The following is a 108,164-nucleotide window of genomic DNA, read 5'->3' as shown; positions in this document are numbered from 1 at the left end:
GATCGCTTTCTTCGAGGCATCGACATGGGTGACCTCGGCGCCGGCACGGGCCGCCACCAACGAAGCAAGACCGGTATAGCCGAACAGGTTCAGCACCTTGACCGGCCGCTTCGCCGCCGCGATCAGCCCGGCCATGTGGTCCCAGTGGGAGGCCTGCTCGGGAAAGACGCCGACATGGCGAAACGAGGTGAAACGGCCGAGATAGTCGATGCCGTCATGTTTCATGGGCCAGGTCTCGCCGAGTGGCGTCTTGGGGAAACGCCAGCGGCCGATGCCTTCCTCATCGGTATCACCGGTGAAGATGGCGTCGGCGCGCTCCCAGTCTTTTGCCGACAAGGCCTTTTGCCATATCGCCTGGCCCTCGGGCCGCACGATGCGATAGGGGCCGTATTGTTCGAGTTTTTGGCCGGCGCCGCTGTCGAGCAGCGCATAATCGGCATTGGGAGCGACTTCCAGGATCACAGGAAGCTGCTCGCTGGGCAGGGCGCCTTCGCGGCGGGCCAGGACGCGGGGCACCGATTTCGGTTCGGAACGGTCGTCCACCTTCGCCTCATGCCGCTCGCGCGGTTGCGCGTCCGGTTTGGCAGGAACGTGGCCGGCACGCGGACGTGACACGTCCGCCGCACCCTTTGCGGATGGATGCGGACGGTTGTCGCGGCGTTTGTCGCGAAAAGACTTCAAGCGGGGGCAACTCCGAGCGGCGTGGCCGCTTTTGACATAGGGCAACCGGCTTCGCAACCAAGTCCGACATGCCGGCCTGTCCGGTTTATGTCGGCCGGCGATGGACCAATGTCAAAGAAACAGGCAAATCTGCCGGATGTCCCGCTCCGAACGCCTGTTCGACCTGATCCAGTCCTTGCGTCGGCACCGCCGGCCGGCGAGCGGGCAGGCGCTGGCCGATGAGCTCGGAATTTCGATCCGCACGCTCTACCGCGACATCGCGACGCTGCAGGGCCAGGGAGCGCCGATCGAGGGTGAGGCGGGGCTGGGCTATGTGCTCAAGCCTGGCTTCATGCTGCCGCCGCTGATGTTCAGCGACGAGGAGATCGAAGCCATCGTGCTCGGCTCGCGGTGGGTCGCCAAGCAGCCGGACCAACGTCTTTCGGCCGCCGCCATCAACGCGCTGGCCAAGATCGCCGCCGTGCTGCCCGACGATCTGCGCGAGGATCTCGACGCGAGCACGCTGCTGGTCGGCCCTCCCGCCGCGGCCATGGAGGGCATCGACCTTAGTCTGGTGCGGCAGGCCATCCGCAACGAGCGCAAGCTCGGCTTTCTATACCGCGACGCCGGCGGCGCCGCGTCCGAGCGTGTGGTCTGGCCGTTCGCGCTTGGCTTCTTCGACAAGGTGCGGGTGGTGGTGGCGTGGTGCGAGATGCGGCAGGATTTCCGGCATTTTCGCGCCGATCGCATCACCGAACTCCAAGCAACAGACACGCGCTATCCGCGTCGTCGCCAGGCGCTGCTCAAGGAATGGCGGGCGACGCTCGACAAGCCGCGTGGTTCGTGATGGCTGCTGCCATAATCTGACAGTAGCCTATCCTATGTTCGCCAAGTCGAAACACCGACCCTTGGAGAGCAGACATGACCGCCCCGAATTTCGTCATCCTCTATGTCGACCAGCCGCAGCAGAGCGGTGCCTTCTACAGTGCGCTGCTCGGCCGTGAGCCGGTCGAAAATTCGCCGACCTTCGTGCTGTTCGTTCTCGACAACGGCTTCAAGCTCGGCCTCTGGTCGCGCCATACGGTGGAGCCTGCCGCAGCCGCGGCAGGCGGCGGCGCCGAGCTCGTCTTTGCGCTGGATACGCCGGACGCGGTCGATGCCACCCATGCCGATTGGGCCGGACGCGGGCTGAAGATCCTGCAGACGCCGACCGACATGGATTTCGGCCGCACCTTCGTTGCGCTCGATCCCGACAATCATCGCCTGCGCGTCTACTGGCTGTCCGACGGGGAACAGGCCGATGGGGAACAGAAATGAGCGCGTACTGGATCGCGGTGGCCTCGGCCGAACATGTCCAGCGCGGCCGCGCAAGCGGCTTCATGCAGGTCAACCATGGCAAGGCAGCACCGCTGCGTCGCGTCAAACCCGGCGATGGCATCATCTATTATTCGCCGACGACCATTTTGAGCGAAAAAGATAGCCTGCAGGCCTTCACGGCGATCGGCACGGTGCGGGAAGGCGAACCCTATCAGGGTGATATGGGGGGCGGCTTCACGCCGTTTCGTCGCGATGTCGAGTGGGCGAAGGCCGAGGAAACGCCGATCAAGCCGCTGCTCGACAGGCTGCACTTCACGGCCGACAAGTCGAACTGGGGCTATCAGCTTCGCTTTGGCCTTTTCGAAATCGGGGATCACGATTTTCGCGTCATCGCCGAGGCGATGGGCGCCAAAATGGCTGTACCGGCAAACTAGGCCGTGAGCGCCTTGTAGACGGCAATGCCGGCGGCAAGATCCTCGAGCGCCGCGCCCACCGACTTGAACAGCGTGATCTCAGCGGCGCTCTCGCGGCCCTTCTTCTGGCCGCGAGCCAATTCGTGCAGATCGGCGACGATGGCTTCCGGCTTCAATACGCCGGAGGCCAGTGGCTGGACGATGTCGCCGGCCTCCTTGGTGGCGCCGGCGCGGGTGTCGACATAGACGCGGGCGAGCCTGATCGCGTCGTCATCGCTTTCGCGCATCGTCGGCGTAAAGCCACCGACCAGGTCGACATGGGTTCCCGGCCGCAACAATGCGCCCTTGATCAACGGCGTGGTCGTGATCGTCGCCGAGGAGACGATGTCGGCCTGCCCAAGCTCGGCATCGAGATCGCTTGCCGCGCTGGCAGCGAAGCCTTCGGCGCGCAGATCGGCCGCGACCTTCTCGGCATTGGCCGGGGTGCGGTTCCAGATGCGGATAGTCTTGATCGGCCGCACGGCTGAGTGCGCCTTGGCGAGGAAGGGCGACAGCGCGCCGGCGCCGACCACAAGCAGCCGCGAGGCATCGTCGCGGGCGAGATAGGAGGCCGCGAGCGCCGAAGCGCAGGCCGTGCGCCACTGTGTCAGCCGCTGGCCGTCGATCAAGGCTTCAGGCTCGCCGGTGGCGCCATTGAGCAGGAGATAGAGCCCCATCACCGCAGGCTTGCCGACGGCGTTGTTGTCGGGCGAGACGGTGACGATCTTGACGCCGATGTGACCACCGGCCGATGTGCCGGCCGCGTTGAGGTCGGTCCAGGCCGGCATCAAAAGCAGGGTGGAGGCCGCGCCATCTGGCCGCTCGATCGTATGATGATGCCTGACCGGCTGCACCGCACCGTCGCGGAACGCCGTGCGCAGCGTCTCGACCAGTCCGGGAAAGGTCAGCGCATGGTCGACCTCTGCGGCCGAAATGGTCAGCATGAAAAACTCCGTGGGGAAAAAACCGCCGACGGGCGGTTCAAGTGGTCGGCTTCGGCAATGCCGCCCCTTGGGCCGCCCCCTGGGCCGATCCCTGGGACGGGCCTTGCGGTGCCGCCGGCGCACGGCTGACCGCCTGGCGCAGGTTCTCGGCCTCGACGCCGCGTTGGCGCGCCAGCTTGCGGTAGCGGCCCTGCTTGACCCAGGTTGCCAGGCTGCCGACGATCATGCCGATGGCGAGAGCCAGGAACAGGAAGATGAACAGCGGCAAAGTCAGCGTCAGCTTAGGATTGCCGGGATTGAACGGGTCCAGCGTGAAGGCGACCAATTCGCGGTTGGCAACGGCGAGTGCGATCAGGATGATCGCCAACGGCACGAAGATCACGATGAGCATGAAGCGATTGAACATGATGTTTTCCGTCGGAAGCTGGCCTGTTCGAAAGGCCGTCTGGCGCTGACGCCGCGCCTACTTGCCGCCGTTCAGCCTTTCACGCAGTTCCTTGCCGGTCTTGAAGAACGGCACCCATTTCTCCTCGACCTCGACGGATTCGCCGGTGCGCGGATTGCGGCCGGTGCGGGCGGGGCGGTTTTTCACCGAAAAAGCGCCGAAGCCGCGCAGTTCGACCCGGTTGCCCTCCGCAAGAGCGTCGGTGATTTCATCGAAGATCGCGCCGACGATGTTTTCGACGTCGCGCAGGAAAAGATGCGGATTGCGCGTGGCAATAATCTGCACAAGTTCGGACTTGATCATGAGACGTGTCCCCGTGAAAGCAGTGCGGTCAAAATTATGAGGATGATTTTATTTGCTTTTTTCACTTGCCCCAAACGGCATCTCAAGGGTGCCAGACGGAAACGAGACCGTCAAGAAACAAGCGGTCGGCACCGAGTTCATGGATGACGTCGCCGCTATAGGCCGGCAGGCCGAGCGCACTGCCGATCATTTGCGACATCGCCTTGGAGAACAGGAAGCCGCCGCGCCGTTCGGTGTCCTTCCATTCGACGACCTTGAGTTTGGCATCGACGCCCTTGGTCGCCAGCCAGTCGACCGCTTCGGTCTCGCCGCCGACGGCGTCGATCAGTCCGTTGGCGACACCCTGGCGACCGGTGAAGATCGAGCCATCGGCAAGCGCCAGCGCTTGCTCACGGGTCATCTTGCGGCGCTCGGCAACGATGCCGACGAACCAGTCGTAACTGTCGAGGATGAGCTTGCGGACCATGGCGCGCTCGTCGTCATTGGTCGGCTTGAAGGGAGAGGGTGCGGCCTTCAGCGGCGAGGATTTCACTTCCTCCAGCTTGACGCCGAGCTTGTCCATCAGGCCGCTGACGTCGGGATACTGGATCAGCACGCCGATCGAGCCGACGATCGAGGTCTTGCGGGCAACGATATGATCGGCGGCACTGGCGATCATATAGCCAGCCGATGCGGCGAGCGTGCCGACTGCCGCCACCACCGGCTTCTCGGCGGCCAGCTTGCGCACCTCTTCATAAATCGATTCACCGCCGACCGTGGTGCCGCCTGGCGAATCGATCGACAGGATCACGCCTTTCACCTTCGACGACAGCCGAATGGTTTCAAGCCGCTCGATCAGTTCCTCGTCCTCGGTGATCGTGCCTTCGATCTTGACCTTGGCGATATGATCGACCGTCGAGCCGCCGAAATCGTCGCCATAGAACCAGGCTGAAAGCGCAATCACCCCAAGTGCAACGATGCCTATGGCGACGACGCGCCAGAATGTCAGCTTGCGCCGCAAGCGGCGGCGGTCGATCAGGTCGTCGGCTCTCAGTGCCATGGTCAGCCTTTCAGTCGGCGGGAGGAGACGCTTTTAGACCATGATCCTCGCATCTGGAAGCAATTCTCTTTCCCGGTAGTGTCTCAGTTTGAATTTGCGGAAACGCCTAATCCTTTGGCCGAGTTGTGCAAACGCCCTATATACCGGCAAAAGGCATAGGAGACGTCATGATCGCCAAACACACAACCGCCGACGATATGGCTCGAACTGTAGGCGTCGACCCGAACACATTTCGCCAAGCGTTGCGTAATGTGAAGCACCCTCGGAAACGCAACACTGATTGGGAAGTAAAAATTGGCTGCCCATCATATTCGGGAATGCGCACCGTTCTGGTTGGTCTCATACAGCGGAAGGCGGCCTGACGCCGACCCGATTTAAGGCTAGAAGCGCCCCGCTGACGTGATCGGCAACGTCGCATACACGATCGACCGGGCCGGCCAGGCGGGGCATCCGATGTCACGTATTTGTGCAATCGCCGAGGTCGGGCGGCGAGACCGACAGCTGATAAATTTTACGCCGTGTGTCTGTTTCTGCTATGGAGAACGTGCAGTTGTGCGGACCTCGTTTTCGTCTGTACAAGGGCGGCTGTCACATTTTTGCAGTTTTCGTGGGCTTGTGCTTGCTTGAAGGCGCCGGCGTCCCACCTATAGGCGGTGTTCCCGGGTGGGCAGGGGTTTAGAAGAAAGCAGTGAATGTTAGCGCGACCGATTGAACCGACCAACGCCGAGATGGAGTTGGTCCCCCAGGCGGACGGCCGGACGCGTGGCGACGCGTTCGACCGCGCGCAGCGTCATTCGCGCCGTGTCCGCGTTCTCAAGTTTGCCCTGCCGGTGGCTGCGGCACTGATCGCCGTCGCGTTCCCGGTCTATTCCTACCTCGCCGCACCTGTCTCCGTGAAGGTTCAGGCGGAAGGCACGGCCTTTTCCAATGGCAAGCTGGTGATGGCCAATCCCAAGCTCAACGGTTTCACCAAGCAGAAGCAGCCCTATTCGATGACGGCGTTGCGCGCTATCCAGGATGTCGGCACGCAAAGTATCATCGAACTGGAAGGCATCGACGCCAAAGTGCCGATCGCGCCCGACAATGTGGCGGCGATCAAGGCCTCGCACGGCACCTACGATCGCGACGGCAATACGATGAACCTGACCAGCGACGTGACGATCACCACAACCGACGGCATGCAGGCCAAGTTCAAATCGGTCTTCCTCGACATGGGCAAAGGCACTATGAAGACGGGAGATCCCGTCGATGTCAGCCGTGGCGGGTCGCGGATCACGTCGGATTCGATGTCGGTCCAGGACAATGGCAAGATTCTGGTTTTCGAGAACAAAGTGCGCGTCAACATCGATTCCGCCGCCTTGAAGACGGCAGAGGGAAACAGCGGAGAAACCAATGCTGCTCAGTAGTTCGACGCGGCTCGCGGCTGCAACTTCGGCGTTGCTGCTGCTCGGACTTGTGCCGTCATTGGCGCAGACCACCAGCCAATCAGGCCTCAAACTGTCCGGCGACAAGCCGATCCAGATCGAAAGCGACAAGCTGGAAGTCCGCCAGGCCGACAGTGTCGCCATCTTCACGGGCAATGTCAGCGTCGTCCAGGGGCCGACATTGATGAAGGCCGGCAAGATGATGGTTTATTACGTCAAGGATCCCAACGCCGGCGCCAAGGGCGCGGAAGCGGCTGGCGCGGCAGCGATGACCGGTTCGGCCAACATCGACCACCTGGAGATTTCCAACAAGGTGTACATCAAGTCGGATGCGCAGGTCGCGACCGGCGATCAAGGCAGCTTCGATATGAAGAGCCAGGTGCTGGTGCTTTCGGGTCAGAATGTGGTGCTCTCGCAAGGCGACAACGTCCTGGTGGGCTGCAAACTCACCGTGCAGATGAAAACCGGGCTGGCCCAGGTTGATCCATGCGCCGGGAAACGCGTCCAGATGTCGATCACGCCGCCACCGAAATCGGGAGCGACGAACCCCTGATGGTCAGCCTGTCGTCGCTGACGGCGCGTCTTCCGAGGCGGGCCGCCGGCAAGATTTCGGCACCGGCCACGGTGACCGTCGATGCGGGAAAGTTCAAGGGAACCCTGATCGCCAAGGGCCTGACCAAGAGCTACAAGGGCCGCAAGGTCGTCAGTGGCGTCACCATCGGCGTGCGCGCCGGCGAGGCCGTCGGGCTGCTCGGCCCCAACGGCGCCGGCAAGACGACCTGTTTCTACATGGTCACCGGCCTGGTGCCGGTGGATGAAGGCACGATCGAGATCGACGGCTTCGATGTCACGTCGATGCCAATGTACCGCCGCGCCCGCCTCGGTATCGGCTATCTGCCGCAGGAGGCCTCGATCTTTCGCGGCCTGAGCGTCGAGCAAAACATCCGCGCCGTGCTCGAAGTGGTCGAAAAGAGCCGCAAGGAACGCGAGCGCAATCTCGACGAGTTGCTCGAGGAATTTCACATCAGCCATCTGCGCAAGGCGCCATCCATGTCGCTCTCTGGTGGCGAGCGGCGGCGCCTGGAAATCGCGCGCGCGCTGGCGACGCGTCCGGCCTACATGCTGCTCGACGAGCCTTTTGCCGGCATCGATCCGATCGCCGTCGCCGACATCCAGCAATTGGTGCGCCACCTGACGGCACGCGGCATCGGCGTCCTCATCACCGATCACAATGTGCGCGAAACGCTTGGCCTGATCGACCGCGCCTACATCATCCATGCCGGCCAGGTTCTGACCCATGGAAGGGCCGACGAAGTGGTGGCAAACCCCGATGTGCGGCGGCTTTACCTCGGCGAAGGTTTCACGCTCTGAGCGGTTCGTCGTTTCACGGAAACGCCAAACCGCTCAGTCTTTTCGTCTTGACGCAATTCCGGACGGAAAACCGTCTTTCACTTTTCCTGGAATTGCTCTGAGCGTGAAATTTGTTTCCTGACACGATTTTTTGCGCTTCGCCCGGCTCTTTTCCCTCGGTTTTGCTCCGAGATAACGCTCCGGTAAGCGGGTTTTGCTAGCAATTGCCTTGACAAGCAAAAGCCGGGCCAGTTTCTATGGCCGGCTGCAAAATTCTTGTCCGGAAGTCCGGATGCGTAGACGAGGCGTTTGAAACCGAACCATGGCGTTGGCGGCCAAACTACAGCTACGACAATCGCAGTCGCTGGTGATGACGCCGCAGCTGATGCAGTCGATTCGGCTGCTGCAGTTCACCCATGTCGAGCTTGAGCATTTCATCGACGAGGAGATCGAGCGCAATCCGCTGCTGGAGCGCGCCGAACCGCAGGACGATGCCGCCAGCGACCAGATGCAGAAGATCGAGGCGGAGCCGCAAGCCACCACTGACGGCGACTGGTTCGAAAACGAGACGCAGTGGAGCGCGGAGGCGATCTCGGACAAACTCGACACGTCGCTGGAAAACCTGTTTCCCGACGATCCGGGTACCAGCGAGCGGCTCGGGCCCGACCTGACGGCGCAATGGAAATCGGCTTCCGGCAATGGCGCGAGTTCCTCATCCGAAGGTTTTGACGCCGGCGACATGGCGGCAGCGGCGATCACGCTGCGCGACCATGTCGGCGAGCAGGTCGCGCTTGCCTTCGCCGATCCGGCCGCGCGGCTGATCGCCGCCGACCTCGCCGACGGCCTCGACGAGGCCGGCTATTTGCGCGCCGACCTGGCCGAGATCGCCGCCCGTCTTGGCACGGACGTAGCCGCAGTGCGAAAGGTGCTGGCGGTGTGCCAGACCTTGGAGCCGGCCGGCTTGTTTGCCCGCGACCTTGCCGAATGCCTGTCGCTGCAGCTTGCCGTGCGCGACCGGCTCGATCCGGCGATGAAGGCGCTGATCGCCAATCTCGAACTCCTGGCACGGCGTGATTTCCATGCGCTGAAACGGATCTGCGGCGTCGACGAGGAGGATCTGCTCGACATGCTGGCCGAGATCCGGGCACTCGATCCCCGGCCGGGCATGGCGTTTTCATGGGGCGCCAGCGACGCGATCGTCGCCGATGTAGAGGTGCGTGCCGCCAATGACGGCAGCTGGACGGTCGAGCTCAATGCCGAAACGCTGCCGCGCGTGCTGGTCGACCATATCTATTTCGCCCAGGTCTCGCCGCAGACGAAGAACCAGGCGGAAAAGGATTTTCTTGCCGAATGCCTGCAGAACGCCAACTGGCTGACGCGCAGTCTCGACCAGCGGGCGAAGACCATCCTCAAAGTCGCCTCGGAAATCGTTCGCCAGCAGGATGCCTTCCTCGTCCATGGCGTGCGCCAGCTGAAGCCGCTCAACCTGCGCACGGTGGCCGATGCCATCGGCATGCACGAATCGACGGTCAGCCGGGTGACCGCGAACAAATACATGCTGACGCCGCGCGGTGTGTTCGAACTGCGTTACTTCTTCACCGCCTCGATCGCCGCGTCGGGCGGCGGCGATGCGCATTCCTCGGAAGCCGTGCGTGACCGCATCAAGCAATTGATCGATGAGGAAAAACCCGTCGACGTGCTTTCCGACGATGCGATTGTCGACATGTTGCGCGAGAGTGGCGTCGATATTGCCAGGCGTACGGTCGCCAAGTATCGGGAAGGCATGAATATTCCCTCCTCGGTGCAGCGTCGGCGCGAGAAACGGGCGATGGCCAGCGCCGGGCGCTGACGCGGTTCGATTTTCCACAGGCCGGCACTTCATTGACAAGCTGCGGTGAAGTGGCTAGAAGCCCGCCCGCATGAGAAGGGCTAGATGCCTGCATGCGGATGGTCCGTCACGACGTTGGCCTCGGGACGGTCAAAGGGCGGCCTGTGATCAACCGGAAAGTTCGGATTTAAAATCGGCGCGAGTGACGCCGCAAAGCTTGTGCGCACGGATCACGAGTATAAACTCGGGCCAGTTTGAAGCCTGAGCAAGGAAGGTCAGTTTTCAGATGAATCTGCGTATATCGGGAAAACACATGGATATCGGCGATGCGTTTCGGACACGCATCAACGATCGCGTCGGCGAAGCAATCGGTAAATATTTCGATCGCGGCTTTGCCGGACACGTCACGGTCATCAAATCGGGGTCGCGCTATTCGGCGGATTGCATGATCCGGCTGGATTCCGGCGCTTCGCTGCAGGCCACCGGCGATGCCCAGGATCCGACATTGGCCTTCGAGGCCGCGGCGGATCGTCTGGAAACCCGTTTGAGGCGCTACAAGCGCCGGCTGAAGTCGCACAATTCGGGCGCCGCCAATGGCGAACCGACCGACATTGCCTATACGGTGATGGCGCCGCTTGCCGATGACGACGAGGACATTCCGGAGAATTTCGCGCCGGCCATCGTCGCCGAATCAACCATGACGCTGAAGACCATGTCGGTGGCGTCGGCGGTCATCGAGCTCGACACCAAGGACAGCCCGGTCTTCGTCTTCCGCAACGCCGGAAACGACCATCTCAACATCGTCTATCGCCGGCCCGATGGAAACATCGGCTGGATCGACCCGTCCACGACCAAGGTCGCACAAGCGTGACGACAAGGGTCGCATGGTGACGACAAGGGTCGCACGGGCGTGACGACAAGGATCGCACGGGGATAAGGGCCGGCCGCACGAGGGGTGGGGACTGGTGACGGCAGGCGAACAAGGGATTTTCTAGCATGGATCTGAGCGATCTTATCAACGTTCCGGCGATACTGCCGGCGTTGAAGGCGAACTCCAAGAAGCAGCTGCTGCAACTGCTGTCCGAACGGGCAGCGGCGATTTCCGGCATTCCGGAGCGGGAGGTGTTCGACACCATCCTGCAGCGTGAGCGGCTGGGTTCGACCGGCGTCGGCAACGGCATCGCCATTCCGCATGGCAAGCTGGCCGGCGTGAAGCGCATCGCCGGGGTTTTCGCCCGGCTGGAGACACCCGTCGATTTCGAATCGCTGGACGATCAGCCGGTCGATCTGGTGTTTCTGCTACTGGCGCCGGAAGGGGCGGGCGCCGACCACCTCAAGGCACTGTCGCGCATCGCTCGGGTGCTGCGCGACACCGACACGGTGGCCAAGATCAGGGGTACGCGCGACGCCGCTGCGATCCATGCGCTGTTGTCGGACACCCAGGCCTCGCACGCGGCCTGAATTTTGAGAGTGATACCGCCACAAGGGTCGCCATGGGCGGCCCTTGCCGTTTCAGCAGGAAATTGCTGTCAGTGAATGGCGACGGTGGTCAGGTCGTTTTCCATGGCGCCGGCCAGAGCGCGGTCACGCGCGTCCGAAAGCAGGATCGGCTGGCCATTGGCGGCAAACAGCGCCCACAGTTCCATGCCGGGAGCGATTTCGCCGAGGTTCGGGAAACGGCCGAGCAATTCGTCGCTCGAAACCTTTCTGAGATAAGCGACCGAGCCCTCGCCGAGGTGGGCGAATTCGCCGCTTGTCATGGTGATATTTTCGTCAGTTCTGGTCATTTCAAAGCCTCCTTGGCGCGAGGACGCCGCTCAAGGCCATCCCGCATGAGAGCCATCGGTAAAGATCAGTCTTTCACCGATATGTTTATTTTCCGTACCAGCCGTTCGGACTCCGGCCGATCGAGGTCGATCGACAAAAGGCCGTTCTTCAACTCCGCCGCGATCACCCGCATGCCGTCGGCCAGCACGAAACAGCGCTGAAACTGGCGCGCGGCGATGCCGCGATGGAGAAATTCGCGCTCGGTGTCGTCGGTCTGACGGCCGCGCACGACCAGCTGGTTTTCCTCCGTGGTGACATCGAGATCGCTTTCGGCGAAACCGGCGACCGCCAATGTGATGCGCAACCTTTCGGTCTTGCCGTCGGCGCCGCTGAGGCGTTCGATATTGTAGGGAGGGTAGCTGTCACCGGACTTCGCCAGGCGTTCCAAGGTCTTTTCCATGGCGTCGAAACCAAGGAGAAGCGGGCTGGAAAAGGGCGTCATTCGGCTCATGTTACACTGTCCTCTCAAGAGCGACATAAAGTGGAAAAACCCAGATGGCATTTTTCCCGGTGGCCTTGATATGGTCCGCCCCGCGACCAAGTTCAAGCCGTCAAAAGACCCGCCCAAAAAGACCAGGTCGTGGACTCACAGGAATGATCGACATGGCGCTTGAAACGGCGAGCAGATGCAAGGAGAAGCGCGCAGGTCGGGATTGTCTTCCCCGGTCGAGCGGTTCGACATGGCAGCTCGCGGCCGCTTCGGCGTCATTTGGATGTTTCGATCGGATTCATTCAAGTCCATGGCCTCGCCAAACAAGGAATTGAAATGCCCCAATCACGCAAGATCATCATCGACACGGATCCCGGCCAGGATGATGCCGTCGCCATTTTGCTGGCGCTCGGCAGCTCCGAGCTGGAGATCGTCGGCATATCAGCGGTTGCCGGCAACGTGCCGCTGAAGCTTACCGAAAAGAACGCCCGCAAGATCTGCGAACTGGCTGGCCGCCCGGACATCAAGGTCTATGCCGGCGCCATCCGGCCCCTGATGCGCGAACTGGTCACCGCCGAGGAAGTGCATGGCAAGACCGGCCTCAACGGACCGCAATTGCCCGAACCGGCGATGAAGCTGCAGGACCAGTACGCGGTCGATTTCATCGTCGAGACCCTGATGGGGGAAGAGAGCGGCACAATCACGCTTTGCGCGCTCGGGCCGCTCACCAACATTGCGCTGGCGCTGATCCGCGAACCGCGCATTGCACCGCGCATCAAGGAAATCGTGCTGATGGGCGGCGGCTTCTTCGAAGGCGGCAATGTCACCCCGACCGCCGAATTCAACATCTATGTCGATCCGCAGGCCGCCGACGTCGTGTTCAAATCCGGCATCCCGATCGTGATGATGCCGCTTGATGTCACCCACAAGGCGCTGACCACCGCCAAGCGCACGCAAACCTTCCGCGCGCTCGGCACCAAGGTCGGCACCGCGACCGCAGAGATGCTGGAATTCTTCGAGCGCTTCGACGAGGAGAAATACGGCACTGATGGCGGGCCGCTGCATGACCCCTGCGTCATTGCCTATTTGTTGAAGCCTGACCTGTTCAAGGGCCGCAACTGCAACGTCAGCGTGGAAACCAGTTCGGAACTGACCATGGGAATGACCGTGATCGACTGGTGGGGCGTAACCAAACGGCCGAAGAACGCCATGGTGATGCGCGACATCGACCATGATGCGTTTTTCGCATTGCTGGTGGAGCGGTTGGGGCGGCTTTAGGACCGCCTCTTACCCCTCAAGCAATCGGTAGGTGTCGGTGCCGTTCTTGTGGTGCTGGCGCTCGAGAGGGAGCACCGAGCCCACGGGATGCGGTGTTCCCACATCATCGTCGATGAATATGAGCGCTTTGCTGTCATCGAGACGGACATCATATGTGTAATACAGGCCACGGCCGGCGGCGGCCTTCGGATTGATGGGCGCCCTGATATATTCGACCACCCCTGTCACCCGCTGAGTTGCAGTGACCGGATTGTTTTGCATTTGTACGGCATGAACGATCGGGGCCAATGCAAAAGCACAGAAGAAAGCGACGCCGACTGCGGTGCTGCCGTACTCTTCCTTAAGCAGAAGCAGGCGATTCTGAAGAGAAAACCGTGTTTGGCTCATGCATTATATTTGTTAGTGGCAAATACCGCATTCAATACACTGCCTTCAAAAATTTCAGTGGTCGCGCCTTGGGTTGGGGAGAACCATTGGCCGGTCGCCGCTCATTCTGGAAACCGGTAAAAGATCGTTCCATTGTCGCGCGTGACACGCTCTATGCTTGTACGCGCGTCGATCAGATGCGGGCGCTGGTCCTCGATGAGAACAGACGGACCGTTCTCGATAGAGACCAGATAGATGCGGACGTGGTCCCACTGGACACTTCTGACTATTGCGTCGACGGTGTCGACCGACCGGATCGGACTGGCGTCGTTGGCCCATTTGTGCGGATCGAGGGCGAACAGCACCGCAAACATAGCAATGACCAGGATCACGCCGGGCGCGTTCCTTTTCACATCCGCAAAAGTCCATGGCACCGGCATGAATCCCCAACCGCCAATTCATGTGGTGGACAGAAGGCCGACTTTCAATCGGCCTCCTCAGGAGATTGCTGTTAGCGTCCCGGCTCCCGACCGCCGCTACTTCGACCGCGAAAACGCCAGCCACAGGCCGCCGCCGACCATGAAGCTGCCGCTGATCCGCGACAAAAGCTTGATGCGGCTGGCCGACAGCAGGCGCCCGGCGCGGCCGGCGGCCAGCGCGTAGGTCGAATCCGACATGGCGGCGAAGATCATGGCGGTCAGGCCCATGACGGCGATCTGCAGCGAGTAGTTGCCTTGCGGCGATATGAACTGCGGAAAGAAGGCGCCGAAGAAAATCAGCGTCTTGGGATTGCTGAGCGCTACCAGCAGGCCCTGCAGGAAGAAGCCGCCGCGCGGTTTCCTGGCTGTTCCATCCGCGTTCAGCGTTCCCTTGGAGCGGAACATCTGCACGCCCATCCAGATAAGATACGCGGCGCCAATCAGCCGCACCCATTCGAACCAGTGGCCCATACCCGAAATCAGCGTGTTGAGGCCGATGCCGACGATGGCGATCATCACGGCAAGCCCGGCCTGTGTGCCGGCGACATTGGCGAGGCCGGCGCGGTAGCCATGGCGAATGCTGTTGGCGATGATCAGCGTGACGGTCGGACCGGGCACCAGGATGATGACGATGCAAGCCAGGACATAGGCGGCGTAGAGTTCCAGCGACATGATTTTTCCTCATGGATGCCGCCGAGGCGGCGCAGCTGAGGATAATCAATGCATGGCGGCGATAGCGTTGCAAGCCGGTGTGCGAAGCGTCGCGACACGCCGGTGCTCCCGGCTCAGGCGCCGGACTGCCAGGGCAGCGTCGCCTCATAGGCGGCCGCAGCCTTAAGCACGGCGAGGTCGCCGCGCGGCCGGCCGATCAGCTGCATGCCCATCGGCCGGCCCCTGTCGTCGAAGCCGACCGGCACGTTGACTGCCGGACAGCCGCCCAAGGTCGCCAAGGCGGAAACCTGCATCCAGCGGTGGTAGCTGTCCATCGCTCGTCCGGCGACCTCACGGGGCCAATGCGTGCCGATATCGAAGGGGAAGACCTGCGCGGTCGGCAGCGCAACGAGATCATAGCGGTCGAAGATAGACAGCAGCGCGCGATGCCAGGACGTGCGGATGACCGAAGCCGCGCGGATCTGCGGCGCCGTCAGCCGCATCGCATTCTCCACTTCCCAGATGGCTTCCGGCTTGAGCAGGTCGCGCTTTGCGGGATCGTCATAGTGGGTTTTGAGCGCACAGCCGCTGCTGGCCTGGCGCAGCGTCACGAAGGCCTGCCACAGCGCTTCGAAATCGAAATCCGGCAGCAGGGGTTCGTGAGGGAAGGCCGCATCCGCAAAGCGGCCAAGTGCCGCCTCGCACAGATCGAGGATGCCGGGTTCGACCGGCAGATGACCGCCGAGGTCACCGAGCCAGGCGATGCGGCCGCCAGCTGCTGCCATGCCTAGCCCTTCGAGGAACGAGCCCGGTTTCTCATAGGACAATGGTGCGTGCGGATGATAACCCGCCTGCACATCGAGCAGCAGCGCCATGTCGGCGACATTGCGGCCCATCGGCCCGTCGACGCCCATCTGCGCATGAAAGACTTCAAAATCCGGTCCGCCGGGGACAAGTCCTTGCGACGGACGGAAGCCAAAAACATTGTTCCAGGCGGCCGGATTGCGCAGCGAGCCGCCGAAATCGCTGCCATCGGCGACGGGCAGCATATCGAGCGCTAGGGCTACAGCCGCGCCGCCGCTTGAGCCGCCGGCGGTCAGGGCCGGATCGAAGGCGTTCAGCGTCGGCCCGAACACGTTGTTGTAGGTATTGGAGCCAAGCCCGAATTCGGGAACGTTGGTCTTGCCGATGATGATGGCACCGGCGTCGCGGATGCGCTCGACGAAGAAATCGTCTTCCTGCGGCACGAAATCGGCGAAGATCGGCGAGCCGAAAGAGGTTCGGAGGCCCGTGGTCGAGGCGAGATCCTTGATGGCGATCGGCAGGCCGAAGAGCGGACCGGCTTGGGCTCGCGCCGGGCTGGCGTCGGCCGCATCGGCTTCACGCAGGATGTCGCCGCGGTCGCGCAAGGAGACGATGGCGTTGACCAGCGGGTTGACCGCCTCGATGCGGTCGAGGAATGCCGTCACCACCTCGCGCACGGAAAGCTTCTTGTGCCGGATCGCGCCGGCGAGTTCGACAGCGGACAGGCGGCAGATGTCGCCGGCCGGCGGCACGGCATGTTTCGTTTGAGGGCGCAGCATCTCAGCGGGTTTCCTGCAAAGCCTGATCGACATCCTTGGCGAGCGGGATCGCCGGCTGGGCACCCGGCTTCAGGCAGGCCAGCGAGCCGGCCGCGCCGGCGCGCGCCAGCGCTTGTTCGAGCGTGAGGCCCGACGACAGGCCGGCGGCGAAATAGCCGCAGAACGTATCCCCGGCGCCGACCGTGTCGACAGGGGTGATCTTCCTTGCCGCAACGGTGAGGAAGTCGTTCGGCATCGCCGCCAGCACGCCGTCGCCGCCGAGCGTAACAACGATGGTGCGGCCGGTTTTGCCGGCAAAGTCGCGCATGCGTGCCGCCCTATCGCGGCCTTGCAGCGAAAGAGCCTCGCCATAAAGATCGAACTCGGTCTCGTTGGCGACGGCATAGTCGGCCTTGCCGAGAAAGGTCGCCGCTTCACCCTGGAAAGGAGCTGTGTTGAGCACGGTGATGGCGCCCGCCGCTCTTGCCTGGTCGAGCGCTGCATCGACGGTCGCCAGCGGGATCTCATTTTGCAGCAGCACGACATCGCCTTTTTTCAGGAAGGCCTTGGCGAGATCGCCGGGCAGCACGGACGCGTTGGCGCCGGGCACCACGGCGATGATGTTCTCGCCGTCATCGGCGACCATGATCAGTGCCGTGCCGGTCGAGGCGTGGGTCTCGGCAACGCCGGACAGGTCGACCTTGCCGTCGCGCAGCAGCGCCAGCGCTTCGGCGGCGAAGCTGTCCTTGCCGACGGCGCCGACCATGCGTACCGAGGCGCCGGCGCGCGCTGCGGCCAGCGCCTGGTTGGCGCCCTTGCCGCCGGGAGCGGTGGTGAAGGCCGAGCCGCCTACCGTCTCGCCGGGGCTCGGCAAGCGGTCGACATTGGCGATAAGGTCGAGGTTGATCGAGCCGATGACGATAATCAAGCAAGGCCTCCTGGCAGCGCAAATTCAAAGTGTCGGAGCGTTCTTTGTGCGTCCGGGCGAACGCAGGTCGTTCCAATCGCGCGGGAAGCTAACCTGTAAGGCCGCGGCTTGCCAGACCACGCGAATGGTCCAGCTCGATTTGAGGGTATCGTGACCTTATTCACAGCGCACGGTGACCGTGCCCTGATAGTTGCCGGCGGGAAAGATACCGCTCGACCTGGTGGCGGTGAGGTCGACCTGCATGGTGTGGGTGCCGTTGACGACCCGCTGCGGCACACTTCCGGTGTTGTCGGTGCCCGAGCCATCGAGGCGGAAGACCGAAGCGAAGGTCACGTTGGTGCCGCCGCCGCTCGGTGCGGATGAGAATGCGGCCGGCGCCGGCGCCGAAACGGAATAGCAGTCCAGCAAGTTGAGCAAGGAACACAGCAGCGAGCTTGCCACGATCGTGGCGCTCGCGCTCGATCCGCCTGCCTGCTTGGAGCCCAGTATGCCGATGGCCGGGTTTGCTGTCATCGTTCCCGATGCCCCGACCATGATGGTGCAGGTGCCGATGATCGCTGCCTGCACCGGAAGGCAGAAGCCGGCAAGTGCTGCCATTGCAAGCAGCGCGCGGTTATTTCTTCTTCTTTTTCTTGCCATCGCTATTTCCGGTCCTGATGCTCCAGCCTTCGTTGGCCCAGTCGGGTGACGCGGCCGCGGGAGCGATGGCGGCCACGCTGCCCGTCTGGCCGTCGGCGCCGAGACCCATCTTGAGGAGTTTCAGCTCCAGCTGCAGGCGCTCAACCTCAAGCTCATAGAGGCGGCTGCAATCGACGCGCTTCGGAGTGCGCCCGATCGGGATCACCACGCGGCCGTAAGTGGCGACGTCGTTGTCTGACTGGCTGTTGCCTCTGATGACGCCGAGATCGACATAGGCGCCGGAGCCAGAGACGGCGGAACGGCAAGTGGTGCCGTCCGCGGCACGGATCTCGTCCTGGCCCTGGGGCAAGGTGACGCCGGGCAGGTTGAAGCCGCTCTCGTTCTGATTGAGGTTGTAGACATCCTCGGCCAGAACCGGCGAGATACAAGCCGTCGCAGCCGCGAGCGCAAATGTCAGGATTTGCGGCGCCCAAAGAACTTTCCGCATATCTGTGCCCTTATCTGCGTCTGTTGGTTGGGAAAGGGGATGCTTTCGGTACAGATACGCACTTTACGCTCGGCGGCGCCGTCAAAGGGCACGACCACAAGGACAGGACGGGAAGCCTGGGAAGCCAGCTGGAAGACATTGGGAGAGATTTTGGCGTCTACCGGCTGAAAATCCTGATCGTAGACGTGGATTTCGACCCGGATCTTCCGGTCGTAGGGATTGGCGGGGAAAACGCGCACCGCGAAAACGTTGGTGAAGCTGTTGACCTCGCCACGCATCGGCGACATCGACTGCGCCTTGGCGGCAATGGGCGCCAATCCGACGGCCAGTGCCGTCGCCAGAATTCGAGCATGCTTCAAGGACCCCTCCTTCGCGACGGCGTCATTCGCAGCGCAGCGTTACCGTTGCCTGATAGTTGCCGGAGGCGAAGCGGTTGCTGCCGCCCTTGGTGCCGGCGAGGTGAACCGAGACGAGGTCGGCGCCCGGTGTACCGATGCTGGTTGCCGAGCCGGTCTCAACGATAGAATGCGCGCCCGCAGCGGAGTAGGTCGGTGTCCAGGTCGTCGCCGTGCCGTCCGCCGACGGCACCGTCGTGGTGGTGACCGGATCGACGCTGAGCGACACACCGCCGGTCGTCGTCAGCGTCACGGTTCCAGCAGAACCGCCGCTGTTGTGGGAACTCAGGGACTGGAGATCGGGACTGACCATCATCGTGCCATTGGTAGCAACGACAAGCGTGCAGGTCGGCGTGATCGTGCCATTGAAAATGACATTTTGCGTCGTGGCCAATGCGGTTTGGTCAAGACAGCCAACCAGCAGAACTGCGCCAAAGGCGGTGCGAAACAATGTCATCGAGACCTCCTATTAAGCCGGATCGCCCGAATTAATATGGGTCATCATCACTTTATCGTGGTTAAATTAGAGTTAACTAAAATAATAGCTGAAAATAACAAACACGATAACCAGAGGTTGCTCTCGGTTGCAAACAAGAAAAACGAAACAAGAATCCTGCTTATACTTAATAATTCCGATATCTATATATTCCTTCGGCAACAATTGGAAAATCGATGTTCACGACACCTGCCCGGCTTCCCAGCCCAGGATAGCGCGCTTGCGGGTCAGACCCCAGTGATAGCCGGTGAGATCGCCGGATTTGCCGATGGCGCGGTGGCAGGGAACCACGAAGGAGAGTGGGTTGGCGCCGTTGGCCGCACCGACGGCACGGCTGGCACTCGGCGCGCCGATGCTGGCGGCGATCGAGGAATAGGTACGGGCTTTGCCCATCGGGATCTTGAGCAGCGCCTCCCAGACCCGAACCTGGAAGTCGGTGCCGATCATGACGACATGCAGCGGCTGGTCGAGGCGCCACAGCGTCGGGTCGAAGATGCGCGCGGCATAGGGGCCCGTCGCCGTCATGTCCTCGACATAGATGGCGTTCGGCCAGCGGCTGGACATGTCGGCAAAGGCGGCACGTTCCTCGCCGGGGTCGCTGAAGGCGAGGCCGGCAAGCCCGCGGTCGGTCGCCATGATCAGGGCAGTGCCGAACGGCGAGGAATGGTAGCCGTAGCGGATGGTCAGCCCGGCGCCGCGCGTCTTGTAGTCGCCCGGCGACATCGCCTCATGGGTGACGAACAGGTCATGCAGCCGGCCCGGGCCGGACATGCCCAATTCGAACGAGGTTTCGAGCAGCGGCATGCCGGAATCGAGCAGCTTACGGGCATGGTCCAGTGTCACCGCCTGCAGGAAGGCCTTGGGTGACAGGCCGGCCCAGCGGGTGAAAAGTTTTTGCAGGCCGGTCGGCGTCTCGCCGACCTCCTCCGCCAGTTCTTCGAGGGAAGGCTGGTCACGGTAGTCGAGGCTGATCTTCTCGATGGCGCGGCGCACGATCTCGTAGTCGCTGCCCTCAGGCGTGATGTCCTTTTTGAGGATCGCTGTGTGTGTGCTCATGGAACTGTCTCCTTGAGCCGGAATATCGCCCCTTGGGGCGTCGACCGCCACCCGAAACTTGCCTTCTTGCGGCGCATACCTCGCCTTCTTGCGGCGCATACGCAGATAGACTCCGATTTCGAGCCTGGGAGCCGCTGATGGCTGACTAGCGCGCCCTGGCGGTCGCCAGCGCTCGCGAAAAGGCGGTGGCAAAACTCTCGCGCGAATCGGGGTCCAGGAACGATCCGATCGGCACGTTCTGGCCTTGCCCTTCAACCGTCATCCTGGTGATGCCGATCTCGGCGTGGCGGGCGACCGAAAACCGCGCCCAGAACGGATTGAAGCGATGCGCTTCCGATTTACCGGAAGGTGCGGTCTTGCGGATGTCGAGGCTGGTGCGCGAGACCGACACTTCCTCGCGGGCACGGGCGGCCCGATAGTTGACGCGAAAGGCGATGTAGACGGCGACCACGTCGAGGCCGAAGAAGCCAAACACCGGCCAGGCGCCGCGCGACAGGAAAAATGCCCCTGTCACCAGCCAGCCGAACAGCAGCGCGCCCATCAGGATGAAGAAGCCTGTCCGGCCCAGCGACCGGTGCGGGGTCAGTAGCGCCTGAAAGAATGGCTCGTCGGCCTGAAACGAGGCGTTTGTGTCGCTCATGAGGGGATATTATAGGAGGGAAATGGCGAGCCCCAAGTCCAAAGATTCTTCCATGTCCAAAAAAGAGCTGCTTGGTCGGCGCGATGGGTCGAACGTCAAGCCACGCCCGCGGCCGGTGCGGAGCTCGTCGCGCTACAGCCCGGCCGAAGTGCACGAGATCTTCCGGCGCTTTTCCGTCCAGCGGCCCGAGCCGAAGGGCGAGCTCGAACATGTCAACGCCTTCACGCTGCTGGTGGCGGTGGTGTTGTCGGCGCAAGCGACCGACGTCGGCGTCAACAAGGCGACGCGGGCACTGTTCAAAGTTGCCGATACGCCGCAGAAGATGCTGGCGCTGGGCGAAGCCAAGGTCGGCGAGTACATCCGCACCATCGGGCTCTGGCGCAACAAGGCCAAGAATGTGATTGCGCTGTCGCATGCGCTGATCCGCGACCATGGCGGCGAGGTGCCCGACGACCGCGATGAATTGGTCGAGCTGCCGGGCGTCGGGCGCAAGACCGCCAATGTCGTGCTCAACATGGCCTTCGGCCAGCACACGATGGCTGTCGACACGCATATTTTCCGCATCGGCAACCGGCTCGGGCTGGCGCCCGGCAAGACACCGGAACAGGTCGAGCAGGGGCTGTTGAAGATCATCCCGGACGAATATATGCGCCACGCGCATCACTGGCTGATCCTGCATGGCCGCTATGCCTGCAAGGCGCGCAAGCCTGATTGCCCGGCCTGCGTCATCGCCGACATCTGCAAGGCGCAGGAGAAGACGACCGACGTGCCGGCGCCGCTGGTCGAACTCGCACCGCTCGATCCGGTCGACGACGTTCAGGACCGAAGCGGAACGACGGCGTAATTCAACTCTCCTCCACAAACACCTCTTCGCGCTTTTTCTTGACCGCGGGCAGGAAGACGATGACGAGCACGGCGAGCGCGATGAGCAGCAGGCCGGCGCTGATTGGTCTCGTCACGAAGGTACTCGGGTCGCCGCGCGAGAGAATCATGGCGCGGCGCAGGTTTTCCTCGAGCAGCGGGCCGAGCACGAAGCCGAGCAGCAGCGGCGCCGGTTCGCAGCGCAGCTTGGTCAGGAGATAGCCGAGGAAGCCGAAGAAGGCGACGGCGTAGAGGTCGTAGACGTTGCTGTTGACGCTGTAGACGCCGATCGAGCAGAACGCCATGATGATCGGGAAGAGCACGTAATAGGGGATCGTCAGCAGCTTCACCCAAAGCCCGATCAGCGGCAGGTTCAGGACGATCAGCATCAGATTGCCGATCCACATCGAGGCGATAATGCCCCAAAACAGCGCCGGCTGTTCGGTCGCGACATTGGGACCGGGCACGATGCCCTGGATGATCATCGCGCCGATCATCAGCGCCATGACCGGGTTGGCCGGAATGCCGAGCGTCAGCATCGGGATGAAGGAGGTCTGCGCGCCGGCATTGTTGGCCGATTCCGGCCCGGCGACGCCTTCGATGGCGCCCTTGCCGAACTCCGCCGGGTTTTTCGATACGCGTTTTTCCACCGTGTAGGAGGCAAAGGCTGCCAGGATCGCACCGCCTCCTGGTAGGATGCCGAGCGCCGATCCGATGATCGTTCCGCGCACGATGGGTGCTGCCATGCGCCGAAAGTCCTCGCGGGTCGGCATAAGGCCGGTGACCTTTCGGATCATCACGGAGCGCTCGTTCTCGTTTTCCAGGTTGCGCAATATCTCGGCGACGCCGAAGACGCCGACTGCCACCGCAACGAAGTTCAGCCCGTCGGCATATTCGCGGATGCCGAGCGTGAAGCGCGGCGTGCCGGTATAGATGTCGGTGCCGACAATGCCGAGCAGCAGGCCGAGCACGACCATGGCCAGCGCCTTGACGATCGAGCCGTGGGCGAGCGCGACGGACGAGACCAGGCCGACGATCATCAGCGAAAAATACTCGGCTGCGCCGAATTTCAGCGCGATCGCCGTCAGCGGCGGAGCAAAGATGGCGACGAGGAAGGTCGACACCGTGCCGGCGAAGAACGAGCCTATGGCTGCGATCGCGAGTGCTGCCCCGGCGCGGCCGTTCCTGGCCATCTGGTAGCCGTCGATTGCGGTGACGGCCGACGAGGATTCGCCGGGCATGTTGATGAGAATAGCGGTAGTCGAGCCGCCATATTGCGCACCGTAATAGATGCCGGCGAGCATGATGAGGGAGGAAACCGGGTCGCCGATCTGGAAGGTGATCGGCAAAAGCATGGCTATGGTTGCGGTGGCGCCGATGCCGGGCAGGACGCCGATCAGCGTGCCGAGAAGGACGCCGATCAGGCAGAAACCAAGATTCGTCAGCGATGTGGCCGTCGAGAAACCGAGCGCGAGGTTGTCGAGGAGCTCCATGCTCATCGCCTCAGAATGCAAGCCATGGGGCCAGCCATGGGCCGAAGCGCCGGAACGGCAGCCCGAGCGCGTAGCTGAAGACGAGGAACGCAAACAGCGTCAGGCCGGCAGACAGCACGAGCGCGGTCAGCGGCTTCATGCGGCGGCTGGCAAACGACGCGATCAGCGCTGTGAGAAAGATCGACGGGATGAAGCCGAGACCGCGCACTGTCAGGCCGAAGAAGATCGGAGCAGGCAGGATGAACAGCATGCCGCGCCACGCAATGTGCCCGATCGCTTCGCTCTCGATGCGCACGGCCTGGACGAGGATGACGGCGCCAAGCAGGATCAGCACGATCGCCAGGACCAGGGGAAAATAGCCTGGTCCCATGCGGAAGGCGGTGCCGATTTCGAGGCCGAGCGACTGCAGCGCGAACCATGCGCCGGAACCGATGAACAGCGCGGCGCAGATGCCGTTGGCCCTGTCGATTGCGAAAGGTTTCATGATGGTCCTCCCACGGGCGCGCAGATGCCGAAGCGAAAACGGGGCGCTGGTAGCGCCCCGTTTATAACCTCAGTCGGCGTACTGGCCGGCGGCTTCGATGATAGGCTTCCAGCGCGCGATCTCGCTTTCCAGCTTGGCCTTCAGTGCGGCGGGCGTCGCGTCGGCCTCGGGCGACGGTTTGGTGCCGAGTTCGGCGAAGCGGGCCACGACGTTCTGCTCCTTCAGCGCGAGTTGAAGCGATTTCGACAGGCGTTCGGTGACCTCGGCCGGCGTGCCCTTGGGTGCGTAGATGCCATGCCAGATGCCGACCTGCACCTCGGGAAGGCCGCCTTCAATCGTCGTCGGGACGTCCTTCAGCACATCGAGGCGTTCCGGCGAGGTGACGGCATAGGCCTTGATCGTGCCGCCCTGGATCTGCTTGGTGGTGTTGGTCGTCTGGTCGCACATGATGTCGACCTGACCGCCGAGAAGATCGGTCATGGCCGGGCCGGTGCCCTTGTAGGGTACGGTGACCAGCGGCGTCTTGATGGCGCTCATGAACAGCATGCCGCACAGATGCGAGGCCGCACCGATGCCGGCATTGGCGACGGCAAGGCTGTCCTTGTTGGCCTTGGCATAGTCGACCAGCCCCTTCAGATCGGTCGGCTCGAGATCCTTGCGGCCGACGATGGTCATCGGCACCTCGGTGACGAGGCCGACATACTCGAAGGCATTCAGCGTGTCGTAGGCGAGCTTCCTGTACAGCGTCGCACTTGTCGCCATGCCGATGTGATGGAGGAGCAGCGTGTAGCCGTCCGGCTCGGCGTTGGCGACGCGGCCAGCACCCAGCGTGCCGCCGGCGCCGCCGACATTCTCGACGATGACCTGCTGGCCGAGATCCTTCGACATGGCTTCCGCGACAAGCCGCGTGACCGTGTCGGTCGGGCCGCCGGCCGCAAACGGCACCACAACGGTGATGGTGCGTTCAGGATAGGTCTGTGCGCCGGCAGTGAACGGATAAAGCGTGACGGCCGCAGCAGTAGCCAGAGCGGCGACAAAACTTCTCATCGTGATCTCCTCCCAACATATGAATCTTCAACCGCTGCGCGGGGTCCTCTCAACACCGCTGCGTATGAAGCAACAACTAGCGCAAACCAGCAGATTGCAAGCCGACTTAAATGGCAAACTGCTGATCCGCCTATTCTAGTAGCCGTAGCCTCGCGCCATCGCCGCGGCGAAGACCGGAATGAGCAGGAAGATGAAAGCCTCGGCGCGGATATAGGTCCTCACGGACGCAAGCTCGGTCGCCGGCACCAGGAACGAGGGATTGGCGCGCGCCTGCCTGTTCCAGGACATGAAGCGGACGGTCGGTATGATCGACAGCAGGCCGACCACGCCAAACGCCGCGATCTTGGCCCAGAACACCCAGTTGTAGACATAGAATTCCCAGCCCTTGAGGCCATAGAAGACGCGGCCGATACCGACGATGATGATCAGCGTGGCGATGATGCCGTAGTGGCGGTCGATGCCGGCGAGCCGCTTGAGCGTCGTGGCGGCCAGATCGCCGCGGATCAGGACGAACTCGGCGCCGATGATCCCCGCCAGCGAAAACACAAGCAGATGATGGAAGATCGCAAGCACAAGATCGGTGGTGTCCATGCTCTTTCCCTTGGGTTTGACGACGCCGGCCCGCGCCTGAAAAAAGGTCGCGCTGGCAGGTGTTGAATCAGCTTGTCGTGAAAATAACACCGTCGCAAAAAATTCCCATAGCGGCGCCTGGATGATGGACCGTGTTGCCCTGGCCCTTGCACCGCACCGGCGATTTGCTAAGCGCTGACGATTCGTGCGAGGCAGATCCGATGAACAATCCACCAGCGACCAGCGCTCCTGTCATCGAGACGAAGCGAACCATCCTGCGGGCACACCGGCTGGGCGATTTCGACGCCTATGCCGCGATGTGGACGGATCCCGTCGTCACCCGTTTCATCGGCGGCAGACCGCGCACGCGCGAAGAAAGCTGGATGCGCTTCCTGCGTCACGCCGGCCTGTGGTCGCTGCTCGGCTATGGCTTCTGGGCGATCGAGGAGAAGGCGACGGGCCGTTTCATCGGCGAGGCCGGGTTTCACGATCTGAAGCGCGATATGGAGCCGTCGATCGAAGGCATTCCCGAGGCCGGCTGGGCGCTGGTTCCGGCCGTGCACGGGGCGGGCTTCGCCACCGAGGTGGTCGGCCGCGTCCTGGCATGGGGCGAAGAAATGTTCGGGCGGGAGAAGACCGTCTGCATCATCGATCCGGAAAACGCCGCTTCGCTGAGGGTCGCGGCGAAGTGTGGTTACCGGGAGGTGGTGAAGACCACCTATCACGACGCTGCGACCATCCTGCTGGCGCGGTGACCTGAGCGGCGTTGGTTGACTGCTGCCGGCGCCCGCATGATGGCGCCTGTCGCCAGCAATGATGATGAGGCGGGCCGCGCCAAGAACCGCCGCGTGGTTCTGGTCAAATTGAACCGAGCGAGCGTTCCAGACCGGACGCATTCTACGACATAGCATCCGCCGCGAGGCTTGCCTGCTCGAGCATGGAGGCGTCCTCGCCGAAGGCGCGGGTGGCGCGGGCCGCCGCCTCGAGCAGCGGACGCTTCATGCGCTGGAGAAACGCCGCGTCGACGCGCGTGCTGGGTCCGGCCAGCGTCAAGGCGCCGAGCAGGACGCCCCCCGGCCCGAACACCGGCGCCGACACGCCCCCCGTCTCGGGGTCGCGGTCGCCGATGGCGAGACAGTTGCAGGTCTTGCGGATGGTCTCGTAAGGTTCGCCCGGCTGGCCGGAAAACGCCGCAAGCACGCGGCCGCCCGAGCCGACCAGCAAAGGCAACACGTCGCCTTCACGGATCGTGTAGCGGATCGGGTGCTTGGATTCGACGCGGTAGAGACAGGTGCGGACGTCGCCCGAGCGAACATAGAAGGCAACGCTCTCCCAGCTCCGCTCGGAGAGATCGCGCATGATCGGCAACAGGATATCGACCGCCACGACCGAACGCTGATAGAGCGCACCGAGCTGGAAGGTAGCAGGTCCGACGCGGTAGCGCCCATCGTCGAGGCGCTCGAGCAATCGTCCGCGCAAAAGGGAATTCGCAAGCCGCAGGATCGTGCTCTTGTAGAGGCCGGTGCGCGCCGCGATTTCGGCCAGGCTGAGCGACCGGTCGGCCGTGGTGAACGCGTCGAGGATGGCGATCGCCCGATCAAGCGCGGCAACACCTTCAGCCGACGCGCGCCGGATTTCCGCATCCGCCGATTTGCTTGGTGAGTCCATGGCGGTTCCAGTTCGTAGAAGCCGAGCGGAGCGACTGTGTCGCGCCACCAATCCGTTCTGTCCAGTAGAATATCGTTTCCGTTGACAGAACTCCGTAACATCTGCTTGAACTTGATGACGGGTCTGGATGCAGGCGCGTTTTGGCAGGCACCGGAGGAGGTGTCGTGATCTGGAGGAATCCCATGCTGAACAGACGCAGATTTTTGATGAACACCGCAGCCGCGGGCGCCGCCGGGCTGGTGGCGTCGCATCTCTCTCCAGCTTTCGCGGAAGGTGCACCCCAGATACAGCTCTTCGTGCCTGCGGCGCCTGGCGGCGGATGGGACCAGACGGCGCGCACGATGGATCAGGTGCTGCGCAGTGAAAAGCTCATCTCCGGTTCGCAGATCACCAATGTTGGCGGCGCCGGCGGTACGGTCGGGCTGCCGCAGTTCATCAGCCAGTGGAACGGTAAGGGCAATTCGCTGATGGTCGCCGGCATGGTCATGGTTGGCGCCATCATCGCCAACAAGGCTGCCAACAATCTGACGCAAGTCACGCCGATCGCTCGCCTTACCGGCGAGTTCGAGGCGCTGGTGGTGCCGGCGGAGTCGCCGTTCAAGACGGCCGCCGATTTCGTCGCCGCGCTCAAGGCCGATCCGACAAAGGTTCCTGTCGCTGGCGGCTCGGCCGGCGGTTCGGACCATATCCTGTTCGGGCTGATCGCCAAGACTGTTGGCGTGCCGGCGACAAACCTGTCCTACGTGCCGTTCGCCGGTGGCGGCGAGGCGTTGTCGGCACTGCTGGGCAATCAGGTCGCGGCCGGCATCTCCGGCTTTGGCGAGTTCTCCGAGCAGATCAAGGCGGGCGCGCTCAGGCTGCTCGCCATCTCGGCCGACAAGCGCCAGGACGGCATCGATGCACCGACGATGAGGGAAGCCGGCATCGATGTCGAACTGTTCAACTGGCGCGGTGTCTTCGCACCGCCCGGCGTTTCCGACGCAGACAAGGCGGCGATGATCACGCTGGTCGAAAGCATGGCCAAGAGCGATGCGTGGGCGACCGAGTGCAAGAACCGCAACTGGACGCCGATCCTGCTCACCGGCGACGACTATGCGAAATTCGTCACCGAGGATTCGGCCCGTATCGAGGCTATCCTGAAAGATCTCGGGCTCGCCTGATTTTCCCCTGAAGGGGCGGCGCACGCCGCCCCTTCTCGCATGCAATGTAGAGCCGGCATGAACTGCGGCGAGGACCGGTCGTATGGTCAGGCATCTTCGCCAACCATATTGGGCCAGCTATCCTGGGGAGGACAATCATGAGCACCAGCGACCAGCAGGTGGCGCCGTGGCGCCTTGCCATGCCGGAATTGTTGATCGGCGTCGGGCTGCTGGCCTGCGCCGGCGCCGTAGCCTGGCAGACGCTGGCGATCCCGGTGTCGCCGCTCTACTCCAAGGTTGGCCCTACCGTCTTTCCCTACCTCACTATGGTTGGTCTGGTGGTGCTTTCCCTGTTGCTCATTCTCGCGGCACTTCGCGGCGGCTGGCAGCCGGAGGAGGAAAAGGAAACGCCGACAGACTGGAAGGCGATGGGTTTCGTCGTCATCGGCCTGCTGGCCAATCTGCTGCTCATCCAGCCGCTCGGTTTCACGGTAGCATCCGTCCTCATGTTCGTTCTGGTCTGCTACGGCTTCGGCAGCAAGCGCACGCTGCGCGACGCAGTGCTCGGTCTGATCCTAGCGCTGGCGGCCTATTTCGGCTTCGCTAGGGCGCTCGGCGTCAACATCGGCGCCGGCTTCATCGAGAACCAGCTGAACACGGTCATCGACGCGTTCATCACCATGTTGAGGGGCTGACGCCATGGAAACGCTCGGACATCTCGCACATGGCTTCTCGGTCGCCTTCACCCCGGTCAATCTTCTGTGGTGCCTGCTCGGCACCACGCTCGGCACCGCCATCGGCGTGCTGCCCGGCCTCGGACCGGCGCTGACCATCGCCCTGCTGTTGCCGATCACCTATCAGGTAGCGCCGGAAGCATCCTTCATCCTGTTCGCAGGTATCTACTACGGCGCCATGTATGGCGGCTCGACGACGTCGATCCTGCTCAACACGCCCGGCGAAAGCGCTACCATCGTCACCGCGCTGGAAGGCAACAGGATGGCGCGGTCCGGCCGTGGCGGTGCAGCACTCGCCACCTCGGCGATCGGCTCCTTCGTCGCCGGCACCATCGGCACGATGGGCGTCGCCTTCCTGGCGCCGGTGGTTGTCAAATTCGCGCTGGCCTTCGGCCCGGCCGAATATTTCTCGCTGATGGTGCTCGCCTTCATAACCGTTTCTGCGGTGCTCGGCTCGTCTTCCGTGCGCGGCCTGACCAGCCTGTTCGCCGGCTTCGTCATCGGCATGATCGGCGTCGACCTGCAGACCGGCCAGCCGCGCTTCACCTTCGGCATGACCGAATTGCTCGACGGCGTCGATGTCATCATCGCCGCCGTCGGCCTGTTTGCCGTCGGCGAGACGCTCTATATGGCTTCGCGCCGTTATGCCGGCAAGGACGAGATCGTGCCGCTGAAGGGCTCGCTCTACATGACTGCGGCCGAGTGGGGACGTTCGTGGAAACCCTGGCTGCGCGGCGCTGCTATCGGCTTCCCGATCGGCGCCATGCCGGCCGGCGGTGCCGAAATCCCGACCTTCCTGTCCTATGCCATCGAGAAGAAGCTGTCGAAGCACAAGGAGGAGTTCGGCACGGTCGGCGCCATCGAAGGCGTCGCCGGCCCCGAGGCCGCCAACAATGCGTCCGCCGCCGGCGTGCTGGTGCCGATGCTGACGCTCGGCCTGCCGACCTCGGCGACGGCGGCGATCATGCTCTCGGCGTTCCAGAGCTACGGCATCAATCCCGGGCCGCTGCTTTTGACAACGCAGGGCGACCTCGTCTGGGGGTTGATCGCCAGCCTGTTCATCGCCAACGTCATCCTCGTCATCCTCAACTTGCCGCTGATCGGGCTGTGGGTGCGGCTGCTGAAAATCCCGGCACCGCAGCTCTATGCCGGCATCCTGGTGTTCGCCACGGTCGGCACCTATGGCATCTCGCAATCGCCCATCGACCTCGTCATACTCTATCTCCTGGGCGCCGCCGGCTTCCTGATGCGGCGTTTCGATTTCCCGACCGCGCCCGTCATCATCGGCATGATCCTGGGGCCGCTCGCCGAAACCCAGTTTCGCCGGGCGATGACCATCTCGAATGGTGACTGGTCGGTGTTCTACACCCACAAGCTGTCGCTGACGCTGCTGACGCTCGCCTTCATCGGCCTCGCCGGCCCGCATATCTGGGCCTTCATCGAGCACCGCCGGCGGCGCGGACCGGAGCATGTGCCCGGCGATGCCTGATCGATCCCTGATGCCATGACAGAACTGCTTTCCGGTATCCGCGTCCTCGACCTGACCAATGTCCTGGCCGGCCCCTATTGCGCCTATCAGCTGGCGCTGCTTGGTGCCGACGTGATCAAGGTCGAAGTGCCGCAAGGCGGTGACCTGGCGCGCCAGCTCGGCGGCTCGCCAAGGCTCAACAGCGCCGGCATGGGTGCCTCGTTCCTGGCGCAGAACGCCGGCAAACGATCGGTGGTGCTCGACCTCAAGAAGCAAGCCGATCGCGAGCGCTTCCTCGACCTGGTCGCCAGCGCCGATGCCTTGGTGGAGAATTTCCGCCCGGGCGTGATGGATCGGCTCGGCCTTGGCTACGAGGCGTTGAAGGCGGTCCGTCCCAGCCTCGTCTATTGCGCGATATCGGGTTTCGGCCAGACCGGACCGATGCGCGACAATCCCGCCTATGACCAGATCATCCAGGGCCTGTCGGGGATCATGAGCATCACCGGTACGCCGGAAACGGCGCCGCTGCGGGTCGGCTATCCCGTCGCCGACACGCTTGGCGGGCTAGTCGGGGCGTTTGCCATAGCCTCGGCGCTGGTGCGGCAGAAGACGAGCGGCGAGGGGGCTTTTCTCGACGTCTCGATGCTCGAATGCACGCTTTCCGCACTTGGTTGGCCGGTCTCCAACTATCTGACCGCCGATGTCGATCCCCAGCCAATGGGCAATGAGAATATGACCGCGGCACCCTCCGGCGCGTTTCGCACCGGGGATGGGCTGCTTAACATCGCCGCCAACAAGCAGGAGCAGTTCGTGACGCTGTGCCGGCTGATCGGCCGGCCGGAATTGGCCGGGGATGCCCGCTTTGCCGAGCGCGAGACGCGCAAGCGCAACCGTGCGGCGCTAAAAGTCGAGATCGAGGACGCCCTGGCGAGCGCCCCGGCGGCGGACTGGGAAGAGACGCTCAATCGTGCCGGCGTGCCCGCCGGCAGGGTGCTGACGATCCCGCAAGTGCTGGCCGAGCCGCAAGTGCTCGAACGCCAGGTGACCGCGAATTTCGATGATGTGGCTGGCATGGACAAGCCGCTGACCGTTCTGCGCGGCGGCTTCATGGTCGATGGCGCGGCACCCTTGCCGACGAAGCCGCCACCGGCGCTGGGTGAGCATATGGATGAGGTGTTCGCGGACCTGCCGCCGCGCGCCAAGACAAAGGGACGGGCATGAGTGGGCCGGAGAAGAAGACTGGCCGTGAGCGCGGCGAGGAATGGTGGCAGACCGATATCATCGAGATGCGGCCGGGTGTCATCCGGTTGCGCGGCTACGAGATACAGGATCTGATCGGCCGCGTCAGCTTCCCGGCGATGATCTGGCTGATGCTGCGTGGCGAACTGCCCAGCGAGGACCAGGCGGCGCTGCTCGGCATTGCCTTGGGTGCTGCCGTCGACCACGGGCCGCAGGCGCCATCGATCGCCATCGCGCGCATGGCGGCAACCTGCGGCGTCGGCATCAACAGCGCCATGGCCTCGGCCATCAACGTTCTCGGCGACGTGCATGGCGGCGCCGGCGAACAGGCGCTCTCCTTCTACGGTGACATTGCCGTGGCGATCGATGCCGGGATAACGCTGAATGAAGCGGTCTCGGCACGGCTCGACCGGTTCTTTGCCGAGGAGGAGGGCTATGTGCCAGGGCTCGGACACCGCTTCCATCCCGTCGATCCGCGTGCGCCGCGCCTGCTGGAACTGACCCGCGAATTTGCCGCGCGCGGTGTCGTCAATGGACGTTTCGCCGACATTGCCGAGGCGATCGAAGCGGAAGTCGCGTGGCGCAAGGGGAAAAAGATACCGCTCAACATCGATGGCGCCACCGCCGTCATCTATGGCGAACTTGGCTTCCCGCCGCCGCTGACGCGCGGGCTTTTCGTGCTGTCGCGCTCGGTCGGCATCCTGGCGCATGCCTGGGAGCAGTCGCAACAAGGCGAGCGCAACAAAGGTCCGCTGCCGCGCGAATGGTTGTGGGCCTATACCGGCACGCCGGTGCGGCCGTTTCCTGAAGGGGGCGACACGAACGAGTGAGGCCTGGTCTCAGGCTGTGTCAACCGGCACAGGCTGGGCAATCGTCAACGTGTTCACCAGCGTCGAGAGGTCGGGCTCATCGATGAGCAAAGCCGCATCAGCCGGCGGCAACCAGGCCCGCTGCCGACTTTGGGCTTCCTGCCAGTCGGCCAGTTCCTCGGTAACCTCAAGCAGATAGACGATGACGTCGACGCGGACAAAGCGGTTGGCCAGCCGCTTCCAGTAGGAATAGGTACCCGCCGGCTCGCTCAGCGTCTTGCCGAGCACGCCAGCTTCCTCTTGCGCCTCGATGGTAGCCGCCTTGCGTCCGCTCTTGCCTTTCATCGGCCAGCCCTTGGGGACGATGAAGCGCCTGGTGGTTCGTGACGTGACCAGCATCACCTCGATATCGCCGCGCGCGTTCAGCCGAAACGGAATAGCCGCCACCTGGCGGATCCGCTCGCCTTTCTTTGCCTTGCGCACGGCCTTTTTCTTGGTGGCTGCCATTTGTGAATCCAGTCGATGCAATGCCGCATAGCGCGACAAGGCATCGTTGCAAAACCAAAACTTCCGCGTGTGCCGAAAAAAGCACTCCGAATACATAAGTCGGCTAAATAAATGAAAAACGCCTAAATGTCAGCGGCAATTGCTCACGGCGGTGGTGCCGATTATCTGCGTCTGGCAGCCTGGCTTGAGCTGCTGCACGACCGGCGGCGGTTGCCGGACGATCTGGCGATCCTGGGCACGATACTGCTGCTGTTGCTGCTGATATTGCTGCCGCTGTACCCTGTTTTGCAGGATTTGCAGGTCGTTCTGGCGGATCAGCGCATTGTTGCCGGTGGCGGAATTGAGGGCTTGCGCGGAAGCGGGCAGGCAAGCGCCCACCAGCATTGCCGTGGCCAGCATTGCCGATGTGAAAATCGTTGATGGTCGAAGCGCCGACATCCGCTCATTCCCGCGCAAAAAACACTGTCCATTGATATAGGATGTTTGCGCGGCGATGCCATGGCCAGCATGTCGATCACAAGTGAAATCGGTTCTATCGACTGCTGAAGGCCGCTTCGCCGCGGCGGAGAATCTGCCTGGCAACCCCGCATTGCACTTGACGGAGGCGGTCGATTCGCCGCTCTATCGGGTCGGCGCCGGCCTTGAGCTGAATGGCGTCAATGGCGTCGGCATGTCCGTCAGGTATAATGGCGCCTTCGGCGAAACGGTTAAACAGAATGCGATCAGCGCGTCTCTCAAGGTCAGCTTCTAGCTGGCCCGAGGCGGAGCCGGGCGGGAGGGTCTTGATGAGGAAGTACGCGTATCTCATGGCGATGCTGGGCGTTGCCTGCGTCGTGGGTGTGCCTGCCGTGGCGGCGCAAACCAAGGGCGATAAGGTGGTCGCGGCGCCGCCCGCCGCCGATGCGCCGCAACTGCCTGGTGGCGCGTCGGCACTGTCCGAAACCCATGGCGACTGGACCGTCAATTGCCAGATATCAGGCACCACCAAGACCTGCAGCCTGTCACATCAGCAATTCAACAAGCAAAGCAACCAGCGCCTGCTGGCGATCGAGCTGTCGAGCAAGACCGGCGAGGATGCCACGGGCACGCTCGCGCTGCCGTTCGGCCTGGCTCTGGCCAAGGGCGTCAGCCTGACCATCGACGACCAGAAGCTGGACGGCAGCCTGGCATTCAACACTTGCCAGGTTGTCGGCTGTCTGGTGCCGGTGGCGTTCGATGCGACTGTCACGCCGCAGCTCAAATCAGGCACCACCCTGAAGATCGACGCCTTCGCCGCCGACACTGGACAAGCGGTAAGCTTTTCCATTCCGCTCAACGGCTTCGCCGGCGCGCTTGCCCGGACCGCGGAGCTTTTGACCAATTGATGTAGAGCCGCAGGACTTAAAGCGCGCCGTTTGAATGCCGTCTCGCGGCAGGGGCGGTGCGTTACCCAGCAGAACGCGGCGGCAGAACGTCTTTCCGTCGGCTCAAACGACGATCGTTTTAAGTCTTTCGGCGATCAGGGCGGCGAGCCGCGCCGCCACCTCGTCCTTGCTCATCTCGGGCCATTCCTCGACACCGGCCTTCGACACGATCCGCACCCGATTGCGATCACCGCCCATCACGCCGGAAGGACCGACGCCGCTGGTCTGCGACACGTCGTTGGCGACGATGAGATCGGCGCCCTTCTTTCTGAGTTTGGCCTCGGCGTTGCGCAGGAGATTCTGTGTCTCGGCGGCGAAGCCGATTACAAGGCCGGGTCGCTGCCTGTGATGGCCAATCCCGGCGAGGATGTCGGGATTCTCGACCATGCGCAGCACTGGCGGCCCTTCGCCCGCGACCTTCTTGATCTTCTCACCGGCCGAATTCTCCGAGCGCCAGTCAGCAACGGCGGCGACGAACACCGCCGCGTCGGCGGGCAGGAGCTGTTCCACCGCATCGCGCATCTCTTGCGCACGTTCGACATGGATGGTCTTCACCCCGGCGGGATCGGCGATGCCGACGGGGCCGGACACGAGACGCACATCGGCACCTAGCCTGGCAAGGGCTGCCGCAATGGCGTGGCCCTGCTTGCCGGACGAACGGTTGGCGATGTAGCGCACCGGGTCGATCGGCTCATGCGTCGGGCCGGAAGTGACGATGATCTTGCGCCCCGACAGCGGCTTGGGGCTGACATCGAACAGCGCCTCGATGGCGGCGACGATCTCCAGCGGCTCGGCCATGCGGCCTTCGCCCGCCTCATTGCTTTCGGCCATCTCGCCTTTGGCCGGACCGATAAAGGCGATGCCGTCCTTCTGTAGCGTCGTGCGGTTGCGGCGAGTGGCCGGATGCGCCCACATTCTGGGATTCATGGCCGGCGCCATCAACACCGGCTTATCCGTGGCGATGAGTACGGTGGAGGCGAGATCGTTGGCGTGGCCGTTGGCGAGCTTGGCCATCAGGTCGGCGGTGGCGGGCGCCACCACCAGCAGATCGGCCTCGCGCGACAGCCTGATATGGCCGACATCGTGCTCGTCATTACGGTCGAACAGTTCGGTGAAGACATGGTCGGCGGAGAGCGCGCCGACCGAAAGCGTGGTGACGAATTCCTGCGCGGCCGATGTCATGACCACCCGAACCGCGGCCCCGCGCTCGCGCAGCCGGCGGATCAGGTCGAGCGCCTTGTAGGCGGCGATGCCGCCGCCGATGATGAGCAGGATGCGCTTGCTGGAAAGCGAGCCGCGCGGCACGCTCTTGCCTGCCGGCGCGATGGCCGGCGGGGTCGCCGCCCCGTGCAGGCTGGTCAGTTCGCGTAGCGTTTTCTCGATCTGGTCAATGCGGCCCACCGGGCCGATCTGCCCGTCAACAGCGGCCCGGATCATCACCCGCGCCTGCTCTTCCATGGAGCGGTCGTTTTCCGCTGCCAATCGGCGCAGCAACTCCTTGACCTCATCGTCAAGGTTGCGGATCGTGATGCTGGCCATGTGATTGCACTCAGCTGTGATTGCCGACTGCAATGATAGCAATGCAATCGGATTGCTGCAAGTTGCGGACTCGGAGTCCGAAGCGGCTGGGTGCTAGATGATCTTCCAGGCGATATAGACCAGCGTCAGCGCGATCACCCATAGTGCCAGGCGGCCGGAGCGGCTGTAACGCGCCTCGGCCTTGCCGATGGCGCGCGCGGTGGTTTCGTCGAAGCGCAGGCCATGTTCGGCCATCAGGTCGATCTCGCGCGACAGCCGATCGGTACGCGCCGCGAGTTCGGGCACCTGGCGGGCCAGCGTCAGCAGCGCCCTGGCGCCATCGCGCGCATCGATCATCATGCCACGTGGGCCAAGGTTGCCGGCGATCCAGCCGCCGACCACGGGTTCGGCCGTCTTCCACATGTTGAAAGCCGGATCGAGCGTGCGCGCCACGCCCTCGACCACCACCATGGTCTTCTGCAGCAGGATCAACTCCGGCCGCGTCGCCATGTCGAACAGTTCGGTCACTTCGAACAGCAGCGTCAGAAGCTTGGCCATCGAAATGGTCTCGGCCGGCTGGCCGTGGATCGGCTCACCGATCGCCCGGATCGCCTGCGCGAAGGCCGCGACATTGTGCTGGCGCGGTACGTAGCCGGCTTCGAAATGCACTTCGGCAACGCGCAGGTAGTCACGCGTGATGAAGCCGTAGAGGATTTCGGCGAGGAAGCGGCGCTCCTTCTTGCCGAGCCTGCCGGCAATGCCGAGATCGACGGCGACGATGGTGCCGTTTGCTTCGACGAACAAATTGCCCGGATGCATGTCGGCATGGAAGAAGCCGTCGCGCAGCGTATGGCGCAGGAACGACTGAATGAGGTTGGCGGCGATCGCCTTCAGATCGTGGCCATCTGCCTCCAGGCCGGCAATGTCGTTCATCTTGACGCCGTCGACCCATTCCATGGTCAGCACGTCGCGGCCGGTGCGTTCCCAGTCGACGGACGGCACGCGAAAGCCGGGATCGTCCTTCGTGTTTTCGCCGAGTTCTGAAAGGGCGGCCGCCTCGAGGCGGAGATCCATCTCGATCTTGGTGGTCTGCGCCAGCGTCTCGGTGACCTCGACCGGCCGCAGCCGGCGTGACGACGGGATGTATTTCTCCTGCAGGCGGGCGGCGAGGAAATAGCTTTCGAGATCCTGGAAGAAGCGGCGCCGCACGCCGGGCCGGATCACCTTGACCGCCACCTTGGTGGCAACGCCGTCATGCATGGTGTCGGCGGCATGGACCTGGGCGATGGAAGCGGCTGCGACCGGATCGCCGAATTGCGCATAGAGATCGCCGACCTTGCGCCCGAGCGAAGCCTCGATAGCCGCGATGGCCTCGGCCTTCGGGAAGGTGTGCATCTTGTCCTGCAACATAGCGAGATCGAGCGCCATGTCGTTGCCGACGACGTCGGGCCGTGTCGCCAGGAACTGGCCGAGCTTAACATAGGACGGTCCGAGCCGGACCACCGCCTTGGCCAGCCGGTCGCTGCGCTCATAGGCAAGCGCGCGGCGGCGGGTGAACAGCCGCGCCAGCCGCCAGCCGAACTTCGGCAGGCCCGACAGTTCCTCGCCCGGCAAGGCGGCGACGACGCCCTCGCGGACCAGCACCCAGCCGGCCCTTACGAGCCGAAATCCTGCGCTGACCGTGCTCATGCCTGCGCCCGTCCTGCCGGCTCTTCGAACCGGCATAGCGCACGTCGAATGTGAGAAATGCGGTCCGGCCTCAAAGCTTCCAGCCCGAATGAAGCGCGGCAATACCGCCGGAATAATTGCGGAAGGAAACGCGATCGAAGCCGGCGTGGGAAATCATCGTCGCGAAATTCTGCTGGTTGGGAAACCTGGCGATCGATTCGACCAGATAGGAATAGGGCTCGCCGTCGCCGGTGACCATCTTGCCGATCTTCGGAATAGCATTGAACGACCAGGCTTCGTAGGCCTTGTCGAGCAGCGGCATCTCGACTTCGGAAAATTCCAGGCACAGGAAGCGCCCGCCCGGCTTTAGCACGCGAAACGCTTCTGCGAGTGCGACATCGATGCGCGGCACGTTGCGGATGCCGAAAGCGATGGTGTAGGCGTCGAATGTGGCATCGGCGAAGGGCAGTTCCTCGGCATTGGCCTCGACGAAATCGGTGTTGCCGGACAGGCCTTTCTTTTCGGCCCGGTCGCGGCCGACGGCCAGCATCGAGCCATTGATGTCGAGCACCGTGGCATGGGCATTGCCGTGGCTGGCATCGACGATGCGGAAGGCGATGTCGCCAGTGCCGCCGGCAACGTCCAGCACGCGCCAGCCGATCCTTTTTGGAGGATTGAGCCAGGTGACCATGGCATCCTTCCACAGCCGGTGCAGGCCGGCCGACATCAGATCGTTCATCAGGTCGTAGCGGTTGGCGACCTTGTGGAAAACATCGTTGACCAGGGACTGCTTGTCGCCAGCCCCTACACGCTTGAAACCATAGGAGGTTTCCATGCCGCCCGCGGCCGTGGTTCTCTCAACCGACATTTTTTTGATCCGTCATAAAACCGGCGGGACCATAGCCGATCGATGGTGCGGGCGCTATTGTTTAAGGCGCGGTGTTCAGCCGCGCTTCCAGGTGGCGGGTTTTCAAGACCTGGACAGACCGACGGGATGATTGAATGCCTTTGAAAGCGGAATTGCACTGCCACATTGAAGGGGCAGCGGCGCCCGAACTCGTCATCCGCCAGGCGCAGAAATACGGCAAGGACACCTCGCCCTATATCCAGAACGGTTCATTCGTCTGGCACGATTTCACGTCGTTCCTCGCGGCTTACGACTTCTCCTCCGACCTGTTCCGGACCGAGGACGACTATGCGCGGCTGGCCGACCATTATCTGACGAGCCTTGCTCGCGACGGGGCAATCTATTCCGAGGTGTTCACCTCGCCGGACCACGCGAAAAAAGCCGGGCTGTCGCCCAAGGCCTATACCGACGCGCTCGGCGAAGGCATGGCCCGCGCCAAGGCCAAGACCGGCATCGAGGGCCGCATGATCGTCACCGGCGTGCGCCATGTCGGCGTCGAGTCGATCGAGCAGGCGGCACGCTTCGCGGCGCGTTGCGGGCACCCGCTGGTCACCGGTTTCGGCGTCGCCGGCGATGAGCGGATCGGCGAGATGGAGGACTATGTCAGGGCTTTCGAAATCGCGCGCGAGGCCGGGCTCGGCATCACCATCCATGCCGGCGAACTGACCGGCTGGGAGACCGTCCAGGCGGCGCTCGATCACATCCGCCCGTCTCGCATCGGCCATGGCGTGCGCGCCATCGAGAATCCGGACCTTGTCCGGCGCATTGCCGACGAGGGCGTCGTGCTGGAATGCTGCCCCGGCTCCAACATCGCGCTCAAGGTGTTCGACAGTTTTGCCAACCATCCGTTCCCGGCCCTGCAGGCGGCAGGCTGCAAGGTGACGCTCAATTCCGACGACCCGCCTTATTTCTGGACCTCGCTGAAGCGCGAATACGACATTGCCGGCGAGCATTTCTCGATGAACGAAAAGGCGCTGGCCGCCGTTACCCGCACCGCCATCGAAGCCGCTTTCGTCGACAAAAAGACCAAGACCGCGCTTCTTGCCCGGTTGAACGGCGCGGCACGCTGATTTCTGCCGACAAAGCTGTGGTCGGTGCAGGCCAAGCGGGTTCCTTGGCCGACGCATTGTCGCTAGGGTTCGCCCAGGCAGCTTGAAGCGCGGCGCGTCCGAAAGGGCGATGCGCATTTTCGGGCGCAGGCATCAGGAGAACACCATGCAGGGCGTCACCGTCGTCGACCATCCGCTTGTCCAGCACAAGCTGACCATCATGCGCAAGAAGGAAACCTCGACGGCCGGCTTCCGCCGGCTGCTGCGTGAAATATCGCTGCTGCTCGGCTACGAGGTCACCCGCAACCTCGAACTGACGACGACGATGATCGAAACGCCGATGGAAACCATGGAAGCGCCGACGCTGGAGGGCAAGAAGCTGGTCTTCGCCTCGGTGCTGCGCGCCGGCAACGGCTTGCTGGAAGGCCTGCTCGACCTGGTGCCGGCGGCCCGCGTCGCCCATGTCGGTCTCTACCGAGATCACGAAACGCTGGAAGCGGTCGAATATTTCTTCAAGGCGCCGAGCGACCTCGCCGACCGGTTGGTCATCGTCGTCGATCCGATGCTGGCGACCGCCAACTCGGCGATCGCGGCGATCGACAAATTGAAAGAGCGCGGCGCAACCAACATCCGCTTCCTTTGCCTCTTGGCGGCGCCCGAAGGCATCGAACGCTTCACCAAGGCGCATCCGGACGTTCCCGTGTTCACCGCTTCGATCGACCGCCAGCTTAACGAGAAAGGCTATATCATGCCCGGCCTCGGCGACGCCGGCGACCGCATGTACGGGACCAAGTAATACCAGGCAAAGTTGCCTGGTACGATTTACCAAATATTTACGCAAAGGCGCGGTTTTGGCGCGCGTTAAAGCGGCAAACACCATCCGGGCTTAACGATCGGATCTCACTACAGCGCCGCGCGTCCATTCGGACGCGCAAAGGACGCTGTAGCACTTTGATTTTGCGCATGACACCGAAGATCGATCCCGATTTTCGGGGTCATGCGGCGAGGCCGGTCCATGCTGCGCAAGCTTCTCATCCTCGGTGTTTTCGCCGGTACATTGGCATCGATACCGATTGTGTATCAGTCGAACCCGCAATTCGTCGAAGACCTGCTGAAATCGGCGGCGCCGCGCAAACCTGCGATCGACGCCCAACCGGACGTCAATTTGGCATCGGTGCCCAACAAGCCGGTCGCGCCGCTGCCGATGGGCCGCAAGGTCGTCGTTGCGGCAGACGAGCGCGGACATTTCTCGTCGGCCTTCAAGCTCAATGGACGTCAGACCGACGGTATGATCGACACCGGCGCCACGCTGGTCGCCATCAACACCTCGACGGCGCGCCGGATCGGCTTGTCGTTGAACGCTTCCGATTTCAGTCACGAGGTCAACACCGCCAACGGTACCATCAAGGCAGCTGTAGCAATGATCGACCGCCTGCAGATCGGCAACATCACTGTCAATGACGTCCAGACCATCGTGCTCGACGATAGGGCGCTGCGCACCAATCTGATCGGCATGAGCTTCCTCAACCGGCTCGACAAATACCAGGTCGAGAACGGCACGCTGCTGCTCGCTCAGTAATTAGCCGCGTGGCAGAATCCGCCGGATGACCGACTTGTCGGCGGCCGGTTTCGAAGCGCCAACCGTATAGGCCGAAAGCACGGCTGCCGCGGCCGCTTCGGCATCGGCCAATGAGCGGGCATGGATCAGCGCCAGTGGCTCGCCGAGCCTCACCTCCGCACCGACCGGCAACAGCCTGGTGATGCCGACCGCGGGGTCGACCTTGTCGTCCGGCCGCGTGCGTCCGCCTCCCAGGCCAACCACGGCGAGCCCGATGTCGCGGGTCGCGATGCCGGTGACGAAGCCGTTTGCAGTCGCCTTGACGGCAAATTCGGTCGCCGCTGTGGCCAGGTATCTTTCCGGCTTCTCGATGAAATCGGCCGGGCCGCCGAGCACGGCCACCATGCGCGCGAAGGTGGCGGCGGCGCGGCCGCTGGTGAGCGTCTCGGTGGCGCGCCGCATGCCGTCCTGATTGGATGAAACCAGTCCCGCCGACTGCAGCATTTCGGCGGCCAGCGCCAGCGTCACATCCTGGAGCCGATGATCACGAAACCGGCCGGTGAGGAAATCGACGGCATTGCGCACCTCGACGGCGTTGCCGGCGGCCGACGCCAGCGGCTCGTTCATGCCGGTGATCAACGCCGAGGCCTTCAGCCCGGCACCATTGGCGATCTCAACCAGGCTGTTGGCGAGTGCGGTGGCGTCGCGCGATTTTTCCATGAAGGCGCCGTTGCCGACCTTGACGTCGAGCACCAACGATTGCAGCCCGGCCGCCAGTTTCTTCGACAGGATCGAAGCGGTGATCAGCGGCACCGATTCGACCGTGCCGGTGACGTCGCGGATCGCATAGAGTCGTCGATCGGCCGGCGCGAGGTCGGCGGTCTGGCCGATGATGGCACAGCCGGTTTCGAGCACCGCCTTGCGAAACAGCGCGATATCGGGCTGGCTGGCATAGCCGGGGATCGCATCCATCTTGTCCAGCGTGCCGCCGGTGTGGCCAAGGCCGCGGCCTGATATCATCGGTACGTAAGCGCCGCATGCGGCGACGATCGGCGCCAGCATCAGCGAGACATTGTCGCCAACGCCGCCAGTCGAATGCTTGTCGGTGACCGGGCCGGGCAGGTCCGACCAGTCGAGCACGTCGCCGGAATCGCGCATCGCCAGCGTCAGCGCCACCGCCTCGTCGCGGTTCATGCCGTTGAAGAACACCGCCATGGCGAAGGCGCCGACCTGGCCATCCGAAACGGCGCCTGACGTCACGCCCTCGACGAAGCCGGCGATCTCATGCTCCGACAGCCTCAGGCTGTCGCGCTTGCGGCGGATGATTTCCTGCGGAAGCATCAGCTCTCCAGCAATCCGTCGCGGAACACGCGCTGCAGGATTGTTGCCAGCCGCGCGCCGCCGACCGGTGCCATGTCCTTGGTCTCCTGGTGCGAAAGCTCGGTCCCGGTCATGCCGGCCGCCAAATTGGTGATGACCGAACAGGCGGCGACGCGAAGTCCGAGGAAACGGGCGAGAATGACCTCCGGTACGGTCGACATGCCGACCGCGTTGGCGCCCATGATGCGCGCCATGCGGATTTCAGCGGGTGTTTCGAAGCATGGACCCGAGAACCACATATAGACGCCCTTGTGCAGCGTGGTGCCGGTCGCTTTCGCCGCCCGTTCGATGGCCTTGCGGATGCCGGCATCATAGGCCTCGGTCAGGCCGACGAAGCGGCTGTCGCTGGGTTCGCCGATGAGCGGATTGGTGCCCGAGAAATTGATGTGGTCTGATATCAGCATCACCGAGCCCGGCGGCATGTCCGGATCGACCGAACCGGCGGCATTGGTGAGGATCAGTTTCGTGATGCCGATGCCGGCAAGCACCTCCAGTACCGGGCGCATCGCCGCCGCGTTGCCGTGCTCATAGTAGTGGGCACGGCCGGACAGCATCAGCACCGGCACACCGGCAAACAGTCCGGCCACCACTTCGCCGGCATGGCCGGTGACGCCGCTTCTGGGAAAGCCCGGCAGGTCGGCATAGGAGATGCGGATCGGATGCTCGATCTGGTCGACCAACCCGCCCAGGCCCGAACCCAGCACCAGTGCCGTGGCCGGCGCCAGGCCGTCCAGGCTTTCGATGAGATGGTCCAGCGCCTTTTCCGTCATCGCAGCCAACTCTTCATTTAAGCCCGCTCTTCATCTCAGCGACTCTTCATTTCAAAATGTCGCCGCGGAAACCATAGGGCAGCATGTCGCCCATGGTCACGGTTTCGGCCACGCCGGCATCGTCGCAGAGATAAAGCTTTGTTTCCGGCCGGCAGAATTCCGCCAGCCGCTGCCGGCAGCCGCCGCAAGGCGAGCATTTCGCCATGCGTTCGGCGATGACGGCGATTTCCACGATCTTGCCGCCGCCGCCCATGATGTAGTGGCCAAGCGCGGTGGTCTCGGCGCACCAGCCTTCCGGGTAGGAGGCGACCTCGATGTTGGCGCCGGTAAAGATGCGCCCGTCCTCGGTGCGCAAGGCGGCGCCCACCGGAAATTTCGAATAGGGCGCGTAGGCCTTGGTCATGGCAGCCTTGGCGGCCTCGAACAGATCATGCGACATTCAATGTTCTCTCCGATGATCGTGTCCAAAACCCGGCACTAAGCCGACCCGTTGCTCCGGCTCAACGTTCCTTAACGTAAGGCACGCCGCCGGCGCGTGGCGGAATGGCCTTGCCGATGAAGCCGGCGAGCAGGATGACGGTGAGGACGTAGGGCAGCGCCTGCATGAACTGCACCGGCACCTTGCCGATGATGGGCAGTGGCGAGCCTTGCAGGCGGATCGACAGCGCGTCGAGGAAGCCGAACAACAGGCAGGCGAACATGGCGTTGACCGGCTTCCACTTGGCGAAGATCAGTGCGGCCAGCGCGATATAGCCCTTGCCGGCGGTCATGTCCTTCACGAAGCCGCCATTCTGCGCCATCGACAGATAGGCACCGGCAACGCCGGTGAGCACGCCGGTGCAGATCAGCGCCCGGTAGCGCAGCCAGGCGACCGAGATGCCGGCCGTATCGACCGCCGCCGGGTTCTCGCCGACCGCGCGCAGCCGCAAACCGAAGCGGGTGCGAAACAGCACCCACCAGGTGAACGGCACCATCAGGAAGGCGATATAGACCAATATGGAGTGGCCGGAGATCAGCTCCGAATAGATCGGCCCGATGATCGGCACATCCCTGACCGCGTCGGCGCCAGGCCAGGTGATCGCCTCGAAGCGCTCGTTCGGCGCCAGTGCCGGGGTGCGGCCGCCCTGCTGGAACCAGTGCTGGCCGAGCATGATGGTCGAGCCGGCGGCGATGAAATTGATCGCCACGCCGGAGACGATCTGGTTGCCGCGATGGGTGATCGAGGCAAAGCCGTGGATCATGGCGAAAGCGACCGAGATCAGAATGGCCATACCGAGGCCGAGAACGGCCGAGTGGAAGACCGAGGCGGCCGCCGCACCGGCGAAGGCGCCAACCAGCATCTTGCCCTCGAGCCCGATGTCGAAGATGCCGGCGCGCTCCGAATAGAGGCCGGCGAGACAGGCAAGCAGCAGCGGCACCGACAGGCGGATGGTCGAGTCGAGTATCTGGACGATAGCGATGAAGACATCCATCTCAGGCACCCTTCCCCTTGACCGCTTCCATACCGACAGATCTCGGGCTGAACGAGGCGAACAGTGCCTGGACATAAGGGCGGAACATGTGCTCGAGCGCGCCGGCAAACAGGATGACGAGGCCCTGGATGATGACGATCATGTCGCGACTGATCGCCGGCATCTCGAAGGCGAGCTCGGCGCCGCCCTGGTAGAGCATGCCGAACAGGATCGCCGCCAGCACGATGCCGACCGGATGCAAGCGCCCCATCAGCGCCACCGCAATGCCGACGAAACCGGCGCCGGAGACGAAATCGAGCGCGACATTGTGCTGGTCGCCCATGGTCGGGTTGAGCGCCATCATGCCGGCCAGCGCGCCCGAGATCATCATGGCGATGATGATGATGCGGGTTTCCGAAATGCCGGCATAGCGAGCCGCCTTCGGGCTGTGGCCATAGGTACGCATCTCGTAGCCGAGCTTGGTGCGCCAGATCAGCAGCCAGACCACAAACGCCATCAGCAGCGCCAAAAGGAAAGTGATGTTGAGCGGCGCCGAGCGTATCTTGGCGCCGAACAGTTCGATGACCCAGTTCAGCTTCGGCAGCTGCGCGCCGTCGAGGAAGGTGCGCGTCTGCGGCGCCATCGAGCCTGCCGGCTTCAGGAAACCGACCAGTGCATAGACCATGACACTGGCGGCGATGAAGTTGAACATGATGGTGGTGATGACGATGTGCGAGCCGCGCTTGGCCTGCAGATAGGCCGGGATCAGCGCCCACAGCGCCCCCATCGCCGCGGCGGCGATGATTGCCAGCGGGAAGGTGAGCCACCACGGCAGCACGCTGTCGAAGGCCAGGCAGACGATGCCGATGCCGAGACCGGCAATATAGCCCTGGCCCTCGCCACCGATGTTGAACAGGCCGCAATGCGCAGCAACCGCCACCGAAAGCCCGCTGAAGATGAAGGTGGTGGCGTAGAAAAGCGTAAACGCGATGCCTTGCCCCCTGCCGAAGGCGCCTTCGACCAGGATGACGGCGGCGCGGAACGGATTTTCGCCAACCAGAATGACGACGAAGCCGGCGACGACGAAGGCGACGAACAGGTTGATCACCGGGATCAGCCCGTAATCGGCCCAACCCGGCAGCTTGGCATAAGGCGTGCTCATTCGGCGGCCTCCCGATGCTCGACACCGGCCATCAGCAGGCCAAGCTCGCCTTCGGTGGCTTCCGCACCGCGCTCGCCGACGATGCGGCCGGCAAACATCACCAGGATGCGGTCGGAGAGCGAACGGATCTCGTCCAGCTCGACCGAGACCACCAACACCGCCTTGCCCTGGTCGCGCATGGCGATCAGGCGTTTGTGGATGAATTCGATGGCGCCGACATCGACGCCGCGCGTCGGCTGGCCGACGATCAGCACGCCGGGGTCCTGTTCCATCTCGCGCGCGAGCACGATCTTCTGCTGGTTGCCACCGGAGAAATTGGCGGTCTTGAGCCGGCAGTCCGTCGGGCGGATATCGTATTTGGCGATCTTGTCCTTGGCATCGTTGCGGATGGCATCGATGTTGAGGAACGGACCCTTCAAATAGCGGGGGTCGTCATGATAGCCGAGGATGGAATTCTCGTTCTCCTCGAAGGCCAGCACCAGCCCGACGTGATGGCGGTCCTCCGGCACATGCGCCAGGCCGCGGTCGCGCAATTCGCCCGGATCGGCTGCCCCGGTAAGGTCGATCGGCTTGCCGTCGAGCATGACCGAGCCGGAGACGGCGCGCCTGATGCCGGAAATCGCCTCGAGCAGTTCGGATTGGCCGTTGCCGGCAACGCCGGCGATGCCGACGATCTCGCCGGCCCTGATATCGAAGGAGATGTCGTCGACCATGGTGACGCCGCGAGAATCCTTCACCGTCAGATTCTTGACCGCGAGCTTGACGCCGCCGGCTTCCGCCTCGCCCTTCTCGACTCTTAGCAACACACGTCGGCCGACCATCAGCTCGGCCAGTTCCTCAACGGTAGTCTTCTTGGTTTCGCGTGTCGCCACCATCGTGCCCTGGCGCATGACCGAAACGGTGTCGGTGATGGCCATGATTTCGCGCAGCTTGTGGGTGATCAGCACCACCGTCTTGCCCTGTTCCTTCAACTGCTTGAGAATCCGGAACAGATGGTCGGCCTCGGCCGGAGTGAGCACGCCCGTAGGCTCGTCGAGGATCAGGATCTCGGCGCCGCGATAGAGTGCCTTGAGGATTTCGACGCGCTGCTGCAGGCCGACCGGCAATTCCTCGATGATCGCATCGGGATCGACTTCCAGTCCGTATTCGCGCTCAAGCCGCTCCAGTTCGGAGCGCGCCTTGGCGATGCTCTTCTTCAGCAGCGCATCGCTTTCGGCGCCAAGGATGATGTTCTCCAGCACCGAGAAATTGTCGACCAGCATGAAATGCTGATGCACCATGCCGATGCCGAGCGCGATGGCGTCATTGGGCGTCTTGATCGAGGCCGGCTGGCCGCCGACGCGGATCTCGCCGCTGTCGGCCTGGTAGAAGCCATAGAGGATCGACATCAGCGTCGACTTGCCAGCCCCGTTCTCGCCGACAATGCCGTGGATGGTGCCGCGCGCGATCTCCAGATTGATGTCCCGGTTGGCGCGCACAGCACCAAAACTCTTGTTGATGCCGATCAACTCGATTGCGGCTTGCGCCATGCAGCCTGTCCCACTTTTATTTTTTATCGCTTGGTCAAAACGCCTAGCATGACACTCCGTCCGTGCCAATTGGCCGGAGCAGGGTTCACTCTCGACAAATCCCGGTGCGCTTGTCAATTTCCAACGTGGCCGGGGCCTTCACATTCGCTAATATGGCGAGGCTCAAATTCGCAGGACGATGCGAGACACTGCGGTACAAGTTCGGGGATTCTGAATGATCATGCCCGCCGACCGGCTGACGACGCTGGAAATTCGCGCCGCCGAACAGGAGAAGACCATCGAGGAACTGTCCGGCCAGATCGCCGAGCAGTGGAAGGTGATCGAGCGCATGCAGCGCAAGCTCGACGCGCTGACCGACCGCTTCCTGGCGCTGGAGGAGCAGGCAGGAGATGACGTGCCTGTAACCAAGCCGCCGCATTGGTGAGGAAAAAGGGGGGAGGGTGCAGGCCATGGCCAGTGAAAGCGATCGCATCGCTCGGGCCGGCGACTATGTGCTCGGCCTGATGAACGACACGGAACGCGAAAGGGCCGAGCGCGATCTGGAGATCGACCCTGCCTTCCGCGACGCGGTGGTGCAACTTGCCGAACACATGCACATGTTCGACCGCGCCGAACCTGCTGGTGGCGAAGAGCGCTGGACGCAGATCACGCAGCGCATTGCCGACCTGCCGCAGATGCGCACCTCTGGTCTCAGCGATGCCAGATCACCAACCGTGATCCGAAGCCTGTCGCAGCGAGGCGTCGGCCTGCACGCACTCGGCGGCCGGCGTGGAACCATCATCGCCATCGGGCTGATCGCGGCCTTCGCGCTGGGCTATCTGGCGGGAAAACTATAGGCTGAACCTGCGCGACATCAGCAGCATCGTTGCGCCATCCTGCTCGAACATCTCAACCTCTGTCCAGCCGAGTGCAGCGTAGAAATCCCGTGCTTCCCAGGTGTAGAGATAGAGTGTCTCCACTCCGGCCGACGCCGCATGCGCTTCGGTCGCCCTCACCAGCGCCGTGCCAATCCCTCTGCCCCGATGCTCCGTATCGACGACAAGCCCGGCAAGCCAAGGCGTCAGAGCATGCGCCGGTTCCAGTTCGTGACGAACCAGCAGGCAGGTCCCCACCGGCAAGCCGTCGTCCCGGACCACAAGTGCTGCCTCGAATCCGTCGCCGATCACAAGTTTGCGAAGCCCTGCCGCGTCCTCTTCAACTGTTCTTCCTGTGCCCTCGAAAAAGGCCGCAAGGCGCAATCGTGCAACGGTCTCGAGGTCGCGTTCGTCCATGGGTTCGATTATTGGCTGCATCGGTGTTCCGGTGTGCTCATGTCCTTTGAGACAAGCGGATGCCTCACCTGCTCCCGGCAAAGCCGTCAAAACAAAACCGCCGGATTTTCACCCGGCGGTTCGAAACTTTGGCTAGCGCCGATCAATACGGGCAGGCGTTGTCCGACATGTAGTCGTGCACCTTCACAGTACCGGCGATAATGTCGGCCTTGGCCTTTTCGACCGCCGCCTTCATGGCGTCGTCAACAAGCGCTTTGTTGTTGTCGTCCATGGCGTAGTCGACGCCACCTTCCTTGAGGCCGAGATCGTTGATGCCGCTGGTGAATTTGTCGTTCTTGGCATCCATGAACGTGTTGTAGACGGCAACGTCGACGCGCTTGACCATGGAGGTCAGCACCTTGCCAGGCTGCAGGCCGTTCTGGTTGGAATCGACGCCGATGCCGAGCTTGCCGGCGTCGGCTGCTGCCTGCAGCACGCCAACACCGGTGCCGCCGGCCGCCGCGTAGACCACGTCGGCGCCCTGGTCGATCTGCGTCTTGGCGATTTCGCCGCCCTTGGCCGGATCATTCCAGGCCGCCGGCGTGTCGCCGGTCATGTTCTGGATGACATCGGTCGCGCCGGCCGACTTGGCGCCGCCGACAAAGCCGCAGCCGAATCTGCGGATCAGCGGAATGTCCATGCCGCCGATGAAGCCGACCTTCTTGGTCTTGGAAGCCATCGCCGCCATCACGCCGACGAGGTAGGACCCTTCCTGCTCCTTGTAGACGAGTGAGCGGACATTGGGCTTGTCGACGACCATGTCGATGATGGCGAATTTGGTGTCGGGAAACTCCACGGCGATCTTGTCCAGCGCGTCCGCCCAGGAAAAGCCTGCCATGACGATCGGATTGCGGCCATCCTCGGCGAAGCGGCGCAGCGCCTGCTCGCGCTGGGTGGCGTTGGAGACCTCGAATTCGACATAGGCAATGCCGGTCTCGGTCTTGAATTTTTCAGCGCCGTTATAGGACGCTTCGTTGAAGGATTTGTCGAACTTGCCGCCAAGATCATAGAGAATGGCTGGCTGGATATCGGCGGCGAAGGCCGGAAGAACCATTGCAGTTGCGGCCAGGAGGCCGAGAACAATACGTTTCATGTGATCCACACCCTGTCGGTTATTTTTTCCGTTACGCACCGCATTCCGGCCCGGTTCTCCGGCAGGCATGCGACGTCAGCCAGGAGTGTACTCCCCTCCCGCTCGGGGCAATCTGGCATGGCCCGAAACAAAATTCACGCGGAATTTTGACCTTTTGGAAAAGCATGGCGCGGGCAAGCCGCGCGGCTGCTTGTTTCCTGCGCCACGGGACTCAGGCGGAGGCGGCAGCCGGAATGGCGCATGCGACGCCGGTGCCTTTGAGGTTGCAGGTGCCGTAAGGATTCTTCGCCAGATACTGCTGGTGATCGCCCTCGGCGAAGTAGAATTCGGGCGCCGACGCGATCTCGGTGGTGATCTTGCCGTGGCCCGCGGCGCGCAGCGAAGCCTCGTAGGCATCGCGCGAGGCGCTCGCCGCCCGCAATTGCGCATCACCTGATGTGTAGATCGCGGAGCGGTAGGTGGTGCCGACATCATTGCCCTGGCGCATGCCTTGCGTCGGGTCGTGGCTTTCCCAGAACAGCTTCAGAAGCGCGGCATAGGAGACGATCTTGGGGTCGTGGACGACCAGCACCACTTCGGCATGGCCGGTGAGGCCGGTGCAGGTTTCCTGATAGGTCGGATTGGGCGTGAAGCCGCCGGCATAGCCGGCCGCCGTGACCCAGACGCCTTCGATCTGCCAGAACAGCCGCTCCGCACCCCAGAAGCAGCCGAGCCCGAACATCGCCGTCTCCAGCCCCTCGGGATAGGGACCCTTCAGCGGTCTTTTCAAGACCTTGTGCCTGGGTGCGGTCGGGATCGCCCGGACGCGGCCCGGCAACGCCTCGGACGGCTTCGGCAGATTGAGCTTCTTGTTCAGCATGTCGCTGAGAAAGAACATGCGCGGCTTTCCTCTTTCTGTGGGGCGCAAGAAGCCACCTGACGGCGGTCTTTCGTTTGAGCATCGGATTTTCCCAAAACCGGTAACCACTTTTGGGTCCGATGCTCTAGGTGGCGGCGAACTGCCCCGTACGCCGTTGCCGTCTGTAGCCGATCGCATAGAGCAGGAAGGCCAGCGCCGCGAACACGGCGAAGCCCGGCTGGTTGAGCACCCAGGCGATGGCGCCGTCCCACAGCAGCGGGCTGGCCTTGGTTCGCACGAAGGTTTCGAAGGCGCCCCGCGTATCCGGTGAGACAGCCAGCCAGCTGGTGTTGAGCGGGGTCAGCACCAGCGCGGAAGCCGCCACGGTGCGCGTCGCGTCGAGCACCGCCATGATGACGGAAATCGACAGCGCGACCATTGCGGCAAGACGAAAGACCAAGCGAAACATTAGAGACCTTCCCTCCGGCCAGTCCTCAAGCTCCTCCCGAGGGCCTTCCAGTTTCAAAACGAGAGATAGAATGCGCATGCCTGGTGCGCAATCGCCATACGCGAATTTGAAGCCCCGCGCTTTCTCCGGTCGACCCTATGCCACTGGCTTGCGTTTGCGCCGATGGACGCGCCAGACGGCGAAAATGCCGCCGCCTATGGCACCGATCACCAGCCCGGCCAGGCCGATGAACACGGCGAAATAGCCGCAGGCGCCTTCGAAGCAGCTCATGTCGGTGGCCTCAGCGATGACCGAGCCGGCGAAGAACCCGCCCACGGCGCCGATGACCGCACCAAGGATGATGCCGAGCAGGGCGGCGATGACCGAGACGACGACCGATGGGCTTTCGGCTTCCGGACTGGCATAAACTACTTGAGCTTCGGAGCCGCGGCGGAGCAGATAGATGCAGAGAACGCCGATGGCGATTTCGGCGCCGGTGATGACAAGCGCCTGGCCCGAGAAGACGAATTCCGGCACCGTGAGTGCATAGGCATGGCTGACCAGCAGCCCGACGATTATGGCAATCTGCCAGATCGTGAAATGGCGCGGAAAACGCACGGAACGGCCGAAAACGAGGCCGAGCAGGTAAAGTCCCCACAGGATGGTGACGATGTCGACGACGAGCCCGCCATAGATGAGATAAAAGACTCTGTCTGGCAGGCCGGAGGCGCCGACCACCGGCCAGGCGGAGATCAGGCCATAGACCGACCACGCCATGGCAAAGATGAGCCAGCCCACCGGCACGAAGGACAGCCCGCTGTCCGGCCGCCTGGCTGGCGCCTGTCCATTGCTCGATGTCATGTCTGCACGATGCCCCGCAAAGCCTTGTCACTCGACAGGCGGCTCTGGGGGAAGTCAAGGGCGGCCGGCCTTGCGGTCCTGTTGGTGCACACCATTGCGGTCGCGGCGCTGCAAAAACGGGCGCGCCGGCGGCCTATCGAAACACTGTGTGGCCGCAAAGCGAATAGACTGCCGTTATGGCTTGGCATTCGCCGTCGGATCGACTAGATGAGCCCCGCGCCTGTTGCTTTGACGGCTCAGGTGCGGGGGGAAGGCGTTTGCTGGTTGGCGACGCCGATGGCGGAAGTTCCGCCTTGCCCCAAGGGAGGTGCATCTCCCCAACCCGCGCGGCGAAACCGGCCGGCGCGACATGCATGGACGGAGAGGTGGCCGAGTGGTTGAAGGCGCACGCCTGGAAAGTGTGTTTACGGGAGACCGTAACGCGGGTTCGAATCCCGCTCTCTCCGCCAGAAACTTCAAAAATGGTATAACCGCCTGATATCATTGCGTTTCGTGAGGACGCCAGAATGTATGGTGCCGCAAATTCATAGTGACCTTGACGGTCGGCCGGTTCGCCATCGGTTTTGGGATTCTTACGTGATCTGGTAGTGGTGATCCAAATCACAGGAGATGGCATGCCAAACGATGTAATCGTGCGCGACAGTAATGGCGCTCAATTGAATGACGGCGATTCCGTCACGCTGATTAAAGACCTCAAAGTCAAAGGCACTTCGGAGACGATCAAGCGCGGCACGTTGGTGAAGACTATCCGCCTCAACGGCAATCCCGGTGAGATCGAATGCAACACCAAGCAAGTGAAAGGCCTGGTGCTCAAGACCGAGTTCGTGAAGAAGGCGTGACCCTCAAGGCGGCAAGCTATCTCAACGATAGTTGCGCTGCGTGAAATTGATAATCTCGCCGACCTGCTCGCCTACTTACGCGCCCGTTTGTCCAGAACGCTTCTGAAAGCACGGAAAGCCACACCCGCCTTGAGAGCGCTTGTGCCGACGCTGGGCCAAGTTGCATAGTCAACGAGATGGACTCAGCGTGCTGCTGTGCGCGAGAACCGGGTGGGAGCAATCGCGGACATGATTGGACTTTATGACCTCTGGCCCGCGTTTGTGGTGGTGGGGCTGGTTTGGCCGTTTGCAGGCATACCGCTATTCCAGCGAGTAGGTTTCGAAACGAACTCCGCCAGAATCCGGACAATAGACGGGATGCGGGGATATCTGGCGCTTGCCGTCGCGCTTCATCACTCTGTCATCTACCATGAATTCCTGACGACAGGCGTGTGGAAGTATCCGCCTTCTGCTTTCTATGGCCTGCTGGGACAGGTGGGAGTGTCCTTTTTCTTTGTCATTTCCGCCTATCTGTTCTGGGGGAAATTGCTGTCGGCAAAGTCCTCGGTAAATTTTCCGGCCTTGTTGCTCAAGCGGGCTTTCAGGATCGGACCGCTCTACATTGTCGCCATCGGTGCAGTGATGGTCCTCGAAGTCATCAACGCACCGATCGATTACTCAGCCTTCGCGACCTACGAGCGGGCGTTTTTCAATCTGCTGTTTGGCGTCTTCGGCTACGTGCCGCTTTCGAGCTTTGGCGTCTATACGCTGGCTGGTGTAACCTGGACCTTGCCCTACGAATGGCTATTCTATTTCAGCCTGCCGATCGTGGCGATATTCAGCCGGCATCTGGTTGCACGCCTAGGTATGCCGGTGGCCCTCCTGGGTTTTTCCATTCTCATGTCGGCGGGTGGGGGCAGTCTCGCTTACTGCTATCTAGGACTTTTCGCAGGAGGCATGGTGTGCGCGACGCTTGAAGCAAACGCCCTGCTGGTGAAAGTGCATCGACACGCCCTGTCAGCTATCGCCCTGGCGCTGCTGGTGTATGTGTTTGTCACCTACGAGATTGCCTACGCACCGGTGCCGATGCTGCTGTGCATCGGCAGTTTCTTCCTGATCGTCTCGGGCGCGGATTTCTTTGGTCTTCTGACCGCCAGCCGTTCCGTGCGGCTGGGCGAGATCAGCTATGGCATCTATCTGCTGCAAGGGCTTGCTTTCGTCGCGGTTTTTTCCATCTCGCCCGTGCGAGATTTTGCTCTGGCCAATACCAGCCAGTATTGGCTCGTGATATTGATGACGATGGTACTTCTGGTCTTCATGGCACTGGTCGCTCACGTCGTCGTTGAAAAGCCCGGCGTCTCGCTGGGAAACAGTCTTGCGGCAGGCCTTCTGCTGCCAACAGGCGAGACGATAGGCGCGAGTGAAGTAAGGCCCTGGCGGATGCCGAGAAACGTCACAAGGCAATTCGCGGATCGCTCATAGCGTCCGGAGCCATGACAGCAGCCGGGCACTCCCCAAAAGCGCCCAGATCTAGGCTTGGAATCTCCTGCCCTTTTGTACATTTTTTGGCGTCCCGTTCGTGCACCATCGCGATGGCCGGACAAGCCTGCCTTTCATCCTTCGCCTTTGCATCGCGCAGTCGGCACCAACGCTGCAGACGTGCGATGCGGCCGGAACAAAGAAAAGCGCCGCTAGTTTCATCCGCAGGGCACTCGAACAGAAGGACGAGCATGATGAAAATGGCTTCATTGGTAATCGCGATTGCAGTGTCACTTTCTGCCGGGGCTGCTACCGCCGCATGTCCGGACAAGTCCGCTGCCAACACAGGCGCCGATACCCAACAGACCGCTGGTATTGCGAAAGATGGCACTCACGCGCCACTAGAGACTCCGAAGGCTGCCGACAGTGCCGGTAAGCCCGCCGCCAAGGATGGCAGTACGATGCCGTTGGCCGGCGCGGAGGGCGGAGGCGACAAGAACCTTGCAACGTCGCAGCAGGACGTTGAGGCGCAGCAGCATGGCGACAAGGCTGCAGCGGCAAAGGCGGACGACAGCTGCAAAGACTGACGACCCGTGCAGGCCGGAGCCGATTGGGGCTCCGGCCTGCGCGCACCGGGATGTGACCATTTCAAGAGTCCCGGACCTGACAGCGCACGAGGAGTAGTTCGTCGGAGACTCGCTCCGCCAGCTATGCTGAAGGCGCGGCGATGGTTACCTTAACTCCTCACTGTCACTGCGCGATCCCCTGCCAGCGTGACAGGGCCAGCGGCCGCCTTTCAGCGGTCGGCCTGGAACCTTCCGCCGCTTCGCGCGTTTCACCGCGTCCCGTCCTAGGACCCGCCCGGATATTTCTCCAAGCGCGCGATAAAATCAGGAGCCCGCTTCATGCACGACAAGCTGTTTCATTCACCGGTCGCACTGACCGTCGGCCTTGGCTTCAAGCGCGAAATTGCCTCGCTGGCCGAAATGCACGATTTCCTGACCAACTGGACCACATCTCGCCGTGGCCCGCTTTTTCGCAACGCGGTGAAGGCATGTGATCTCGCCGTTCCGGGTTATGTGACCATCGAGCAGGCGCGCCGTGCGTTGGTCGAATTCGCCCAGGCTGCCGGCATCCTGTGGCCGGATCTCGAGCCGGCCGCGGGCGTGCACGCCGTTGCGCGTGGTTCTGGTGGTTACGCCGCCTGAGGATTGATGCCATCGTGGCGGCTAAAGCCATACCAGCCACCACAGAAAGCCGGGCTTGGCCCTTCCCAGCCGGGTTTTCGTTTTCCAGCGACCAGGAACCGCCATCTTGCAGCTGAGGCTGACGACGTTGCGCCTTCCCTGGCAATCAACTTGTCGAACCTGTGCGTCGTCGTGTCGGCTTGATCTTTGCTGATGCCGGCTCATCTGCACGCTGCGCGGCAAGGCGCAACGCTCTCAGCCTGGTTGTCTTTTCTTCGCGCGCCGCCCGCTCGGCAGCGATCACGATCTGCGATTCACGCTTGGCGCGTTCGTCACGCTCGGTGTCAACTTTCGCGCGATTCATCCGTGGTGCTCCATCCTGCAGGTGCGCCGGTTTCGGAACCGGCGCCACCTCGATCATCCCTTGGAGCCGCATGGTGCCGTGGCGCAGCGGTGGTGACGACTACAAATGATGGCGGGGTGAAATTTTTTGGTCTCGGGTGCTCACGACGGAGAGATCTGTCAGTCACACCACCCCGAAGAGACGACCAGCGAGGCCTCGAAGACATGACGCCCGCTCTCGTCCCGCACCTTGACGGTAATGGCCGTGCGGTCGTTCTCGATCATCTCGTCGCGTATTATGTCGGGCAGGATGCGGATCGCTTCCCGCCGCAAGCGTTCGCGTGTTTCGAAGACTTGGCCGTCATCGTCGACCGTGAGGCCGTCGCCATTGTAGAGGTCGAGATAATATCTGGGCATGATATGGCTGGACCCCAATTGAAGGCGTTGGCGAGATTCAACCGACAATTCGCGGACCGAACTGTTGTTCCATCAAGAGTGGCATTTGCCGGCAAACAAGCGCACTCTAACAAATGTTAATGCCTGGCACCGTCCGAACACGTAGTGCTTCCGCAGCTGCCCTTGCTTCCGACAGAGTTGGCGATCGGCTCTGAGCCCTTTCGCTGGAGATAGCGGTGCTTGAATCCCTCTATCTGAACCTTGGCCAGCATGACGCGCTTTCCGACGCCGAAAAGGCGTTGCTGGCGAGCGCCATGACGTTCGAGAGGCATTTTTCCATCGGCCAGGACATCGTCGCTTCCGGGTCGCGGCCAACCTACTCGACGCTGATCCTCGATGGCCTGGCGGCACGCTACAAGGTGCTCGAGAATGGCGGGCGGCAGTTTACCTCACTGCAGGTGGCTGGCGACTTCGTCGATCTCCATGCCTTCCTGCTGAAGACCATGGACCATGGCATCGTCGCCCTGTCGCCTTGCCATGTCATGTTCGCCGATCACAGCCGGCTGCGTGCCATCACCGAAGAGGCGCCGCACCTGACCAGGCTGTTGTGGCTCGACACGCTGGTCGACGGCGCCATCCACCGCGAGTGGATCGTCGCCATGGGGCGCCGCTCGAAGACATCGCATCTGGCCCATCTCGTCTGTGAACTTTTCGTGCGCTTGCAGGTCGTGCAGCGTACCAATGGCATGAGCTTTCACTTGCCGCTCTCGCAGGCCGAGATGGCCGACGTGCTCGGCCTTTCGGTTGTGCATATGAACCGCGTCATCGGCGCCTTGCGCAAGGTCGGCGTGGTCAGTTGGGCAAACCACACGGTGACCATTCTCGACTGGCAACGGCTGCAGGAAATCGCCGAGTTCGATCCGACCTATCTCAGCATGATGCGGGAACCACGCTAGGGTGTGTCGATATCCAGTGATGCCGGCCTGCAAACGGCCTGACCTGAATCTCAACACACCCTGGACCGTTCCTAGCGCAGCCCATGATCTTGGCGGACCTACGCGGCTTCCGCCGCGAGGTTCACAGCCGACTCCGCGAGCTGCGTCAGCGCTTCGTCGGTGACTTTCTCTTCCTTCAGCGTCGCTTCAAGCAGTGTCACGGCCTCGTTCAGGCCGAGTTCGCCGGCCCAGGTCCTCAGCGTCCCATAACGCGAGATCTCGTAGTGTTCGACCGATTGCGCCGCAGCCAGCAGGCCGGCGTCGAGCGCGGGAGATCCCTTGTAGTCCTCCATGACCTCGGCGCCTTCCTCGGTGATGCCCATGATGGCCGCGCAGGTCTTGCCGGCCGGCTTCTTGCCGATTACGCCAAAGACCTTCTCCAGCCTCGCGACATGTCCTTCGGTCTCGGTGCGGTGCTTTTCGAAGGCGGCTTTCAGGTCGGCACTTTGGGCGGCCTTGGCCATTTTCGGCAGCGTGGCCAGTATCTTCTTTTCGGCGAAATAGATGTCCTTCAGCGTGTCGTGAAACAGATCGTCGAGCAATTTCTGCTTTGCCATTGTCGTGTCCTTCGGTGAGTGAACCCTCAGGCCGACAATCTCGCATGAGGGGATTTGTTCCTTCCGCTTCGAACGGAAATCTTTATAAAATTCCTATTTCTTTCCACCGCGCCCCGTCTCGAATCTTTATGGCGATCGGGTCCATATTCCCCTTCAGAAAAGACAACAGGTTCCGTTGGCTGTAAAAGTGCGGCGTGCCGGTTTCATGGCATTTGCGAGCCTTCTCATCGACGGCGCAAAGTACAAATGGACATAAGGAACAAGCATAATGGACGTCATTGTTCTCGGGATAGGGGTTTTGTTTTTCGCCCTGTTCTTCGTCTACGTCAAAGCCTGCGACAGAATTTGAGCTGAAGGATCGGACCATGCTTGTCGATTACATCCTCGGTGGTGGCGTGACGCTGTTCCTGCTCGCCTACCTGACCTATGCGCTCGTTCGTCCAGAACGCTTCTGAAGGCACGGAAAGCCATGACACTGAACGGTTGGATACAGATCCTGGTCTTTTGCGGGATCATCATTTTGCTGGTGAAGCCGCTCGGCGGCTACATGCACCGTGTCTTCAAGGGCAATCGCACGCTGCTTTCGCCCATCTTCGGCCCGCTCGAGCGCGGGCTTTATCGCATTTGCGGAACCAGCGAACGCGAGGAACAGCACTGGACCACCTACGCGGTCGCTCTGCTGCTCTTCAACCTTGCCGGCTTTCTGGTGCTCTATGTCCTGCAGCGCTTGCAGGGAAGCCTGCCCTACAATCCGGCAGGCATGACCGCGGTCGAGCCGGGCCTTGCCTTCAACACCGCCGCCAGCTTCATGACCAACACCAACTGGCAGAACTATGGCGGCGAAAGCACGATGTCCTATCTCGTGCAGATGGCCGGCCTGACGGTGCAGAACTTCGTTTCGGCGGCCACCGGCATCGCCATCGCCATCGCGCTGATCCGCGGCTTTGCCCGCGCTTCGGGCAAGTCGATCGGCAATTTCTGGGTCGATATGACCCGTTCGACACTCTATCTGTTGTTGCCGTTCTGCATCGCGCTGACGCTGGTCTATGTCTGGCTCGGCGTGCCGCAGACGCTTGGCGCCTACATCAACGCCACGACGCTCGAAGGTGCGCAGCAGACCATCGCTGTCGGCCCGGTCGCCTCGCAAGTGGCCATCAAGATGCTCGGCACCAATGGCGGCGGCTTCTTCAACGCCAATGCCGCGCACCCGTTCGAGAACCCCGACGCGATCTCCAACCTGATCCAGATGGTGTCGATCTTCGCCATCGGCGCTGCCTTGACCAACGTCTTTGGCCGCATGATCGGCAACCAGCGCCAGGGCTGGGCGATCCTGTCGGCCATGGGCGTCATGTTCATCGCCGGTGTTGCCATCTGCTACTGGGCGGAAGCCGCCGGCAATCCGCTGGTGCATGCGCTGGGCATCGATGGCGGCAACATGGAGGGCAAGGAGAGCCGCTTCGGCATCGCTCTGTCGGCGCTGTTTGCCGTCATCACCACGGCCGCTTCCTGCGGCGCCGTCAACGCCATGCACGGCTCCTTCACCGCGCTCGGCGGCATGATCCCGATCATCAACATGCAGCTTGGCGAAGTTATCGTCGGCGGTGTCGGCGCCGGTCTCTACGGCATCCTGATGTACATCGTCGTCGCCGTTTTCGTCGCCGGCCTGATGGTCGGCCGCACGCCCGAATATCTCGGCAAGAAGATCGAGGCCAAGGAGGTCAAGATGGCGATGCTGGCCATACTGTGCCTGCCGCTGGCGATGCTGATCTTCACGGCCATCGCGGTGGTTCTGCCGACCGGCGTGGCGTCGATGGGCAATGCCGGCCCGCACGGCTTCTCCGAGGTTCTCTATGCCTATACGTCGGGTGCGGCGAACAACGGTTCGGCCTTTGGCGGCCTCAGCGGCAACACGCCTTGGTACAACATCACCATCGGGATCGGCATGCTGATGGGCCGCTTCCTGGTCATCATCCCGGCGCTGGCCATTGCCGGCTCGCTGGTGGCGAAGAAGACGGTTCCGGCCTCCGCCGGCACCTTCCCGACCGATGGCCCGCTGTTCGTCGGGCTGCTGGTCGGCGTCATCCTGATCGTCGGTGGCTTGACCTTCTTCCCGGCGCTCGCCGTCGGACCGATCATCGAGCACCTGGCGATGATTCACGGGCAGACCTTCTGATACAGCCCCACCTTGGATCAAAGTTATGTCCTGGTTCAACAAGATACATCGCAAGGCTCGGCCCCGAGCCGACAATGAGGGGGAGGCAACTCCTCCTCCTCCCTTCCCGAGCGTGTCCACATTCCTAGGCATTGCGGCGGTCATGATCGTGATCTGGCTGCTGACCTACGGGCATTTCTTTTCGGCATCCGATCACCCGGTGCCGTCCAACAACACCGAAGCCGGAGCTTCAAAATGAGCCACTCGAAATCAGCAAGCATCATGGATGCCCGCATCCTGCTTCCCGCCATTGGCGGCGCCTTCCGCAAGCTCGACCCGCGCACGCTGGCCAGGAACCCGGTGATGTTCGTCGTCGCCGTCGTCTCGGCGCTCACCACGGTGCTGTTCGTCAAGGACCTGGTCACCGGCGGCGGCAATCTCGGCTTCACGCTGCAGATCATCATCTGGCTGTGGTTCACCGTGCTGTTCGCCAATTTCGCTGAAGCGGTCGCCGAAGGCCGCGGCAAGGCGCAGGCGGATTCGCTGCGCAAGGCGCGCACCGAAACCCAGGCCAAGCTTTTGACCGGTGAGGACCGCACCAAATACAAACTCGTGCCCGGCACTAGCCTCAAGGTCGGCGATGCCGTGCTGGTCGAGGCCGGCGACATCATCCCGTCCGACGGCGAAGTGATCGAAGGCGTCGCTTCGGTCAACGAGGCTGCGATCACGGGCGAGTCCGCGCCGGTGATCCGCGAATCCGGCGGCGACCGTTCGGCGGTCACCGGCGGCACGCAGGTGCTGTCCGACTGGATCCGCGTACGCATCACCGCGGCTTCCGGCCACACCTTTCTCGACCGCATGATCTCGCTGGTCGAAGGTGCCGAGCGCCAGAAGACGCCGAACGAGATCGCGCTCAACATCCTGCTCGTCGGCATGACGCTGATCTTCGTGCTGGCGACGGCGACGATCCCGAGTTTTGCGACCTATTCGGGCGGCTATATCTCTGTCACCGTGCTCGTCGCGCTGTTTGTCACCTTGATCCCGACCACCATCGGCGCGCTGCTGTCGGCCATCGGCATTGCCGGCATGGACCGCCTGGTGCGCTTCAACGTTCTGGCCATGTCGGGCCGCGCCGTGGAAGCCGCGGGCGACGTCGACACGCTGCTGCTCGACAAGACCGGCACGATCACGCTCGGCAACCGCCAGGCGACCGAGTTCCGTCCGGTCAAGGGCGTCAGCGAGCAGGAGCTGGCGGATGCTGCCCAGCTCGCATCGCTCGCCGACGAAACACCGGAAGGCCGTTCGATCGTCGTGCTGGCCAAGGAGAAATACGCCATCCGCGCCCGCGACATGGCAACGCTGCACGCCACCTTCGTGCCTTTTACCGCGCAAACCCGCATGAGCGGCGTCGATATCGACGGTTCGTCGGTGCGCAAGGGCGCCGTGGATTCGGTTCTTGCCCATGTCAACCAGTCGACATCAGCGTCCCATGGCACGCGTCCGAGCAGCGAATCCATCCGCTACCTCCAGGCCATCGCCGACGAGATCGCCAAGTCCGGCGGCACGCCGCTGGCGGTCGAGCGCGACGGGCGTCTGCTCGGCGTCATCCACCTCAAGGACATCGTCAAGGGCGGTATAAGCGAGCGCTTTACCGAACTGCGCCGCATGGGCATCCGCACGGTGATGATCACTGGCGACAACCCGATGACGGCCGCGGCGATCGCCGCGGAAGCCGGCGTCGACGATTTCCTGGCCCAAGCGACACCCGAGGATAAGCTGAAGCTGATCCGCGACGAACAGGCCAAGGGCAAGCTGGTCGCCATGTGCGGCGACGGCACCAACGATGCACCCGCCCTTGCCCAGGCCGATGTCGGTGTCGCCATGAACACCGGCACGGTGGCTGCCCGCGAGGCCGGCAACATGATCGATCTCGACAGCGATCCGACCAAGCTCATCGAGATCGTCGAGATCGGTAAGGCACTGCTGATGACGCGCGGCTCGCTGACGACTTTCTCCATCGCCAACGACGTGGCCAAATACTTCGCCATCATCCCGGCGATGTTCGCCGCCTTCTACATCGCGCCGGGGCAAACCACCGGCCCGTTGCAGGCGCTCAACGTCATGCATCTGGCGACGCCGCAAAGCGCCATCCTGTCGGCCATCATCTTCAACGCGCTGATCATCATCGCGCTGATCCCGCTGTCGCTGAAAGGTGTCAAATACCGCGCCATCGGCGCCGGCGCGCTGCTCAGCCGCAATCTTCTCGTCTACGGCCTCGGCGGCCTCATCGTGCCGTTCGTCGGCATCAAGGCGATCGACATGATCGTCACCGCGCTTGGCCTCGCTTAACTCTTTGTTTTAACGCAATTCCCTAGGGGAAAACCGCTTCACACTTTTCCTGGAATTGCTCTGAGGAATATGTCCATGCTCACCCAGATAAGACCCGCGATCATCATGATCGTCTTCTTCACTGTCCTGACCGGCCTGATCTATCCGATCGGCATGACCGGCATCGCCCAGGCGCTGTTTCCGCGCCAGGCCAATGGCAGCCTGATCGAGAAGGACGGCAAGGTCATCGGCTCCGAACTGATCGGCCAGGGCTTTGCCAGCGATCGCTATTTCCATGGTCGCCCCTCGGCCGCCGGCGACGGTTACAATGCCGCCGCCTCGAGCGGCAGCAACCTCGGCCCGACCAACCCCAAGCTGATCGACCGCATCAAGGGCGACGCCGAGAAGTTGAAAGCGGAAAACCCGAACCAGCCTGTTCCGATGGACCTGGTGACGACGTCCGGCAGCGGCCTCGATCCTGATATCAGCCCGGAAGCGGCCTACTTCCAGGTCGCTCGCGTGGCCAAGGCCAGGGGGATCGACGAGGCCAAGGTCAAGGCGCTTGTCGACAGCCAGGTTGAAGACAGGGAGCTCGGCTTCATGGGCGAACCCGTGGTCAATGTGCTCGGTCTCAACCTTGCGCTGGACGCCGCGAAATAGTGAATGGTACGGGCCGGGGATCGACAGTATCCCCGGCGCCATCCATGATCGATCCTGATGCCGGACGACAGAAGCAACGAAAACAGACCCTCTCCCGACGCACTGCTTGACCATGCCGAGCGGGAGGGACGCGGCCGCCTGCGGATATTCCTGGGTGCTGCACCGGGCGTCGGCAAGACCTACGAGATGCTGATGTCGGGCCGCGCCAGGCTGGCCGACGGCGTGGATGTGGTGATCGGCGTCGTCGAGACGCATGGCCGCAAGGAAACACTGGCCCTGGTCGAGGGCTATGAGGTCATTCCCCGCCGCAAGGTCGACTACAAGGGGCGCATCCTCGACGAGATGGATATCGACGCCATCATTGCCCGGCGCCCGGCGCTGGTTCTCGTCGATGAACTCGCCCACACCAATGCGCCTGGCAGCCGCCACCCCAAGCGCTATCTCGACGTCCAGGAAATCCTGACGCAAGGCATCGACGTCTACACGACGCTCAACATCCAGCATGTCGAAAGCCTGAACGACGTCGTCGCCCAGATCACCAAGGTCAGGGTCCGCGAGACGGTTCCCGATTCCATCATCGACCAGGCCGACGATGTCGAGATCATCGATCTCACGCCCGACGACCTGATCAAGCGGCTCGAGGAAGGCAAGGTCTATTTCCCCAACACCGCCCAGCGCGCGATCGAGAACTATTTCTCGCCGGGCAATCTGACTGCGCTCAGGGAACTGGCGCTGCGCCGCACCGCGCAGCGCGTCGATGACCAGTTGCTGATCCATATGCAGGCCCACGCCATTCCCGGACCGTGGGCCGCCGGGGAAAGGGTTCTCGTCTGCCTCGACGCGCGCCCGGGAGGAGCGGCCCGCGTTCGCTATGCACGCAGGCTGGCCGACCGGCTGCGTGCCCCGTGGACGGCGCTGCACGTCGACAGCCCCCGCTCGGCCAGCATGCCCGAGGAGGACAAGGACCGGCTCGCGACGAACCTGCGCCTTGCCCAACAGCTTGGTGCCGAGGTGACGACCATTCCGGGTCAGAACGTGGCGCAGGACATCGTGCGTTATGCGAGCGCGAACAATTTTACCCATATCGTGGTCGGCAGGCCGACCCGGTCGCGCTGGCGCGAATTGATCGAGGGATCGCTCACCTATGATCTCATCCGCAATGCCGGCGACATCAGCGTCCATGTCATTTCGGGAAACGAGCGCAACACCGAGACGGCGTCGAGGAGCGTCAAAGCGGCCGACGAGCAGCCGCAGTTCCAGATCTGGCCTTACCTCAAGGCCACGGCCTATCTCATGGGCTCGCTCGCCTTCGCCGTCCTTCTCGACCAGTTTCTCGACGTTCGCAATCTCGCGATCATCTTTCTCATCGCGGTGCTGGCATCGGCGGTGACCGGCGGGCTATGGCCGGCACTGTATGCCTGTCTGGCCAGCGCCCTTGCCTTCAACTATTTCTTCCTGGAGCCGCGCTACACGCTGACAATCCGGGACCCGGAGAGCATTGTCGCGCTCGGCGTCTTCCTGGTTGTCGCCGTCATCGCCAGCAATCTGACGGCGCGCGTGCAGCGCCAGGCGGTCGCCGCCCGCTCACGGGCGCGGGCGACGGAGGACATCTATCTCTTTTCAAAGAAGCTCGCCGGTGCCGGCACGCTCGACGACGTTCTCTGGGCCACCGCCTTCCAGATCGCCTCGATGCTGAAGCTGCGGGTGGTGCTGCTTTTGCCGGAAGACGGAACGATCACCGTCAAGGCCGGCTATCCGCCGGACGACACGCTGGCCGAAGCCGACATCGCGGCCGCCCGCTGGGCCTGGGAGCACAACCGTGCCGCGGGTCGCGGCGCCGATACGCTTCCCGGCGCCAAGCGCCTCTATCTTCCCTTGCGCACCGGGCGCACGGCTATCGGCGTCGTCGGCCTCGACAATGACAGGCAGGGCCCGCTTCTGACGCCCGAGCAGCAGCGCCTGCTCGACGCGCTGGCCGATCAGGCGGCGGTCGCCATCGAGCGCATCCAGCTCGTCGCCGACGTCGACCGCGCCAAGCTCGCCGCCGAGGCGGACCGGCTGCGCTCGGCACTTCTCACCTCCATTTCCCATGACCTGAAAACACCGCTCGCCGCCATCATGGGCGCGGCCGGTACGCTGAGGGAATTCGCACCGGCACTTCCCGAACAGGACCGGGCAGAGCTGTTGTCGACCGTGCTCGACGAATCCGAGCGGCTGAACCGCTTCATCGCCAATCTGCTCGACATGACCAAGATCGAATCCGGCGCGATGGAGCCGAACACTGCTTTCCACTATGTCGGCGACATCGTCGGCTCCGCCTTGCAGAGGGCCAGGAAAATCATCGGCGAGCACAAGACCGAGACGGACATCCCCCCGGATTTGCCGATGGTGAAGGTCGATCCTGTCCTGTTCGAGCAGGCGCTGTTCAATCTGCTCGACAATGCAGCGAAATACGCGCCGGCCGGCTCGACGATCCGCGTGCAGGGCTGGACCGACAATGGTTCGGTCATCCTGCAGGTCATGGATGAAGGGCCGGGCATTCCCCCCGGCGATCTGGAACGGATTTTCGACACCTTTTACCGGGTGCGCAAGCGCGACCAGGTCCGCGCCGGCACCGGGCTCGGCCTGTCGATCTGCCGCGGCTTCATCGAGGCGATGGGTGGCACGATCACGGCGGCAAACCGAACCGACCGCTCGGGCGCGGTTTTCACCATCAAGATGCCGAAGCCGGCGAACCCGCCCGATCTCGAGGCCTCGAATCCGGACGACCACGATGTGGATGACCTGGCATGACCAACTCGAACGTCAGAATACTGGTGGTCGATGACGAGCCGCCGATCCGCAAGCTGCTTCGCGTCGGGCTCGGCAGCCAGGGCTACGCGATCAGCGAGGCGCCGAACGCTGGGGTGGCGATCGAGCTGATGGTGGCGGACAAGCCGGACCTTGTCCTGCTCGACCTTGGCCTGCCCGGCATGAGCGGCCATGAACTGCTGCGCAAATGGCGCGACGACGGCCTCGCCATTCCGGTGGTCATTCTGTCCAGCCGCACCGACGAGGCCGGCATCGTCAATGCGCTCGAACTCGGCGCCGACGATTATGTCACCAAACCGTTCGGCATGAACGAGCTGGTCGCACGCATCCGCGTGGCGTTGCGGCACAAATTCCAGCAGCAGGGCGAGAAGCCCATTTTCCAGACCGGCGACCTCAGCGTCGATCTCGTCAAGCGCATCGTCAAGGTCGAGGGCAAGGACGTAAAGCTCTCGCCGAAGGAATATGACATCCTGCGCATCCTGGTGCAGCACGCCGGCAAGGTGCTGACCCACCATTTCCTGCTGAAGCAGGTCTGGGGCGATTCGACCGACGTGCAGTATCTCAGGGTCTATGTCCGCCAGCTCAGGCAGAAGATCGAGAAGACCCCCGACCAGCCGCGCTACATCACCACCGAGACCGGTGTCGGCTACCGCCTGCGCGAGGTCGAATGAGCCAGAGCCCAGATCTAGCCAACGGCCTCCTGCAGCCGAGTTGTCGTCGATGCTCGCAAGGCCGCTAGGCAACCGACAATGCCGAGCGGCACGAAGGCGAGGAACAGCCAGGATGCGACATTCACCGCCGCGTCGTGGTTCAAACCTTGTGAAAAGCCGCTGGCATTGGCGACGATGCCGGCAAGGGCCGCACCCACGGCATAGCCGATGCGCTGCATGGTCGGCACCGCCGCCGAGGCGATTGTCTGCTCACCCTTAGGCGCGGACGCGACGATGACGCGCGTCAGGAAGGGCCAGGCCACCCCGAAGCCGCCGCCTTGCAGCAGGGCGCAGATCAGGATCAGCGGAATGGAGCCCAGCGGTATTGTGTAGGCAAAGCCGGCGATGCCGGCCGCGATCATCACCGCGCCGCCGACGATGATCAGCCGCTCGCGCCGCGGCGGCGCATTGGCGACCAAAATCGACAGGATCGACCAGGCGATCGATTCGGCGGCGATGATGTAGCCGGTGGTCAGCAGCGGAATGTCGTGCAGGCTGGTCAGCAGCAGCGGCCCGTAGACGCCGAAGGAACAGGTCGCCACCGAAAAGGCGGCGACCATGGTCATGCCGGCGCCGACAGGCGTGCGCCATGAGAACAGCCGCGCCGGGAACAGCCGCGAGCGCGGCTTCAGCGCGTCGATGTAAAAGAACATCACAAGGCCAACCAGGCCAAGGACCATCAGCAGCGAGGAGCGCAGCAAGGCGATGTCGACACCGGCCGAGGCGATCAGCACCACGGCAACGGCAAGGCAGCCAAGGGCCGCCAGCGGAAAGGGCGGCGCCTTGCCTATGCTCGCCCTGGGTTTCGTCGCCTCCGGCGTGTTGAGCACGATGAAACTTGCCAGCGCCATGGCGGCGCCGCCGAAGGTGAAGATACCGAAGGCCCAGCGCCATGACAAAAGCTCGGTCATGACAGCGCCGAGCAACGGTCCGCTGAATGCGGCGACGCCCCAGATCGCCGACATGATGCCGAAAAGCTGCGGCCAGATGGCGCGCGGGAACAGCCGCTCGACCGAGACGAAGGCCAGCGACACCAGCGCCCCGCCGCCAAGCCCCTCGATCAGGCGGCCGGCAAGGAACAATTGCATGGAAGGCGAGGTGGCGCAGATCAGCGCCCCGGCGGCATAGAGGAGCGCGGCGACCACCATGTTGGTGCGCAGCGGGACATAGCTGACCAGCCGTCCGGCCGCGGCACCTGCGACGATGGCGCCGAGCTCGTAGATCGCCAGCGACCAGCCGACCAGCTGCACGCCCGCCAGTTCGCCGACCATGGCCGGCATCACCGTCGCCACCATCGTTTCGTTGGTGGCGTGCAGCAGGATGCCGAGGCTGATGAAACAGAAACGCGCCAGGTCGCCGCTTGCCCACAATACGCGCCAGTCGACCCGGTTTGTGCTGATCTCGGTCATTTCCACCCCTGCCTTGCATATCTCGACGCCAGCGCAGGACGCCAGAAGCCAGTACGGGTTTCCGGCAGGACCATGCGAATCGACAGCGCCGGATCGGGCACCTCATCGAGGCGTTATTGCGTTCGGGGCAGGCTTGTAAAACCTCAACCGCGATTGAGCTCAAGCGGTTTTTTGAGGATCGTTCGGCGGCCGTGTTTTCGATCGGCGGCCTTTGTGCACCATCAATTCTCGGTGCTGCGCAGCTGGAACTGGCTGACGCCGATCGCGAGGTTCATGCCGGTCTGCGTCTGCAGGCTGAGTGGCTGCAAGGTGAAGGCCTGCGAGGAACCGCCGACCAGCAAATTGGCACCGGCGCCGACGGCCGCCGTCACTTCGGCGCTGGCGCCGAGATAGTCGCCGGCCAACGCGCCTGGCGCATAGATGTTCTTCAGCGGCGTCAGCACGATCCACTGCATGACCGTCTGCTTTGTCGTGCCGATATCGAGGCCGTATTTGTTGACGGCGCCGAAATAGGCTTCCGGCGCGAAGCTCTTGTCTGCGGGGTTGAAGGTGCAGCTCAAATCCTTGCTCGAGCCGAAGATGAAGCCGGTACCGCCGCCGATGGCACAATCGAGCGTGCCGAGCTCTATGCCCTGGTCCCGCGCCTGCGCCGCCCCGGAAAGCGCGGTGGCGAACATGGCAGCGGCAATGGCTGTCTTCAGCATGGCGGTCCCCCCAGAGCATTTCACGGAAACGCCGGACCGCTCTGTCTCTTTGATTTAACGCAATTCCCCAGGGAAAGCGCTATGCGCTTTTCCCGGGAAAACCGTCTCACACTTTTCCTGGAATTGCTCGGAAAATCAAACGGCGCGGAACCATCCTATCTGGTTCCGCGCCGTTGGGTGAGGGGTCATGGAGCGCATGGCTCCATGGATTTACTTGAACGAGTGGATCAGCTGGAGCGAGGTCACAGCCACGGCAAGGTTGACGCCGGTCTGCGCCTGCACGCTGAGCGGCTCCAGCATGAAGGCGCTGCCCAGGCCTCCGACCAGCAGGTTGGCGCCGCCGCCGGTCACGACGCTCGCCTCGGCGTTGACGCCGTAATAGCTGCCGGCGAGATCGCCCCCGTCTCGATCGCGGGTCGCGGCCAGCACGGCCCAGACCAGTTGGCCCTGATGCGTCTGGCCGACATCGACGCCGATCTTGGAGATGACGCCCGTGTAAATCTCCGACGGTCCGCGATGATGGGGGCGGAAGACACAGGACACACCCTTGTTGGAGGCGACGATGTAACCGGTGCCGCCATCAATGGTGCAGTCGAGCGTGCCGAGCTGCAGCTTGCCGGCGTTGGCCGGGGCAGCAGCAAATACCGTCGTGGCAAGGGCAGCGGCGCAGGCGAGTTTCTTGATCATGGGAGGGTCCTTTCGCAAATTGCCTGGAATAACGGCTGGAGTGGCCAGACCGTTCCGCCGAAAACTTGGCGCGAACAAGGCGCGGGTCAGCACCTTGCTGCCGGGGTTAACGCGCGGTTGCCGGATGGACGGGTTTGCGGCGTCGGGCGCACAAAGGGCAGTGCTGTGATTTGCGCCTAAGATCCACCGCTGACGCGGGCGAGGCCATCCTTGGCCGGCTGGTAGGTCGGATCAAGCCGAACGGCTTCCTTATAGGATTTCGCCGCCTTAGCCTTGTCGCCGCGCCGCTCGTAGATCAGCGCCTGGTTGGCCCAGGCCTCGGCATTCCTGCCGTCGAGCTTGATCGCCATGTTGAAGTCGGAGAAGGCGTTGTCCTCGTCATTGGTCGCCAGATAGGAGAGGCCGCGGCCGTTATAGGGCTCGGCGGCGTCCGGCGCCAGCGAGATGGCGGTCGAGAAGTCCTCGATGGCGAATTTGTGCTGGCCCTGGCTCTGATAGATCAGGCCACGATTGTGGTAGGCGCGCGCGTCGGTGGTGTCGAGCTGGATCGCCTTCTGGAAATCGTTGAAGGCATCCTGCGTGCGACCCGCCTTGCGGTAGAGATTGCCGCGGCCGATATAGGCCGCGTCATAATTTGAGTTGATCTGGATCGAACGGTTGTAGTCCTCAAGCGCGGCCGTCTGATTGCCTAGGAAGCGCTGGATGAGCGCGCGGTTCGAATAGGCCTGGAAGAAATTCGGGTTGAGCTGGATGGCCTGATTGAAATCCTTGAGCGCCGCCTGGTACTGGCCGCCACGGCCATAGGCCGAACCGCGCACATTGTAGCCTTCAGGATCCTGGGGATTGCGCTGGATGACCGCCGACAGCGAGGAGATGTTCTCGGTCGACCCTTGCGCCTTGTCGATGTTGTTGAATTCGCCGGGCGGGCCGGCTGTCTGGCAGCCGGCGAGCGCCAGTCCGGAGAGCAGGGCCGCTTTCAGGGCGAAACCACGCAATGCGGTCCCGCGCTCCACGCTTGTTGCGTTCATGTCTGCCCTGTCCTCACTTCAAGCCGCGTCGCTCAGGTCCGGTTCCCCCCTCCGGGCCGGTCACATCAAAAACAAAAAGGTGGCGGCGATTCCACATCGCGCCACCTCTGATATCCTTCGAAAAGGACGAAAAATTGGCGTTAGAACCGCGGCGGACGCGGAGCGCCACCTGGGCCACCGGCAGCGCCAGCAGCAACCGGGCGTGGCGTCATCGGCAGCAGGCCTTCGCGCTGGGCGCGCTTGCGGGCCAGCTTGCGGGCGCGGCGGACGGCTTCAGCCTTTTCACGGGCGCGCTTCTCGGACGGCTTCTCGTAGTGACCGCGCATCTTCATTTCGCGGAAAATGCCTTCGCGCTGCATCTTCTTCTTGAGAGCGCGAAGCGCCTGATCAACGTTATTGTCGCGGACGAGTACCTGCACGGGCAATCCTGTCTTTCGGGTTTGATATCAACAGGCAAGCGGCCATAGCCACTAGCCTCCGCGGCGGTTTACACCACGAATTGGGGCGGCTGATAGCAGAATCATGCCGCGCTGTCCACAGTCGAAATGAACTTGGAGAGCCAAACCGCAGTCGGTTTGCCAGAGATCAAGATAGAGACCCGACTACGCCGTGGCGAGGTGCAGCCGCTCGAAATCGTCGAAGAACTCGCCGTAGTCGCAGGTGATCTCCTCGCCCGCGGCGATGTCGCGGGTCGCCGTGGCCCCACCATACTGCGAAAAATCCGTATTCGGATTTCCAGAATGGTTCATGAAGCGCCCATTGTCGACTTCATAGACCATGAAACCCGGCCGGTCCGGGCTCGGATAGGCATAGCGTTCGAGCAGTTCCCTGAGATGCGAGGGCGCTGCCTCGTATTTGTCCATCGGGATCAGCCGGTCGAAATCAGGATCGAGCCGCCAGATCGAGGCGCCTTTCCTGATCGGCTCGGCGGCGAACACGCCGACGCCTTCGATTGCGCTCGCAGCCACATAGGTTCTGATCAGCATCATGTTTGCAGGACCGGTTTTGGCAAGAAGACCCGTTTCGACAGCAAACGGCATCGCCAAATCGCGGCGAAAAAGCAAGACCGGCTGTCTGCCTGGCGGCTATGAACATGCCTGTCGCCGCGAGAAACCCTTCACGTCCGGTTGATCGACACGCCGCCATCGGCAAGCAATGCCGCTCCGGTGGTGAAACTCGAGGCGTCGGACGCCAGATAGAGCGCCGAGCGGGCGATCTCTTCGGGCACGGCGACACGCTTCAGCGCATGCAGACCTTCGACGAAGGCCCGGGATTCCGGAGTCTTGAAGGTTGCCGCCGGCGTGTCGGTGCCGCCGGGCAGCAGCGCGTTGACCCGCACGCCTTTCGGGCCATATTCGGCGGCAAGCACCTGCGTCAGCCCGATCAGGCCGGCCTTGCTCGCGGCATAGCCGGTCATTCCCGGCATGCCGACCGTGTGGCCGACAAAGGTGGAGGTGAAGATCAGCGAACCGCCACCACGCTCGATCATGGCCGGCACCTGGTATTTCGCGCCGAGAAACGCGCTGGTGAGATTGGTGTCGAGCGTCTCGCGCCATCCCTCCAGCAACAGTTCCGAAATCGGCCCCATCTGGCCGACGGCGCCGGCATTGTTGAACGCGATGTCGAGCCCGCCGAACTTTTCGACCGCCAGATCGACAAGGGCCTTTGCGTAGGCTTCGTCCCTGACATCGCCGGCAAGCGCGACCGCGGTGCCGTCGGCGTCTTCGATTTCGGCGACAAGCGCATCGAGCTCGGCCTGCCGGCGGGCGGCGACGACGACTTTGGCGCCCTCCTCGGCAAAGAGTTTTGCGGTGGCGCGGCCGATGCCGGAACTGGCGCCAGTGACGATGGCGACCTTGTTGGTGAGTGCGAACATTTTCTGCATCCTTGTTATTTGCGCCGGCTTCACTGGCAGTGGATGCTTGGTCGCAGATCGAGCCAGCGCGAGCCACCCGATACCCGCCAAGATGCTGGAAAGCGCCGACGCGCGGGATGCGTCTTTTTCGTCGCGGCGCAAAACGGCAAGCGCCGTCGCAAACAGCGCAAGGGTGGAAGCGCTGTTTCGCTAGTGATACACCTCGCGCGCCGGGACCGAATGAATGCCCGGCCGCTATTCGCGAGGCCTTTTTAGGGCGAGGTTGGGACGTTGAAGAAATATTCGGTATTCGCCATCGCCCGCGAGGCCATGCGCGGCCACAAGGGCTGGGAGGAACAATGGTCCTCGCCTGAGCCGAAGAAGGAATACGACGTCATTATCGTCGGCGCCGGCGGCCATGGCCTGGCCACCGCCTACTACCTGGCCACCGTACACGGCATCACCAATGTCGCGGTGCTGGAAAAGGGCTGGCTCGGCGGCGGCAACACCGGCCGCAACACCACCATCATCCGCTCAAACTATCTCTATGACGAGAGCGCCGGCATTTACGACCATGCGCTGAAGCTGTGGGATGGGCTCAGCCAGGAGCTTAACTACAACGTCATGTATTCGGCACGCGGCGTCATGATGCTCGCGCACAATGTGCACGATGTGCAGGTGCTGAAGCGCCATGTCCACGCCAACCGGCTGAACGGCATCGACAATGAGTGGCTGACGCCGGAGCAGGCGAAGGAATTCTGCCCGCCGCTCAACACCTCCAAAGACGCACGCTATCCCGTTGTCGGCGCGGCGCTGCAGCGGCGCGGCGGCACGGCGCGCCACGATGCGGTCGCCTGGGGCTATGCGCGCGGCGCCTCGGCGCGCGGCGTGCATATTATCCAGAATTGCGAGGTCACCGGCGTCAAGCGGGGGGCCAATGGCGCGGTCATGGGCGTCGACACGACGCGCGGCTTCATCGGCGCCAAGAAGGTCGGCGTCGTTGCCGCCGGCCATTCCTCGGTGATTATGAACATGGCCGGCGTGCGCATGCCGCTGGAGAGCTATCCGCTGCAGGCGCTGGTGTCGGAGCCGGTCAAGCCGGTGGTTCCCTGCGTGGTGATGTCGAACACGGTGCATGCCTATATCTCGCAGTCCGACAAGGGCGAGCTGGTGATCGGCGCCGGCACCGACCAGTATGTCTCCTATTCGCAGACCGGCGGCCTGCACATCCTCCAGCATACGCTGGACGCCATCTGCGAGATGTTCCCGATCTTTACGCGCATGAAGATGCTGCGCTCGTGGGGCGGCATCGTCGACGTCACGCCCGACCGCTCGCCGATCCTGGCCAAGACGCCGGTGCCCGGCCTCTATGTCAATTGCGGCTGGGGCACGGGCGGCTTCAAAGCGACGCCGGGCTCGGGCCATGTCTTTGCCCACACCATCGCCAGGGACGATCCGCATCCGATCAACGCGCCTTTCACCATCGAGCGCTTCCGCACCGGCCGGCTCATCGACGAGGCGGCGGCGGCGGCGGTGGCGCACTGATGATGGCGCAAATGGCTGTCGCGATGCCGCTGATGCTGGCGGGGGAGCAGGGCATGTTCCATTTTCCGTCGGCGGACGAGGTGCGGCTGCAGCCGATCAGCCGTGCCGGCAACGAAGCCGGCTGGCCGTTTTCGGTCGACGACGGCACGCTGGCCTGCGTGTGGAGCGGTGGCCAGAGGGTGGTGATGTTCTTCGAGGGACGACCGGAAGGGCTCGACGAAGACGAGACATTCCAGCCGCGTCAAGTCATCGTCACCACCGATCCGATGCAGCTCACCCTCGGAAACATGGCGTCCCGCGATCTGTTTCGTCCCGCTGCAAGCGTGGAAGAGCGCATCCGGCTCGTCGCGCCGTTCGCGAACTTGGGACAGAAGCTTTGCGATCAACCGGCGGGCGCCCGCGTCGGCCACGGCGAATTGTAGGAACGAACCAAATGCTTCTCATCCGCTGCCCCTATTGCGAGGAAGAGCGCCCGGAACTCGAGTTCCGCAACGCCGGCGAGGCGCATATCGCGCGCTCGACCAACATCGCTGGCGAGACCGACGACGATTTCGAAAAATTCTTCTTCATCCGCTCGAATCCCAAGGGCATCATCTATGAGCGCTGGCGGCACATGCATGGCTGCGCCCGCTTCTTCAACGCCGTGCGTGACACCGTCACGGACAAGTTCGTCATGACCTACAAGGCCGGCGAACCGAAACCGTCCAAGCTGCCCAAAATCTCCAACGAAGTGGTTGCCAAATGAGCGGCGCGTTCCGCATTCCCGGTGCCGGCCGCCTCAAACAGGCAAAGACCGCGCGCTTCAGCTTCGATGGCCAGTCCTATGCCGGTATCGAGGGCGATACGCTGGCCTCGGCGCTGCTCGCCAATGGCGTCCATCTTGTCGGCCGCTCGTTCAAGTATCACCGTCCGCGGGGCATTCTGTCGGCGGGCGCCGAGGAGCCTAACGCGCTGGTCGAGATCAAGCGCGACGCGGCGCGCAAGACGCCGAACGTGCGGGCCACCGTGCAGGAGCTCTATGACGGGCTTGACGCGCAGTCGCAGAACCGTTGGCCGTCGCTGTCTTTCGACGTCGGTGCGGTCAACGACATCGCCTCGCCGCTGTTTTCGGCCGGCTTCTACTACAAGACCTTTATGTGGCCGAAGGTGGCCTGGAAGAGCCTTTATGAGCCGAAGATCCGCGCGGCGGCCGGCCTTGGCGTTTCCCCGGACCAGCCGGATCCCGATCATTATTCATCACGCTATGCGCATTGTGACGTGCTGGTGCTGGGTGGCGGTGCCGCGGGCATCGCGGCAGCATTGGCGGCGGCTGAAACGGGCGTGCGCGTCATCCTCGCCGACGAGCAGGCCGAGTTCGGCGGCAGCCTGCGTTTCGAGAGCGGCGCCAGGATCGACGGCCAGGACGGTTTTGCCTGGGCTCAAGGTGCGATTGCAAAGCTGAGCGCGATGGACAATGTCCGCGTGCTCTCGCGCACGACGGCGTTCGGTTATTACGCGCAGAATTTCGTCGGGCTGGTCGAGCGTGTCAGCGATCATCTCTCGGCCCCCGGTCACGATCTGGCGCGCGAGCGGCTGTGGCAGATCAGGGCCAAGCGCGTGGTGCTGGCCTCCGGCGCCATCGAGCGCCACATGGTGTTTGCCGACAATGACCGCCCGGGCATCATGCTGGCGGGTGCTGCGCGCACCTATCTCAACCACTATGGCGTGGCGGTCGGCAGGAATGTCGGCGTCTACACCGCCAATGATTCTGCCTATGCGGCCGCGATCGACCTCAAGAAGGCCGGCGTCAACGTGGCGGCGATCGTCGATTTGCGCGACAACCCGACCGGACCGGTGATCGACGAGGCGAGGGCACTCGGCATCGAGATCAATTTCGGCCGCGCGGTGATCCGCGCCGGCGGTAAGCTCAGGGTGTCGTCGATGACCGTGCAGCCGAAGAATGGCGGCGGCGAACGCACCATCCCGGTCGATGCGATCCTGATGTCGGCCGGCTGGACGCCGTCAGTGCATCTGTTCTCGCAGTCGCGCGGCAAGGTCGCCTTCAACGACGAGACCAAGCGCTTCGTGCCGGGCACCTATGCGCAGGACTGCGTCTCAGTCGGCGCCTGCAACGGCACCGACGGGCTGTCGGCGACGCTCGACGAGGCTTATGCGGCTGGCGCCAAAGCGGCCAAGGATGCAGGCGCCAAAACCGCCAAGGGCAACAAGCCGAAGGTCGACGCCTCGGAGAGCTGGTCGCGCGGCATGCTGGGTGCGGCCCCTGGCGCCGGGCCGGACACGACGGTAAAGGCGTTCGTCGACTTCCAGAACGACGTCACCGCCAAGGACATCCGCCAGGCGGTGCATGAGGGCATGCGCTCGATCGAGCACGTCAAGCGCTTCACCACCAACGGCATGGCAACCGACCAGGGCAAGACCTCCAACATGCATGGCCTGGCAATTGCCGCCGAGATGCTGGGCAAGCCGATCCCGGAAGTCGGCCTGACCACGTTCCGGGCGCCCTATACGCCGGTGACCTTCGGCGCGATCGTCAGCCATTCGCGCGGTCCGCTGTTCGACCCGACACGCAGAACCGCGATCCATCCCTGGGCCGAGGCGCAAGGTGCGGTGTTCGAGGATGTCGGCCAGTGGAAGCGCGCCTGGTATTTCCCCAAGGCAGGCGAAGACATACATGCCGCGGTCGACCGTGAATGCGTCGCGGTGCGCAAGACGGCGGGTCTGTTCGATGCCTCGACGCTGGGCAAGATCGAAGTGGTCGGGCCGGACGCAGCCAAGTTCATGGAGCTGCTCTACACCAATCCGTGGGAGAAGCTGGAGCCCGGCCGCTGTCGCTATGGCATCATGCTGCGCGAGGACGGCTTCATCTATGATGACGGTGTCGTCGGCAGGCTGGCGCCGGACCGTTTCCATGTGACGACGACGACCGGAGGCGCGCCGCGCGTCATGAACCACATGGAGGACTATCTCCAGACCGAGTTCCCGCATCTCAATGTCTGGCTGACCTCGATCACCGAACAATGGGCGGTCATCGCGGTGCAGGGGCCGAAGTCGCGCGACATCATCGCGCCGCTGGTCGAAGGCATCGACATGTCTGACGAGGCGCTGCCGCACATGTCGGTGCGCGAAGGCAAGATCTGCGGCGTGCCGACCAGATTGTTCCGCATGTCGTTCACCGGCGAGCGCGGCTTCGAGGTCAACGTGCCGGCTGACTATGGCCAGGCCGTCTGGGAAGCCTTGTGGGCCGAAGGTCAGAAGCATGGCGCTGCCGCCTACGGCACCGAGGCCATGCATGTGCTGCGTGCCGAAAAGGGCTACATCATCGTCGGCCAGGACACCGATGGCACGGTGACGCCGAACGATGCCGGCCTCGACTGGGCGGTCGGCAAGAAGAAGGCCGATTTCGTCGGTATCAGGGGCATGGCGCGGCCGGATCTGGTCGCCAAGGGCCGCAAGCAGCTGGTCGGCCTCAAGACCAAGGACCCCAAGGTGGTGCTCGAAGAAGGCGCGCAGATCGTCGAGGATCCGAAGCAGGCGATCCCGATGAAGATGATCGGTCACGTCACCTCGAGCTACTGGTCGGAAAATTGCGGCCGCTCGATCGCGCTGGCGCTGGTCGCCGGCGGCCGCGAGCGCATGGGCGAGACGCTCTATGTGCCGATGCCGGACGGGGTGATCGAAGTGGAGGTTACCGGCATGGTGTTCTTCGACGAGACGGGAGGGCGCCTCAATGGCTAAGGCCGCTGCAAGGAAGACGGCTCCGGCTGCATCGCCTTCGGTTGAACGCCGCCCGGCGCTGACTGGTCGCAGCACCACTGCTGCCGGCGTCAAGGTCGAGGTGCTGCCGCCGGCCGAGCGCATGTCATTGCGCGCGCCGGAGCCCTCGATTGCAGCGCTTTCGAAGGCGCTCGGTGTGACCTTGCCGAAAAAGCCGAAGACGCTTGCCTCGAAGGGCGGGCGCACCGCTTTGTGGCTCGGCCCCGACGAATGGCTTGTTATCGACGAGGCCGGCAATGATCCGCTCGCCGATTGTGCTGGGGTTTCCGCTTTGCACTCGGCGGTCGGTATCTCGCATCGCAACATCGCTATCGCCGTGACGGGCGCCGGGGCAGCGGCGACGATCAATGCGGGCTGCCCGCAGGATCTGTCGCTCGATGCCTTCCCGGTGGGAGCGGCGTCGCGCACGATCCTGGGCAAGACCGAGATCGTGCTGTTGCGCACGGCAGCGGATGCCTTTCGGGTTGAATGCTGGCGTTCCTTCTCGGACTATGTCTTTACTTTCCTGTCCGAGGGATCGCGGGACGCGGCGGTCTGAACTCGGAACGCTTTGCAGGGCACGCTCGTTCTGCATCCGCACGCCGAGGGAGAATTCCGATGCCGTCGAATTCCGCGCCGAAGTCACCGGTCAAAAAGACATCGGCCGTCCGCTCGCTCGAACATGAGCGGCACGAAGCGCCGAGCGCCGAAGAGGAACTCGAGGAAGGCCTCGAAGACACGTTCCCGGCCAGCGATCCGGTGTCGATCACTGGATCGTCCATCTCCGGCGCTCCGGCGAAGCCGGGCCAGGCCAAGACCGTGCCCGGGCGCAAGAAGCGCAAGACGTAGAGCGTTTCATCGTTTCGCGGAAACGCTGAACCGCTCTATCTCGTTTGTTTTGGCGCAATTCCCAAGGGAAAGCGCTATGCGCTTTTCCCGGGAAAACCGCTTCACACTTTTCCTGGAATTGCTCAATTTTCCATCGGACCAGGCTGCATCGGACCTTCTCAATCCCGTTGGGCATGCTATTTAAAGCGCTTTGGGAGATGAAAATGCCGACAAAAGCGATCGTTTGGGGCGAGAATGTCCACGAGCAGACCAATGAAGCCGTACGCGACCTCTATCCCTTGGGGATGCATGGCACCATTGCCGCGGCACTCAACCAGGACAAGGGCATCGAGGCGACCACCGCCACCTTGCAGGAACCTGAACATGGCTTGAGCGAGAAGCGCCTGGCGGCCACCGACGTGCTTTTGTGGTGGGGCCACGCGGCACATGGCGAGGTCAAGGACGAGATCGTCGAGCGGGTGCAGAAGCGGGTGTGGGAAGGCATGGGCCTGATCGTGCTCCATTCCGGCCACTACTCGAAGATTTTCAAGCGGCTGATGGGCACGCCCTGTTCGCTGAAATGGCGCGAGGCGGGCGAGCGCGAGCGCGTCTGGGCGATCAACCGCGGCCATCCGATCGCGCAAGGCATCGGTGAGTGCCTGGAGATCGGCGAGACCGAAATGTATGGCGAACCGTTCGCGGTGCCGGAGCCGCTCGAGACGGTGTTCGTCTCCTGGTACGAGGGCGGCGAGGTGTTCCGGTCAGGGCTGACCTACCAGCGCGGCGCCGGCAGGATCTTCTACTTCTCGCCCGGCCACGAGACCTATCCGATCTATCACAATGAGGGCGTGCAGCAGGTGCTGCGCAACGCGGTGCACTGGGCGCACAACCCGGCGCCGGCATGGTCCGGCATCACAAATGCGCCGAACGTGCCGACGGATGCGGCCAAGGAGAAGATCGTCCAGAAGGGGCTGCGCCTGCATGCCGACGGCGACAAGGGCCTGAGCTGATTGGAGCCTGAGCGGATTGAGACGTGAGTGGGTTGGGGGCCTGAACTGATGCATCGTCTTCTTCTGCTCGGCACCGGCGGTATCGCCGGGCATCATGTCGAGGAGTTTGCCGGGATTGCGGGCTGCAGCATCGTCGCTTGCGTCGACCAGGTGCCCGGCCGCGCGGCGGCGTTCGCCGCCGCCAGCAAGATCGGCGATTTCTTCGAGAGCCTGGAAGCGGCGATTGCCTGGGGTCAGTTTGATGCCGCCATCAACGCGACGCCGGATGGTGCGCATATGGCGACGACGCTGGCACTGCTCGGCGCCGGAAAGCATGTGTTTTGCGAAAAGCCGCTGGCGCCGAACCACGCCGACGCGCTTGATATGACCGAAGCGGCCGAGGCAGCCGGCGTGGTCAACATGGTCAACCTGACCTATCGCAACTCACCGGCGATCCAGGAGGCACGGCGTATGGTTCAGGCCGGCGAGATCGGTGATCTGCGCCATGTCGAGGCGAGCTACCGGCAAAGCTGGCTGGTCAGCCGATCATGGGGCGACTGGCGGGTCGACGACAAATGGTTGTGGCGCTTGTCGAGCCGGCACGGCTCGACCGGCGTGCTCGGCGATGTCGGCATTCATATCCTCGATTTCGCCACCTATGGGGCCGATCAGGATATCGTCAGCCTGCATGCCGATCTGGTGACGTTTCCGAAGGCCGAGGGCGAGCGCATCGGCGACTATGTGCTGGATGCCAATGACAGCGTGGCGATGACGGCGCGGCTCAGTTCCGGCGCGCTCGCCACGATCGTGGCGAGCCGCTACATGACCGGCCACGCCAATGATCTGTCGCTGGTCCTGCACGGCACCAAGGGCGCCATCAAGGTCGAGACCGACGGCAAGGTCTCGAACCTGTCCGCTTGTCTGGGTGGGGATGTCGATCTTCAGCGCTGGCAAAAGCTGGCGCTGCCCGATGTCAAACGCAACGCCCGGCGCTTTGCCGACGCGCTGGACGCGGGCCGCAACGGCGATCCGTCGTTCAGGCGCGCCGCAGACATGCAGAAGCTGATCGATGCTGCCTTCGAGAGTTCAGCGGCCAAACGGCCGATCTCGGTCGGCTGAAACTGGCCGGCTTACCGGCCAGACGTGATTTCTGCAGATATCAGAATGCGCTCGGCACAATCCACGGATTGATGCTGATGCCGAGGCGCGGACCCTTGCCTTCAGCGGTGTTTTCCGTGGCGCCCTTCTTCTCGACCGAGCCGGTCGAAGCGCAATCGAGCTTCACGTTGGTCTTGGTGTCGACGCAGGTTGCGGCGGGCGCATGCTTGACGGGGTGGGTGGTGGTGTTGGCGGCAAAGGCCGAGCCCGAAAGGGCCAGCACGGCGGCGAGGGTGAGAAGGGTCTTTTTCATTGTCAGTCTCCGTTTTCGACGGGTGAATTTTTCTCGTACATGTACGATACTTCGTACAGATACGTCCGCCGATCGCGAAGTTCAGTCAAAACCGTACGCGTACGGTAAATTTTTTGTTAACCAAGAAATCCGCACCGCTCTGGCTGTAGATAGAAAATATGGAAACGAACGGAGCTGGCGTTCAGCAGTTGACCGGGGTCTCGGTCAGCGGCGGCACGTTTTGCGTGCTGAGCGTGGCAAGCGTGAAATCGCACATCCGCTTCACGAAGGCCTGCGGGTCGCCGAAGGGGTAGAACGGAAAGGTGATGAGCAGCGAGATCGTGCCGTGGCCGACCGCCCACAGCATGGTGGCGATGGCGCGCGGATCGCCCTGCAGTTTGCCGGCGGCGACGCAGGCCTCGACCCTGCTGATCAGCACCTTCATCGCCGGGTTGCTCTCTTCCAGGTCGTCGTAACTCTTGCCTTCCGGCAGCTTGGTCTTTTCGGTCATGAACACGGTGCGGTATTCGTTGGGATTGCCGAGCCCGAAAGCGGCATATTCGGTCATCACCGCCTGCAAGGCCTCGATCGGATCGTCGGACGGATGCTCCTCGATGCGACGGGCAAGCGTCTCGAACGCATCTTCCGCCAGCGCGAACAGGATGTCCTGCTTGTCGGCGAAGTAGGAATAGACCGACATAGGGGCATAGCCGACCCGTTTGGCCAGCTTGCGGATGGTCAGGCCCTCATAGCCTTCTTCCTGGACGAGTTTGTGCGCGGCCGCGACCAGCTCGGAGCGCTGTTCGGCCTTTTGTTTCTCGCGGCGTGTCGTGACGCTCGGCGGCAAGATCTGGTGCCTTTGGTTGGTTGGTGCCTGGCTAAATTATATACGCTGTACGGAAACGGACAAGAGCGCGGGAAGTTCCCAAGCGGCATGCATCAGATCGCGCTGACGCTTGTCGACATCCGAGAGCGGCAACCGAGCCTCCCTCAATGGCAAAGCCTTTCGCGGCGCCACGACCGAGCCGCCGGCAGCACCCGTGATCAGCACTGTTGCTCCGTCAAAGCGGCCCATCACGCCTCTTTGTCGATCAGTCTCGCGGCGAGATGGGAAAGCAGTTTCACCGCCTCGCCATAAGTCCTGGCTTTTTCCGGATTGGAGGCGTTGCCGTCCAGCGCCCGCTTGAAGACGCCCTGGCAGATTGCAGCCAGCCGGAAGAAGGAAAAGGCGAGGAAGAACGTCCAGTTGCCGATACCGGTGAGCCCGCGCCGCCGGCAGTAGCTGGCGACGTAGTCCTCCTCGGAAGGCAGGCCGAGTGCGGAACGATCGACACCGTCCAGACCGCGAAAACCCGACGCGTGCGGCAGCCGCCATTGCATGCACTGATAGGCGATGTCAGCAAAGGGGTGACCTAATGTCGATAGTTCCCAGTCGAGCACCGCCAGCACCCTTGGCCGATCGGACGCGAAGATCAGATTGTCCAGCCGGTAGTCGCCATGCACCAGCGAGACGCGGCCGTCATCGGCCGGCATATGCGTTTCCAGCCAGGCGATCAGCCGGTCCATATCGGCGACAGTGCCGGTTTCCGAAGCGCGGTACTGGCTGCTCCAGCGCGCCAACTGGCGCTCGAAATAATTGCCCGGCCGGCCGAAATCGCCGATCCCCACGGTCTCGATATCGACATCGTGCAGCGCGGCAAGGGTGTCGTTCATGGCATCGTAGACGGCGGCGCGTTCTTCGTTGTCGCCTGCCTCCGGCAGCGCCGGATCCCAGAAGATGCGGCCGTCGAGGAAATCCATGACGTAGAACATGCGGCCGATCGGCGAGTCCTCCGCCGACAGATGCAGCATGTCAGGCACAGGCACGGCGGTGCCGGCAAGCGCGCTCATCACCCTGAATTCGCGGTCGACCTGATGCGCCGATTTCAGTAACTGCCCCGGCGGCTTGGCGCGCAGCACGTAACGGCCGCTTGCCGCCGTTATGAGATAGGTCGGGTTCGATTGGCCCGATTTGAATTTTTCGATGGAAAGGAGCCCGGAAAAGCCCGGTATGTTCGCCTCGAGGTAAGGCGCAAGCGCTGCCTGGTCGAGAACGGGATCACTCATGCCGTCTCGGGCTGGCGTTCGATCAGGGTCAGCGTCAGCCAGCGCGCCGTCAGCGCCGGTTTTTTCGAGCCCTCGATCTCGATCGTCACGTCATGCGCGGTCTGCACCCAGCCCGACGGCCTGACCTTGACGTCGGCCAGCACGAAACGGGTGCGGATGCGCGCCCCGGTCTTCACCGGCGCCAGGAAGCGCAGCGAATCGAAGCCATGGTTGACGCCCATCTTGCTGTTTTCCAGTGGCGGCATGGTCTCGAAGGTCATCGCCGACAACAGCGACAGCGACAGGAAGCCGTGTGCGATGGTGCCGCCGAACGGCGTTTCGCGCATCGCGCGCTCCGGGTCGCAGTGGATGAACTGGTGGTCGTCGGTGGCGTCGGCGAACTGGTCGATCATGCGTTGCGTGACCACCCGCCACGGCGACACGCCAACCTCCTTGCCAATATTGGCCAGAAGCACATCGAGACTGATCGGTTCCACGCTCATGTCCTCCAGTTCACCTCCGGCTTCTGTGGCCGGAAAATGTCATTCCTTGAACAGCGTCAGCCCATGCTGCACCGACTGTCCGCCGTCGATCGGCAGGATAGCGCCGGTGACATAGCTGCCTGCACGGCTGCACAAATAGAGCGTTGCGCCGGCAATGTCATCCGGTGCGCCGATACGGCCGATCGGAACGTGGTTGCCGACATGTCTGGCCTGTTCTTGCGTGCCGGTGGCAAACGCCGTCATACGGCTCTGGAAGGGGCCGGGGGCGAAAGCGTTGACGGTGATGCGGCGGGCGGCGAACTCAAGCGCCAGTGTGCGCGTCAGATGATGAACCGCGGCCTTCGAGGCGGTGTAGGAATAGGCATCGTCGGCCAGCGGCTGTGTGCCCATCACCGAACCGAGGTTGATCACCCTGGCCGGATCGGCGTCGCTGGCGGCGGCATCGAGCAGCGGCAGCAATTCGCGGGTCAGATGGAAGACCGCGGTGACGTTGACGCCGAGCACCTTGGCCCATGCCGAATAGGGAAAGCTCTCCAATGGCGCGCCCCAGGAGACGCCGGCATTGTTGATGAGAATATTGAGTTTCCCGGTCCGCGCTTTGACCTCGGCGACGAGTGCGGCAATGCCGGCTTCGCTGGAGACATCACCGGCAAAGCCTTCGGCCCGGCCCGGTGCACCAAGCTCGTTCAACTCTTCGGCGACCTTGACGCAATCTTCGCCCTTGCGCGACGCGATCATCACGCTGGCGCCGGCCTGCACCAGCGCGGTCGCCGCCATGCGGCCGATGCCGGTCGCGGCACCTGTCACCAGCGCGGTCTTGCCGGCCACCGAAAACAGCTCGTCCAGATAGCTCATCACAATCCTCCGCGCTCGGCATGCGGGCAAACAGTTCGCGTTGACAAGGCTATCCGAAGTACGGTCATCCTTGCCACTGACAAAATGCCTGGCGTGTATGAAGGGTTAGCGACCGATGACGGAGATGAATCTCGGCATGACCGAGCGGCTGAAGCCGATCCATGCGCGCGTCGCGGCCATGGTGCGCGACGAGATCATGCCGCTCGACAAGGAATTCCTGGGCGAGGTGGGCAAGGAAGGCGATCGCTGGGTCTATAGTGCGCGCCAGAGCGAGATCCTCGAAGGGCTGAAGAAGACCGCACGAGAGCGTGGCCTGTGGAATTTCTGGCTGACCGGCTCGGAACGCGGCTACGGCCTTTCCACCGTCGAATATGCCTATCTGGCCGAGGAGATGGGCAAGGCGCATCTCGGCGCCGAGACCTTCAACTGTTCGGCGCCCGACACCGGCAACATGGAGGTGCTGGAACGGTATGGCTCGGCCGACCACAAGAAAGAATGGCTGGAACCGCTGCTCGACGGCAAGATCCGCTCGGCCTATCTGATGACCGAGCCGGATGTCGCCTCCTCCGACGCCACCAACATTGCCATGCGTTGCGAACGTCAGGGCGACGACTATGTGCTCAACGGCGAGAAATGGTGGGCATCGGGTGCCGGCGATCCGCGCTGTGCCATCTACATCGTCATGGTCCGGACCGGCGGCGATGATGAGCCGAAGCACCGCCGCCATTCGATGATCCTGGTGCCTTCCGACACGAAAGGCGTGACCAAGGTCCGGGCCATGCAGGTCTATGGCGACGACGACGCGCCGCACGGCCACATGCACCTCCGCTTCGACAATGTGCGGATACCGGCGTCGAATCTGATCCTCGGCGAGGGCAGGGGGTTCGAGATCGCGCAAGGGCGGCTCGGCCCCGGCCGCATCCACCACTGCATGCGCGCCATCGGCCAGGCCGAAATGGCGCTCGAGATGCTGTGCCAGCGTTCGGTACGCCGCGAGGCCTTCGGTCAGCCCCTGGCCAAGCTCGGCGCCAATTTCGACATCATCGCCGAATGCCGCATGGAGATCGAGATGGCCCGCCTGCTCTGCCTCAAGGCGGCGTGGATGATCGACCAGGGCGATGCGCGCGCCGCCGCCCCCTGGATCAGCCAGATCAAGGTCGTAGCACCCCGCGTTGCGCTCAAGGTCACTGACGAGGCGGTGCAGATGTTCGGCGCGCAAGGCATCAGCCAGGACACGCCGCTGGCGCGTTCGTGGACGCATCTGCGGACATTGCGCCTCGCCGACGGTCCGGACGCCGTGCATCGCCGCCAGGTGGCGCGCACAGAGCTGAAAAAATACACGCAGGAAAAGGTTTGAGCGCCGGCATCATCATCCGGCGACGCCGACAGGTGCAAGCAAGGAGTGTTCCGATGACCGTCCCCTCCGAAATGAAGGCGCTGCTGCTGGTCGGCGACGGCTACACCAGGACGCCGAGCGGCAGCGTGCTGGAGGCAATGGAGCTCTATCTTGAGCCGGGCAGCATCGCGGTGCCGACACCGGGCCCCAGCCAGGTGCTGATCAAGGTCAGCCTCGCCTCGATCAATCCGTCCGATGTCGCCTTCATCAAGGGCCAATACGGCCAGCCGCGCGCCAAGGGCCAGCCGGCCGGCTTCGAGGGCGTCGGCACGGTCGTCGCCAGCGGTGACGAGCCCTATCCCAAAAGCCTGATCAGCAAGCGCGTTGCTTTTGCCACCGGCGTCAGCAACTGGGGCTCATGGGCCGAGTATGCTGTCGCCGAGGCTGCTGCCTGCATCCCGCTGCTCGACACCGTCCGCGACGAGGATGGCGCGGCGATGATCGTCAACCCGATCACCGCGCTCGCCATGTTCGACATCGTCAAACAGGAAGGCGAAAAGGCCTTCGTCATGACCGCCGGCGCCAGCCAGCTCTGCAAGCTGATCATCGGCCTGGCCAGGGAAGAGGGTTTCCGGCCAATCGTCACCGTACGCCGCGACGATCAGATCGCTTTGCTGAAAGAGCTTGGCGCGGCGCACGTCCTCAATGAAAAGGCGCCGGATTTCAAGGCGGCGCTGCGCGAGGTGATGAAGGCCGAGCAGCCGCGCATCTTCCTGGACGCGGTGACCGGGCCGCTGGCCTCCGCCATCTTCGACGCCATGCCGAAGCGTTCGCGCTGGATCATCTACGGGCGGCTCGATCCCGAAGCCACTGTTATCCGCGAGCCCGGCCAGCTGATCTTCCAGCACAAGCATATCGAAGGTTTTTGGCTGAGCGAGTGGATGCGCCAGTTCCGCGACCGCCGTGGCCCGGCGATCCTGGAAGCGCAGAAGCGGTTTTCCGACGGGCGTTGGTCGACCGACGTGACGGCGGTGGTGCCGCTTGCCGAGGCCATGGCGCGGGTGCCGGCGGAGCTGGCCAAACCCAACGGCAAGGTGTTCATCCGGCCTTAGAGCAATTCGAAAGACGCGAGAAACTTGGATACGAGGACTCAGAGAGCTTTCGACGGACGGAGAATGCCGGTATCCGGCAGCTGTCCGGATCGTCAAGCCGATGGCCGCGTCTTTCAGCCCCCTATGCCACGCCGCTTTGTCCGTGATATGTCGCCGCCATCGAATGCCGGGACAGGGCTGGACTGGGCCCGTTCCGGATGGTGTGGGGTGCCTTGATGAAGATGTCCAAGCCGGTGTTCGACCGTTTGGGGTTTAGCCTTTGGATCGGAGCGTTCCTGGTCGTTCTTGCCATGGTCCTGCGGTCGCCCCACACGCGCACGGTATGGCAGGCCTATATAGACGGCAGCGAGGCGCTTCTGGCCGGTCTGCCACTCTACGACACCCAATCCGAGATGGGGTATCTCTACGCGCCGGCCTTTGCCGCGCTCTATACACCGATAGTCAAACTCGGTCCGCATCTGGGCGGCGTGGTGTGGCACACCCTTGGCTTCGCTGTGCTGACCTATGCCGCGATGCGGCAGGTGCGCAAGCTCGGCGGCGGCGAATTGACGTGGCTGCTTTCTTTCGGTCTTTTCCTCGCTTTGCCGATGGCGCTTGGCGCGATCCGCAACGGCCAGGCGACGATCCTTTTGACCGGCGCCTGCTGGCTTCTCACTCTGTCGGCCCTGGAAGGGCGGCGGGCGGAGACGTTCTTCTGGGCTTCGCTTGCCATCATCGCCAAGCCGACCGCGATCATTATGCTGTTGTTGGTAGGAGCCCTTCGGCTCCGGTTGATACCGGCGCTGGTGCTGGCGGTGCTGTTCGTGCTGGCGCTGCCTTACGCTTTTGCTCCCGCTGGCTATCTCAACGATCAGTATCGTGTCTTCGCCCAGATGCTGACCTCCATGGCCGTCGACAACACCAGCCATTTCGTTGCGTCCGACTTCACGGCGCCTTTTACGGCCGTAGGGCTGCCCATTCCGGAATTCGGTGCCACGATCGTGCGCATGGTCATGGCTCTGTTTACGCTTTCAGCCGTCATCTGGTTCGACCGCAAGCTTGAACGCGGACCGGCGGGGCTGGCGATCTTCCTGACGGCCACTTTCTACATGTGCGTCTTCAACCCGCGCGTCGAGCCCAACACTTATGCCATGATCGCGGTGCCCGCCGGTCTCGCCATCGCTCTGTTGTGGCGCGAAGAGCGAGGCGGCGTCCTGGCCTCGGTGCTGTCCACGGCGCTTTTCGCGGCAGGACTGAGCGGCGTCGATCGCCATGTGCACGATCTCCTCTTCCCTTGGTTCCGGCCGATCACGGTCACTCTCATTGCCGGTTCCCTGATCTGGTGGTTCTGGGCCAAGGCACGGGAAAAGGTGGTGAATGCGGGGATCGCAAATGGCTGAGTTGCGGCGGACACTCGATATCGTTGCGCCGTTCTTCAACGAGGCGCCATCGGCATCCGCCTTCGCACGCCTGCTCGGCGAGCTCGAAGCGGCCGTGGCACAGCGCTACGGCATGACGGTGCACAAGATCCTGGTCGATGACGGCAGCCATGACGATGGCGCCGGACGGTTTTCCCAGGCGCTGACGGGGTCGTGGGAGATCGTCCGCCTCAGCCGCAATTTCGGCAAGGAAGTCGCTGTGCTGGCCGGCCTCGACCAGTCGCGCGCTGATATGGTGCTCATCATGGACGCCGACCTCCAGCATTCCTTGGACATCAGCCTGAAGCTGATCGCCGAGCTGGTGGACCATCCGGACATCGACGTCGTCTATGCGCAGAACGACCGCCGCGAGGCGAGCTGGCGGCGCAGCCAGCTGGCCCGGCTTTTCTACAGCCTGATCAACAGCAGCCAGCGTTTCGATATTCCCGAAAATGCCGGCGACTTTCGCGTCATGCGCGGCGCTGTCGCGCGCGCTCTGACCAGCCTGCGCGACAAGCGGCGCTTCAACAAGGGCCTGTTTGCCTGGGCGGGCTTTCGCCAGAAGGCATTGCCCTATTCGCCGGAGGGCCGCGCCAGCGGTACGTCGAAATGGAGCCGGCTCAACCTGATCGCCTTCTCGCTTGAAGGTTTCACCTCGTTTTCCGTCATTCCGCTGCGCCTCATCAGCCTCAGCGGGCTGCTCGCGGCGTTGGCCGGCGCGATCTACGGCGCCAAGGTGTTCTTCGAGGTGATCTTCTACGGCATTGCCGTTCCGGGTTACCCCAGCCTGCTGGTCGCCGTCGTCCTGCTCGGCGGCCTCAACCTGACCCTGCTTGGCCTGATCGGCGAATATGTCTGGGTCACGCTCAGCGAAAGCAAGGATCGGCCGGTCTATCTCGTGCGCGATGTCGTGCGCAGCGACGTCTCCGCCGAGAGGCCGGATCCGGGCGCTCCCGACAGATGACGCGGCGCATCCGTCTGATCGCCGATGATTACGGCCTGGCGCCTGGCGTCTCCGCCGCCATCCTCGACCTGCTCGATCGCGGCCGCCTGACGGGCACCAGCTGCATGACCGGCTTTCCGGAATGGGCTGGTGAGGCCGCGCGCATAAAACCTCTGTGCGGCCGTGTCGCTGTCGGGCTGCATCTTACCTTGACCGACCAGCCCGCCGTCACCGGCCGGTCGAGCCTGGCGCCGGAAGGCCGGCTGCCGCCGCTCCGCGCACTGGCATTGCCTGTTCTGCGTGGCCACATCGCTGAGCGCGATGTCCATGCGGAACTCGACGCCCAGTACAGCCGCTTTGTCGAGGCGCTGGGGCGCCGGCCCGACTTCGTCGACGGGCACCAGCATGTGCATTTCCTTCCCGTCGTGCGCACATGGCTGCGCGCGCGCCTTGGCGAAGGAAGCGACAAGCCGGCGCTGCGCGGCGCCCCGGCATTGGCCGGTACGTTCGCCGTAGTGCCGAAGGTAGCGGCGATCGCGGTACTCGCTGCCGGCTTCAACCGGTCGATGCAGAGCGCCGGTTTCACCCTTTTCGAGCCGCTGGCCGGCATCTATGACTGGCGGCGCCCCGAAAAATTCGCTCCTGTTCTGCAGGCCGCCGTAAAGGCGTTGCCGGAACGCGGGCTGTTCATGTGCCACCCCGGCCATGTCGACGAGACGCTGCGCGCTCGCGACACGATGCAAGGCGTGCGCGAGGTCGAGTTCGCGGTCTTGGCGTCGGACGAGTTGGGCGCAAGCCTGGCCCGTGCCGGTGTCGCAATCATGGACGGCAAGCGATGAGCGACGCCGAGCGGCCCCAGCGTTCGACCGGCAACAAGATCGTCCGCTTTGCCATTGTCGGACTTGCCAATACAGCCATCGACCTTGCCAGCTTCTTCCTGCTGCTCAAGCTCGGGGTTTCGCCGCTGCCCGCCAACATCGCAGCCTGGTTCATCGCCGTCACCTTCTCGTTCGTGGCGAATGGCTTCTGGTCGTTCGAGCGCAATCGAGCCATCCGGCTGCATGACGCGTTCCTTCGCTTTGCCTCGCTTGGGGGGCTGATTTCGCTCGGCGTCTCCAGCCTTTCGATCGCGCTGTTCGCCGGCATCGCCGGGGTATGGCCGGCAAAGATCGGCGGTGTCGTGGTGGCGGCGGTGCTGAATTTCCTCGCCGCACGCTGGTCGATCGAAGGCCGATCGCTGAAGTAGCGGCGGAAAACCGCCACACACTTTCCTGGAATGTCTCTATTCCGCGGGCTCTACATTGGTGTAGGCGGCTTCCTCGAGCTCGCGCTTCAGTCGGGCCTCCTCATGCGTTTTCGGCGTGACGAAGCGGCCAAGCAGGAGATAGGCGACCGGCGTCAGGAACAGCGTCGAGACGGTGGCCAACCCCAGTCCGCCAACGATGACCCAGCCAAGCGCGACGCGCGCCTCGGCACCGGCGCCGCTCGCCAGCACCAGCGGCAGGCCACCGAGCACGGTGCAGATCATCGTCATCATCACCGGCCGCACGCGGATGATCGAGGCCTGCTCGATCGCTTCGCGCACGCCAAGCCCGCGATCGCGCAGCTGGTTGGCGAATTCGACGATCAGGATGCCGTTCTTGGCCATGACGCCGACCAGCAGCACCAGGCCGATCTGGCTGTAGGCGTTGAGGCTGGTGCCGCTGAGGAGCAGCGCGAAGATGGCGCAGGCGAGACCGAGCGGCACCGTCGCCATGATGATGACGGCGCTGACGAAGCTCTCGAACTGGGCGGCTAGCACCAAAAGGATGATGACCAGCGCGAAGCCGAAGATGGTGATCATGGCGCTGTTGGTCTCGCCCAGCGTCGCGGCCTCGGCCAGCGGCAAAATGCGGCTGCCCGCGGGCAGCAGCGGCGTGGCGATTTCCTCGGCGCGGGTGAGCGCATCGCCGAGCGCGAAGTCGCCACTGAGGTTGGAGGTGATGGCTACCGACGGCTGCTGCTGTTCACGCGACAGCGATGGCGGCACGGCGCGTTCGGTCAGCGTGGCGATGGTCGACATCGGCACGAAGCGTCCGTCGGCCGTTTTCAGGAAGATGTTTTCCAGGTCGGTCGGATCGTTGATCGGATTGGTGGTCGAGACCAGCTTCACGCCATAACTGCGATCGGCGATGTAGACGTCGACGACATCGTTGCCGTCGAGCATGGCCTGCAAGGTGTTGGCCAGGCCGGTGATGTCGATGCCGAGGTCGGAGGCGCGTTCGCGATCGATGGCGACGGCAAGCTGCGGCTGAGTCGGGTCGATCGACAGGCGCGGTGTCTGGAAGCGCGGGTCCTTCTGCATCTCGGCGATGATCTTCACCGCCGCGTCGCCAAGCGCCTTGCGGTCGTTGCCGACCAGCGCGAACTGTAGACCGTTCCCGGCGCCGCGGATGCCGAGGCTGTTAGGCTGCACCGGGAAGATGCGCACGCTGGGAACCTGCCTGGTCAGGCGGCTGATCTCGGCCATGATCTCTTGCTGGCTGCGGCTGCGCTCGTTCCACGGCGCCAGCGTCATCACCATGAAGCCGGAGTTGTAGGAGCCGTTCTGGCCGGCATTCTCGAAAGTGCTGCGGATTTCGCCGGAATCGCGCATCGGCTGGATCAGCTTCTCGATCTTCTGCATCTGCTGGGTGGTGTAGTCGAGGCTGACGCCTTGCGGTGCGCTGATGCGCAGCAGCACGGCGGCGCGGTCCTCGGTCGGCGTCAGTTCTTGGCGGATGGTGCCGAACAGGGTGAAGGCGGTTCCGGCAAACAACACCGCGACCAGAAGCACGATCCATGGCGCATCGAGGCAGGCGTGCAGGCCGCGCCTGTAGGCTGTGTTGAGCGCACCACCGATGCGGGCGCCGATGCCACTACCGCCGTCGTGGTGGAGGGATGCGCTGGTCAGCATGCGCGAGGCGAGCATAGGGCACAGCGTCAGCGCCACCACGCAGGACAAAAGCACCGACATGGCGAGCACGAAGCCGAATTCGCGGAACAGGCCGCCGGTCTGGCCGGGTAGGAACGAGATCGGCACGAAGACGGCGACCAGCGTCAAGGTGGTGGCAATGACGGCAAAGAACACTTCCTGCGCGCCGAGCACGGCTGCCGCACGCGGCCCCATGCCTTCGTTGCGTCGTCGCACGATGTTTTCGAGCACGACGATAGCGTCGTCGACGACCAGTCCCGTCGCCAGCACCAAGGCCAGAAGGGTCAGGATGTTGACCGAAAAGCCGGCCAGATAGATGGCGGCGATGGTGCCGATCATGGCGACCGGCATCGACAGGCCGGGGATCAGCGTCGCGCGCCAGTCGAGCAGAAACACATAGATGACGATCAGCACCATGGTCACGGACAAGCCGAGGGCGATCTCGACCTCGTGCACCGCGCCCTTGACGAAGACCGCGTCGTCGCTGGTGATCTTGATCGACATGCCCTTGGGCAGGTTTTCCTGCAGTTTGGCGACGGCGGCCTGGACGCCGGTCGAGATGTCCAGCGTGTTCGATTCCGCCTGGCGGATGATGCCGATGCCAATACCGGTCTTGCCATCCGAACGCAGCGTGGTCTGGCCGACATCGGGGCCAAGCGTGACGGTGGCGACGTCGCGGATGCGCGTCGTGCCGCCGATGATGATGTTTTCGAATTCTTCCGGCGTGGTCACGTCGGCGGTCGTGCGAACGATCAGGTCCTGGTTGGTCGTGGTGATCGAGCCGGCGGGGGAATCGAAGGCGACCGAGGCAAGTGCCGCCCTGAGGTCGGCCACCGTGAAGCCGAGGCTGGCCAGCTTGTTCTGGTCGACGTCGATGCGGAAGATCTTGTCACGGTCGCCATAGACCTGGACGTCGGCAACGCCGGGCACGGCGGCCAACTCGTCCTCGATCTGGTCCTGGACCACCACGGTCATGTCCTGGATCGACATGTTGTCCGAGGTCACCGCCAGCCGCATCACCGGGTCGGAATTGGCGTCGGCCTTGACGATGCGCGGCGGATCGGCCGTTTCCGGCATCTGGTTGGCGACGCGGCCGACGGCATCACGCACGTCCGAGGCGGCGACATTGAGGTCGACGCCATCGTTGAACTCGATGGTGACGCGGCTCGAGCCGAATGAGGAAGAAGACGAGATCGATTTGACGCCGGAGACGCGGGCGACAGCGCCCTCGATCGTGTCCGTCAGTTCGCGGTCGACGGTTTCGGCCGCAGCACCCTCGAAGGCGGTGGAAACGGTGACGACGGCGCGGTCGACGTCAGGCAGTTCGCGGATTTCGACGCCGTAGAAGGCGGCGAGGCCGGCGACTGCGATCAGCGTGTTCAGCACGAAGGCCATGACCGGCCTGCGGATGAACAGCGCGGTGAAGCCGGTATCGCTGGCGGCGTTGACGGTTCCGGTCATGAGCCTTCGGCCGCGTCCGCGGCGCGCTGCTCTTCGCCGGCGAGGCGGACCGCGCCGCCCTCGCTGACGCTCTGGGTGCCTTCGGTGACCACCATGTCGCCGCTGTCGATCTCAGCGTCGATCAGCACCGTCTCGGTGTTGCGCTGGATGATGCGCACCGGGACCCGCCTGGCCTTGCCGTCCTCGATCTGCCAGAGATAGGCGCCGTCCGAACCCCACAGGATCGCCAGCGGGCTGACGGCCGGATAGGTCTGCCCCGGAAATTTCATGGTGATGCCGAACGACATACCGGCACGCAGGGAATCGGCGGGGTTGGCGATCTTGGCCTTGACCAGAAGGGTGCGGCTCTTTTCATCGATGTGGTTGTCTATGGCCGAAACCGTGCCGGTATAGGCATTGCTGGGATTGGCGATCGGCGTCGCCGTCAATTGCGCGCCAACCTTGACGGCGGCGGCGAAGCGTTCGGGCACCAGGAAATCGACCAGGATCGAGGACCGGTCGTCGAGCGTGGCGATGGCCGACTGGCTGGTGACATAGTTGCCGGCGGAGATCGGCAGGATGCCGACGGTGCCGGCGATCGGCGCCAGAATCGACCGGCGCTGCAGTGCAAGTTCCGCATCCTGAAGCGCCAGCTTGGCGCCCGCCAACACCACCTCGGCGTCGGCAACGGCGACCGGTGTCGCGGCGTTGGAAGCACGCAACGACTTGACGCGGTCGAGCTTGGCCTGCGCATCCTGCAGTGCGAGCTTGGCCCGGTCCTGAGAGATCACTTCGGTCTCGGAATCGAGGGTCGCGAGGATCCGTCCCTTGTCGACATGGCTGCCGGATTCGACCAGCAGTTCGGCGAGGCGGCCGGAACTGTAGGGATTGACGGTCACCGAGGCGTTGGCGCGGCCGGTGCCGATCGCCTGCAGGCGATCGTTGATAACAGCCGAAGTGGCCGCCAGGGCGACCACGTTCACCCGCTGGTTGCCGCCATTGCGGCCGTTTGCCTGCTTCGCGTTGGCCCCACCGGTTTCAGCAGGGGGCGCTGCCGCATAAACCCAGTCTATTCCCCAGCGTGCCAGCACATCCGGTGCGCCGGGATAAAAGCGCAGCCAGGCGGCTGCCGCGACAACCAGCACCACTAGCGCGAAAAGTATCTGTTTCCAGGCGGCCATCGGCACTCCGGTTGGTAAAACAATCCTTCCGTCTACCGGTTTCCCGAAATGAAGCAGACGCAGCGAGGCTATTATAAGGCGAGAAGCCACCCCCGATATCGCGTCCTTATGACAACTCTCCAGTGACTGCGCACATTAAATATACGTAACGTTCGAAGCCTAACGCAGACTTTCCATTTCGCGGATGCGTTTGGCGCCCTCTGCTTCCAGTTGGCGAGTAACGGCGCCGATCAGCGTTTCGGCGACGACGAACAGGGCGGCCGAAGAGTCCCATGCCGACGGCACCGCGGTTCGTCCGGCGATGACATGGCGGGCAAAACGCGCGATCGGCGACAGCCACTGGTCGGTGAACAGCACGATCTGAACGCCGCGCTGATGCGCTTTCTCGGCGAAGCGGACGAGGCTGTCCTGGTAGCGCCTGATGTCGAAGATCACCAGCACATCGCGTTTGCCCATGTCGATCAGCCGGTCGCGCCACATGCTTTCCTGGCCGGCGAGGTGAAAGACGTCAGGCTGGATGACCGCCAGGTGGGCGGCCATGTAACGGGCCAGCGGATCGGTGAAGCGGCCGCCGATCAGGAAGGTCTTGCCGCGCCGGTCGGCGAGCCGGGCGGCGATGTCGGCAAGCTGCCTGTCGGACAGATGCCGGAACGTCTCGCGCATATTGTCGAGCGTTGCTTCCAGCATCGGTGACACCGTGCCGCCGCCGGGCGAGGGCGGATTGAGTGTCCTTGTCGCCGGTGATTGCAGTTGCGCCGCCAGTTCGTCCTGCAGGCTCGACTGGAATTCCGGATAGTTCTGGAAGCCGAGCCGGGCGACGAAACGCAGGATGGTCGGGGAGGAAACGCCGGCCGCGGCCGAAAATTCGGCGACCGTCTTCAGGCCGATCATCGGATAGTTGGCGATCAGCGTCTGGGCCGCGCGCCGTTCGCTGGCTGGCATCGCGCCGATACGGTCGGCGATCAGTTCGGCAATGCTGGAAATCATCTTTTCCCCACCCTGGCTCGGTCGATGGTCTTTTCCGAAATCGCATTTGACAAAGCCGGACAAACTGTATGAAATCATCCACAGGGACGCAATGAGGCAAAATACGTAACATACGATACAGCGCTCCCCGGGGACGGCAGACTATGGAGAAAGCACGGCCCGCCAGCCTTGCATCGTCTGATACCGTGAGGGTGACGAACCCCGGCGGATCGAGCCCTTTCGTGCTGACCTGCGATCACGCCTCGAACTTCCTGCCCGCCGAATTCGGCACGCTTGGCCTTGCCGCCGAGGACCTGTCCCGCCACATCGCCTGGGATCCAGGCGCACTGCCGGTCGCCCGCCGCATGGCGCAGGCGCTCGATGCGACGCTGGTCGAAACCCGCATTTCTCGCCTCGTCGTCGACTGCAACCGGCCGCTCGATGCGCCCGACCTGGTACCGCCGGTCAGCGAGACAACGGCCATACCGGGCAATACCGGCCTGTCGGAAAAGCAGCGCGCGGCCCGTGTCGCCCTGTCATGGCAGCCGTTTCATGCCGCTATCGAGCATGTTGTCGAAGACAGGCTGGCGCGTGGACAGGCGACCCGCCTGGTTTCGGTGCATTCCTTCACGCCGGTTTACAAGGGCCGCAACCGGCCCTGGCACATCGGCATCATCCATGACGAGGATCGCCGGCTGGCGGCACCGCTGATTTCGGCGCTGAAGCGGCTTGCCGGCATCACCGTCGGCGTCAACGAGCCCTATTCGCCGGCCGACCGCGTCTACTTCACGCTGGAACGGCATGCGCGCTCGCGCGGCTTGCCTTGCGCGATGATCGAAATCCGCAACGACGAAATCGCCGGCGAAACCGGGCAGCGGAAATGGGCGGATCTGCTCACGGGCATTTTTTCGGATCTGGAGCCGGACGACGAGGCCGTACATTCCAGATCCCATTCAGTCGGAAAGTCAGTTCAATCGGCTAGCTAAGAACCAACAGGGGACACCAAAATGGCAGCACCGGGTTATACTGAAGTTGACAAGAAGGAGGACCTCAAGGTTCTCCACGGAATGGGCTATGCCCAGGAACTGTCGCGAAGCATGAGCCGCTTCTCGAATTTCGCGATCTCGTTCTCGATCATCTGCATCCTTTCAGGCGGCATCAATTCCTTCGCGCAGGCGACATCGTCGATCGGTGGCGCGGGTGCGGGCATAGGCTGGATCGTGGGCTGCTGCGTATCGGGCTTCTTCGCCCTTGCCATGGCGCAGATCGCCTCGGCATTTCCGACCGCCGGCGGCCTCTATCATTGGTCGTCGATCCTCGGCAACCGCTTCACCGGCTGGCTGACGGCCTGGCTCAATCTGTTTGGCCTGATCACCGTGCTCGGCGCCATCAACATCGGCACCGCCTTCTTCTTTGTTGGAACGTTCGGAAGCTGGTTTGGCATCACCGGCACGCCGGGCGAAATCGTCGGGTTCGTTGCCTTCATCACCGTGCTGCAGGCGCTGTTCAACCATTTCGGCATCAAACTGACGGCAATGCTCACCGATGCTTCGGGCTTTCTTATCCTGGGCGCAACAGCAGTGCTGATCGTGGCCTGCCTGGTGTTCGCACCGGCAATCGACATCAGCCGGCTGTGGACGTTCACAAACTATTCAGGCGATGCGGGCGGCGGTGTTTTTCCGCAAACCGACTCCATGAGCTACCTGTTCCTGCTCTGCCTGCTTCTGCCGGTGTACACCATCACCGGCTATGACGCCTCGGCCCACACCTCCGAGGAGACCGTCAAGGCAGCACACTCCGTTCCGCGGGCGATCGTTTCGTCGGTGCTGTGGTCGTCGCTGATCGGCTGGGTGATGTTGTGCGCAATCGTTCTGGCGATCCCGGACCTGGCTGCCGGCGCCAAGCAGGGATGGAGCGTATTCTTCTCGACAATGGATGCAATCCTGCCAGTGTGGCTGAAGGAACTGCTTTATTTTGCAATCCTGATCTCGCAATTCCTCTGCGGCCTCGCCACCGTGACCTCGGCTTCGCGCATGCTGTTTGCCTTCTCTCGCGACGGCGGCATGCCTGTTGGCTCTGCGGCTCTCGCCAAGGTCAACCCGACCTGGCGCACGCCGGTCAATGCGATCTGGACGGCCGCGATCCTCGAGATCCTGTATGTGTTCCTTGCCCAGTTTATTTCGATCGGCGGCACCAATATCTACACCATCGTCGTCAATTCGACGCTGGTGTTCCTGTTCCTGTCGTTCACCATCCCGATCGCACTCGGCATGATCACGTTCGGCACGGCCAAGTGGCCTAATCCTGGCCCGTGGAACCTGGGCGCCGGGCTGTTCAAGCTGTTCTGTGCGCTGTCGATTGTCGGCATGGTGATCATCTTCTACATCGCCATCCAGCCGCCGAACGACAAGGTGCTTTACATCACCATAGGCTTCATCGTGCTGACCGCCCTGCTTTGGTTCGGTTTCGAGAACCGCCGCTTCCAGGGTCCGCCGATCGGTGACCAGATTGCCAAGCGCCAGGCCGCGATCAAGGCAGCCGAGGTGGCTATCGGCGAAGCTGGCGCCTGATATCGCCCTTTGTGGCCATGGCCGGCCTCGCGCCGGCCATGGCTGCGTTTTCCCTTTCAATCGACAAGCGCTGGAGTGCCAAAGGAATGGCCGGAAATTTCTCGTTCGATCAGTTGAAGAAAGCGGTCTCCAGCGGTGAGATCGACACCGTGTTGGCCTGCATCGTCGACATGCAGGGCCGGCTGGCGGGAAAACGTTTCCTGGCGCAGTACTTCGTCGATTCCGCGCATGACGAAACGCATGGCTGCAACTATCTGCTGGCCGCCGACATCGATATGGAGCCGGTGCCTGGCTACAAGGCGGCGAGCTGGTCGAAGGGTTATGGCGACTTCGTCATGAAGCCGGATCTGGCGACGCTGCGGCGCATTCCCTGGCTGGAAAAGACGGCACTGGTGATCTGCGACGTGCTCGACCACCACACCCATGACGACCTGCCGCATTCGCCGCGCGCCATCCTGAAGAAGCAGGTCAAGCGGCTGAGCGAGCGCGGCTATATCGGCTATTTCGCTTCCGAACTTGAATTCTATCTGTTCAACGAGACCTACGATTCCGCGCGCAAGAAGCACTGGCAAGGTCTCGACACGGCTTCGCCCTATATCGGCGACTACCAGATCGGCATCACCACCAAGGAAGAAGGCGTCATGCGCCGGCTTCGCAACGAGATGGAAGCGGCCGGCATTCCGATCGAGAATTCCAAGGGCGAGTGGGGTCCAGGCCAGGAAGAGATCAATGTGCGCTATGCCGAGGCGCTCGACATGGCCGATCGCCATGTCATCCTGAAGAACGGCGCCAAGGAAATCGCCGAGTCCGAGGGCAAGGCGATTTCGTTCATGTCCAAGTACAATTACGGGCTCGCCGGCAATTCCAGCCACATCCACAATTCGCTGTGGAGCGCCGACGGCAAGACGCCGCTGTTCTTCGACAAAAAGGCGGACTGGACGCTGTCGACGCTTGGCCAGCAATGGGCCGCCGGCCAGCTCAAATACGCCAAGGAGTTCACCTGGTTCCTGGCGCCCTACATCAACTCCTACAAGCGCTTTCAGGCCGGCACCTTCGCGCCGACCAAGATCATGTGGAGCGAGGACAACCGCACCGCCGGCTTCCGCCTGTGCGGCGAGGGCACCAAGGGCATCCGCATGGAATGCCGCATCGGCGGCGCCGACCTCAACCCGTATCTTGCTTTCGCAGCGCTGATCGCTGCCGGTCTTGCCGGCATCGACGAGAAGCTGGAATTGCAGAAGCCGTTTGTCGGCGATGCTTATCAGGCATCCCGTTTGCCGGAGATCCCGAAGACGCTGCGCGATGCGACCGAGACGCTGGCGAAGTCGAAGATGCTCAAGCAGGCACTCGGCGAGGACGTGCTCGAACACTATATCCACACCGCAAAGTGGGAGCAGTTCGAATACGACCGCCGCATCACGGATTGGGAACTGCACAGAGGTTTCGAGCGGTACTAAGAAACACTAAGCACAGTTGACACACACACAAACACGCACTACGTTGGCGATGTGAGTGCCACCGTAGGAGATTGTTATGAGCAAATACGAACCACTGAATGTGTTTCTGAGGTCTCAAAGCCGCGACCATGTACCTATGACCTTCACGGAAATTGAGCGTGTTCTGAACGACAAATTGCCGCCCTCGAAATTGCATCGGGCGTGGTGGAGCAATAATCCCAGCAACAACGTCATGACAAAGGAATGGCTCGATGCTGGCTATGAGACCGAGTCTGTCGATGTTGGCAGCGAAAAGCTGGTTTTTCGTCGCGTTCGCAAGCAGCCTTCGTCGTCGGTCGGCGCGGGAGGAGGGGCTCCTCGTCGGCATCCGATATTCGGTAGCATGAAAGGCACTCTGACGATCCTTCCAGGTGTTGACTTGACGGAACCGGCTGACCCGGACTGGGGCAAAGTTTATGAGGACTGAGAAGCTCCTTTTGGATACCTGCGCGTTTGTCTGGATGTCGCAGGGCGAGCCAATAGCTGACGCAGCAAACGAGGCGGTGGACAGGGCTTTCGTGTCTGGCGGTGCCCTTTCGGTATCGGTCATGTCTGCTTGGGAATTGGGGATGCTGGTTTCGAAAGGGCGATTACCATCGACCAAGTCTCCCGAGCGCTGGTTTGACGAGTTTATTCAGGTTGCGACACTTGACGTTGAGGACGTGAATCCGAGGATTCTTATCGCAGCGTCCTATTTGCCTGGACGAGTTCACAATGACCCGACAGACAGAATTCTTATCGCAACCGCCCGTGAGCGCGACCTAACCATCGTTACACGTGATCGCGCGATTCTCGCTTACGCCGATCAAGGCCACGTCAAAGCAATCGCCTGCTAAAACCAAAAAACTGGAGACGCCTACTTGGAAACCGTGAAACTCATATCCCCCATCGATGGCTCGATCTATGCGGAGCGGCCGATCGCAACGGACCAGGCGATCAACGCCGCCGTGGAACGCGCCAAGGCGGCGCAGGAGAAGTGGGCGCAGACGCCGATCATCGAGCGTGGCAAGTATATGCTCGCCATGCTCGAAGCGCTGGTAGCCATGACCGACGAGATCGTACCGGAAATCGCCTGGCAGATGGGGCGGCCCGTGCGCTATGGCGGCGAGTTCGGCGGCGTCAAGGAACGCACCAACTATATGGTCGAGATCGCCGAGCAGGCGCTCAAGTCGGTGCCTGCCTCCAACCCGAAGGACGGGTTCCGCCGCTATGTGAAGAAGGACCCGCTCGGCGTGGTCATGGTGATCGCGCCGTGGAACTATCCCTATCTCACCGCCGTCAACACCATCGTGCCGGCGCTGATGGCCGGCAACACCGTGATCCTCAAGCATGCGGCGCAGACGCTGCTGGTCGGCGAGCGCTTTCAGCAAGCCTTCGACAGAGTGGGCCTGCCCAGGGGCGTGTTCCAGAATATCGTGCTCAACCACGCCCAGACCGAAAAACTGCTCGGCTCGGGCAAGATCGACCATGTCAATTTCACCGGTTCGGTCGGCGGCGGCCGTGCCATCGAAAAGGCGGCGGCGGGCACCTTCATGACGCTCGGCCTCGAACTTGGCGGCAAGGATCCGGCTTATGTGCTGCCGGACGCCAAGATGGATCATGCCGTCGCCAATCTGGTTGACGGCGCCTTCTACAATTCCGGCCAGTGCTGCTGCGGCATCGAACGCGTCTACGTGCACGAAAAGGTCTATGACGAATTCGTCGAAGGCTTCATCGCCGAGACGAAGAACTATGTCGCCGGCAACCCGCTCGACCAGGCGACGACGATGGGGCCGATGGCGCAGGCGCGCTTCGCCGACCTGATCCGCGAACAGAAGGCCGAAGCATTGCGCAAGGGCGCGGTGTCGCACGTCAACATGAAGGTGGCTAACGACAAGGCCGGTTCGCCCTATCTGGCGCCGGAAGTGCTGACCAATGTCGACCATCAGATGAGCGTCATGCGCGAGGAAAGCTTTGGCCCGATCGTCGGCATCATGAAGGTGCGCAATGACGAAGAGGCAATCGCGTTGATGAACGACAGTCCGTACGGGCTGACGGCTTCGATCTGGACGCGCGATACCGAGCATGCGGTGGCGATCGGCAACCGCGTCGAGACCGGCACGGTGTTCATGAACCGCTGCGACTACCTCGATCCGGCACTGGTCTGGACCGGTGTCAAGGACACCGGCAAGGGTGCGGGCTTGTCGGCCATCGGCTACGACAATCTGACCAGGCCGAAATCATTCCATCTGCGCGAAGCCATCTGATTTATTGAAAGACAAAAATGTCCAAGCTGATCTCCAAATGGAACTACCCCACCACCGTTCGCTTCGGCGCCGGCCGCATCAAGGAACTGCCTGAGGTGTTGGCGGCTACCGGCATCAAGCGGCCGCTGTTCGTCACCGATCCGGGTCTGGCGAAACTGCCGGTCGTCGCCTCGACCCTAAAGATTCTTGACGACGCCAAGGTTCCCTACGGCGTGTTCTCCGAGGTCAGGCCGAACCCCGTCGAATCCAATCTCACCGCCGGCATCGCCGTGTTCAAGAAGGGCAAGCATGACGGCGTCATCGCCTTCGGCGGCGGCTCGGCGCTCGATCTCGGCAAGCTGATCGCCTTCCAGGCCGGCCAGGTCAGGCCGGTGTGGGACTTCGAGGATGTCGACGACTGGTGGACGCGTGCCAATTCGGATGCCATCGCGCCGATCATTGCCGTGCCGACCACCGCTGGCACCGGATCGGAAGTCGGCCGCGCTGGCGTCATCACCAATGAGGCGACGCACACCAAGAAGGTCATCTTCCATCCGAAACTTCTGCCGGCAATCGTCATCGCCGATCCGGAACTGTCGGTCGGCATGCCCGGCTTCATCACCGCCGGCACCGGCATGGATGCGCTGGCCCACTGCCTCGAAGCCTATTGCGCACCGGGTTATCATCCGATGGCCGACGGCATCGCGGTCGAAGGCGTGAGGCTGGTCTTCGAGAACCTGCCGAAGGCCTATGCCAACGGCAAGGATCTCGTCGCCCGCGCCCATATGATGAGCGCCGCCGCGATGGGCGCCACCGCGTTCCAGAAGGGGCTCGGCGCCATCCACTCGCTGTCGCATCCGGTCGGCGCGCTCTACGATACCCATCACGGCATGACCAATGCGGTGTTCATGCCCTATGTGCTGGCCTTCAACCGTGACCCCATCGAGGAACGTATTGCCCGGCTCGCCGCCTATTGCGGCATCAAGGGCGGTTTCGACGGCTTCGCCAAGGCGATCATCAAGTTGCGCAAGGAATTGAAGGTGCCGCACGCGCTGCCGGGCCTGATCAAGGGGCTCGACATGGACAAGAAGCGCAAGGCGCTGATCGCCGACATGGCGGTGGTCGATCCGACCGCTGGCGGCAACCCGGTCAAGCTGACCAAGAAGGCGGCGTTGACATTGCTGGAAAACGCTATCGCCGGCACGATCTGAGACGTTTTCCGCGCAGGGAATTGATCTGAAACGGGGCTATAAAAACAAGGGGGAGGATGACGGGCAAGGCAGAAACTAGTTAGCCGGAAAAAGAATCGCGAAGCGATTGCTACAGCCGGTTAAAAAGAGTTTACTTTTTCGCACTGCGAGCAGTCGGTTTCACAAAGCTTTCATCTGGCTGTCACATGAAAACGATACCGCATCGCAGGCGTCCAACGGCGTCAGTTCAACGGAGAGAACACATGTTCAAATTCACGGGGAAAGTGCTTTCCCTTTCGGCCGCGGCGCTCTTCGCGTCGACGGTGATTTCGTCCGCGGATTCGATGGACGATCTCGTCAAGGCCGCCAAGGCCGAAGGCCAGCTTACCACCATCGCGCTGCCGCATGACTGGTGCGGTTACGGCGACGTCATCGCAGGCTTCAAGGCGAAGTATCCGGAAATCACCATCAACGAACTCAACCCCGATGCCGGCTCCGGCGACGAGATCGAGGCGATCAAGGCCAACAAGGACAACAAGGGCCCGCAAGCGCCCGACGTCATCGACGTCGGCCTGTCCTTCGGCCCGACCGCCAAGGCCGATGGCCTGATCCAGCCCTACAAGGTGTCGACCTGGGACTCGATCCCCGACAGCGCCAAGGATGCTGAAGGTTTCTGGACCGGCGACTATTACGGTGTGCTTTCCTTCCAGGTGAACAAGGACCTCGTCAAGGAAGCTCCGGCTGACTGGGCCGACCTGCTGAAGCCGGAATTTGCCAACTCGGTAGCCCTTGCCGGTGATCCGCGCGCCTCGAACCAGGCGATCCAGGCGGTTTATGCCGCCGGCCTGTCGTCAGGTGCCGCCGCTGGTGAAGCTGCCGGCACCGCCGGCCTCGACTTCTTCAAGAAGCTCAATGCCGCCGGTAATTTCGTTCCGGTCATCGGCAAGGCCGCGACGCTCGCCCAGGGCCAGACCCCGATCCTCGTCACCTGGGACTACAACGCGCTCGCCGGCCGCGACACGCTGAAGGGCAACCCTCCCGTCGACGTCGTCGTGCCGAAGACCGGTGTCGTCGCCGGCGTCTACGTGCAGGCGATCAGCGCCTATGCGCCGCACCCGAACGCAGCCAAGCTCTGGCTGGAATATCTCTATTCCGACGAAGGCCAGATCGCCTGGCTGAAGGGCTACTGCCACCCGATCCGCTTCAACGATCTTGCCAAGAACAACAAGATCCCGGCGGACGTGCTGGCCAAGCTGCCGCCGGCTGAGTCCTATGCGGCCGCGGTGTTCCCGACGCTCGATGAGCAGGGCAAGGCTAAGGAAGCCATCACCAAGAACTGGGACGCCGTTGTCGGCGCCAACGTCAAGTAACAGTTGAAATCCACCGGGCGGCTTCGCGGCCGCCCGGTTCTTTCTCTCGAAGACGGTAGCCGGCGCATGACCGATCTCTCATTGTCCGATCACGCTGTTGCCGGCAAGACCGCGCCTCCCGCCGAGGCGCGCAGCCTCAGGTTGCCGACGCAATGGCTCGGCGTTGCGCCGTTCTTCATCTTCGCCATCATGTTCCTGATCCTGCCCACGCTCTATCTGATGCTGGGTGCATTCCAGAACGATGCCGGTGAATTCACCTTCGAAAACATCGCAGCGCTGGCGCAACCGTCCATCGTTGCCGCCTACTGGATTTCGATCAAGATCAGTCTTGCTTCATCGCTGATTGGCGCATTCGCGGGCCTGGCGATTGCCATCGCCATCGTGCGCGGTGGCCTGCCGGACTGGATACGTTCGGCGACACTGACGTTTTCCGGCGTGGCCTCCAATTTTGCCGGCGTGCCGCTGGCCTTCGCCTTCCTCGCCACGCTCGGCCGGCTCGGCCTTGCGACGGTGATCCTGAACACCGTGTTCGGCCTTAACATCTACGCGCATGGCTTCAACATCCTGTCATTCTGGGGCCTGACACTGACCTATGTCTATTTCCAGATACCGCTGATGGTGGTGATCATCGTGCCAGCCATCGACGGGCTGAAAAAGGAATGGGGCGAGGCCGCCGCGACGCTGGGCGCGACCATGTCGCAATACTGGCGCATGGTGGTTATTCCGGTGATCTGGCCGAGTTTCCTCGGCACCGTGATCCTGTTGTTCGCCAACGCCTTCGGCGCCATCGCCACCGCCTATGCGCTGACCGGCTCGTCGCTCAACATCGTGCCGATCCTGCTCTATGCCCAGATTCGTGGCGATGTGCTGCACAATGCCCATCTCGGCTATGCCATAGCCTTCGGTATGATCGTCATCACCGGTCTTGCCAATGTCTTCTACATCTGGTTCCGCACCCGTTCCGAGAGGTGGCTCAAATGAAGGCTGGCAGGTTCTGGGCCTGGGTCGTCTTCGGGCTGGGCGCGGCCTATTTCTTCATTCCGCTGATCGCGACGGTGGAGTTTTCCATGCGCATGCGGCGCGGTGTCTATTCTTTTGACGCCTACAAGGTTGTACTGGGCGACGCACGCTTCCAGGCGACGTTCGGCTATTCGGTGCTCGCCGCCGTCTTCACCATCATTCTCGGCGTGCTCATCGTGGTGCCGGCCGCCTACTGGATCCGGCTTCGGCTGCCACAGTTGCGGCCGATCGTCGAGTTCATCACGCTGCTGCCGCTGGTCATCCCGGCCATCGTCATCGTCTTCGGCTACATCAGAATGTACGGGTCGAATTCGCCGCTGCCGTTCCTGGCGACCGATACAGGCACCAATGCCTTGCTGGTCATTGGCTATGCGACACTGGCACTGCCCTATATGTATCGCGCTGTCGACACCGGGCTTCGCACAATCGACGTGCGTACCTTGACGGAAGCGGCACAGATACTTGGCGCTGGTTGGGGGACGATCATCACCCGTGTCATCCTGCCCAACGTGCTGATCGCGGTGCTCTCGGGCGCCTTCCTCACCTTCGCGATCGTCATCGGCGAATTCACCATGGCGAGCCTGCTCAACCGGCCTGCTTTCGGCCCGTATCTGCAGAATATCGGCGCCAACCGCGCCTATGAGCCGGCGGCCCTTGCCATCATCGCCTTCGCCATCACCTGGGGCTGCATGTCGCTGATCCAGATTCTGTCCCGCTTCGCGCCGAGATCGGCGAACCGTCCGAACTGAAAGTCAAAACCATGGCCGATCCGTTCCTTTCCATCCAGCACGTTCGAAAATCCTTCGGTGCCACCACTGTGGTGGAGGATTTCAATCTTGACGTCGAGCGCGGCGAATTCGTCTCGTTCCTCGGACCGTCCGGCTGCGGCAAGACCACCGTGCTGCGCATGGTGGCGGGCTTCGAGGAGCCGAGCGCGGGCACGATCGTCGTCGGCGGCAAGGACATTACGAGGCTGAAGCCCAACCAGCGCAATGTCGGCATGGTGTTTCAGGCTTATGCGCTGTTTCCGAACCTGACCGTGGCGCAGAACATCGGCTTCGGCCTGAAGGTCGCCGGCATGCCCAGGGCGGACATCGATGCCCGCGTCACCGAGATGCTCGGTATCATCAAGCTGCCGCAGATGGCGGATCGCTATCCCTACCAGCTTTCGGGCGGCCAGCAGCAGCGCATCGCGCTGGCCCGCGCCATCGCGCCGAAGCCGAAACTGCTGCTGCTCGACGAGCCGCTGTCGGCGCTCGATGCCAAGGTGCGCGTGTCGCTGCGCGAGGAAATCCGCTCGATTCAGAAGAAGCTCGGCATCACCACCATTTTCGTCACGCACGACCAGGAAGAGGCGCTGTCGATCTCAGACCGCATCGCCGTCATGTATGGCGGCAAGGCCGAACAGGTCGGCACGCCGTTCGAGATCTACAACCGCCCGGCGACCAAGTTCGTCGCCAATTTCGTCGGCACGCTGAACGTGCTCGAAGGCACCGTTACCGATGCCGCTGCGGGCACGGTGCGGGTCAATTCCGAACAGGTCTCGCTGAAGGGCAAGCTCAACGGTTCCAAGTCGGGCGACACGCTGTCGCTGGCGTTGCGACCGGAGGCGATTTCGCTTGGCCGCCAGCCCGGCCGCGACTCCAGCCTTTCGGGAGAAATCTCCGAGGTGCACTTCCTCGGCTCGGTCATCCGGGTTCGCGTCGGCATCGGCAGCAGCATGGTCTCGCTCGACACGTTCAACAGCCCGGCAACGCCGCCTCCGGCTGTCGGCGAAAAGGCCGAGATTTCATTTTCGTCGAGCGACATGCTGGTGCTGCACTAGGTGTTCAGTCCCGGCATTTGATGGATTGGATTTAGGATGAACCGTTCTGGTTCTGAAGTCCATTGTTTGCAGATGAACTCGTAGGGAGTGACGCCCTTCAGCGCCTTGAGCCGTCGCCCGAAATTGTAGGCGTTAATGAAGTCGGCGAGGTGGCGTTGCAGTTGGGCGTGATTGTCATAATAGAAGCGCTTGACGGTCGCTTCCTTGATGGTGCGGTTCATCCTCTCGACCTGGCCGTTCGTCCACGGATGCTTTACTTTGGTCAGGCGGTGCTCGATGCCGTTCTCGTCGCAGACCCGATCGAAGATATGGTGGAAAGCGTATGTGTCACGGGCCCGGTTGGTGAACTGAACGCCGTTGTCGGTGAGCACCGTATGAATGGCATAGGGCACGGCTTCGATCAGATCCCTCAGGAACTGAGCTGCCGCCATCTTGCCAGCTTTTGAATGCAACTGCGCATAGGCGAACTTCGAGGTTCGATCGATGGCGACGAAGAGGTAGAGCTTGCCTTCAACTGTCTGCACCTCGGCGATATCGATGTGGAAGTAGCCGATCGGATAAGACTTGAATTTCTTCCGGGCGGGTTTGTCGCCTTCGACATCGGGCAGCTGGGAGACGCCGTGCCGTTGCAGGCAGCGGTGCAAGGATGACCGCGTCAGATGCGGGATCGTTGGCTGCAGCGCATAGAGGCAGTCATCCAGCGCCAACAGCGTGTGTTTGCGGAAAGCCACGATGATGGCCTCCTGCTCGAGCGACAGCACCGTTGAATGCGGGTCTTTCGGGCCGGTCGGCAGATCAGCGACCGAAGTCCGCTTCTTCCATTTGGCGACGGTCTTCTGGTTGATCCCGTAGCGCTTCGCCAGCGCTCTCAGGCTCTCTTGACTATTTTGTATCGCTCGACGGACCGCCTCTGTCGTTGTGGCGCTGCCGTGTAGAATCTGGCCCATAGTGCCTCCTTCCATTCCAAGGAAAAGATTGCACCATCAAAGCTCGGGATCAAACAACTAGGGCTTGTTGATATTCAGGTGAGGCCGGCCTGCAAAACGGCCGATACCTGCGCTTCCGGTGCTTACCTACCCAAAAGTACGCTTTGCTCCGGTTCTCGGAAGCCACC

120 protein-coding genes and 1 tRNA gene (1 of these 121 only partly in view) are annotated in these 108,164 nt (G+C 62.9%); 63 read left to right on the top strand and 58 right to left on the bottom strand.

The annotated features are described in order from the left end of the window. On the bottom strand, positions 1-681 hold the 5' portion of the coding sequence (locus ACFOJ9_RS27455; RefSeq protein ID WP_378983321.1) for a class I SAM-dependent methyltransferase. The gene continues 411 nt to the left of window position 1, outside the view; only the first 681 of its 1,092 coding nucleotides appear in the window; the start codon lies at positions 679-681; the stop codon falls past the left edge of the window. A gap of 136 nt (positions 682-817) precedes the next feature. Between ACFOJ9_RS27455 and ACFOJ9_RS27450 the strand changes: the two genes are divergently transcribed. The 3 genes from ACFOJ9_RS27450 (at position 818) to ACFOJ9_RS27440 (ending at position 2,411) form a co-directional block, all read left to right on the top strand. Next, positions 818-1,507, top strand: coding sequence for a helix-turn-helix transcriptional regulator (locus ACFOJ9_RS27450; protein ID WP_378983318.1), 690 nt, complete (start codon positions 818-820; stop codon positions 1,505-1,507). Between the two features lie 74 nt (positions 1,508-1,581). Continuing rightward, positions 1,582-1,977 carry a VOC family protein gene (locus tag ACFOJ9_RS27445; protein WP_378983315.1) on the top strand — a complete coding sequence of 132 codons (396 nt, stop codon included), beginning with the start codon at positions 1,582-1,584 and terminating at the stop codon, positions 1,975-1,977. Beyond that, entirely contained in the window at positions 1,974-2,411 is a 438-nt protein-coding gene (locus ACFOJ9_RS27440) for an EVE domain-containing protein (RefSeq protein WP_378983312.1), read from the top strand. The genes ACFOJ9_RS27445 and ACFOJ9_RS27440 overlap by 4 nt, the downstream gene beginning before the upstream one ends. Here ACFOJ9_RS27440 and ACFOJ9_RS27435 read toward each other — a convergent pair. The 4 genes from ACFOJ9_RS27435 to sppA form a co-directional block, all read right to left on the bottom strand. Next, the gene (locus tag ACFOJ9_RS27435; protein ID WP_378983309.1) at positions 2,408-3,373 is read right to left on the bottom strand and encodes an ornithine cyclodeaminase family protein; all 966 of its coding nucleotides are present in this window, start codon (positions 3,371-3,373) and stop codon (positions 2,408-2,410) included. The two genes, ACFOJ9_RS27440 and ACFOJ9_RS27435, sit on opposite strands and share 4 nt — an antisense overlap. Positions 3,374-3,410: 37 nt before the next feature. Beyond that, a complete protein-coding gene (locus ACFOJ9_RS27430) occupies positions 3,411-3,779 on the bottom strand; it encodes a DUF1049 domain-containing protein (protein ID WP_378983306.1) in 369 nt (122 codons plus the stop codon). A 57-nt stretch (positions 3,780-3,836) separates the two neighbouring features. After that, a complete protein-coding gene (locus tag ACFOJ9_RS27425; RefSeq protein WP_006200394.1) occupies positions 3,837-4,121 on the bottom strand; it encodes an integration host factor subunit beta in 285 nt (94 codons plus the stop codon). 82 nt (positions 4,122-4,203) lie between these two features. Beyond that, positions 4,204-5,160, bottom strand: coding sequence for a signal peptide peptidase SppA (gene sppA, locus ACFOJ9_RS27420; RefSeq protein WP_378983303.1), 957 nt, complete (start codon positions 5,158-5,160; stop codon positions 4,204-4,206). 167 nt (positions 5,161-5,327) lie between these two features. On the opposite strand from sppA, the gene ACFOJ9_RS27415 reads away from it, so the two are divergent. From ACFOJ9_RS27415 to ptsN, 7 genes are all read left to right on the top strand, one after another. Beyond that, positions 5,328-5,522, top strand: a complete 195-nt coding sequence (locus ACFOJ9_RS27415) for a hypothetical protein (protein WP_378983300.1) — start codon at positions 5,328-5,330, stop codon at positions 5,520-5,522. A gap of 330 nt (positions 5,523-5,852) precedes the next feature. Further along, positions 5,853-6,566 carry an LPS export ABC transporter periplasmic protein LptC gene (lptC, locus tag ACFOJ9_RS27410; RefSeq protein WP_378983298.1) on the top strand — a complete coding sequence of 238 codons (714 nt, stop codon included), beginning with the start codon at positions 5,853-5,855 and terminating at the stop codon, positions 6,564-6,566. Then, a complete protein-coding gene (locus ACFOJ9_RS27405) occupies positions 6,553-7,137 on the top strand; it encodes an LptA/OstA family protein (RefSeq protein ID WP_378983296.1) in 585 nt (194 codons plus the stop codon). The genes lptC and ACFOJ9_RS27405 overlap by 14 nt, the downstream gene beginning before the upstream one ends. Next, positions 7,137-7,955, top strand: a complete 819-nt coding sequence (gene lptB / locus ACFOJ9_RS27400; protein ID WP_378988081.1) for an LPS export ABC transporter ATP-binding protein — start codon at positions 7,137-7,139, stop codon at positions 7,953-7,955. Before ACFOJ9_RS27405 ends, lptB begins: the two co-directional genes overlap by 1 nt. Before the next feature lie 301 nt (positions 7,956-8,256). Next, positions 8,257-9,783 carry an RNA polymerase factor sigma-54 gene (gene rpoN / locus ACFOJ9_RS27395; protein ID WP_378983294.1) on the top strand — a complete coding sequence of 509 codons (1,527 nt, stop codon included), beginning with the start codon at positions 8,257-8,259 and terminating at the stop codon, positions 9,781-9,783. Between the two features lie 265 nt (positions 9,784-10,048). Beyond that, on the top strand, positions 10,049-10,633 hold the full coding sequence (hpf, locus tag ACFOJ9_RS27390; protein WP_126070528.1) for a ribosome hibernation-promoting factor, HPF/YfiA family: 585 nt from the start codon (positions 10,049-10,051) through the stop codon (positions 10,631-10,633). Between the two features lie 125 nt (positions 10,634-10,758). After that, positions 10,759-11,223: a PTS IIA-like nitrogen regulatory protein PtsN gene (ptsN, locus tag ACFOJ9_RS27385; protein WP_378983289.1), complete on the top strand. Its 465-nt coding sequence runs from the start codon at positions 10,759-10,761 to the stop codon at positions 11,221-11,223. Positions 11,224-11,291: 68 nt separating this feature from the next. Here the strand turns inward: ptsN and ACFOJ9_RS27380 are convergent, their stop codons facing one another. Both ACFOJ9_RS27380 and ACFOJ9_RS27375 read right to left on the bottom strand, forming a co-directional pair. Beyond that, positions 11,292-11,549 carry a BQ00720 family protein gene (locus tag ACFOJ9_RS27380; protein ID WP_127412738.1) on the bottom strand — a complete coding sequence of 86 codons (258 nt, stop codon included), beginning with the start codon at positions 11,547-11,549 and terminating at the stop codon, positions 11,292-11,294. A 65-nt stretch (positions 11,550-11,614) separates the two neighbouring features. Next, positions 11,615-12,040 carry an Hsp20 family protein gene (locus tag ACFOJ9_RS27375; protein ID WP_023760739.1) on the bottom strand — a complete coding sequence of 142 codons (426 nt, stop codon included), beginning with the start codon at positions 12,038-12,040 and terminating at the stop codon, positions 11,615-11,617. Between the two features lie 315 nt (positions 12,041-12,355). Here ACFOJ9_RS27375 and ACFOJ9_RS27370 point away from each other — a divergent pair, with 315 nt between their 5' ends. After that, on the top strand, positions 12,356-13,297 hold the full coding sequence (locus ACFOJ9_RS27370) for a nucleoside hydrolase (protein ID WP_378983285.1): 942 nt from the start codon (positions 12,356-12,358) through the stop codon (positions 13,295-13,297). A gap of 9 nt (positions 13,298-13,306) precedes the next feature. On the opposite strand, the gene ACFOJ9_RS27365 is transcribed toward ACFOJ9_RS27370, so the two are convergent. The 11 genes from ACFOJ9_RS27365 to ACFOJ9_RS27315 all read right to left on the bottom strand — a co-directional run bounded on the left by ACFOJ9_RS27365 (position 13,307) and on the right by ACFOJ9_RS27315 (position 20,996). Continuing rightward, positions 13,307-13,684: a hypothetical protein gene (locus ACFOJ9_RS27365; RefSeq protein WP_378983283.1), complete on the bottom strand. Its 378-nt coding sequence runs from the start codon at positions 13,682-13,684 to the stop codon at positions 13,307-13,309. A gap of 101 nt (positions 13,685-13,785) precedes the next feature. Further along, positions 13,786-14,055 (bottom strand): hypothetical protein, encoded by a 270-nt coding sequence (locus tag ACFOJ9_RS27360; protein WP_378983280.1) that lies wholly within the window; start codon positions 14,053-14,055, stop codon positions 13,786-13,788. 144 nt (positions 14,056-14,199) lie between these two features. Further along, positions 14,200-14,814 carry a LysE family translocator gene (locus ACFOJ9_RS27355; protein WP_378983277.1) on the bottom strand — a complete coding sequence of 205 codons (615 nt, stop codon included), beginning with the start codon at positions 14,812-14,814 and terminating at the stop codon, positions 14,200-14,202. A gap of 113 nt (positions 14,815-14,927) precedes the next feature. Beyond that, positions 14,928-16,376, bottom strand: a complete 1,449-nt coding sequence (locus tag ACFOJ9_RS27350; RefSeq protein ID WP_378983275.1) for an amidase — start codon at positions 16,374-16,376, stop codon at positions 14,928-14,930. Between the two features lies 1 nt (position 16,377). Continuing rightward, positions 16,378-17,283 (bottom strand): ribokinase, encoded by a 906-nt coding sequence (locus ACFOJ9_RS27345; RefSeq protein WP_378983272.1) that lies wholly within the window; start codon positions 17,281-17,283, stop codon positions 16,378-16,380. A 156-nt stretch (positions 17,284-17,439) separates the two neighbouring features. Further along, positions 17,440-17,922: a hypothetical protein gene (locus ACFOJ9_RS27340; RefSeq protein ID WP_378983269.1), complete on the bottom strand. Its 483-nt coding sequence runs from the start codon at positions 17,920-17,922 to the stop codon at positions 17,440-17,442. Next, entirely contained in the window at positions 17,897-18,409 is a 513-nt protein-coding gene (locus ACFOJ9_RS27335) for a hypothetical protein (protein ID WP_378983266.1), read from the bottom strand. Before ACFOJ9_RS27335 ends, ACFOJ9_RS27340 begins: the two co-directional genes overlap by 26 nt. Continuing rightward, positions 18,376-18,768, bottom strand: a complete 393-nt coding sequence (locus ACFOJ9_RS27330) for a hypothetical protein (RefSeq protein ID WP_378983263.1) — start codon at positions 18,766-18,768, stop codon at positions 18,376-18,378. The genes ACFOJ9_RS27335 and ACFOJ9_RS27330 overlap by 34 nt, the downstream gene beginning before the upstream one ends. A gap of 22 nt (positions 18,769-18,790) precedes the next feature. Beyond that, positions 18,791-19,261, bottom strand: a complete 471-nt coding sequence (locus ACFOJ9_RS27325; protein WP_378983260.1) for a hypothetical protein — start codon at positions 19,259-19,261, stop codon at positions 18,791-18,793. A gap of 219 nt (positions 19,262-19,480) precedes the next feature. Further along, positions 19,481-20,356, bottom strand: a complete 876-nt coding sequence (locus tag ACFOJ9_RS27320; protein ID WP_378983257.1) for a methylated-DNA--[protein]-cysteine S-methyltransferase — start codon at positions 20,354-20,356, stop codon at positions 19,481-19,483. 145 nt (positions 20,357-20,501) lie between these two features. Then, complete coding sequence (locus tag ACFOJ9_RS27315) at positions 20,502-20,996, bottom strand: DUF2244 domain-containing protein (RefSeq protein ID WP_378983255.1); 495 nt, start codon at positions 20,994-20,996, stop codon at positions 20,502-20,504. 22 nt (positions 20,997-21,018) lie between these two features. Here ACFOJ9_RS27315 and nth point away from each other — a divergent pair, with 22 nt between their 5' ends. Continuing rightward, positions 21,019-21,840 (top strand): endonuclease III, encoded by an 822-nt coding sequence (gene nth / locus ACFOJ9_RS27310; RefSeq protein WP_378983252.1) that lies wholly within the window; start codon positions 21,019-21,021, stop codon positions 21,838-21,840. Position 21,841: 1 nt separating this feature from the next. Here nth and ACFOJ9_RS27305 read toward each other — a convergent pair whose 3' ends face one another. The 4 genes from ACFOJ9_RS27305 to ACFOJ9_RS27290 form a co-directional block, all read right to left on the bottom strand. Then, a complete protein-coding gene (locus ACFOJ9_RS27305) occupies positions 21,842-23,350 on the bottom strand; it encodes a tripartite tricarboxylate transporter permease (RefSeq protein ID WP_378983249.1) in 1,509 nt (502 codons plus the stop codon). Positions 23,351-23,360: 10 nt separating this feature from the next. Then, positions 23,361-23,834, bottom strand: coding sequence for a tripartite tricarboxylate transporter TctB family protein (locus ACFOJ9_RS27300; protein WP_378983246.1), 474 nt, complete (start codon positions 23,832-23,834; stop codon positions 23,361-23,363). Positions 23,835-23,903: 69 nt separating this feature from the next. Then, a complete protein-coding gene (locus tag ACFOJ9_RS27295; RefSeq protein ID WP_378983244.1) occupies positions 23,904-24,881 on the bottom strand; it encodes a tripartite tricarboxylate transporter substrate-binding protein in 978 nt (325 codons plus the stop codon). Between the two features lie 135 nt (positions 24,882-25,016). Beyond that, a complete protein-coding gene (locus tag ACFOJ9_RS27290) occupies positions 25,017-25,472 on the bottom strand; it encodes a DUF2214 family protein (RefSeq protein WP_378983241.1) in 456 nt (151 codons plus the stop codon). Between the two features lie 200 nt (positions 25,473-25,672). Here ACFOJ9_RS27290 and ACFOJ9_RS27285 point away from each other — a divergent pair, with 200 nt between their 5' ends. Further along, positions 25,673-26,206, top strand: coding sequence for a GNAT family N-acetyltransferase (locus tag ACFOJ9_RS27285; RefSeq protein WP_378983238.1), 534 nt, complete (start codon positions 25,673-25,675; stop codon positions 26,204-26,206). Positions 26,207-26,348: 142 nt separating this feature from the next. Here the strand turns inward: ACFOJ9_RS27285 and ACFOJ9_RS27280 are convergent, their stop codons facing one another. Further along, complete coding sequence (locus ACFOJ9_RS27280) at positions 26,349-27,119, bottom strand: IclR family transcriptional regulator (RefSeq protein WP_378983235.1); 771 nt, start codon at positions 27,117-27,119, stop codon at positions 26,349-26,351. A 182-nt stretch (positions 27,120-27,301) separates the two neighbouring features. Here ACFOJ9_RS27280 and ACFOJ9_RS27275 point away from each other — a divergent pair, with 182 nt between their 5' ends. From ACFOJ9_RS27275 to ACFOJ9_RS27255, 5 genes are all read left to right on the top strand, one after another. Then, positions 27,302-28,279 (top strand): Bug family tripartite tricarboxylate transporter substrate binding protein, encoded by a 978-nt coding sequence (locus ACFOJ9_RS27275; RefSeq protein WP_378983232.1) that lies wholly within the window; start codon positions 27,302-27,304, stop codon positions 28,277-28,279. A gap of 137 nt (positions 28,280-28,416) precedes the next feature. Further along, positions 28,417-28,953, top strand: a complete 537-nt coding sequence (locus tag ACFOJ9_RS27270; protein ID WP_378983230.1) for a tripartite tricarboxylate transporter TctB family protein — start codon at positions 28,417-28,419, stop codon at positions 28,951-28,953. Positions 28,954-28,957: 4 nt separating this feature from the next. Next, the gene (locus ACFOJ9_RS27265; RefSeq protein ID WP_127259888.1) at positions 28,958-30,481 is read left to right on the top strand and encodes a tripartite tricarboxylate transporter permease; all 1,524 of its coding nucleotides are present in this window, start codon (positions 28,958-28,960) and stop codon (positions 30,479-30,481) included. A gap of 15 nt (positions 30,482-30,496) precedes the next feature. Then, a complete protein-coding gene (locus tag ACFOJ9_RS27260) occupies positions 30,497-31,681 on the top strand; it encodes a CaiB/BaiF CoA transferase family protein (protein WP_378983222.1) in 1,185 nt (394 codons plus the stop codon). Continuing rightward, positions 31,678-32,529, top strand: a complete 852-nt coding sequence (locus ACFOJ9_RS27255) for a citryl-CoA lyase (protein WP_378983220.1) — start codon at positions 31,678-31,680, stop codon at positions 32,527-32,529. Before ACFOJ9_RS27260 ends, ACFOJ9_RS27255 begins: the two co-directional genes overlap by 4 nt. 9 nt (positions 32,530-32,538) lie before the next feature. Here ACFOJ9_RS27255 and ACFOJ9_RS27250 read toward each other — a convergent pair whose 3' ends face one another. Beyond that, positions 32,539-33,015: an NUDIX hydrolase gene (locus ACFOJ9_RS27250; RefSeq protein ID WP_378983217.1), complete on the bottom strand. Its 477-nt coding sequence runs from the start codon at positions 33,013-33,015 to the stop codon at positions 32,539-32,541. Between the two features lie 129 nt (positions 33,016-33,144). Beyond that, a complete protein-coding gene (locus ACFOJ9_RS27245; RefSeq protein WP_378983215.1) occupies positions 33,145-33,453 on the bottom strand; it encodes a hypothetical protein in 309 nt (102 codons plus the stop codon). Positions 33,454-33,535: 82 nt separating this feature from the next. Between ACFOJ9_RS27245 and ACFOJ9_RS27240 the strand changes: the two genes are divergently transcribed. After that, the gene (locus ACFOJ9_RS27240; protein ID WP_378983213.1) at positions 33,536-33,766 is read left to right on the top strand and encodes a hypothetical protein; all 231 of its coding nucleotides are present in this window, start codon (positions 33,536-33,538) and stop codon (positions 33,764-33,766) included. Positions 33,767-33,800: 34 nt separating this feature from the next. Continuing rightward, on the top strand, positions 33,801-34,379 hold the full coding sequence (locus ACFOJ9_RS27235) for an invasion associated locus B family protein (protein ID WP_378983211.1): 579 nt from the start codon (positions 33,801-33,803) through the stop codon (positions 34,377-34,379). Positions 34,380-34,481: 102 nt separating this feature from the next. On the opposite strand, the gene coaBC is transcribed toward ACFOJ9_RS27235, so the two are convergent. From coaBC to ubiE, 3 genes are all read right to left on the bottom strand, one after another. Then, complete coding sequence (coaBC, locus tag ACFOJ9_RS27230) at positions 34,482-35,957, bottom strand: bifunctional phosphopantothenoylcysteine decarboxylase/phosphopantothenate--cysteine ligase CoaBC (RefSeq protein ID WP_378983208.1); 1,476 nt, start codon at positions 35,955-35,957, stop codon at positions 34,482-34,484. A 93-nt stretch (positions 35,958-36,050) separates the two neighbouring features. Then, the gene (gene ubiB, locus ACFOJ9_RS27225) at positions 36,051-37,625 is read right to left on the bottom strand and encodes a 2-polyprenylphenol 6-hydroxylase (RefSeq protein WP_378983206.1); all 1,575 of its coding nucleotides are present in this window, start codon (positions 37,623-37,625) and stop codon (positions 36,051-36,053) included. 70 nt (positions 37,626-37,695) lie between these two features. Continuing rightward, on the bottom strand, positions 37,696-38,472 hold the full coding sequence (ubiE, locus tag ACFOJ9_RS27220) for a bifunctional demethylmenaquinone methyltransferase/2-methoxy-6-polyprenyl-1,4-benzoquinol methylase UbiE (RefSeq protein ID WP_378983204.1): 777 nt from the start codon (positions 38,470-38,472) through the stop codon (positions 37,696-37,698). A 134-nt stretch (positions 38,473-38,606) separates the two neighbouring features. Here ubiE and ACFOJ9_RS27215 point away from each other — a divergent pair, with 134 nt between their 5' ends. From ACFOJ9_RS27215 to ACFOJ9_RS27205, 3 genes are all read left to right on the top strand, one after another. Next, a complete protein-coding gene (locus ACFOJ9_RS27215; RefSeq protein ID WP_378983202.1) occupies positions 38,607-39,581 on the top strand; it encodes an adenosine deaminase in 975 nt (324 codons plus the stop codon). Between the two features lie 145 nt (positions 39,582-39,726). After that, positions 39,727-40,356, top strand: a complete 630-nt coding sequence (upp, locus tag ACFOJ9_RS27210) for a uracil phosphoribosyltransferase (protein WP_378983200.1) — start codon at positions 39,727-39,729, stop codon at positions 40,354-40,356. Between the two features lie 219 nt (positions 40,357-40,575). After that, positions 40,576-41,139: a TIGR02281 family clan AA aspartic protease gene (locus ACFOJ9_RS27205; protein ID WP_378983199.1), complete on the top strand. Its 564-nt coding sequence runs from the start codon at positions 40,576-40,578 to the stop codon at positions 41,137-41,139. On the opposite strand, the gene deoA is transcribed toward ACFOJ9_RS27205, so the two are convergent. The 6 genes from deoA to ACFOJ9_RS27175 all read right to left on the bottom strand — a co-directional run bounded on the left by deoA (position 41,140) and on the right by ACFOJ9_RS27175 (position 47,410). After that, the gene (gene deoA / locus ACFOJ9_RS27200; protein ID WP_378983197.1) at positions 41,140-42,459 is read right to left on the bottom strand and encodes a thymidine phosphorylase; all 1,320 of its coding nucleotides are present in this window, start codon (positions 42,457-42,459) and stop codon (positions 41,140-41,142) included. Beyond that, positions 42,459-43,268, bottom strand: a complete 810-nt coding sequence (locus ACFOJ9_RS27195; protein ID WP_378983195.1) for a purine-nucleoside phosphorylase — start codon at positions 43,266-43,268, stop codon at positions 42,459-42,461. Before ACFOJ9_RS27195 ends, deoA begins: the two co-directional genes overlap by 1 nt. Before the next feature lie 46 nt (positions 43,269-43,314). Beyond that, positions 43,315-43,707, bottom strand: a complete 393-nt coding sequence (cdd, locus tag ACFOJ9_RS27190) for a cytidine deaminase (RefSeq protein ID WP_378983193.1) — start codon at positions 43,705-43,707, stop codon at positions 43,315-43,317. Between the two features lie 61 nt (positions 43,708-43,768). After that, complete coding sequence (locus tag ACFOJ9_RS27185) at positions 43,769-44,740, bottom strand: ABC transporter permease (protein ID WP_378983191.1); 972 nt, start codon at positions 44,738-44,740, stop codon at positions 43,769-43,771. Between the two features lies 1 nt (position 44,741). After that, positions 44,742-45,881: an ABC transporter permease gene (locus tag ACFOJ9_RS27180; RefSeq protein WP_378983188.1), complete on the bottom strand. Its 1,140-nt coding sequence runs from the start codon at positions 45,879-45,881 to the stop codon at positions 44,742-44,744. Beyond that, a complete protein-coding gene (locus tag ACFOJ9_RS27175; RefSeq protein WP_378983185.1) occupies positions 45,878-47,410 on the bottom strand; it encodes an ABC transporter ATP-binding protein in 1,533 nt (510 codons plus the stop codon). The genes ACFOJ9_RS27180 and ACFOJ9_RS27175 overlap by 4 nt, the downstream gene beginning before the upstream one ends. A 214-nt stretch (positions 47,411-47,624) precedes the next feature. Between ACFOJ9_RS27175 and ACFOJ9_RS27170 the strand changes: the two genes are divergently transcribed. Then, positions 47,625-47,834, top strand: a complete 210-nt coding sequence (locus ACFOJ9_RS27170; protein ID WP_056595051.1) for a SlyX family protein — start codon at positions 47,625-47,627, stop codon at positions 47,832-47,834. 25 nt (positions 47,835-47,859) lie between these two features. After that, a complete protein-coding gene (locus ACFOJ9_RS27165; protein WP_378983183.1) occupies positions 47,860-48,246 on the top strand; it encodes a hypothetical protein in 387 nt (128 codons plus the stop codon). Here ACFOJ9_RS27165 and ACFOJ9_RS27160 read toward each other — a convergent pair. The 5 genes from ACFOJ9_RS27160 to ACFOJ9_RS27140 all read right to left on the bottom strand — a co-directional run bounded on the left by ACFOJ9_RS27160 (position 48,241) and on the right by ACFOJ9_RS27140 (position 51,960). Continuing rightward, positions 48,241-48,702, bottom strand: a complete 462-nt coding sequence (locus tag ACFOJ9_RS27160) for a GNAT family N-acetyltransferase (protein ID WP_378983180.1) — start codon at positions 48,700-48,702, stop codon at positions 48,241-48,243. The two genes, ACFOJ9_RS27165 and ACFOJ9_RS27160, sit on opposite strands and share 6 nt — an antisense overlap. Before the next feature lie 121 nt (positions 48,703-48,823). After that, a complete protein-coding gene (locus ACFOJ9_RS27155) occupies positions 48,824-49,813 on the bottom strand; it encodes a BMP family lipoprotein (protein WP_378983177.1) in 990 nt (329 codons plus the stop codon). Between the two features lie 211 nt (positions 49,814-50,024). Then, entirely contained in the window at positions 50,025-50,690 is a 666-nt protein-coding gene (msrA, locus tag ACFOJ9_RS27150; protein WP_378983175.1) for a peptide-methionine (S)-S-oxide reductase MsrA, read from the bottom strand. A 106-nt stretch (positions 50,691-50,796) separates the two neighbouring features. Next, a complete protein-coding gene (locus ACFOJ9_RS27145; RefSeq protein WP_378983172.1) occupies positions 50,797-51,120 on the bottom strand; it encodes a hypothetical protein in 324 nt (107 codons plus the stop codon). A gap of 135 nt (positions 51,121-51,255) precedes the next feature. Further along, positions 51,256-51,960 carry a hypothetical protein gene (locus ACFOJ9_RS27140; protein WP_378983170.1) on the bottom strand — a complete coding sequence of 235 codons (705 nt, stop codon included), beginning with the start codon at positions 51,958-51,960 and terminating at the stop codon, positions 51,256-51,258. Between the two features lie 359 nt (positions 51,961-52,319). Here ACFOJ9_RS27140 and ACFOJ9_RS27135 point away from each other — a divergent pair. The 5 genes from ACFOJ9_RS27135 to ACFOJ9_RS27115 all read left to right on the top strand — a co-directional run bounded on the left by ACFOJ9_RS27135 (position 52,320) and on the right by ACFOJ9_RS27115 (position 55,465). Beyond that, positions 52,320-52,409 (top strand) — tRNA-Ser (locus tag ACFOJ9_RS27135). A 165-nt stretch (positions 52,410-52,574) separates the two neighbouring features. After that, the gene (locus ACFOJ9_RS27130) at positions 52,575-52,799 is read left to right on the top strand and encodes an alkylphosphonate utilization protein (protein ID WP_378983167.1); all 225 of its coding nucleotides are present in this window, start codon (positions 52,575-52,577) and stop codon (positions 52,797-52,799) included. Between the two features lie 228 nt (positions 52,800-53,027). Beyond that, positions 53,028-54,260 (top strand): acyltransferase family protein, encoded by a 1,233-nt coding sequence (locus ACFOJ9_RS27125; RefSeq protein WP_378983165.1) that lies wholly within the window; start codon positions 53,028-53,030, stop codon positions 54,258-54,260. A 248-nt stretch (positions 54,261-54,508) separates the two neighbouring features. Next, positions 54,509-54,844 carry a hypothetical protein gene (locus ACFOJ9_RS27120; RefSeq protein ID WP_378983163.1) on the top strand — a complete coding sequence of 112 codons (336 nt, stop codon included), beginning with the start codon at positions 54,509-54,511 and terminating at the stop codon, positions 54,842-54,844. Between the two features lie 318 nt (positions 54,845-55,162). Then, a complete protein-coding gene (locus tag ACFOJ9_RS27115) occupies positions 55,163-55,465 on the top strand; it encodes a DUF982 domain-containing protein (RefSeq protein WP_378983160.1) in 303 nt (100 codons plus the stop codon). A gap of 145 nt (positions 55,466-55,610) precedes the next feature. Here ACFOJ9_RS27115 and ACFOJ9_RS27110 read toward each other — a convergent pair whose 3' ends face one another. Next, positions 55,611-55,865: a hypothetical protein gene (locus ACFOJ9_RS27110; protein ID WP_378983157.1), complete on the bottom strand. Its 255-nt coding sequence runs from the start codon at positions 55,863-55,865 to the stop codon at positions 55,611-55,613. A gap of 101 nt (positions 55,866-55,966) precedes the next feature. Further along, complete coding sequence (locus tag ACFOJ9_RS27105; RefSeq protein ID WP_378983156.1) at positions 55,967-56,203, bottom strand: DUF6894 family protein; 237 nt, start codon at positions 56,201-56,203, stop codon at positions 55,967-55,969. 215 nt (positions 56,204-56,418) lie between these two features. Here ACFOJ9_RS27105 and ACFOJ9_RS27100 point away from each other — a divergent pair, with 215 nt between their 5' ends. After that, on the top strand, positions 56,419-57,138 hold the full coding sequence (locus ACFOJ9_RS27100; RefSeq protein WP_378983154.1) for a Crp/Fnr family transcriptional regulator: 720 nt from the start codon (positions 56,419-56,421) through the stop codon (positions 57,136-57,138). 98 nt (positions 57,139-57,236) lie between these two features. Here the strand turns inward: ACFOJ9_RS27100 and ACFOJ9_RS27095 are convergent, their stop codons facing one another. Then, on the bottom strand, positions 57,237-57,734 hold the full coding sequence (locus ACFOJ9_RS27095; RefSeq protein WP_378983152.1) for a YciE/YciF ferroxidase family protein: 498 nt from the start codon (positions 57,732-57,734) through the stop codon (positions 57,237-57,239). Positions 57,735-58,099: 365 nt separating this feature from the next. On the opposite strand from ACFOJ9_RS27095, the gene kdpF reads away from it, so the two are divergent. The 7 genes from kdpF to ACFOJ9_RS27060 all read left to right on the top strand — a co-directional run bounded on the left by kdpF (position 58,100) and on the right by ACFOJ9_RS27060 (position 66,356). Then, the gene (kdpF, locus tag ACFOJ9_RS27090; RefSeq protein ID WP_081609884.1) at positions 58,100-58,189 is read left to right on the top strand and encodes a K(+)-transporting ATPase subunit F; all 90 of its coding nucleotides are present in this window, start codon (positions 58,100-58,102) and stop codon (positions 58,187-58,189) included. A gap of 14 nt (positions 58,190-58,203) precedes the next feature. Then, entirely contained in the window at positions 58,204-59,907 is a 1,704-nt protein-coding gene (gene kdpA / locus ACFOJ9_RS27085) for a potassium-transporting ATPase subunit KdpA (protein WP_378983149.1), read from the top strand. 25 nt (positions 59,908-59,932) lie between these two features. Continuing rightward, complete coding sequence (locus tag ACFOJ9_RS27080; protein WP_378983145.1) at positions 59,933-60,145, top strand: hypothetical protein; 213 nt, start codon at positions 59,933-59,935, stop codon at positions 60,143-60,145. After that, positions 60,142-62,235 carry a potassium-transporting ATPase subunit KdpB gene (gene kdpB, locus ACFOJ9_RS27075; RefSeq protein ID WP_378983142.1) on the top strand — a complete coding sequence of 698 codons (2,094 nt, stop codon included), beginning with the start codon at positions 60,142-60,144 and terminating at the stop codon, positions 62,233-62,235. Before ACFOJ9_RS27080 ends, kdpB begins: the two co-directional genes overlap by 4 nt. A gap of 75 nt (positions 62,236-62,310) precedes the next feature. Then, entirely contained in the window at positions 62,311-62,874 is a 564-nt protein-coding gene (gene kdpC, locus ACFOJ9_RS27070) for a potassium-transporting ATPase subunit KdpC (RefSeq protein ID WP_378983140.1), read from the top strand. Between the two features lie 57 nt (positions 62,875-62,931). Beyond that, positions 62,932-65,667: a DUF4118 domain-containing protein gene (locus ACFOJ9_RS27065; RefSeq protein ID WP_378983137.1), complete on the top strand. Its 2,736-nt coding sequence runs from the start codon at positions 62,932-62,934 to the stop codon at positions 65,665-65,667. After that, on the top strand, positions 65,664-66,356 hold the full coding sequence (locus tag ACFOJ9_RS27060) for a response regulator transcription factor (protein WP_378983134.1): 693 nt from the start codon (positions 65,664-65,666) through the stop codon (positions 66,354-66,356). Before ACFOJ9_RS27065 ends, ACFOJ9_RS27060 begins: the two co-directional genes overlap by 4 nt. Before the next feature lie 14 nt (positions 66,357-66,370). Here the strand turns inward: ACFOJ9_RS27060 and ACFOJ9_RS27055 are convergent, their stop codons facing one another. From ACFOJ9_RS27055 to ACFOJ9_RS27025, 7 genes are all read right to left on the bottom strand, one after another. Then, positions 66,371-67,804 carry an MFS transporter gene (locus ACFOJ9_RS27055; protein WP_378983131.1) on the bottom strand — a complete coding sequence of 478 codons (1,434 nt, stop codon included), beginning with the start codon at positions 67,802-67,804 and terminating at the stop codon, positions 66,371-66,373. Between the two features lie 221 nt (positions 67,805-68,025). Beyond that, complete coding sequence (locus tag ACFOJ9_RS27050; protein WP_378983129.1) at positions 68,026-68,508, bottom strand: DUF992 domain-containing protein; 483 nt, start codon at positions 68,506-68,508, stop codon at positions 68,026-68,028. A gap of 210 nt (positions 68,509-68,718) precedes the next feature. Then, a complete protein-coding gene (locus ACFOJ9_RS27045) occupies positions 68,719-69,195 on the bottom strand; it encodes a DUF992 domain-containing protein (RefSeq protein WP_378983127.1) in 477 nt (158 codons plus the stop codon). Positions 69,196-69,371: 176 nt separating this feature from the next. Next, positions 69,372-70,223, bottom strand: a complete 852-nt coding sequence (locus ACFOJ9_RS27040) for a tetratricopeptide repeat protein (protein WP_378983125.1) — start codon at positions 70,221-70,223, stop codon at positions 69,372-69,374. Positions 70,224-70,363: 140 nt separating this feature from the next. Then, the gene (rpsU, locus tag ACFOJ9_RS27035) at positions 70,364-70,642 is read right to left on the bottom strand and encodes a 30S ribosomal protein S21 (protein ID WP_023671138.1); all 279 of its coding nucleotides are present in this window, start codon (positions 70,640-70,642) and stop codon (positions 70,364-70,366) included. 183 nt (positions 70,643-70,825) lie between these two features. After that, a complete protein-coding gene (locus ACFOJ9_RS27030; protein ID WP_378983122.1) occupies positions 70,826-71,212 on the bottom strand; it encodes an SET domain-containing protein in 387 nt (128 codons plus the stop codon). A 128-nt stretch (positions 71,213-71,340) separates the two neighbouring features. Then, a complete protein-coding gene (locus ACFOJ9_RS27025; RefSeq protein ID WP_378983119.1) occupies positions 71,341-72,099 on the bottom strand; it encodes an SDR family oxidoreductase in 759 nt (252 codons plus the stop codon). A 270-nt stretch (positions 72,100-72,369) separates the two neighbouring features. Between ACFOJ9_RS27025 and ACFOJ9_RS27020 the strand changes: the two genes are divergently transcribed. The 8 genes from ACFOJ9_RS27020 to ACFOJ9_RS26985 all read left to right on the top strand — a co-directional run bounded on the left by ACFOJ9_RS27020 (position 72,370) and on the right by ACFOJ9_RS26985 (position 80,312). Further along, complete coding sequence (locus ACFOJ9_RS27020; RefSeq protein ID WP_378983117.1) at positions 72,370-73,623, top strand: sarcosine oxidase subunit beta; 1,254 nt, start codon at positions 72,370-72,372, stop codon at positions 73,621-73,623. Next, positions 73,623-74,045 (top strand): hypothetical protein, encoded by a 423-nt coding sequence (locus ACFOJ9_RS27015; RefSeq protein WP_378983115.1) that lies wholly within the window; start codon positions 73,623-73,625, stop codon positions 74,043-74,045. The genes ACFOJ9_RS27020 and ACFOJ9_RS27015 overlap by 1 nt, the downstream gene beginning before the upstream one ends. 11 nt (positions 74,046-74,056) lie before the next feature. After that, entirely contained in the window at positions 74,057-74,368 is a 312-nt protein-coding gene (locus ACFOJ9_RS27010) for a sarcosine oxidase subunit delta (RefSeq protein WP_378983113.1), read from the top strand. Further along, positions 74,365-77,358 carry a sarcosine oxidase subunit alpha gene (locus ACFOJ9_RS27005; RefSeq protein WP_378983110.1) on the top strand — a complete coding sequence of 998 codons (2,994 nt, stop codon included), beginning with the start codon at positions 74,365-74,367 and terminating at the stop codon, positions 77,356-77,358. The genes ACFOJ9_RS27010 and ACFOJ9_RS27005 overlap by 4 nt, the downstream gene beginning before the upstream one ends. After that, positions 77,351-77,935: a sarcosine oxidase subunit gamma gene (locus tag ACFOJ9_RS27000; protein ID WP_378983107.1), complete on the top strand. Its 585-nt coding sequence runs from the start codon at positions 77,351-77,353 to the stop codon at positions 77,933-77,935. The genes ACFOJ9_RS27005 and ACFOJ9_RS27000 overlap by 8 nt, the downstream gene beginning before the upstream one ends. Positions 77,936-77,994: 59 nt before the next feature. Then, a complete protein-coding gene (locus ACFOJ9_RS26995) occupies positions 77,995-78,225 on the top strand; it encodes a hypothetical protein (RefSeq protein WP_378983104.1) in 231 nt (76 codons plus the stop codon). A gap of 203 nt (positions 78,226-78,428) precedes the next feature. Beyond that, positions 78,429-79,214 carry a ThuA domain-containing protein gene (locus tag ACFOJ9_RS26990; protein WP_127329423.1) on the top strand — a complete coding sequence of 262 codons (786 nt, stop codon included), beginning with the start codon at positions 78,429-78,431 and terminating at the stop codon, positions 79,212-79,214. A gap of 48 nt (positions 79,215-79,262) precedes the next feature. After that, complete coding sequence (locus ACFOJ9_RS26985) at positions 79,263-80,312, top strand: Gfo/Idh/MocA family protein (RefSeq protein WP_378983101.1); 1,050 nt, start codon at positions 79,263-79,265, stop codon at positions 80,310-80,312. A 40-nt stretch (positions 80,313-80,352) separates the two neighbouring features. On the opposite strand, the gene ACFOJ9_RS26980 is transcribed toward ACFOJ9_RS26985, so the two are convergent. From ACFOJ9_RS26980 to ACFOJ9_RS26960, 5 genes are all read right to left on the bottom strand, one after another. Continuing rightward, positions 80,353-80,604 (bottom strand): DUF680 domain-containing protein, encoded by a 252-nt coding sequence (locus ACFOJ9_RS26980; RefSeq protein ID WP_378983098.1) that lies wholly within the window; start codon positions 80,602-80,604, stop codon positions 80,353-80,355. Between the two features lie 181 nt (positions 80,605-80,785). Next, positions 80,786-81,430 carry a TetR/AcrR family transcriptional regulator gene (locus ACFOJ9_RS26975; RefSeq protein WP_378983096.1) on the bottom strand — a complete coding sequence of 215 codons (645 nt, stop codon included), beginning with the start codon at positions 81,428-81,430 and terminating at the stop codon, positions 80,786-80,788. Positions 81,431-81,657: 227 nt separating this feature from the next. Further along, complete coding sequence (locus tag ACFOJ9_RS26970; protein ID WP_378983093.1) at positions 81,658-82,689, bottom strand: phosphotransferase family protein; 1,032 nt, start codon at positions 82,687-82,689, stop codon at positions 81,658-81,660. Next, a complete protein-coding gene (locus ACFOJ9_RS26965; RefSeq protein ID WP_292181701.1) occupies positions 82,686-83,171 on the bottom strand; it encodes a MaoC family dehydratase in 486 nt (161 codons plus the stop codon). The genes ACFOJ9_RS26970 and ACFOJ9_RS26965 overlap by 4 nt, the downstream gene beginning before the upstream one ends. Positions 83,172-83,210: 39 nt before the next feature. Then, complete coding sequence (locus ACFOJ9_RS26960) at positions 83,211-84,026, bottom strand: SDR family oxidoreductase (protein ID WP_378983090.1); 816 nt, start codon at positions 84,024-84,026, stop codon at positions 83,211-83,213. A 115-nt stretch (positions 84,027-84,141) separates the two neighbouring features. Here ACFOJ9_RS26960 and ACFOJ9_RS26955 point away from each other — a divergent pair, with 115 nt between their 5' ends. The 6 genes from ACFOJ9_RS26955 to ACFOJ9_RS26930 all read left to right on the top strand — a co-directional run bounded on the left by ACFOJ9_RS26955 (position 84,142) and on the right by ACFOJ9_RS26930 (position 90,060). Then, positions 84,142-85,383 carry an acyl-CoA dehydrogenase gene (locus ACFOJ9_RS26955; RefSeq protein ID WP_378983088.1) on the top strand — a complete coding sequence of 414 codons (1,242 nt, stop codon included), beginning with the start codon at positions 84,142-84,144 and terminating at the stop codon, positions 85,381-85,383. Between the two features lie 53 nt (positions 85,384-85,436). Further along, positions 85,437-86,474 carry a zinc-binding dehydrogenase gene (locus ACFOJ9_RS26950; protein ID WP_378983085.1) on the top strand — a complete coding sequence of 346 codons (1,038 nt, stop codon included), beginning with the start codon at positions 85,437-85,439 and terminating at the stop codon, positions 86,472-86,474. Positions 86,475-86,689: 215 nt separating this feature from the next. Continuing rightward, on the top strand, positions 86,690-87,853 hold the full coding sequence (locus ACFOJ9_RS26945; protein WP_378983082.1) for a glycosyltransferase family 87 protein: 1,164 nt from the start codon (positions 86,690-86,692) through the stop codon (positions 87,851-87,853). Beyond that, entirely contained in the window at positions 87,846-88,835 is a 990-nt protein-coding gene (locus tag ACFOJ9_RS26940; protein ID WP_378983079.1) for a glycosyltransferase family 2 protein, read from the top strand. The genes ACFOJ9_RS26945 and ACFOJ9_RS26940 overlap by 8 nt, the downstream gene beginning before the upstream one ends. Continuing rightward, entirely contained in the window at positions 88,832-89,653 is an 822-nt protein-coding gene (locus ACFOJ9_RS26935; RefSeq protein WP_378983076.1) for a ChbG/HpnK family deacetylase, read from the top strand. Before ACFOJ9_RS26940 ends, ACFOJ9_RS26935 begins: the two co-directional genes overlap by 4 nt. After that, complete coding sequence (locus ACFOJ9_RS26930; RefSeq protein ID WP_378983073.1) at positions 89,650-90,060, top strand: GtrA family protein; 411 nt, start codon at positions 89,650-89,652, stop codon at positions 90,058-90,060. Before ACFOJ9_RS26935 ends, ACFOJ9_RS26930 begins: the two co-directional genes overlap by 4 nt. A gap of 36 nt (positions 90,061-90,096) precedes the next feature. On the opposite strand, the gene ACFOJ9_RS26925 is transcribed toward ACFOJ9_RS26930, so the two are convergent. From ACFOJ9_RS26925 to ACFOJ9_RS26915, 3 genes are all read right to left on the bottom strand, one after another. Next, positions 90,097-93,228 carry an efflux RND transporter permease subunit gene (locus ACFOJ9_RS26925; RefSeq protein WP_378983070.1) on the bottom strand — a complete coding sequence of 1,044 codons (3,132 nt, stop codon included), beginning with the start codon at positions 93,226-93,228 and terminating at the stop codon, positions 90,097-90,099. Continuing rightward, positions 93,225-94,388, bottom strand: a complete 1,164-nt coding sequence (locus tag ACFOJ9_RS26920) for an efflux RND transporter periplasmic adaptor subunit (RefSeq protein ID WP_378983067.1) — start codon at positions 94,386-94,388, stop codon at positions 93,225-93,227. The genes ACFOJ9_RS26925 and ACFOJ9_RS26920 overlap by 4 nt, the downstream gene beginning before the upstream one ends. Before the next feature lie 159 nt (positions 94,389-94,547). Next, on the bottom strand, positions 94,548-95,375 hold the full coding sequence (locus ACFOJ9_RS26915) for a MurR/RpiR family transcriptional regulator (RefSeq protein ID WP_127398961.1): 828 nt from the start codon (positions 95,373-95,375) through the stop codon (positions 94,548-94,550). 143 nt (positions 95,376-95,518) lie between these two features. Between ACFOJ9_RS26915 and ACFOJ9_RS26910 the strand changes: the two genes are divergently transcribed. From ACFOJ9_RS26910 to ACFOJ9_RS26860, 11 genes are all read left to right on the top strand, one after another. Continuing rightward, positions 95,519-96,340: an N-formylglutamate amidohydrolase gene (locus ACFOJ9_RS26910; protein ID WP_378983064.1), complete on the top strand. Its 822-nt coding sequence runs from the start codon at positions 95,519-95,521 to the stop codon at positions 96,338-96,340. A 21-nt stretch (positions 96,341-96,361) separates the two neighbouring features. Then, a complete protein-coding gene (locus tag ACFOJ9_RS26905; RefSeq protein ID WP_378983061.1) occupies positions 96,362-97,924 on the top strand; it encodes an amino acid permease in 1,563 nt (520 codons plus the stop codon). 86 nt (positions 97,925-98,010) lie between these two features. Then, positions 98,011-99,381, top strand: coding sequence for a glutamine synthetase family protein (locus ACFOJ9_RS26900; protein WP_378983058.1), 1,371 nt, complete (start codon positions 98,011-98,013; stop codon positions 99,379-99,381). Between the two features lie 76 nt (positions 99,382-99,457). Continuing rightward, positions 99,458-99,847: a DUF7662 domain-containing protein gene (locus tag ACFOJ9_RS26895; RefSeq protein WP_378983056.1), complete on the top strand. Its 390-nt coding sequence runs from the start codon at positions 99,458-99,460 to the stop codon at positions 99,845-99,847. Further along, positions 99,837-100,256 (top strand): type II toxin-antitoxin system VapC family toxin, encoded by a 420-nt coding sequence (locus tag ACFOJ9_RS26890; protein WP_378983053.1) that lies wholly within the window; start codon positions 99,837-99,839, stop codon positions 100,254-100,256. The genes ACFOJ9_RS26895 and ACFOJ9_RS26890 overlap by 11 nt, the downstream gene beginning before the upstream one ends. A gap of 24 nt (positions 100,257-100,280) precedes the next feature. Further along, positions 100,281-101,666, top strand: a complete 1,386-nt coding sequence (locus tag ACFOJ9_RS26885) for an aldehyde dehydrogenase family protein (protein ID WP_378983051.1) — start codon at positions 100,281-100,283, stop codon at positions 101,664-101,666. A 17-nt stretch (positions 101,667-101,683) separates the two neighbouring features. Then, on the top strand, positions 101,684-102,856 hold the full coding sequence (locus tag ACFOJ9_RS26880; RefSeq protein WP_378983048.1) for an iron-containing alcohol dehydrogenase: 1,173 nt from the start codon (positions 101,684-101,686) through the stop codon (positions 102,854-102,856). Between the two features lie 242 nt (positions 102,857-103,098). Further along, positions 103,099-104,205 (top strand): ABC transporter substrate-binding protein, encoded by a 1,107-nt coding sequence (locus ACFOJ9_RS26875; RefSeq protein ID WP_378983045.1) that lies wholly within the window; start codon positions 103,099-103,101, stop codon positions 104,203-104,205. Positions 104,206-104,271: 66 nt separating this feature from the next. Further along, a complete protein-coding gene (locus tag ACFOJ9_RS26870; RefSeq protein WP_378983042.1) occupies positions 104,272-105,186 on the top strand; it encodes an ABC transporter permease in 915 nt (304 codons plus the stop codon). After that, positions 105,183-105,974, top strand: a complete 792-nt coding sequence (locus ACFOJ9_RS26865; RefSeq protein ID WP_378983039.1) for an ABC transporter permease — start codon at positions 105,183-105,185, stop codon at positions 105,972-105,974. The genes ACFOJ9_RS26870 and ACFOJ9_RS26865 overlap by 4 nt, the downstream gene beginning before the upstream one ends. A gap of 11 nt (positions 105,975-105,985) precedes the next feature. Next, positions 105,986-107,050, top strand: a complete 1,065-nt coding sequence (locus tag ACFOJ9_RS26860) for an ABC transporter ATP-binding protein (protein ID WP_378983035.1) — start codon at positions 105,986-105,988, stop codon at positions 107,048-107,050. Here ACFOJ9_RS26860 and ACFOJ9_RS26855 read toward each other — a convergent pair. Continuing rightward, complete coding sequence (locus ACFOJ9_RS26855) at positions 107,047-107,997, bottom strand: IS481 family transposase (RefSeq protein WP_378983032.1); 951 nt, start codon at positions 107,995-107,997, stop codon at positions 107,047-107,049. The two genes, ACFOJ9_RS26860 and ACFOJ9_RS26855, sit on opposite strands and share 4 nt — an antisense overlap. Positions 107,998-108,164 lie beyond the last annotated feature (167 nt).

Origin of the sequence: Mesorhizobium cantuariense (genome assembly GCF_042647205.1) — a bacterium.
GTDB classification, from domain to species: Bacteria; Pseudomonadota; Alphaproteobacteria; order Rhizobiales; family Rhizobiaceae; genus Mesorhizobium; species Mesorhizobium cantuariense.
This window is presented reverse-complemented; position numbering and strand designations above follow the sequence as displayed.

What these genes read in the sequence shown, in the direction of transcription:
- ACFOJ9_RS27380 (WP_127412738.1), bottom strand. Translation starts at nt 11,549, where the DNA reads ATGACCAGAACTGACGAAAATATCACCATGACAAGCGGCGAATTCGCC.
- ACFOJ9_RS27250 (WP_378983217.1), bottom strand. Translation starts at nt 33,015, where the DNA reads ATGGCAGCCACCAAGAAAAAGGCCGTGCGCAAGGCAAAGAAAGGCGAG.
- ACFOJ9_RS27185 (WP_378983191.1), bottom strand. Translation starts at nt 44,740, where the DNA reads ATGGATGTCTTCATCGCTATCGTCCAGATACTCGACTCGACCATCCGC.
- ACFOJ9_RS27375 (WP_023760739.1), bottom strand. Translation starts at nt 12,040, where the DNA reads ATGAGCCGAATGACGCCCTTTTCCAGCCCGCTTCTCCTTGGTTTCGAC.
- ACFOJ9_RS27050 (WP_378983129.1), bottom strand. Translation starts at nt 68,508, where the DNA reads ATGCTGAAGACAGCCATTGCCGCTGCCATGTTCGCCACCGCGCTTTCC.
- cdd (WP_378983193.1), bottom strand. Translation starts at nt 43,707, where the DNA reads ATGTCGCATGATCTGTTCGAGGCCGCCAAGGCTGCCATGACCAAGGCC.
- ACFOJ9_RS27445 (WP_378983315.1), top strand. Translation starts at nt 1,582, where the DNA reads ATGACCGCCCCGAATTTCGTCATCCTCTATGTCGACCAGCCGCAGCAG.
- lptB (WP_378988081.1), top strand. Translation starts at nt 7,137, where the DNA reads ATGGTCAGCCTGTCGTCGCTGACGGCGCGTCTTCCGAGGCGGGCCGCC.
- ACFOJ9_RS27140 (WP_378983170.1), bottom strand. Translation starts at nt 51,960, where the DNA reads ATGACATCGAGCAATGGACAGGCGCCAGCCAGGCGGCCGGACAGCGGG.
- ACFOJ9_RS26995 (WP_378983104.1), top strand. Translation starts at nt 77,995, where the DNA reads ATGCCGTCGAATTCCGCGCCGAAGTCACCGGTCAAAAAGACATCGGCC.
- coaBC (WP_378983208.1), bottom strand. Translation starts at nt 35,957, where the DNA reads ATGGCCAGCATCACGATCCGCAACCTTGACGATGAGGTCAAGGAGTTG.
- ACFOJ9_RS27305 (WP_378983249.1), bottom strand. Translation starts at nt 23,350, where the DNA reads ATGGAGCTCCTCGACAACCTCGCGCTCGGTTTCTCGACGGCCACATCG.
- ACFOJ9_RS27295 (WP_378983244.1), bottom strand. Translation starts at nt 24,881, where the DNA reads ATGAGAAGTTTTGTCGCCGCTCTGGCTACTGCTGCGGCCGTCACGCTT.
- ACFOJ9_RS26980 (WP_378983098.1), bottom strand. Translation starts at nt 80,604, where the DNA reads ATGAAAAAGACCCTTCTCACCCTCGCCGCCGTGCTGGCCCTTTCGGGC.
- ACFOJ9_RS27265 (WP_127259888.1), top strand. Translation starts at nt 28,958, where the DNA reads ATGGAAACGCTCGGACATCTCGCACATGGCTTCTCGGTCGCCTTCACC.
- ACFOJ9_RS27415 (WP_378983300.1), top strand. Translation starts at nt 5,328, where the DNA reads ATGATCGCCAAACACACAACCGCCGACGATATGGCTCGAACTGTAGGC.
- ACFOJ9_RS27115 (WP_378983160.1), top strand. Translation starts at nt 55,163, where the DNA reads ATGCACGACAAGCTGTTTCATTCACCGGTCGCACTGACCGTCGGCCTT.
- ACFOJ9_RS26865 (WP_378983039.1), top strand. Translation starts at nt 105,183, where the DNA reads ATGAAGGCTGGCAGGTTCTGGGCCTGGGTCGTCTTCGGGCTGGGCGCG.
- ACFOJ9_RS27065 (WP_378983137.1), top strand. Translation starts at nt 62,932, where the DNA reads ATGCCGGACGACAGAAGCAACGAAAACAGACCCTCTCCCGACGCACTG.
- ACFOJ9_RS27340 (WP_378983269.1), bottom strand. Translation starts at nt 17,922, where the DNA reads ATGGCAAGAAAAAGAAGAAGAAATAACCGCGCGCTGCTTGCAATGGCA.
- ACFOJ9_RS27055 (WP_378983131.1), bottom strand. Translation starts at nt 67,804, where the DNA reads ATGACCGAGATCAGCACAAACCGGGTCGACTGGCGCGTATTGTGGGCA.
- ACFOJ9_RS27235 (WP_378983211.1), top strand. Translation starts at nt 33,801, where the DNA reads ATGAGGAAGTACGCGTATCTCATGGCGATGCTGGGCGTTGCCTGCGTC.
- ACFOJ9_RS26965 (WP_292181701.1), bottom strand. Translation starts at nt 83,171, where the DNA reads ATGAGCGTGGAACCGATCAGTCTCGATGTGCTTCTGGCCAATATTGGC.
- ACFOJ9_RS27045 (WP_378983127.1), bottom strand. Translation starts at nt 69,195, where the DNA reads ATGATCAAGAAACTCGCCTGCGCCGCTGCCCTTGCCACGACGGTATTT.
- ACFOJ9_RS27320 (WP_378983257.1), bottom strand. Translation starts at nt 20,356, where the DNA reads ATGAGCACACACACAGCGATCCTCAAAAAGGACATCACGCCTGAGGGC.
- ACFOJ9_RS27155 (WP_378983177.1), bottom strand. Translation starts at nt 49,813, where the DNA reads ATGAAACGTATTGTTCTCGGCCTCCTGGCCGCAACTGCAATGGTTCTT.
- ACFOJ9_RS27440 (WP_378983312.1), top strand. Translation starts at nt 1,974, where the DNA reads ATGAGCGCGTACTGGATCGCGGTGGCCTCGGCCGAACATGTCCAGCGC.
- kdpF (WP_081609884.1), top strand. Translation starts at nt 58,100, where the DNA reads ATGCTTGTCGATTACATCCTCGGTGGTGGCGTGACGCTGTTCCTGCTC.
- ACFOJ9_RS27170 (WP_056595051.1), top strand. Translation starts at nt 47,625, where the DNA reads ATGATCATGCCCGCCGACCGGCTGACGACGCTGGAAATTCGCGCCGCC.
- ACFOJ9_RS26880 (WP_378983048.1), top strand. Translation starts at nt 101,684, where the DNA reads ATGTCCAAGCTGATCTCCAAATGGAACTACCCCACCACCGTTCGCTTC.
- ACFOJ9_RS27010 (WP_378983113.1), top strand. Translation starts at nt 74,057, where the DNA reads ATGCTTCTCATCCGCTGCCCCTATTGCGAGGAAGAGCGCCCGGAACTC.
- ACFOJ9_RS26945 (WP_378983082.1), top strand. Translation starts at nt 86,690, where the DNA reads ATGAAGATGTCCAAGCCGGTGTTCGACCGTTTGGGGTTTAGCCTTTGG.
- ACFOJ9_RS27105 (WP_378983156.1), bottom strand. Translation starts at nt 56,203, where the DNA reads ATGCCCAGATATTATCTCGACCTCTACAATGGCGACGGCCTCACGGTC.
- ACFOJ9_RS26935 (WP_378983076.1), top strand. Translation starts at nt 88,832, where the DNA reads ATGACGCGGCGCATCCGTCTGATCGCCGATGATTACGGCCTGGCGCCT.
- ACFOJ9_RS27315 (WP_378983255.1), bottom strand. Translation starts at nt 20,996, where the DNA reads ATGAGCGACACAAACGCCTCGTTTCAGGCCGACGAGCCATTCTTTCAG.
- ACFOJ9_RS27180 (WP_378983188.1), bottom strand. Translation starts at nt 45,881, where the DNA reads ATGAGCACGCCTTATGCCAAGCTGCCGGGTTGGGCCGATTACGGGCTG.
- ACFOJ9_RS26955 (WP_378983088.1), top strand. Translation starts at nt 84,142, where the DNA reads ATGACGGAGATGAATCTCGGCATGACCGAGCGGCTGAAGCCGATCCAT.
- ACFOJ9_RS27095 (WP_378983152.1), bottom strand. Translation starts at nt 57,734, where the DNA reads ATGGCAAAGCAGAAATTGCTCGACGATCTGTTTCACGACACGCTGAAG.
- ACFOJ9_RS27005 (WP_378983110.1), top strand. Translation starts at nt 74,365, where the DNA reads ATGAGCGGCGCGTTCCGCATTCCCGGTGCCGGCCGCCTCAAACAGGCA.
- ACFOJ9_RS26855 (WP_378983032.1), bottom strand. Translation starts at nt 107,997, where the DNA reads ATGGGCCAGATTCTACACGGCAGCGCCACAACGACAGAGGCGGTCCGT.
- ACFOJ9_RS26895 (WP_378983056.1), top strand. Translation starts at nt 99,458, where the DNA reads ATGAGCAAATACGAACCACTGAATGTGTTTCTGAGGTCTCAAAGCCGC.
- ACFOJ9_RS26940 (WP_378983079.1), top strand. Translation starts at nt 87,846, where the DNA reads ATGGCTGAGTTGCGGCGGACACTCGATATCGTTGCGCCGTTCTTCAAC.
- ACFOJ9_RS26870 (WP_378983042.1), top strand. Translation starts at nt 104,272, where the DNA reads ATGACCGATCTCTCATTGTCCGATCACGCTGTTGCCGGCAAGACCGCG.
- kdpC (WP_378983140.1), top strand. Translation starts at nt 62,311, where the DNA reads ATGCTCACCCAGATAAGACCCGCGATCATCATGATCGTCTTCTTCACT.
- ACFOJ9_RS27335 (WP_378983266.1), bottom strand. Translation starts at nt 18,409, where the DNA reads ATGCGGAAAGTTCTTTGGGCGCCGCAAATCCTGACATTTGCGCTCGCG.
- sppA (WP_378983303.1), bottom strand. Translation starts at nt 5,160, where the DNA reads ATGGCACTGAGAGCCGACGACCTGATCGACCGCCGCCGCTTGCGGCGC.
- ACFOJ9_RS27060 (WP_378983134.1), top strand. Translation starts at nt 65,664, where the DNA reads ATGACCAACTCGAACGTCAGAATACTGGTGGTCGATGACGAGCCGCCG.
- ACFOJ9_RS26910 (WP_378983064.1), top strand. Translation starts at nt 95,519, where the DNA reads ATGGAGAAAGCACGGCCCGCCAGCCTTGCATCGTCTGATACCGTGAGG.
- ACFOJ9_RS27125 (WP_378983165.1), top strand. Translation starts at nt 53,028, where the DNA reads ATGATTGGACTTTATGACCTCTGGCCCGCGTTTGTGGTGGTGGGGCTG.
- ACFOJ9_RS27025 (WP_378983119.1), bottom strand. Translation starts at nt 72,099, where the DNA reads ATGTTCGCACTCACCAACAAGGTCGCCATCGTCACTGGCGCCAGTTCC.
- ACFOJ9_RS27350 (WP_378983275.1), bottom strand. Translation starts at nt 16,376, where the DNA reads ATGCTGCGCCCTCAAACGAAACATGCCGTGCCGCCGGCCGGCGACATC.
- ACFOJ9_RS26930 (WP_378983073.1), top strand. Translation starts at nt 89,650, where the DNA reads ATGAGCGACGCCGAGCGGCCCCAGCGTTCGACCGGCAACAAGATCGTC.
- lptC (WP_378983298.1), top strand. Translation starts at nt 5,853, where the DNA reads ATGTTAGCGCGACCGATTGAACCGACCAACGCCGAGATGGAGTTGGTC.
- ACFOJ9_RS27255 (WP_378983220.1), top strand. Translation starts at nt 31,678, where the DNA reads ATGAGTGGGCCGGAGAAGAAGACTGGCCGTGAGCGCGGCGAGGAATGG.
- ACFOJ9_RS27285 (WP_378983238.1), top strand. Translation starts at nt 25,673, where the DNA reads ATGAACAATCCACCAGCGACCAGCGCTCCTGTCATCGAGACGAAGCGA.
- ACFOJ9_RS27080 (WP_378983145.1), top strand. Translation starts at nt 59,933, where the DNA reads ATGTCCTGGTTCAACAAGATACATCGCAAGGCTCGGCCCCGAGCCGAC.
- ACFOJ9_RS27260 (WP_378983222.1), top strand. Translation starts at nt 30,497, where the DNA reads ATGACAGAACTGCTTTCCGGTATCCGCGTCCTCGACCTGACCAATGTC.
- ACFOJ9_RS26900 (WP_378983058.1), top strand. Translation starts at nt 98,011, where the DNA reads ATGGCCGGAAATTTCTCGTTCGATCAGTTGAAGAAAGCGGTCTCCAGC.
- hpf (WP_126070528.1), top strand. Translation starts at nt 10,049, where the DNA reads ATGAATCTGCGTATATCGGGAAAACACATGGATATCGGCGATGCGTTT.
- ACFOJ9_RS27030 (WP_378983122.1), bottom strand. Translation starts at nt 71,212, where the DNA reads ATGATGCTGATCAGAACCTATGTGGCTGCGAGCGCAATCGAAGGCGTC.
- ACFOJ9_RS26860 (WP_378983035.1), top strand. Translation starts at nt 105,986, where the DNA reads ATGGCCGATCCGTTCCTTTCCATCCAGCACGTTCGAAAATCCTTCGGT.
- ACFOJ9_RS27165 (WP_378983183.1), top strand. Translation starts at nt 47,860, where the DNA reads ATGGCCAGTGAAAGCGATCGCATCGCTCGGGCCGGCGACTATGTGCTC.
- ACFOJ9_RS27175 (WP_378983185.1), bottom strand. Translation starts at nt 47,410, where the DNA reads ATGGCGCAAGCCGCAATCGAGTTGATCGGCATCAACAAGAGTTTTGGT.
- ACFOJ9_RS27195 (WP_378983195.1), bottom strand. Translation starts at nt 43,268, where the DNA reads ATGACGGAAAAGGCGCTGGACCATCTCATCGAAAGCCTGGACGGCCTG.
- ACFOJ9_RS26875 (WP_378983045.1), top strand. Translation starts at nt 103,099, where the DNA reads ATGTTCAAATTCACGGGGAAAGTGCTTTCCCTTTCGGCCGCGGCGCTC.
- ACFOJ9_RS27405 (WP_378983296.1), top strand. Translation starts at nt 6,553, where the DNA reads ATGCTGCTCAGTAGTTCGACGCGGCTCGCGGCTGCAACTTCGGCGTTG.
- ACFOJ9_RS27325 (WP_378983260.1), bottom strand. Translation starts at nt 19,261, where the DNA reads ATGACATTGTTTCGCACCGCCTTTGGCGCAGTTCTGCTGGTTGGCTGT.
- ACFOJ9_RS27365 (WP_378983283.1), bottom strand. Translation starts at nt 13,684, where the DNA reads ATGAGCCAAACACGGTTTTCTCTTCAGAATCGCCTGCTTCTGCTTAAG.
- ACFOJ9_RS27425 (WP_006200394.1), bottom strand. Translation starts at nt 4,121, where the DNA reads ATGATCAAGTCCGAACTTGTGCAGATTATTGCCACGCGCAATCCGCAT.
- kdpA (WP_378983149.1), top strand. Translation starts at nt 58,204, where the DNA reads ATGACACTGAACGGTTGGATACAGATCCTGGTCTTTTGCGGGATCATC.
- ACFOJ9_RS27205 (WP_378983199.1), top strand. Translation starts at nt 40,576, where the DNA reads ATGCTGCGCAAGCTTCTCATCCTCGGTGTTTTCGCCGGTACATTGGCA.
- ACFOJ9_RS27110 (WP_378983157.1), bottom strand. Translation starts at nt 55,865, where the DNA reads ATGATCGAGGTGGCGCCGGTTCCGAAACCGGCGCACCTGCAGGATGGA.
- ACFOJ9_RS26915 (WP_127398961.1), bottom strand. Translation starts at nt 95,375, where the DNA reads ATGATTTCCAGCATTGCCGAACTGATCGCCGACCGTATCGGCGCGATG.
- rpoN (WP_378983294.1), top strand. Translation starts at nt 8,257, where the DNA reads ATGGCGTTGGCGGCCAAACTACAGCTACGACAATCGCAGTCGCTGGTG.
- ACFOJ9_RS26970 (WP_378983093.1), bottom strand. Translation starts at nt 82,689, where the DNA reads ATGAGTGATCCCGTTCTCGACCAGGCAGCGCTTGCGCCTTACCTCGAG.
- ubiB (WP_378983206.1), bottom strand. Translation starts at nt 37,625, where the DNA reads ATGAGCACGGTCAGCGCAGGATTTCGGCTCGTAAGGGCCGGCTGGGTG.
- ACFOJ9_RS26890 (WP_378983053.1), top strand. Translation starts at nt 99,837, where the DNA reads ATGAGGACTGAGAAGCTCCTTTTGGATACCTGCGCGTTTGTCTGGATG.
- ACFOJ9_RS27300 (WP_378983246.1), bottom strand. Translation starts at nt 23,834, where the DNA reads ATGAAACCTTTCGCAATCGACAGGGCCAACGGCATCTGCGCCGCGCTG.
- ACFOJ9_RS26985 (WP_378983101.1), top strand. Translation starts at nt 79,263, where the DNA reads ATGCATCGTCTTCTTCTGCTCGGCACCGGCGGTATCGCCGGGCATCAT.
- kdpB (WP_378983142.1), top strand. Translation starts at nt 60,142, where the DNA reads ATGAGCCACTCGAAATCAGCAAGCATCATGGATGCCCGCATCCTGCTT.
- ACFOJ9_RS26990 (WP_127329423.1), top strand. Translation starts at nt 78,429, where the DNA reads ATGCCGACAAAAGCGATCGTTTGGGGCGAGAATGTCCACGAGCAGACC.
- ACFOJ9_RS27215 (WP_378983202.1), top strand. Translation starts at nt 38,607, where the DNA reads ATGCCTTTGAAAGCGGAATTGCACTGCCACATTGAAGGGGCAGCGGCG.
- ACFOJ9_RS27245 (WP_378983215.1), bottom strand. Translation starts at nt 33,453, where the DNA reads ATGTCGGCGCTTCGACCATCAACGATTTTCACATCGGCAATGCTGGCC.
- ACFOJ9_RS27355 (WP_378983277.1), bottom strand. Translation starts at nt 14,814, where the DNA reads ATGTCGCTGGAACTCTACGCCGCCTATGTCCTGGCTTGCATCGTCATC.
- ACFOJ9_RS26950 (WP_378983085.1), top strand. Translation starts at nt 85,437, where the DNA reads ATGACCGTCCCCTCCGAAATGAAGGCGCTGCTGCTGGTCGGCGACGGC.
- ACFOJ9_RS27160 (WP_378983180.1), bottom strand. Translation starts at nt 48,702, where the DNA reads ATGCAGCCAATAATCGAACCCATGGACGAACGCGACCTCGAGACCGTT.
- ACFOJ9_RS27000 (WP_378983107.1), top strand. Translation starts at nt 77,351, where the DNA reads ATGGCTAAGGCCGCTGCAAGGAAGACGGCTCCGGCTGCATCGCCTTCG.
- ptsN (WP_378983289.1), top strand. Translation starts at nt 10,759, where the DNA reads ATGGATCTGAGCGATCTTATCAACGTTCCGGCGATACTGCCGGCGTTG.
- ACFOJ9_RS27015 (WP_378983115.1), top strand. Translation starts at nt 73,623, where the DNA reads ATGATGGCGCAAATGGCTGTCGCGATGCCGCTGATGCTGGCGGGGGAG.
- ACFOJ9_RS27290 (WP_378983241.1), bottom strand. Translation starts at nt 25,472, where the DNA reads ATGGACACCACCGATCTTGTGCTTGCGATCTTCCATCATCTGCTTGTG.
- upp (WP_378983200.1), top strand. Translation starts at nt 39,727, where the DNA reads ATGCAGGGCGTCACCGTCGTCGACCATCCGCTTGTCCAGCACAAGCTG.
- msrA (WP_378983175.1), bottom strand. Translation starts at nt 50,690, where the DNA reads ATGTTCTTTCTCAGCGACATGCTGAACAAGAAGCTCAATCTGCCGAAG.
- ACFOJ9_RS27450 (WP_378983318.1), top strand. Translation starts at nt 818, where the DNA reads ATGTCCCGCTCCGAACGCCTGTTCGACCTGATCCAGTCCTTGCGTCGG.
- ACFOJ9_RS26905 (WP_378983061.1), top strand. Translation starts at nt 96,362, where the DNA reads ATGGCAGCACCGGGTTATACTGAAGTTGACAAGAAGGAGGACCTCAAG.
- nth (WP_378983252.1), top strand. Translation starts at nt 21,019, where the DNA reads ATGGCGAGCCCCAAGTCCAAAGATTCTTCCATGTCCAAAAAAGAGCTG.
- ACFOJ9_RS27430 (WP_378983306.1), bottom strand. Translation starts at nt 3,779, where the DNA reads ATGTTCAATCGCTTCATGCTCATCGTGATCTTCGTGCCGTTGGCGATC.
- deoA (WP_378983197.1), bottom strand. Translation starts at nt 42,459, where the DNA reads ATGCTTCCGCAGGAAATCATCCGCCGCAAGCGCGACAGCCTGAGGCTG.
- ACFOJ9_RS27130 (WP_378983167.1), top strand. Translation starts at nt 52,575, where the DNA reads ATGCCAAACGATGTAATCGTGCGCGACAGTAATGGCGCTCAATTGAAT.
- ACFOJ9_RS26960 (WP_378983090.1), bottom strand. Translation starts at nt 84,026, where the DNA reads ATGAGCTATCTGGACGAGCTGTTTTCGGTGGCCGGCAAGACCGCGCTG.
- ACFOJ9_RS27040 (WP_378983125.1), bottom strand. Translation starts at nt 70,223, where the DNA reads ATGAACGCAACAAGCGTGGAGCGCGGGACCGCATTGCGTGGTTTCGCC.
- ACFOJ9_RS27370 (WP_378983285.1), top strand. Translation starts at nt 12,356, where the DNA reads ATGCCCCAATCACGCAAGATCATCATCGACACGGATCCCGGCCAGGAT.
- ACFOJ9_RS26925 (WP_378983070.1), bottom strand. Translation starts at nt 93,228, where the DNA reads ATGACCGGAACCGTCAACGCCGCCAGCGATACCGGCTTCACCGCGCTG.
- ubiE (WP_378983204.1), bottom strand. Translation starts at nt 38,472, where the DNA reads ATGTCGGTTGAGAGAACCACGGCCGCGGGCGGCATGGAAACCTCCTAT.
- ACFOJ9_RS27145 (WP_378983172.1), bottom strand. Translation starts at nt 51,120, where the DNA reads ATGTTTCGCTTGGTCTTTCGTCTTGCCGCAATGGTCGCGCTGTCGATT.
- ACFOJ9_RS26920 (WP_378983067.1), bottom strand. Translation starts at nt 94,388, where the DNA reads ATGGCCGCCTGGAAACAGATACTTTTCGCGCTAGTGGTGCTGGTTGTC.
- ACFOJ9_RS27435 (WP_378983309.1), bottom strand. Translation starts at nt 3,373, where the DNA reads ATGCTGACCATTTCGGCCGCAGAGGTCGACCATGCGCTGACCTTTCCC.
- ACFOJ9_RS27275 (WP_378983232.1), top strand. Translation starts at nt 27,302, where the DNA reads ATGCTGAACAGACGCAGATTTTTGATGAACACCGCAGCCGCGGGCGCC.
- ACFOJ9_RS27280 (WP_378983235.1), bottom strand. Translation starts at nt 27,119, where the DNA reads ATGGACTCACCAAGCAAATCGGCGGATGCGGAAATCCGGCGCGCGTCG.
- ACFOJ9_RS27270 (WP_378983230.1), top strand. Translation starts at nt 28,417, where the DNA reads ATGAGCACCAGCGACCAGCAGGTGGCGCCGTGGCGCCTTGCCATGCCG.
- ACFOJ9_RS27120 (WP_378983163.1), top strand. Translation starts at nt 54,509, where the DNA reads ATGATGAAAATGGCTTCATTGGTAATCGCGATTGCAGTGTCACTTTCT.